Below are 115343 nucleotides of genomic sequence, written 5' to 3' on the forward strand. Positions count from 1 at the left end.
CGACACGGGTGCGATCCTGCTCGATATCAACCCCGACCAACGCATGACGGAGAACGTGCGCCACGCGATCGAAGACAACGGCGACAAGGTGCTCGACTTGCACGTGTGGCGCGTGGGGCCTGGTCATATGAGTGCGGTAATATCCGTCGCGACCCAGGAAACGCGCCATGACTCGCGTTTCTATCATGCGTTGCTGAAACGCTTTAACGGACTCTCGCACGTCACCGTCGAAGTCAACCCAACGGAACAGATCGCCTGAAGATGGCAATTCAATCACCCTGCATCGACATTTGCAAAATCGACGGAAAAACGGGCTTCTGCATCGGATGCCTGCGCACCCGTGACGAGATTCGCGAGTGGAAAAACATGACCGACTACCGGCGCCATCAGGTTATCAATGACGCTTTGCGCCGCAAGGCCAAGGTGAAACCGGCGGTGCCTGAGATACCTGAAACGCCGGAAACGCCGGAAACGCAAACGCCGTAAAGACGCCAGTCAGTTCGCTTGATCCGCGAACGCATAACTGTTCTTGCCATTGCGCTTGACCCGGTACATCGCCTCGTCGGCCGCGGCTACAAGGCGATGGTAATCGTCGACGGAATCCGGAAAACTGGCGATACCGATGCTGGCGCGAACCATCCCGACCCCCATCGCCAGGTCCGTCTGAACCACGCAGGCAATCAGCCGCCGGGCGATTTCGCCGAGCTCTGCATTCGTCGAAAATTCGCGAACCAGGACGGCGAATTCATCGCCGCCGATCCGGGCGACGACATCGACTTTACGCACCGACTCACGAAAGCGTTTCGAAACCGCGATCAGAAATTCATCGCCGACACGGTGACCGAGCGAGTCGTTGACCTGCTTGAATCCATCCAGATCGATATACAGCACGGCAATTTTGGAAGGCGCGGCGCGCGCGGACAATTTCGTCGCCGCCGCTTCGAGCGTGGCAAACAGCTTGCGCCGGTTCGGCAAGCCGGTCATCGCATCGTGCAGCGCCGCCCATTCAAATTCGTGCGACTGCCCTGCCAGCAAACGATTCCGTTTGGCGTACATCCCCAGCGCGGTGATCAGCATACAGAACAGCAATGCCGCCGACGCGATCAGCGTGCGCGCAACGTGGGCAATCCTCACGCGCACGTCGGCGCTATCGGCATCGCGCTGTGCCCGCCACCAGGCCGACACGGCACCGAGCACGGCGTCCGTGTCGCGCAGATCGGCATCTGCTGTGAGCGAAGCTGGCGGCAGACGCGGCGCCGCCGACGGACTCTCGTTTACCAGCGCCGCGAGCGACGCGAGACGATGGGCGAGTTCGGTTCGTGCCTGCCGATACCCGGCGGCCTTGGCTTCCGTGGCGTCGGGCAACTGTTGCCAGACGCCGACCAGATTCCGGGCGCCTTCCGCCCGATCGACCGCTTCGAGAACGAGCCCCGCATATTCCTGCTTCAACTGATCGGAAAAGATCGTCCGGATTTGCAGCGCCAGATACAGAAGGCCGATCAGCAGACAAACCAGCGCGGCGGCGGCGATCGCAGCCGGGCCCGGCCTGAAGCGGATCGCGAGCGCGCCTCTGCGAGCGGCGCGGGGGGGACGCGTCCGCTCAGGGATGGGAATAGATGTCTTGCCGGTTTCCGGTGTCATGCTGGCGGTAACTTACGCGACGAAAGAACGAACCCATCCGGGCAAAAAGACTGCCTTTGTGCCTGGCATTTGCCGCCGAAGTAGCGCGACGATCCTGCTGCGCGAGACGCGCATCCCTGCCGGGCCGGCCGGACGCCAACTGCTGAGGCGCAGGATTGGACGGCGCCGCAGCAGGGGCGGACGACGCGGTCGGGGCGGGTTTTACATCGGCCACGACGGTTTCGCTAACCGTCGGCGCCGGGAGTCGCGTGACTGGACCGGACCAGGAGGCCAGTTTTCCGCCCTCTTCGCCGTCCGACGCTGCCGTTGCTGCCTGCGTTTGTGCTGTTGCCGGCGGATCTACCGTTGCCTGCGTGCTCGTGGTCGCCGACGCAACTGCTGTTGCCCGCGTGCCCGTTGTCACCGGTTTAACTGCGGGCGCCGGCATACCACCCGCTGCCGATCGCGGCGCTGCCGCGAAAGTTGCCGGTCGTGGCGTCACAATCGATTTCACCAACGCTGGTGCTGCAGCCGCTGACGCAGCCGTGCCGAGCGCCTGCCGCGCGTGCGCCATCGCCTCGGCATACGCTTGTTGATCGTGGTTGAACCAGACACCGTAAGCGACCGTACCCACTACGCCCAAAGCCAGCGCGCTTGCCGTCGCAACACACAGCGCAAGACGTCCGAATCGCACAGGCGGCGCCGCGACTGGCGGCTCAGCGCCAGAATCGAAGCCGGCATCCGGACTCTCTACGGCAGATTTTGAAAATTCGGTATCGTTGAGCATCGCAATACTCTCCGGAATCCTCACATGTCTGACCCGTTGGCAGACATTGTTCATACGATTCGGCGGGGTCGATCTGGCGTTGTTGTTGGAAGAATTTTTCCCGCTCGCCGGGTAGCGACAACACAGCAATGCTGCGCTTTAAACGCGAGCTTTGCGAGTCCGCTTTGCGTCGATGAGACAGGTAAAAGATTCAACGCCACGCGTATCCACGGGCTGGGCCGCGAGCGCTTGCAGGCCGCCTCCGCGTGGGGACTGGAGGCAGCGATGGGGGCACGCACGGCAGTTCTGCGTCACGCAATAAACACGCCTATCTGGAACGTGCCAATCGGTAGCGACCGCTTAAAACGCCATGCATGCCCGGTGGAGCGCAGGACGCCCCACACCCGATCCGTCACCTATTGCACGGTGATCGTTTCTTTCATGTTCGGGTGAATGCCGCAAAACACCTTGTAGACGCCCGGCTTGTCGAACTTGAACTGGAACGTGTCGTTCTGATCGAGCGCGGCGGAACGGAACATGCCCGCGTCGTTCACGACCGTATGCGGCTCGCCGTCGAGATTTTTCCACGTCACCGTCGAGCCGGCTTTGACCGTGATTGCCATCGGCGAGAACATGAAATTCTTGATGACCACGGCGTTCGGCGTTTCTGCCCGCGCAACGGAAAGTCCGGCCGACGCGGCGATCAGCGTCGAACTCCCGAGCAACACGAAAAACGTGCGACAAATAGTTTTAGTTTGCATAACTGATCTCCTGCGAAAGAAAAAATTCTGAAATCAAACAAGTGTCGTATCGGCAAGCGTCGCCTTGAGCGGATGACGCACGATCTTGATGCTGGTCACGCCGAGCATCTTCGGGAGCTCATCGCTCGCTACTGTGAGCGGACCGGGGCCGGGACCGTTGCCGGCGGTCGGCTGCGGATAGGCTGTCGAGCGGGCCGTGTGGAAAGTGATATTGCCTTCCACCTTCGACACGATCTGGTGAATATGGCCGTTGAGCACGGTCACCGAGCCGAAGCGCTTCAGATAGCTCATGGCCTGACCGGCATCGCCTGTGCCCCAACCCCACGGTTCGTAGATCGTCCACATCGGCATGTGGGCAAAAACGACGATCGGCGTGCTGGACGAGCGGCCCTTCAGGTCGTTTTCGAGCCAGGCGAGTTGCTCGTCGCCGAGACCACCCAGGCCGTTAGGCTTGAAATGCATCACGTTGACGAGTGCCACGAAGTGCACGCCGTTGTGATCGAAGCTGTAATAGCCTTTGTTGTCCGAAGCCTTGCCGAAGCGGCTGAAGTATTCGGTTCCGGGGCCGTCCGTCACGTCATGCTCGCCGGGCACGGTGTGGAGTTCGGTGATATTCAGACCGGACATCAACTGCGCCGCGAGATCGAACTCAGCCGGCTTGGAAAGATGGGTGATGTCGCCCGTGTGGATGGTCAGCGCGGGCTTGACCGGCATGGCATTGACGTAGTCGATCGTCTGTTTGAGCGTGCCCGCGACGTCCGGGTTGGCTTCTTTATTGAAGCCGATATGCGAATCGCTGATCTGGAGGAAAAGCGGGACGCCCATGGACGTCGCGGACGATTTCGCGTCGGCCGCGAGAGCCAGCTCCACCGGCGTAAGAATGCCGCCGGCAAGAACGAACACTGTACCTACGCCGCCGAAAGCGAGACATTTCAGGGCGCCACGGCGTGAAGGGTTAAAGGCAGGATCGGATGAATGATGTGACGACATGTTGACCTCACGATAAGGACTCGCAGGCAAACCGCGGGATCATCCGGCGGGCCACACGACTCGGTTCATCTGGAAGACTGGCGTGCCGCCGGTTTTATTCCCGGGACAGAAAAAATAGTGCTGGACTGCCAATCCAACCGCGCAGGCTGATATGGCGCATGCCAGGGTAAGCGTGGGAATAGCCGCGCCGCGGCGGCGGTCATGCAGGTGAGAGAACCTGAAAGGAGTCGCTATCATGGACATCATCGACATGGCCCGTGCCTCGGGCATGGCAGTCACCCTCGAGGGCAGGATTGGCCGCGAGGAATACCAGAGCGTGTGCGGTTCGCTATCCGCATTGCAGCGATTTGCCGAAGCGGTGCGTCAGGGCGTTGTTCAACAGAGCGGACATCAGACACGCGCCGTCGCGCCTCACTCGCAGAGCGTGAGGAGCGTAAGGAGCTTGAGAAGGCCGGCTCGCCCGCATGCCCGACGCGATTCGAGTGCGGCCTCCCATGCCGCTTCCGAGCATACAAACTGAAAGGAGAATAATGTGCGACCGGAATTGTGGCCCGTTCTGCGCCGCCTGCAACTCGGATCGGGCGTGATGCTGCTCATTTATCTGTTTTTGCACCTGGTCAATCACGCGCTCGGAATCTGGTCGCTCGACCTTGCCGGGCGCGGACTGACGTTCGCCCTGTGGATCTGGCATAGCGTGCCCGGCACGATCCTGCTGTACGGCGCGGCTCTCGTCCATTTCGCGTTAGCCGTGCGCACGATTTACGGACGTCGTCACTGGGTGCTTCCACCCGCTGAATGGATCCGGTTGTGGGCAGGACTCAGCCTGCCATTGCTGCTCATCCGGCATGCCGTAGCAACGCGCCTCGCGACGTCGCTGTATGGCTTCGAGCCTAACTACGAGCGGATCGTGATATCGCTGATCACGAGCGGCACGCAGGGTCTGCAACTTGCGCTGCTCGCGCCAGGCTGGATCCATGGCTGCCTGGGCGTGTGGTTCCGATTGCGTCACTATCCGGCGATGCAACGCGCGAGGCCCGCCCTGCTGGCCCTGCTCGTTGGTTTGCCATTGCTATCCGCCGTCGGCTTTCTGCGGATGAAGCAAGCCGTCGTGGCAATGCATGTGGTTCTCCCCGCGCCTGATTCGAAACTGGTGATGCACCAGCTTGCACTCGATACGTGGCGCCACAGTCTCGTCTCGCTTTACCTCGCCGTGATCGTCAGCGCGCTTTTAGCGGGTCTGTTGCGGAATTGGCTGGAGCGCCGCCCGAGTTCGGCCTGAGCGACACCGGCATTCGCCCACTCATCTATGCGGATGCAGATGTCAGTGCATGGTTGAAAAGGCGGCGCTCGCCCGATGCTGCAGACGTGCCGAGGCCCGCATCGTGTGAGGATGCGGGCCTCGGCCCTGCCCTTTACTACGGCCCGTAAAGCTACGGGCTTTCCTTGCTTATTGCCCTTGCTGCGATTGCGGCTTCAGCTTGAACTTGCCTTGATAGCGGATCGTCGGACGCAGCGACTGGGTCGTCGGCGCGGTCATCAGCAACTGACGCGCAAGCGGCGTAGCCGTCGGGCTAAGCGAGCCGATACTGGTTGCCCGCGACGGATCCGCCAGACCGTTCTTCACCAGCAGCTTGGCTTCGAGTTGCAGGCTGGTCAGCAAAACCGGATCCTTCAGCGCGTTCCCCTGCGCCAGCAACTGACTCCACGCGTTGTTGCTGTAGTTCGTCACGTAGTAGTCGAGACCGCTCGGATCCGCGAGCACCGCGGAACAGCCGTTCAGGCGCACCTGCATTTGCGTGTCCTTCATCGCAACCGTCTTGCGCGATGTCAGTCCGTCACCGTAGGCGAGCGTCAACGGAATGGTCCATTGCGTGCCGGGATACTGATTCTGGTTCGGGAATGGCTGCTGCTTGAGCGTGACCACGGTCTGATTGGTCGTCAGATCGCACTGGGTGTCGAGCGACAGCAAAGGCACCCCGGTTTGCCGTACGAAACTGTCGCCGATCGCGACCATTGGCTCGCCGCTCGCCTTGGCCAGTTCGTCCCACAAGCGCTTCGGCGTGCCGTTGCCGAGCGCATAGTCGGCCAGATACGACTGCAGCCCTTTGCGCAACACGTCCTCGCCCAGATAATTCTCCAGCATCTTCAGCACATGGCCGCCCTTGTCGTACGTAAAGGCGCTTGCGCTCAGCACGAAGTCGTTCGAGGCCCAACCGTTGAAGTTCGGCTGCACCGGGAACGCAGTGGATTTCAGATCGGCGTTGATCACCGCATACTTGTTCTTCACGTCGTCGACCCAGCTGAAGCGGTCCGGGAAGAAACGCACCTTGGTCTTGTTCTCGAAGAACGTCGCGAACGATTCGTTCAGCCACACGTCGTCCCACCAGTCGAGCGTGACCAGATCGCCGAACCATTGGTGCGCGGCTTCGTGCGTCAAAACCGTTACCCCGTAATCGGACATCGTGGTGCCGGGCGCCGGCAGAATGTCGTCGGCGAATTCGAGAATCGCGCCCCAGTTCTCCATCCCGCCGAAGTTCAGATCCTTCTGCTCCTTGAACGCGTCGTTAGCGGCGATCGTGTCGAACTTGGTGAGCGGCAACGGAATGCCGGTGTAGCGATAGTAGTAATCGAGTGCCTGCTTGGTCTGCTGCATGGCCGGTTTCGCCCAATCGCGCATGCCGGGTGGCGTGAAGATGCGCAAATGCAGACCCTTGTGATCAGGCAGCGGGCTCGAGAAGTCGTCTTCGAGAATGTCGAACTGGCCGCCACCGAAGAAAAGCAGATACGAAGGCATCGGCGGCGTCTTTTCGAACGACACCAGCTTGTAGCCGCTGTCCACATTCACAGCCGGCTTTTCCGCCGCGTTCGAGACGACGTTCCAGTTCTGCGGGACTTCCGCACTCACCTCGTAGGTGGGCCGGAAAGCCGGTTCGTCCCAACCCGGGAACCATTGGCGCGCGAGGTTCGACTCGCCTTGCGTGAGAATCGCGCCGCTCGTCGTGCCATCGGTCGACTTCAGGTCGACGCGGAACACGCCCTCCGCCGCGGAGCAACCCGGATAGGGATCGTCGCCGCAACTGCCACCGGTCTTGGCGACCGGATCGTCGTAGGTCTTGAAGTTGATGATGCCGCTCCACTCCATGTGCAGCGAGTAGTTGCCGGCGGCAATCTGTCCGCTCACTGGCCGAAGCTGATAGAAATCGCCGTCATCCTGCGGCGTGGCGATCAGCTGGATGTTGCCTGGCTGCAGCGTGATGGTGCCGTTCGTGAACTTGACGCGGTGCCCGGCAATCGTGATCGCGTTGACGGCCTTCAGCACCTTGATCTGGACATCCGCGCGGCCGTCGAATGAAGAGAGCGCCGGGTTCGGCCGGAACCACAGCTTGTAGTTGATCGGGGTGACCGTATCGGGCAATTCGACCGGCGGTACGCTCTTGTTGATCGATGCGTCCGCAACGATCGGCGCAGTGGGCGGCGCAAGTGCCACCTCGGAGGCGGCGGCAGGCGTCTGGGCGGACTTGCTCGAGAGCGTCGACGAGCTGTCTGAACCGCCGCAGCCCGCCAGGACCATTATTCCGGCTAAGGCCAGGCACTGTATCTGCAATCGGAAATTTATACGCATAGTTAATCCTCGACTGACAAAATCGGCATAAAGAAAGTGCGATGAGTGCTTAAGCTGTGTTTCTCTGTTTTTTCAGCACAAAAGGTCTCCCGCACTAGCGCCGGATTGCTAGCGAGAATATATGGACGTGTTACTGCCTCAGCACTTGTGGCTGATTTTAGAATTACGCTTCCTGATTATTACAATGCTTTCAAAAAGACGACGTAAGCCGTCTTTCTGCAGTTTCATACGATCGCCTGACTGACGGACAAAGCGGCGGCTTACCTGCGTCTCCGAGCAGGTGGACAGGAACCGGGTCAGTTTTTAGCGACAGTGCGTAGCCTAGATTGGCAAACGTTCTCGTGTCAACTTCCTTTCACAATCTTTCCGAAATGAGTGCGCGGCGTATGCAGATCGAATGGATGTGGTAATCGGCAGAGTTAATCCTCTAAAGGCGGGATACGCGCACATTTCTACGAGAAACTTTATTTTATTGCAGTGCGGAGTGTGCTATTAGACGTGGCGACAGCCAATGTTTTTAAAATTAACTAGCTGTTGAGTTCACGAGAGAAAATAAACCATTAGCGAATGAAGTGACCGCAAATCGGCATCGCACTCAGGCGCGCATAGAACGACGACTGTCTGCCGCGGACATCGGCGAATTGATCGGCCGCCAACGCGGAGCCGGCGGCGGCGCCGACCGCAATCAACACGATCGCGATTCGGCGCAGACGGCCGGCACGACCGATCAACGTACCCGACACGCTACGCCAGCTGGCGAGCAAGGTCATGGCGAGTGCAACGATTGCGCAGCACATGGTCGTATCTTCAGTCCAGTTGAGCCACCAATGCGTCGAGCTTGTCCAGTGCGGGGCTCCAGCCGTTCTGATGAGCGTCGCGTTCGAACTCGTCGAAGAACTGCGCATGCGTGAGAGTGAGCTCGGTGCCGTCTTCAATGGGGCGCAGCCTGATGGTGACGAGCGATCGTTGCTCGGGCGCGGTGACCCACTCCCACGTGAAGACGAGCTTGCGATCCGTTTCGACTTCCAGGTATCCGCCGCGGCAGTCGTGCGTTTTGCCGTCCAGTGTCTGGAACACCACGCGAAAGTGGCCGCCCACGCGCGCATCGGCTTCGGCGCTGAGCACCGGCCCCGCGTCAGGTCCCCACCAGCGCGCCATCAGTTCGGGTCTCGTCCACGCTGCATAAACTCGGGCTGGCGGGGCTTTGATGCGCCGCACGATAGTCAGGCTCGGCTTTTCCTGGGTCATTCCTCGTGTCCCTCCACAAAATCGGCAAGCCGGTCGAGGCTCGCGGACCAGAAGCGCTCATAGCGCCTCAACCATGCCATCGCCTCCTCCATCGGGCCTGGAACCAGATCGACCGAAACGGTCCGCCCGTTCTTGCTACGCGCCACCAGACCCGCGTCGCTCAGCACGTCGAGGTGCTTCATGACCGCCGGAAGCTTGAGCGGCAGCGGCCGCGCGATCTCCGTAATCGACAGGCCGGGCTCCCGCTCGAGGCGAGCGAGGATGGCCCGGCGTGTGGGGTCCACAAGGGCGGAAAACGTACGATCGAGTTGACTGACTGGAGACTTTGCCATATGGTGAACTATAGGCAGTGAACGAACAGTGTCAAGATTTTTTGTGAGCGAGCCACGGCGCACGCACTCCCGTTTGCGGCCCATCACCAGTCCGTTCTAGACTGCGGGTCGGCCACATTCGAGGGGGCAAGCCGGTATGGACATTCTTCAAGGCATGGCAGTGTTCAAGCGCGTCGTCGATGCATCGAGCTTCTCGAAGGCGGCTGATTCGCTGGAGATGCCGCGCGCGTCGGTGTCGACCCTCGTGCAGAATCTGGAGAGCCATCTGGGGGTGCGCCTGCTGAATCGCACCACGCGCAGCGTGCAGGTTACGGAGGACGGCGCGCTCTACTACGAGTACTGCTCGCGCATTCTGGCCGAAGTCTCCGACGCGGAGTCCGCGTTATCGAACAAACGCCTCAGCCCACGCGGCACAATTCGCGTCGACACGTCGGCCACGTTCGCCGCCAACGTGCTGCTGCCTGTCATGCCTGATTTCAATGCGCGCTACCCCGACATCACCGTGAAGCTGGGGTTGGCCGATCGCAACGTCGACCTCATTCAGGAAGGTGTCGATTGCGTGATACGGATCGGTGTTCTCGACGACTCGAACCTCGTCGCGCGACCGATCGGCAGCGTCCGCACGACCATCTGCGCGGCGCCGGCGTATCTCGATCAAATGGGCGAACCCACCACCCCCGACGACCTCGACCGTCATCGTGCCGTTAATTATTTTTCCGCGCGCACCGGACGCATCTATCCATTCGAGTTTGAAGTGGATGGAACGCGAATCAGAAAAACGGTGAACGGCATCATCGCGGTCAACGAGGGGCTGGTGTATGTCATGTCCGCGACCGCAGGTTTGGGGGTCATTCAGGTTCCGCGTTTCATGGTCGCCAAGGCGATTGAAGCCGGCGCATTGCGCGAACTCTTTAGCGCCTACCAATGTCCGTCCTTGCCGCTTTCCTTGCTGTATCCGCACCGTCGGCTGAGCATGTGCGTGCGGGTATTCAGCGAGTGGATTCACGAACTCGCGCAGAATAATCCGGACCTCAACGGTTAGCCGCGCGCTTAATCGCGTATCTCGCATCGCGCCCGCGCCACGGTCACATCACGTTGGCTCGATCAATCCGCAACGCTCCAACTCCGCCGACAACGCTTCTGCACTGACAAACCGATATCCCTGCAGACCGGCGTGGCGTGCGCCGGCTACGTTGGCATCCGTATCGTCGATGAAGAGCGTTTCGGCCGCAGGAACACCCAGTTGCTCCACACAGCGAAGATAGGTTTGAGCGGCTGGCTTCGCTGCGCCGAACGCGGCGGACGCATACACGTGAACCCCGAACAGTTGCGCGACGGGTGGATTGAGAAAGCCGATGTGGTCGGTGAGCAGACGGCAGTTGTTGGTGAGCACGGCGATCCGGTGATATTCGGCGACGCGTTCGGCGAGCGCGAGCACTTCTTTATTCGGCGTGATCGATGCGTGGCGCGCGCTCAGCCAGTCTTCCCGGCTGACGGGATAGCTCAGCAGTTCGCCGAGCGCGGCCAGATAGTCGTCGTCGCTGATCTGCCCAGCGTCGGCACGAGCTTCGAGCCCGGATCCCCAGATCGCGTCCCGAACAGCCTCCGGCGTCTGCCCGGAAATTGCCGCGAGACGATCGACCCGCGCCGAACGATCGTAGTGGGACAGAACACCCTCCATATCGAACAGGACCAGCGTGATGGATGCAGTCATGCTGTCGGCCTCGCATCGAAAGCTTCTAGAAATGAACATGCCATCCGACTGTAGGCCATCGGACGACGATCTGTTTCTATTGTGCCTCGGCTGGCCGGAGACGCCATGCGCCGCATGAACGAAAAGAGATCAGGCATACAGACGCAATCCACCGCCAGGCGGAGACCTTGGGCAGCGCGCCGAGTTCACAGCAAAAATTTATCGGATTCGCAGTCAGAATTTTTACTCTGCCTCGACTAAAGCACGCGTAGACTTTTGCGGCGAGGGATTTAGCGTGAACGATATCAATTTCGAATGCACTGCGTGCGGCAAATGCTGTCACGATTTGCGCCTGGCGCTGACCATTGCCGAGGCTATCGCCTGGCTGGAGCGCGGCGGCCACATGGAACTCATCTGCGAGGCCATACCGTGGCCCGTCGAGCCCGAGCCGGGCAATGCACAAGCCGAGTACAAACGGGCGCGTTCTTCGCCTGCAATGAGCGGAAGCCTGCCGGTCCGAATCTCGATCGTTCTCGCCGCGGCGTTCGATGGAGCCTGTCCCAACCTGGGCGCCGACATGCGTTGCGGCATCTACGAAGAAAGACCGCTGGTATGCCGGATCTATCCCGCTGAAATCAATCCTTTCGTCGTGCTGACACCGGAAAACAAGGCGTGTCCTTCAGATGCGTGGCAGAAGACGCCGCTGCAAAGGCACGGAATCCTTGTCGATGCTGCGACCGTCGAACGGGTCGAGCAGTCGCGTCGTGCGAATCAGCTCGAGGCGCCGCTGCGCATGCAGGCATGCCTCGAATTGGGACTGAACCATGCCGCGCTCGCGAACGAAGGCTTTGTCATGATTTCGCCGGATAGCGAAGCGCTGTTGACTGCCCTGCGCCATGTTCGCGCGGCGCCGGAATCGCAAGACGCAGCCGCGCAATGGACGTTTGTGTCGAATCGGGCGGGAACCCTGGAAACGCTTCTGTCGGTGGGCGCCACCGGTCACCTCGCTGAGCCCACCGCTGCCGGCAATTCCCGGTATCACGGATTTTTCCCGCCCTCATAAACGCAGAATCATCCGCAACTTCCCGCGAAGAACTAGGCGCCGCTGCCGCCCACCGTCTTGATGCTCTTCCATTGTCCTTGTTGGACCTGAAACAGCGTGTACGGCGGCTTGATCAGATCGCCATAGGGGTCGAAGGTGATGTTGCCTGTCACACCGGTAACTTTCACTTTCGACAGGCTGTCGACGATCTTCGCGCGATCGAGCGAGTCGGCGCCGTGAATCGCCTTGATCACGGCGAGCGCGGCGTCGTAGGCAAACGGTGCGTACAGTTCGACATCCTGATTGAAGCGCGCCTTGTAGCGCTTGCCGAACTCCTGCGCGGCAGGCAGCTTGTCGAGCGCGGGACCAGGCTCGAGATCCTGCGTGCCGTCACCCGCCGTGCCGGCAATCTGCAGGAATGCATTGCTCTTCAGCGCGCCCGCGCCGAACAGTTGCGCCTGCATGCCGAGCGAACGCATCTGCTTGACCAGCATCGCGCCCTGTTCATCCAGGCCACCGAAGAAAATCAGATCGACGTTCTTGCTCTTGAGCGTCGTCAGAATGGCGCGAAAATCCACTGCCTTGTCATTCGTGAACTCACGATCGACGATATTGCCGTTCGCTTCCTTTGCACCTTTTTCGAACGCATCGGCGAGCCCTTGCCCGAATGCCGTACGGTCATCGATGATGCCGATACGCTTCGCCTTCATCTGCTCCACCACGAAATGCCCCGCCACGACACCGCCAATGCCGTCGTGCCCCATGGTGCGGAACACGTTCTTGTAGCCTTGCTTGGTGAGTTGCGGATTGGTCGAGCCCGGCGTGATCATCGCAACGTTCGCCTGGTGATAGACCGTCGAAGCCGGAATGCTGCACCCCGAGTTGTAGTGACCGATCACGCCGACCACGCCGTCGTCGACCAGTTTCTGCGCGACCTGAATCGCCACGCGCGGGTCCGCCTGATCGTCCTGCACGTCGAGCTCGAACTTGACCGGCTTTCCGCCAATCATTGGATGCTTAGCGTTCTCTTCATCGAGCGCGAGTTGCGCGCCGTACTGCAAGTCTTTACCGACTCGCGCGACCGGCCCGGTCAACGGTCCGACGAAACCGATCTTGACGACTTCAGGATCGGCCGCCCACGCAGACGGTAGATATGTGACGAGTGCGCAAACTGTGGCACTCAACAGCCAATTGCGGCGATTCATGATGCGCTCCTTGCGAGATGTAACGTCGCGCGATGTGTAGGTTGGCCGATCCGATGCGCGACGCGTCGAATCTGTCCTGCGGTGCTAGTCGTGAAACAAAAAAATCGGTGCGGTCAAAAACTCAATGAAAATCAGAAACGCGTTGCCGAGTAAGGCGCGAGATCGAGTGGCGGCGCACGCTGCGCAATCAGATCGGCGACGATGCGTCCGCTCACCCCGGCTAACGTCAGTCCGAGATGCTGGTGGCCGAATGCGTAGATCACCCGTTCGCTCGCGCGCGAGCGTCCAAGCACCGGCACGCCATCCGGCAACGTCGGACGGAACCCGAGCCAGCTGCTATCCGGTGTATCGAGCGCGGGTAACGCGCGCTTCGAAGAAAACGTGAGCAGATCGATCAGTGAGCGGTTGCGCGTGTCGCCAAAACCCGCCAGTTCGACCGTGCCGGCGACGCGCAGGCCGTCGCTCATCGGCGTCATGTAGAAGCCGCGCTCGGCCCAGCCGACTGGTCGCGAAACCAGTTGTTGCGCGCCTGGAAAGCGGACGTGATAGCCGCGCTCCGTGTCGAGCGGAACTGGGTCACCGCATTGTTTGGCGAATTGGGCGGAGCGCGCACCGGTGGCGATCACGACGTGACTGAAGCGGCGCGTGGCGCCTTCAATCGTCACACTCGCGCCGTCAGTTGCAGGCTGCACTGCGTCGACAGTCGAGCGCTGCAGTGTCAGGCCCTGGTCGGCAAGCTGTAGATAAAGCGTCTGCAGAAAGCCTTGCGGATTAGAGAAATGCCAACTGTTACTGAACAACACACCGCGCTCGAAGATCGGCGCAAGCGACGGTTCGAGCGCACGGATGTCGTTGCCGCCCAGCACGTCGAAGGCAACGCCTAACAGGCGGCGCAGATCGAGTGCAGGACGCGCGGCATCGAACGAAGCCGAATTCGAATACAGATAGAGGCATTCGCGGGGCCGGACGAAACGCGCCAGTTCCGCGTCTGCCAGCAGCGGCGCATAGCCGTCGTGCGCGCGATCGAGCAACGCCGCGAGTGCCGTGGCGCTCGCCTCATAACGCCGCGGCAGCGAGCTCATCATGAAACGCGCAAGCCACGGGGCGAGATGCGGCAGGTAGCCCCAACGCAGTCTGAACGGGCTCTCGTTCGATAGCAGAAAGCGCGGCAAATCGCGAAACACGGACGGGTTGTTGACCGGAATGCACGCATAGTGCGCGAAGGTTCCCGCGTTGCCGAAGGACGCGCCCTGCCCCACGCCGGCCGGATCGAACAGCGTGACTCGATGGCCGTCGCGCATCAGCGCCGCAGCGCTCGCGAGGCCGATGAATCCCGCTCCGATGATGGCAATCTCCGGCATCACTTGCGTCCTTGCATGTCGCAGCCGTCGCCGGAGAGCGCGTGCATCGTGGCATGCCGCTCGCCCGCCAGCGCGCCGGGTTTCGGCGCGCATGGGGCTTGAGGAGACTGCTGAAAACTCATTGGGAAACTCCTGGGGACAGAATCCGGACACTGTCCGGTGACACCTTGGCGCACTCGCCACCAGACAAACTCTGGCAATCAGAATCACACAATATTTTTTTGTGTGCAATTAAAACTCACATTGTGTGGCCCTGGCATTTTCCCTGGATGGTCTATGGCGCAGTCCTTGCAAACACGGGCGCACCGGACGCGAACCGTTCTGGAGCGCCGTTTTTAGGCGTTGCGGCGGCGCTTGTCTGGTATAGAATCGGCAAAATTCCGCACAATCGCGGACAAAGTCGATTTTGTATGGAGACACCAGTTCTTATGGCTTCTGGCAAAGACACAGCGCGTGGGACCAACGGCGCGCCGGCGCAGGCGAAGCGTTCCACGTATGTCGAGGTGTCCAGTTCGATCGAGAACGAGATTCGCAGCGGCGTCTATCCGCCGGGCAGCCGCCTGCCGCCGCAGCGGCAACTGGCCACCGAACTGGGCATCAATGTGTCGACGGTGTCCCGCGCGTACAAGGAATTGCAGTTACGCGGATTGGTGATCGGCAGCAAACGGCGCGGCTCGCTCGTGACCGGCGGCGCCATGCCGAGCGTCGAACCGGCCCAGCCGGCCAGCAACGCGGCGATCGACCTGACCGTCAACCGGCCGGCCACCGGCGAATTCCTGAACTGCCTCGCGCGCACGCTGGCGGAATTGCCGCGCGATCCGCGGTACCCGCAATTGCAGGAGTACCAGCCGCCGCAAGGCCCCGCCTGGGCGCGCGCCGCCGGCGCACGCTGGATGGCCGCGCCAGGCTTCACACCGGCGCCCGACCACGTGGTGGTCACGAGCGGTGCGCAGCACGGCTTGTATGCGGTGCTGAACAGCCTGATCGGCACCGATGGCGTAATCCTCGCCGACCAACTCACCTACTACGGGTTGAAAGCTCTGGCTCCCGTGTTTCAGTTCGAGATCGTCGGCATTCCGAGCGACCGCGACGGCTTGCTGACCGACGAGGTGGAGCGTGCCTGCCGCCGCATGCCGGTGAAGGCGATCTTCACCGTACCGAATCTGCAGAACCCGACCGTGACGACGATGAGCCTCGAACGCCGCATGGCACTCGTCGACATTGCACGGCGGCATGGCGTGGCAATCATCGAAGACGACGTTTATGGGCCGCTGGTTTCGCAGCGCCTGCCGACCATTGCGAGCCTGTGTCCGGAACTGACGTTCCACCTCGCGGCGACCTCGAAAATTCTCGCACCCGGTTTGCGGCTCGGCTACCTGCTGAGTCCGCCGGACAGTTCCGCGCTGTGTGCGGAGGCGGTGCGCACCACCGCGTGGATGCCCGCGCCGATGTCGATGCTGATTGCTTCGATCTGGATCGAGGACGGCACCGCGCGCCACATCATGGACGCGCAGCTCGCTGAAATTCGCGCGCGGCAGGATCTGGCGCGCGAGCTGTTGCCACAGGAATTACTGCAGACCGACCCGGCGTGCATGTTCGTGTGGCTCAAGCTGCCGCCGCCGTGGCGTGCTGACGACTTTGCGGCGAATGCGAAGGCGCGCGGCGTCGTGGTGATGCCGTCGTCTGCATTTGCGGTGGACAGGTCGGAGATCGAGCACGGCGTGCGGATCAATCTCGCTTGCGCGACGAGCCGCGATCAACTCGTGAGCGCGTTGCGGCTGTTGACGGGCACGCTGAAGGATCGCCCCCGGGCACTGTTCGGCACGATCTGATAAATCAAATCAAAATTGTTCAACCACCAAAGGAATAAACCCACCACCTGCCTCGTTCAATAACCGCAACGACCATCGGTCTTGAGAGAGGTGCGGTCATGAAGTCTGTGCTTACAGTGTTCAGCGCCGTGGTGAGCGCCGCGGCTTTGACGAGTCTTGTCGCGTGCGGCGGCAGTTCCGGATCTATCAATTCGCAGTCGTTTACCTCGTCAGTGCTGGTCTCCGACGGCGCGGTCTCCGCGCCGCACACCGACCCCAATCTGAAAAATGGATGGGGTGTCGCGTTCAATCCAAAGGGTTTCGTCTGGGTCGCGGACAACGGGACCTCAGTCGCCACACTCTACGACGGCAACGGCGTGCCGCAGTCCCTGGTCGTCAGCATTCCGAATGGAACCAGCGGCACGGCGAATCCAACCGGCATCGTATTCAACGGCACGACCGATTTTACGGTCACACAGGGCGGCAAGTCCGGCGTAGGCGCCTTTATCTTCTCCGGCGAAGGCGGCACGATCACCGCATGGGCGCCGGCGGTCGCGCCCACGAACGCGATCGTCATGTTCGATGGCGGCAGTGCCGGCGCGGTCTACAAGGGGCTCGCGCTCGCCAGCAATGGCACGGCGAACTTCCTCTATGCCACCGATTTCCACAACAACAGGATCGACGTATTCGACACGAACTTCGCGAAAGTCGCGATGCCAGGCAAGTTTCAGGACGCAACGCTGCCGGCAGGCTTTGCGCCGTTCGGCATTCAGGCGATCGGCTCAAAACTCTTCGTGACCTACGCCAAACAGGACGCAGCCGCACATGACAATGTCGACGGTTCCGGCCTGGGTTTCGTCGACGTATTCGATACGTCCGGCAACCTGTTGCAGCACTTTGCGTCAGCAGGTCCGCTCAACGCGCCGTGGGGCGTCGCACAGGCGCCTGGCAACTTCGGCCGCTTCAGTGGCGACATACTGGTCGGCAATTTCGGCGACGGCACGATCAACGCGTTCGATCCGGCAAGCGGGCAATCCCTCGGCACCATCAACCTGTCGAACGGAACTACATTCGTGCAGCCTGGGCTCTGGGGTATCGCGTTCGGTAACGGACTCGATAATCAGCCGACCAACACGCTGTTTTTTGCTGCGGGGCCTAACGACGAAGCCAATGGCGTTTATGGCCGCATCGACGTGAAGATGTGAGCGCCTAGCTCTTTACGCTGCGCAAGGCGTAAGCAGACAGCGTCGCGAGGCGTTCGACACTGAGCAACCGGGCGAGCCGTTTCAACGCGTGACGTACACGGCCGCGCAGATGCGCCATGCGCATCTGGCGCCAGAAACGGTCCGGTGCGAACTCAGAAAAACGCGCCTCGCGTTCCAGCAACGCCTTACCGCCTGGCAAGTGAACGAACGAACAGCAGCGAAACCACCGCAGATCGCGATAATTATTGCCGGGCCAATGACGGCCAACGGCCTGATAAGCACCCACCTCGATCAGGCCCTGCCCTTCGTCGACCAGTACGTTGAGTGCCGCGGAAATAAACGCTTCGTCGCCGTGATGTCTCACGCGACCGATTTCGGTGACGTAGCGAGCGTAACTGGCACGCGCGCACGGAACCAGCCGGCGTAATGCGGCGGGCGTCGCCAGAAGAAACTCGCCGCCGTACCAGCGCGGATTTCTGAGCCGCCTGTCCGCCACGATCTCGAGATCCGCAACAACACAGTCGCTGCCGTACGGCGGAAATACTTGATCCGAAATATCGAATGCGCCGAGTCCGGCTTCAGCGCAGCGCTCGATCAGATTACGTTCGAGCGCACGCAACGCGACCATGTCGGCGTCGAGCAGCAACAGCATCGTGTCGGCCGGCAGCGAATCGGCCATCTGATCCATCAGGTCCAGTTTGAAATGCGCGGCATAGAACGGCGTGTTCTTCGGCAACTCGATTGTCGCCTTCAACGTCATCAGTGCCGGCCGGTGCTCCTTTGCCATGCCTTCGAGCCGTTGCGAGACCACCGCCGGCGCGTTGGTCATGATGGTCAGCTTCGGCATGCCGGCTCGCCGCAAGCTGTTGTTCAGGCAGATCGCCTGACTCACATACGCCAGCGGATCGCGATTCGTCGAGTTGGGACCCGGACTCACGTCCACATCCACATAAACCAGCGTGCAAGGAAAAAGATTCACGTTGCTCCTCACCAGGCGTGAGAGACGGTTCGCTTTTTTCCAGCGTGGCCGCTATCGTTCGCGGATTGATCCGCCTCTCCTTTCATGGGCTAAGTCAGAAGTCTGCGCAAGGTGCACAGCCATGCGCAGCCATCGTGCCGCGGCTCGCGCCTTTATGGCGTCACGCTCGAGCCGGGTGATCTGATCTGCGGCGATGGAGTCGGATGAACCGGGGCGCAGGCATCAGGTATGAACTATCGTTTCACGTCCCTGCGTTGCCTTTCCGCCAAAAGTCAGCAAGAGTCAGCAAGACGCAACGCGGGTGCCGTCAATCGGCTTTCAGCCGGTCGAAAGTACGCCAAAATATCTGGCGCCTTAACATTCGAGTGAACAAGTTACCTGCCTGCCGTACGCAATCTTTGCGTCGGGTGTCACATTTCGGCGGCGCTGTCTCCCCCGTATCGCATGCCATGCGCGCCGAGCAAACGGTACAGCGTCGCGCGTGAAATGCTGAGCTCGCGCGCGGCGTCGCCGGGGCGTCCGCGGTGGCGCAGCAATGCGAGTTCGATGGCCTGCCGCTCCGCTGTCTCGCGTGCCTGTGCAAGCGTCAGGGGCGCGGTCGCGACGTAACTCGCCAGTTCGAGATCGTCAGCGGTAATCGTCCGCCCCTCCGACATCACAATGGCGCGACGAACCCGGTTGATCAGTTCCCGCACGTTGCCGGGCCAGTCGTATTGATGCATCGCCGTGATCGCGTCGGGAGAAAAACCGTATAGCCGACGGCTCGCATCTTTCCTGTAGCGATCCAGCGTGTACAGCGCGAGCAGTTCGATGTCCTTGCCGCGCGCGCGAAGCGGCGGCTCGTCGATTCTCAGTACGCACAAACGGTGATACAGGTCAGTACGGAAGCGCCCGTCTTCGATCGCGGCCTCCATATTGACGTGCGTGGCGGAGATGATGCGCACGTCGACATCGATCGAACCGTTACCGCCCAGGCGGTCGATGGTGCTTTCCTGCAGGAAGCGCAGCAGGCTCGCCTGACTCTCGAACGGCAGATCGCCGATCTCATCGAGAAACACGGTACCGCCGTGAGCGGCTTCGACGCGCCCTATTCTGCGCTGATTCGCCCCTGTGAAGGCGCCACGCTCGTAGCCGAACAACTCCGACTGCAGCAGGTGCGGTGGAATCGCGCCACAGTTGATGGCGACAAACGGCGCGTTGCGACGCGCCGAATGCGCGTGAATCGCCGCCGCCGTCAGCTCCTTGCCCGTACCCGATTCACCGGAGACAAAAACGGGTGCATCGTTTGCGGCCACTTTGCGGATCGAGCGGAACAACGCGAGCATGGCATCGCAAGTGCCAATCATCTCGTCTTCTGCCGTAGACGTATCCACAAACACCGGCTCGCCGAGCGAGATCATGCCGCAGGCATGGCCTACCGTATCGATCACCCTGGCGTCCGCGGTGGGCAGCGTCACGTAATCGAAGCAGTAGTCGCGCACCAGCCTGCGTATGGCGGCGTCATCGAGTTCCGGCGCCGCGGTCATCGCGACCCAGCCGATGTTCGGCATCGCGAGGCAAGCTTCCAGCGCGGCAATGTCACCGGGATCGAACACGCTCGACAGATCGGCCAGGCCAGCCGCCAGCGAGCCGTCACCCACGGCCTCGCGCACGCCACGAACCGAGCCGATGACGTCAACCTGCCAATCGCGCTCCTCGAAACTCGCCAATAGCGCCGGCGAAGGATCGCGCGTGAAGTAGATGACACGCCGCTTGATGGCCTTCATTTTCTGCATTGTTTTTTTGTTTTCTCGCCGGGCCTGCTCTGAAACCTGGTGTGGCCAGGCCCCTCGCACGACATTGCTCTTGTTGCTCCATGGCCGCGGATGCCTGTCCTCGTGAATCAGGCGCGTACCGGGAGCTGCCATTTCATGGTGCATCGGGTTTCGGCGAGCCGGCGGCGCTGCGAACGTCGGCTAACGAAAAACCGGATGCGACAACGACCGTCGATCATACGCGGCTGTGCGGTCGCCGTGGTGGGTCCTGACCTTATTTGAAGATTAAGTCCGCAAGCGCACCACGCCGTGCACCAGAGTTGCTATCGGACTAGCGCCTCAACTTCCTGAAAAACTTGCGAATCTCGGCAGCGAGCAGATCGGGCTTTTCCATCGCAGCGAAATGGCCACCGCTCGGCATGTCGGTCCATTGCACGACGTCGAAGGTCCGTTCGAGCCACGTGCGCGGCGGATGGTTGATCTCCTTCGGGAAACAGGCGAAGCCCACCGGCGGCACGACGCGTTGCCCCTCGGCGAAGCGCATCGGCTGCAGCCGGTTCTCCCAATACATCTGCATCGCCGTGCCAATACTCTGCGTGTACCAGTAGAGCGAAATGTTGGTGAGCAACTCGTCTTTCGAAAACACCCGCTCGATTTCACCGTCGCAATCGCTCCACGCGCGAAACTTCTCACCGATCCACGCCGCGAGGCCCACGGGCGAATCGTTCAGCGACGCCGCCACGGTTTGCGGTTTCGTGGCGTGCATATGAGCGTAGCCGCCTTTGAGCGCGACCCATTCGTTCTTCTCCCGCAGATAGGCTTCCTCCGCGGGCGTAAGCGGTGTTTGCGCGGCACCGCTCGCGGGCTCGTATGAACTCGGCAGGAAGTTGAGATGAATGCCGTCGACATGCTCATGATGCCGTGCCGCGAGCGCGATCGAGACGCCGGCGCCCAGATCGCCGCCCTGGGCCCCAAAGTGCTCATAACCGAGGCCACGCATCAGCGCGACCCACAAATCCGCCACCTGAAACGCGGAAGTACCGGGCCCCACCGGAGCCTGCGAGAAGCCAAAGCCGGGCAGCGATGGAACGACGACGTCGAACGCATCGGCGGGATCGCAGCCGAATGCGGTCGGGTCGCATAGCCGGTCGAGCAGCGCGTGAAACTCGAAAAACGATCCCGGCCAGCCATGCGTAATCACGAGCGGATAAGTCGTAGGGCCGACGCCACGTCGATGCACGAAGTGCACACGCTGACCGTCGACCTCGGCAAGAAATTGCGGCTGCAGATTCAACCTGCGCTCCGCCTCGCGCCAATCGAAACGCTCGGCCCAGTGCTGCGCGAGCTCGCGCAGCCAGGCGGAGTCGGCGCCCTGCTGCCAGGCGGGCGACGGCGTCGCCGGTGCCCAACGTGTCGCGTGAATCCGCCGGTGAAGATCGGCTATGTCGGCATCAGGCACGGCAATCTGAAACGGCTCTATCTGCATGTCAGTTCATCCGGCACAGGGTGTGGGAATAACAGGCGCTTCGGATTCGATAGCGCTGTTCACGGCAATCCAGCGGGGGCTAAGGCACGAAGCGAGCTTGAGGCGCACTGAGCGCACAGAGCAATCTGCATGGTACACAATGAACGCGATTCTCGTTTAGCGCGGCGGAGGCCTTCATGGTTGCAGCGCTTACGGCTCTATTGGAAACAAGAAAGCCCGCGAAATGCGGGCTTTTTTTACAGCTTACTGCCTACACCAGCCGCTTAGAAGCGATGACGGATACCCACCGTGCCAACCACCTGCGAATCGGTTGACGAACGGCTCACACCGACGATATCCGCCGTGACGCCCGAATCACCCACGCTGCCGACGTGCTGGTATGCCGCTTCAACATACACGTCGGTACGCTTGGACAAGGCGTAGTCGGTCTGCAACGTCAGTTGTTGATACTTCGGGCTCGCGCCGTTCAGACGTGCGTCGGTGAACGTGTACGCGCCCGACACCGTCCATGCCGGCGTGAATGCGTAACGTGCGTTCACTTCATAGTTCGTGAAGCGCGCGCTGCCGCCGGTCAGCGCGAATCCGCTCGTCGTGCCCGACGCCGACGATCCGATCGACGTTGCGTTGTGCAGTTGCGTCTGCGTGAACACGAGGCCGACGTTGGCCGCGCCGAACGCATAGTTCACACCGGCGCCATAGGTGCGCTGAAGGCCTGCGTTGAACGTGGAGTCGCCGCTTGCCACGGCACCGCTCGTGTTAGTCGTCGAGCCGGCGCCGTTCAGTTGCAGGTAGCCCGCAGCGAACTTCAGGCCGCCGAATGCATACGATGCGCCGACGCTGTAGGCGCGGCTGTCCGCGAAGCTGCCCGCTGCGTTCGAGAAACCGTACAACGCACCGAACTTGAAGCCGCCGTAGTTGACACTCTGGAACTTGACCGAGTTGTTGATACGCACCGAGTTGTTCAGGTTGTCGTTGTCGTACGGGTGTGCCGAGAGCGTGCCGCCGTATTGCGTGCCGTTCAGCGCGAGCGGAGCGAGATAATCGACCACGCTGTCGTACTGGCGACCCAGCGTGACCGAGCCGAACTGGTCGCTCGACAGACCGACGAAGGCCTGACGCCCGAACTCACGGCTGTTCTGCCCCAGCTTGCCGTTCGACAGATTGAAGCCGTTTTCCAGCACGAAGATCGCCTTCAGGCCGTTGCCCAGATCTTCCGAACCGCGCAGGCCCCAGCGGTTGCCGTTCAGCATGCCGCTGGCTTGCTGAAAGTTGCTGCTGCCGCCCGAATTGCTGGTGTAGGTCAGGCCCGTATCGATCAAACCGTACAGCGTGACCGAGCTTTGTGCGTGGGCGGCACCCGCGGCGCCGATGAGTGCGAGCGAGAGGCCCGACAATACGAATTTATTCATGGATTTCTCTCCTGATTCGGATAGCGGATGCTATCGAGCGGCCGAGAATATCCCACTAATCGAAATACTGTTTTTCAGTTAATTACGACGTTGTGTATATACGACGCCACTGATTTTTTAGATTGCCGATCATTTCACGTAACAGCCAGTCCGCTGCCGAAAATGAAATGGGGCGTACTCCTCTCGCGAGCACGCCCCAAGTGCCTGATTTGATGCTGCTCTCGGAGAATCAAGCCAACGCAGAATAGCATGGCAAATATCTGTCAACAACGAATTAAGGCCGATTTATAATTCCAATTAATTCCAATGGAAATTAATTGGAATATCTTGGCAGATAAATAAACAAATTCAATCCATTATTGCTGAAATTGAAAATAGTTATTGTTAGTTTTAAAGGCCGCGCAGAAATCACATTGCACGGAGAAACCCAGTTCTGCACGGATCGCTGCGTCGCTGCACTAACTGCGGACTGAGCAGCTTCACGGACGCGGCGCCCCCGTCATGCTCGGTGCGCCGCCGGGGCCCGCGGGGTCCGGATTGCCGAACGTGGGCAGGCTGCCGTCGGCGCGGGCGCGGGCGATCTCCGCGCGTACCTGTGCGCGGGTTTTTGGCCCGCTCCCGGATTTCAACAACGCGCTGGCGGCGGGCGCGAGTTGAGGTGTCGATGGCGCCGGTATGGCTTGCGGGCTTAGCTGGGCTTGCGAGCCTGGCGGCGCTGATATCGGTTCTGTTGGCTCTGTTGGCTGTATCAGTCGTATCGGCGTTGACACGGCAGGCGCGCTGGTTACGCCGGAGAGTGCCTTCGCCTCGGCCGGAACAGAGGATGACGAACTCGCACCAGCAGGTGTGCCAACGCCACTCGCTCTCCCGTTCGAGAGGCTACCCGCACTAACATCGGCTACCGCGGTTTCGAGAGCATGCCGGGTCTTCGAGTAACTGGAGGACGCACGGTTCGAGCGTTCGCGCGTCGCTACGTAGCTTTCGTGCGTGCGGCCTGTTTTCCCGGAAGACGTCGCCGAAGATCGCGCCGATTTCGCCCCTCGCTGCGTCGGCTTGTCCCCATGCACAACGGCCAGCGCGTGCTGCGTCTGCTTCGCACGCGCCTCGACTTCTCTTTGCAACGCAAGAACCTGATCGTCGTTCCGATGTGCTGAACGCACCGCGTCCAGTTGCGCCTGCGCGGAAACAAGATCGTTGCGCTGCAGACTGTTGCGCGCCGCCTGCAAATCCCCGGCAATAGCCGCCGCTGAATCACTGCGTGCAACGACCGGCCCGGAACTCACTGAGCCCGTTATCGTATCGCCACGTGTGGCGTGAGATCCATTGTCGCGCTCCAGGCCGAGTTCGTCCGTCGGCAGCCAGCCTTTGTCCGACTGCGAAATATAAGCCGCGATCGCAAGCGCGCCGACAAAGAGGCTCGTGAGAACTATCTTCCTGGGTTCGACAACCATGACGTCTCCCTCTCAAATCGTGGACATGCGCGTTTGCCGTATCGCAAACGGGCCCGAATTCATCAGAGGGTTCGCAGCGAATCAATCGATGCCGCCGCAACGACCGCGAATTCGGGCCGGCGCAGTCACGTACGAATAAGAGTGCAAACTGGATGCGTGCTATTCACCATTTATAGTCGCCAAACGTCGATTCGTCCGCGCACGCAGGGTGTGTTGTCCGAAAAAGCCAGCTTACTGACCACGCTTTCCTAGGACGATTGTTTGAACTGCGAAGCAATGAAGGCGGATTTTAATCCGTCGTTTGAATTCGATGAAGGCAGCACAGACCTACACGAGCGGACCTTCAGTCTGCTTGCCGCGCACGGCGACCGCAATCGAGCTGCCGACAATCAACGCAATGCCGAACAACGACATGCTGCCGATCGTCTCGCCCCATACGATGTAGCCAAACAGCGCAGCCCACACGATGCTCGTGTAGTTATACGGCGCGAGCGCGCCGGCATCGGCCCGTCGAAATGCCATCGTCATCAGCAACTGCCCTGCCGTGGCAAACCCACCGAGCAGGGCCATCACCGCGAGCGCTTCGATCGACGGTGTGCGCCACGCGAAATATAGCGATGCCCCGGTGACGATCGTGCCGATCATCGTGAAGTACAGCACCGTGGTGCCCGAATCGTCGGTGGCGCGAATCCGCTTGATCTGAATGATCGACAAAGCACCGAAAAACGCGCTCGAAATCAGCAGGACCGGACCGAGCCAATTCGAATGCGAACCGTCCGGACGCACCACGAACAGCACGCCGATAAAACCGACCGCGGCGGCAAGCGCATCGCGCGGCTTGAGCGTTTCCTTCAGAAGCAGCGGTGCAAGCACGATCACCAGCAAGGTCTCCGAGTAGACGATCGCCACCGCTTCGCTGAGCGGCACATAGGGCAGCCCGGCAAAGAACAGCCCCGACGCACCGAGCAACGTCAGCGCGCGCAAGGTCTGTCCACGCACATCCATCTGCCTGAAACGCTCGATGAGCGGCTTGCCGCGCAGGCAAACCGCCACCGCAGGCAGCAAGCCGAACAGCATCCGGAAGAACGTCACTTCATTGGCCGGATACGCGAGCGCGACGGATTTCGCCAAAGCGTCGACCACGGCGAAGCAGAACATCGAAACGAGAATCAGCGCGACGCTACGCAGCGGCACGCCTGCACTCCGGACGGCGGTGATGGGCGGCATGAGTTTTCCTGGGAACGCGCGAAGCTGCGCGTCGCTTAGGTTTCGCCTCCAGTGAAAGGAAGGCGTAATCGGAAAACGGATTATGCCTGCGGCGCCGCGCGCGATCGACTGGAAAAACTGCCCTCACCCATTCCGCATCCGCGCCACCAGACAAGCCCGCGTGCCCCCACCTGACAAGCTGCCTCTTGTTTGCACCATTCCGGGTAAGTACCGATACAGCTCTCGCTAACTAATAATATTATTCATAGCAATTTCCGCATCCATGGGGATTGGACACACTGTCTATGGCCCCATGCAAATTTAATAATAATTATGACCATCAATTAAGCGGGGACATCAGGAGATACAGGTGCGCAATTACTTTGTGCTGGCGGCGCTCGCCATGTTGGGCGCTTGCGGCGGCAATGACGGTTCACCGGGCGGGACTGCGTCAGCGAACAGGCAGATCGCGGCAGTCGATTCCGCAGCGGCATCGGCAGCGTCGGCGGCCTCTGCGGCGGCTCTCGCGGACACCGCCAACGTCGAAGCCGAATTCAGGGCCGCGAAGACCATTCCATTGGGGATGAAAACGACGACACCCCCGCTTGTGATCACTGACCCCACCCTCAACCTTCCGCCGTACACCCCGCCACCGCCGCCCACTCCGGTTTCCACCACGACCCTCAACTTCGGCGACTTCACGAGCTACCTCGCGCCCGGATCGACACAAGGCTGGCAACCCGGCACGAGCAGTTCGACCATCACGATTGCCCCACCGGCCACCAACGGCACAGGCGCCGGCGACAAAACCGTTGCGCTCGCAAGCACCTATGCCACGGCGTCCTACGAAGCGGATGTGACGGTGAGCGCGCCCGTGGGTAACGGCGCCGCTAACGCCGGCTTTATCGTGCGCACGACCAACCCCACCGCCGGCGGCCCCGATAGCCTGACCGGCTACTACATCGGCCTCGATACCGGTTCGCACGTGTTGCAGGTCGGCCGCGAAAACAACAACTGGACGAACTTCATCGCGTATCCGATGAGCTCGATCGTGGGCGGCAGCACGCATCACCTGAAGGTCACGACGAGCGGCACGGCCATCACCGTCGATTTCGACCAGCAGCGCGTGATCAGCGTCAACGACGCCACCAACGCCCTCCCCGCGGCCTTCCAGTCGGGCAGCTTCGGGCTGCGGCGCTTCGGCGTCGGCGCGACCTTCAGCAACATCACAATCCACACGTATTCGACCGTTACGTCACCCAGCTTCGATTTCTCCAAGGTTGTCGGTGCGGTCTACACGCCGTCCAACGCGGTGAATGCGATCGACTTCTGGGAGAACTACGACCCCGAGATCGTCAACCGCGAGCTGACGTACGCGCAAACGTACGGTATGAACACGATTGCCGTGTATCTGCACTACCTCGTGTGGGCGAACGATCGCGTCGCATTCCTGAGCAAGTTCGAGAACCTGCTGAAGATCGCCGCGCGGCATGGCATCAAGGTCTCGCCGATCTTCTACGACGACTGCTGGAACCCGACGCCCGCATATGGTCCGCAGCCCGCGCCGGTCTGGGGCGTGCATAACAGCCAGTGGGTCCAGTCGCCCGGCACACCGGTCGAGCAGGCGTATTTCCAGCCGACAGCGGCCAATGCCAGCATCACGTACAAGGCGAGTCTCGCGAGCTACATCACCGACTTCGTCGCGCCGCACCGCAACGACCCCCGCATCATTTTCTGGGAGCCGATGAACGAACCGGGTTGCAGCGGCAACGGCTCGTTGCAGCAAACGCGCGCCGTGATGATGAACGATGCGCGCATCGCGATCCTGAATGCGGGTGCGACGCAGCCGATCAATTCGCCGCAGGTGCAGGAGGACGAAGGCTCGTATTTCTCGGACTTCTATGCGTTCCATCCGTACAACAACCCGTACACGGGTCCAGTGAACGGCAGCAATGTCAGCGCGCTGAATTCCGAAACGCTGCAGCGTGGCTTCCCTGGCACGACGGGTCAGACGATGCCGGGCATTGTGTCGAACTACGGCGGCACGACGGGCTTCATCGTGTGGGAACTGATGATCGGCCGCACCAATACGCGCTTCCACTGGGGCCAGGTGCCAAGCGCGCCTGCCACCGTCGAACCTGCCACGCCGTTCCAGGGAACGATCTATCCGGACGGTCATCCGTGGCAGACGTCGGAGACTCAGGCCTTGACGGGTGGGTTCGATGTGAAGCTGCCGGTGCTGCAGGTGGGCTACTACAACGATCCGACCTTCAGCAGCGCGCCGGTCAAGACATCGATTGCGCCGTTGATCGACTTCGACCTGAACACCGAGCGCGGCACCGATTCGCCGGATGCCTCAGCGGGCGTCAACGCGACGGGTTATGGCCTGCGGTGGACCGGTGCGATAGAGGCCGCCAGAACCGGGCTCTACACGTTCTCGATCAATAGCGACAACGTGGCTCGTCTGTGGATCAACGGGGTGCGGGTCATCAACAAGAAGACCTCGACGCCAGGCACCGTGAGCGGTACGACCTGGCTGAACGCGAAGCAGCGCGCGTCGATCAAGGTGGAGTATGTGCACGGTACGGGCCCGGCCAGCATGCACCTGTCATGGTCGAGCCCGGCGGCGCAGGGTCCAGGGGCACTGAGGATCGTGCCGTCGGATTCGCTCGTGACATCGAACTGAAGGAAGGCTTAATTAACAGCCCGGCAGCGCGCAAGCTGCCGGGCTGTTGGTAGCCGCCGTTAGCCATCGGCTTGCTCAGCGCACCTCGGCGCATTCCTTCCGCATAGTTTGAATCACCCTCCGTTTTGTGCGATGCTAGCCGCGCCCCAGCAATCATGAGAAGAACACGGGCGCGAGGCAGACCAATCCTGTTGTCCATTCCTCAGGAGGAGACATGATTGTGTCATCGCAATTGCGCCGCATCGGCGTCGCCCCTCGTCTGTCATTCGCCCCGCCGCTGGGCGCTGCCAGTTTAAGAAAAGCAAGCGCCGTTTCCAGCTTCGTTTTTCTCACCAGTCTCAGCGGCGTGTGTTACGCCGACACCCAGGTCGGCGGCACGCTCCCTCCCGCTCCTGACAAGCTATACGGCGATCTTTTCGTGGCCGTGCAAACCGCGCAGATCTATCCGGATCAGAAGACTTTCGTCGACGCAACGCCGAACGCCGATCCTGCCGCGATCGTGCAACTGTACGAACAGCAGAAGAACAATCCCGGCTTTTCGCTGGCGAACTTCGTCAACCAGTACTTCACGCCGCCGAGTGAACCCGTCATCACGCCGCCCGCGAATCAGACGCTGCGTGAGCACATCAACTGGCTATGGCCTGCCCTCACCCGCACCACCACGAGCGCGCCGGCAAACAGTTCGCTGATCCCGTTGCCGAAGCCGTACGTGGTGCCAGGCGGCCGCTTCCGCGAGGGCTACTACTGGGACACGTACTTCACGATGCTAGGCTTGCAGGAGTCGGGGCATGAAGATCTCGTCGACAACATGCTCGACAACTTCGCCTATGAGATCGATACGTTCGGCCACATCCCGAACGGCAATCGCACCTACTACCTCGACCGGTCCCAGCCGCCGTTCTTCTCGTACATGGTCGCACTGGCGGAGAAGGTCGAAGGCCGCGGCGTCTATCAGAAGTATTTGCCTGCCCTGCGCAAGGAGTACGCCTACTGGATGCAGGGAGAAAGCTCGACGCAGCCGGGCCAGGCCACCCGCAACGTGGTCGTGATGCCGGATCGCACGGTGCTCAACCGTTACTGGGATGAACTCGACACGCCGCGTGACGAGTCTTATCTGGAGGACATTCAGACCGCCCAGCAGGCAACGGGCCGCAATCCGAACGACGTCTACCGCGAGTTGCGGGCGACTGCCGAGAGCGGCTGGGATTTCAGTTCCCGCTGGTTCGGCGACAACATGACACTCGCGACGGTGCGCACCACGTCGATCATCCCGGTCGATTTGAACAGCCTCATGTTCCACCTTGAAATCACCATCGCGAAAGGCTGCGGCGAGACGCGCGATTTCCGTTGTGTCGGCGAGTTCGCCGAGCGCGCCGCCAAACGGGCGCTCGGGATCAACCGGTACTTGTGGAACGCCAAGGGCTATTACGGCGATTACGACTGGACGCTTGCGAAGCCGCGCGACAACAAGACTGCGGCAATGGTGTTTCCGTTGTGGGTCGGTGCAGCGTGGCCGGACCGTGCGCAGAAGACGGCTCAGCAGGTGCAATCCGTCCTGCTGCAACCGGGCGGCCTTGCGACCACCACCTACAACACCACGCAGCAATGGGATGCACCGAACGGCTGGGCGCCCTTGCACTGGGTCGCGATTGAAGGCTTGAAGCGCTATGGCCAGGATGCGCTTGCGCAGCAGATCGGCACGCGCTTTCTGACTGACGTGAAAGGGGTTTACGCGTCAGAGAACAAGCTGGTTGAAAAGTACGTGGTGGAAGGCGCGGGCACCGGAGGTGGCGGCGGTGGCGAATATCCGCTGCAGGACGGCTTTGGATGGACCAACGGGGTGACGCTCAAGCTACTCGATCTGTATAGCCCGGGCGACTGATCTGCACGGTGTAGCAATGCAAGGAGGCGCACACGTCGCCCATAGCGGCGTGTGCGCGGAAGCGTAGGTCCACTCAGCGCTTCGCGTCCTCGTCCAGCGTCGGGTAATCGGTGTAGCCTTCCGCACCGCCGCCATACATCGTGCTCTGATCCGGCTCGTTCAGCGCTGCGCCAACCCGAAGCCGCTCGACCAGATCCGGGTTCGAAATAAAAGGTCGGCCAAACGCAATCAGGTCTGCCCGTTTTGCCTTGAGCGTCTTCTGCGCGAGCTCCCGGTCATAGCCATTGTTCGCCATGAACAATCCATCGAATGCCTGGCGCAACACCTGCAGATCGAAACCGCCCTCGACGTCGCGCGTGCCGCCCGTGTCGCCTTCGATGACGTGCAGGTACACGAGCTTGCGGGCATTGAGTTGCTTTACCACATAGGTGAACAGCGGTTCGGGATCGCTGTCGGCGATATCGCCGAAGCTGCTGAGCGGAGAAATACGCACGCCGACGTGCTCACCACCCCAGACCTCCGTCACGGCATCGGCCACTTCCAGCAACAGGCGCGCGCGATTTTCAATCGAGCCGCCATATTGATCGGTTCGTTGATTGGTCCTGTCGCGCAGAAACTGATCGAGCAGATAACCGTTTGCCGCGTGGATTTCCACGCCATCGAACCCAGCGGCCTTCGCGTTTTGCGCGGCCAGACGATATTGCTCGACGATGCCCGGCATTTCCGAGGTTTCAAGTGCACGCGGCGTGACGAGCGGCACGAAGCCCTCGTCGGTATAGGCCTGGCCTTCGGGTTTGATCGCCGAAGGCGCTACGGGCAACGCATTACCCGGCTGCAGCGACGGATGAGAAATACGGCCCACGTGCCACAACTGCAGGTACATATGGCCGCCCTTCGCATGCACGGCATCGGTAATATGTTTCCACGCCTGTACCTGGGCGTCGTCATAAATACCAGGCGTGAACACATAGCCCTTGCCTTGCTGCGAAATCTGCGTCGCCTCGGCGATGATGAGACCGGCCGTTGCACGTTGTGCGTAATACTCGATGGCCAGTTCGCTCGGCACGTCGGCCTCCTTCGCGCGACTGCGCGTCAGCGGCGCCATCACGATGCGATTGGGCAACTGCAGCGGCCCGAGCGCGACCGGTTCGAACAGGTAGCTATCGACGTGCGCGGATTCGGTAGACATGGCGGCTCCTTGAAAAAGATCCAATGCATCGAAAGGCGGCTAGCTGCCTGGCTCGTGGCGCTCCATCGAGCGGCGTCATCGGCGCGTGTTGCAACAAGCGCTGGAGCGATGCCGCCTGCTTCAGGCGCTCTGGCAGTATAGGTTGCTATCCGGAACGCCGAAGAGGTTTTCCGGTTTTACCGCATGTGCTTTTCGTGGGGCTGCGGTCCGAAGCTAGACTGCATAAATTTCAGGGTTGTCCACCAACGGCAAAAACTCTCCTGTGCGCCCATCGAGTGCGAGCATGGCGCCGCTTTCGATATTGAAGATCCAGCCGTGCAGTCGCAACGATTTGTTCGTGAGGCCCACGGCCACTGACGGATGCGTACGAATGTTCGCGAGTTGCGCCATCACGTTGTCTTTGACGAGAGCGTCGAGACGCTCGGCATCTGACGCATAAGTTCGCGATGCGTTAATCGCTTTCGCCGCATCGGCGTGACGGAGCCAACCCGCCACGGCCGGCAGATGGTCGAGGTTCGTGCACGTGCAGATCGCCGTCATCGCCCCGCAATTGGAGTGGCCGCAAATCACGATATCCCGCACGCCCAATACTGCCACCGCGTATTCGACAGTGGCCGATACGCCGCCCGGTTCCGGGCCGTAAGACGGTACGATGTTGCCCGCGTTGCGGATCACGAACAGCGCGCCGGGCTCCACCTGGGTCAATAGCTCAGGAACGACACGGCTGTCCGAGCAGGTCACGAACAGTGTGCGTGGATTTTGCGCAATCGATAAGCGCTTGAACAATGCGCTTTGCTGCGGGAAGACTTCGCGTTGAAAGCGGATGAATCCTTCTATGATTTCCTGCACGACGTTCTCCGGATAGTCAATGCCTCGGCCTGCCAGGCACGCGGCAAAGGTCCAAGGCGTATCTGCGATCGGTTGGCGCGACTATACCGCAGCACATAAAAAAGCCGAAGCTCACGTTCACGTACTTGACGGCGTTGCAATTGATCGTGTCGGGACTCGATGGCATCGCTCATGCGCACCGGGCAGTTCAGATTATCCCTGTGATTACAGGCGAAGCGCGCTATTTGATTCGTTGCCACACGACTTTCGACGATCCATAGCCGAAGGCGCCGGGCGTGATGTACGTCAGCCGGTCGCCGTCGAGCGTAAATGGGCGGCGCTGAACATCCGCGTCCCAATTCGGAAACGAACTCTTTTGAATGTGAAAGACGATAATCCGCGCCGCGGGGTCCACGGTATACGTGCCGAAATGCGCGACACTGCCGCGAGCGATCTTCGCGTTTTCTTCCGCCGTGCCTTGCTGCCTTTCCCCAGAAGTGAACTTCGGCAGATCGGAACTCAGCACGAGCAGCACGTAGCGCCCGTCATTGCCGAAGATGAGTTGCCCCTGCGGATGCGGACCGAGCAATTCCACTTCGTTACCGCTCTTCGCCACCGTCAGCGAAACGAGCGACCACGACCCCACGAGGCTGTCCGCGGTTTGAGCAAAAACGCTTCGCATGGGCGCGCACAATACCGCGAACGCGACCACGATGGCGGCGAAGACCTTTGGCATTGGTTTCATGACGCTCTCCACGCGCGCGAGGACGTGAGACGTGAGGTCAGACGAATCCATCGCGCTTCGCTAGTGCGGATTGGGCTCGAGGGCTCGAGTGCTCGAGTGCTCGAGTGCTCGAGTGCTCGAGTGCTTTGAAGGGTAGGTGGTTTGCGAGTGAAAAGCTATCGGAGCAGGCCCGGCGAATAGATACCGGACCGCCCTCCCAGGTCAAGGCCCGGAACGTTGAGACCTCAGTTGAAATCCCCGGTTTCGAGCTCCACGGATCGTCCCCCGTTTTTCTCGAGGACTCGCCGCGTAGCATTTTCAATCCGCGCGCGATTGGCCTCGAAGGTACCGACCAGATTGTGGGCCGACGGACCCTCGTTGCCGAAATGGTCGTTCAGCGCATCCAGCGACACGCTGCACCAGACGTCAGCCCCATCGACATTAGCTTCGAAGGCTACGCGCGCCGCTGCCACCACTTCACGGCGTCCGGTGAATTCGATCCTCATAATGACCCTCCATTTAGCGAAAGTAGCGATGAGCGCGCAAAGGCTGTGCCAGGCTGATGCCTTGAAGCCGAATCAAAGCCGCTTGAGCCTGGCCATTGCTGGGCGCTCAGCACACATTCTCCGCAAGGTGCATACTCGACATCGGCCGCCTTCGTGCGGCCGCGCTTTTGCGTCGCGGCGTGCGTGCTACCTTTCAAGCCGTCAGACGCTTCCAACATCCTAATACTACCCGCCCCATGTCCCGCAGCCCGCAATCGTCGCGTCCCTTAGTCATTGCCGCAGTCATGGCATCAATGGCGATGGTCGCCATCGAAGCCACCATCGTTTCCACCGCCATGCCGCAGATCGTCGCCCAACTCGGCGATCTGCATCTGTATAGCTGGGTCTTTTCGTCGTTCCTGCTGACGCAAACGGCGATGACCGTGGTGTTCGGCAAGCTTGCCGATCTCTATGGGCGCAAGCCGGTCATACTCGCCGGCATCGCCATCTTTCTGCTTGGCTCGGTACTGGCCGGCTTCGCCTGGTCTATGCCCGCCATGATCGTGTTCCGCCTGATTCAGGGTGTCGGCGCGGGCGCGATCCAGCCGGTCACGCTGACCGTCGTCGCCGATCTCTATCCGGCGCGCGAACGCGGCAAGGTGCAAGGCTATCTCGCCAGCGTGTGGGCCATTTCAGCAGTGGTCGGCCCGATGGTGGGCGGCTTCATCATTCACAACATGTCGTGGGCGTGGATCTTCTGGATGAACGTGCCGATCGGACTTGCCTCAGCGGCGGGCTTCATCGCGTTCCTGCGCGAATCGGAACGGCATGCGCGCCCGTCGATCGACTTCGCGGGCGCGGCGCTATTCATGGCGGCGATCGCGGCGCTGATGATGGCGCTGACCTACGCGGGTGACGACGACATCGCCAAGGCATCGCTCGCGGGTGGCGCGTTCATGCTGTGCCTGCTGTTCTTCGTGTTTCAGGAACGCCGCGCGACTGAGCCGATGATCTCGTTCGCGCTCTGGAGCCGTCGGCCGATTGCCGCGTGCAATGCGGCAACCGTGCTGTCCGGCATGATCCTGATGGGCTCCACCACCTTCCTGCCGATGTATGTTCAGGGCGTGCTGCACCGCTCGCCGGTGGTTGCCGGTCTTGCGCTCACGATGATGATGGTGGGCTGGCCCGCGGGCGCGACACTCGCGGCGAAGACGTTTCACCGTATCGGCTTGCGGCGCATTCTGATCGGCGGCAGCGCGTTCATCCCGATTGGCGCGGTGCTGTTGCTGTTCCTGCAGCCTGGCGGCTCGCCGCTTATCGCGGCGTTCGGTTCGCTCATCATGGGCTTCGGCATGGGCACGTCGAGCGTCAGTTCGCTGGTGCTGATCCAGGAGATCGTCAAGATGGACGAGCGCGGCAGCGCCACCGCATCGAATCTCTTTTCGCGCAATCTCGGCAGCACGCTCGGCGCGACGCTGTTCGGCGCGGTGCTCAACTTCGGACTCAGTCACTCGAAGGACGTCGCCGTGGTGACGTCCGATCAGTTGAAGGCGCTGCTGCAGAATCAGGTGGCGAGTCTTGCCGATAGCGACATGATCCGCATGGTGTTGCATCAGTCGCTGCACCTGACCTTCATCTCGATCTTCGCGATTGCGATTTTTGTGGTCGTGCTGTTGGGCTTCGTGCCGGCGATCAACATCGGGCCGGCGAAGCAGGTGCCGCTTGAAGCGCTCTCGCCACTCGAGGACTGAGCTTTGCTACTCGCCGCCCGCAGGCAACGTGGCGGCGAAAAAATCGATCGCCCGTAGCGACACGGGAACGCTGACGTCCGCGAATGAGGTGCTGTCGAACTGGTGCAGAGCTTGCGAAATTTTCAAGGCGCAGCACGCATGGGCTGCACCTCAACCGCCGTCCCGGCAGAGCCTCACCATCCACGCATAAACCGCATCCACCGCAGCGGAACGCGCCGGTTGGGCGGAGCGCATCAACCAGAGCGGCGCGAGTGGGAAACCCGGGACCTGCGGCAAGACCTCGACGCGCCCGTTCGTCAACGCATCCCCGGCGGTAAGCCGGGACACCATCGCGATGCCCGCTTCCTGCTCGGCTGCCGCCACGAGGATGCGGGGGTCGTCGACCGTCATCGCACGCCGCGTGCGCAAACCACCGCGCCTCAACTCTGGCAACCACGGGGCCCACTCCGGACGCTGCTCGAGCACCAGCAAAGGCGCCTGCGTCAACACCTCGGGAAAGGACGTCGAACGCAGACGGCGCGCGGTCACAGGTCCGCAGATAGCGACCGCCTGCTCGTCGAGCAACGGCTCGCAGATCACTTCGGGCGTGCGGATCTCCTTCGCGGAAACGATCAGGTCGACATCGACACGATCGATCTCGTTGACTTCGTCCCCGGTAACGAGCCATATCTCGATGTTCGGCATGGCCGCCGTAAATGCCGGCATGCGCGGCATGATCCAGCCCGTCGCGAACTGCGGCGCGCAATAGATGATCACGGAATCGGGATTGCCATACGGCTCGATGCGATCGCGCCCATCCGCTAGGGTCGTCATGGCCGACGTCACGGTCTGCGCAAATAGCAGACCGGCCGCCGTCGGCGCGACGCCGCGTCCAATCCGCCGGAACAGCGGCACCCCGGCCCACTCCTCGAGTTGCTGTATCTGATGGCTGATCGCCGACTGGGTCAGCGCGAGTTCTTGCGCCGCGCGCGTGAAGCTGCCGAGGCGCGCGGCGGCGTCGAAAGCGAGCAAGGCCTGCAGAGGGGGAAGTCTACGCATCGGATCGCCACGGTCAGGGAAGATATTAGAAATATCGATACTTCCAGCAAGATTCTTCGCTTTTCGCCGGAATATTGCCTCGCAATCATAGCGCCAGTTGCTCTTCACACGCCTCGTGCCGTTTTTCAGACATGAGAAATATTTGTGTGACGGCGCTCATTGAAACTGACCGGATCGACGTGTATGACCCTGAACCTGAACGCTTTGCTCCCCGCCTCGACCGCTCCTGCCGCAGGCACTGACGCGGCCGGCCAACCTCATCCGCCCACCTACGCGGGCGTGCTGTCCTTCATGCGGCGGCCCTACACACGCGATCTCACCGGCGTCGACGTCGCCGTATCGGGCATTCCGCTCGATCTCGCGACCACCTTCCGTCCCGGCACGCGTTTTGGCCCGGCGGGCATTCGCGCCGCCTCCGTGCAACTGGCCGAACTGGGCGCGTTTCCGTGGGGCATCGACCCGTTCGATCATCTAAACGTGGTCGACTACGGCGACTGCTGGTTCGACGCCCACAACCCGCTCGGCATTCGCGACGCGATCATCGCCCACGCCCGCGAGATCCTCGCCACGGGCACCCGCATGCTGACGCTCGGCGGCGACCACTACATCACTTACCCGCTGCTGATCGCTCACGCTGAAAAGTACGGCAAGCCGTTGAGCCTGATCCACTTCGACGCGCATTGCGACACGTGGCCGGACGACAACCCCGATTCCCTCAATCACGGCACGATGTTCTACAAGGCAATCCGCGAAGGGTTGATCGATCCGGTGCGCTCAGTGCAGATCGGCATTCGCACCTGGAACGAGGACTTCATGGGCGTGCGCATTCTCGACGCGCCGTGGGTCCATCGCAACGGCACACAGGCGACCATCGACGAAGTGTTGTCGATTGTCGGCGATGCGCCCACGTACCTCACTTTCGACATCGACTGTCTCGATCCTGCCTTCGCGCCCGGTACGGGCACGCCGGTGGCAGGTGGCCTGAGCTCGGCACAGGCGCTGGAAATCGTTCGCGCGCTGGGCGCCGTGAATCTGGTCGGCGCGGACGTGGTGGAAGTGTCACCGCCCTACGACCACAGCGACGTCACCGCGCTCGCCGCGGCCCACCTTGCCGCCGACATGGTGTGCCTGATGCGCAATCAGAAACTGCAACGCCATCAGCGTATGTAAATCCATGACTGCTCTGCTGAACCCTCTCTGGACGACAACCATGCCCCACACCTTCATGAAGTCGAGGTCGAGCGCATCGCTGCTGGCAGCGCTGTTGTTCTGCTCGTTCGGCACCGCCGCGCACGCCGACGAAAAGCAGCTCAATCTGTACAACTGGGCCGACTACATCGCGAAAGACACCGTGCCAAACTTCGAGAAAGAGTCCGGCATTCATGTGCAATACGATGTCTACGACGGCGACGAAACCTTGCAGGCGAAACTGCTGACGGGTTCTACGGGGTACGACGTCGTGGTGCCGACCTCGAACTTTCTCGCCAAGCAGATCGAAGCCGGCATCTACCAGAAACTCGACAAATCGAAGCTGCCGAACCTGGTGAACCTCGACCACAATCTGCTCAAGCTGGTCGCCGATGCGGACCCCGGCAATCAGTACGCGGTGCCGTGGGCATGGGGCACCACGGGGCTCGGCTATAACGTTACACGGGTCAAGAAAATTCTCGGCAACGATGCGCCGCTCGATAGCTGGGACATCCTCTTCAAGCCCGAGTATCTGAGCAAGCTGAAGACTTGCGGCGTGTCCATACTCGACGCGCCGAGTGATGTTTTCGCGGTGACGTTGCACTATCTCGGGCGCGATCCGAGCAGCGTGAATCCGGCCGACTATCAGGCTGCGTATGACGCATTGAAGAAAATCCGTCCGTACGTCACGCAGTTCAACGCGACGAGCTATATCAACGATCTTGCGGGCGACGACATCTGTTTTGCTTTGAGCTGGTCGGGTGACGTGTCGATGGCGAGCCATCGCGCGCGCGAAGCCGGCAAGAGTTACGAGGTCAAATACTTCATTCCTCAAGGCGGTGCGCCGATCTGGTTCGACATGATGGCGATCCCCAAAGATGCGCCGCATCCGGAAGCGGCGCTCAACTGGATCAACTACATCGAGCGCCCGGAGGTTCATGCCGGGATCACCAACGAGGTGTTCTATCCGAATGCGGACGCCGCCGCGCGCAAATTCGTGCGGCCGGAAATTCTCAACGATCCGACCGTGTACCCGCCTGAATCCGTGCTGAAAACGCTGTTTCTGCTCAAGCCCCTGCCCGCCCAGATCAAACGTCTGGAAAGCAGGCTCTGGGCACAGTTGAAGTCAGGGGGATAAGGAATCGGCTGAATCGACGGTGGACGGGTCAGCCGCCTTTCGCGTACAACGTCGACTCCGCGAATCCTTCGGCCGCCAGCACCTGTCCCACCAGGATCAGTGCAGTCCGCTCAATGTTGGTGGACTGCACTTTGCCGACTATGTCGTCTAGCGTGCCGGTGATTTTTTCTTCATCCGGCCAGCTGGCGCGATAGATCACTGCGATCGGGCACGCGCCGCCGTAGTGCGGCCGTAGTTCATCGACGATGCGCGCGAGATGGCGCACGCCGAGGTGAATCGCCATCGTCGCGCGATGTCTCGCGAGGTCGCCGAGTTGTTCGCCTTCCGGCATCGTCGTTTTGCTTGCAAAGCGCGTGAGGATCAGCGTTTGCGAAATATTGGGCAAGGTGAGTTCGCAGCCGAGTGTCGCCGCGCATGCCGCGGTTGCCGTCACGCCGGGCACGATTTCATAGGGAATATCGAGTTCGCGAAGTCTGCGGATCTGCTCGCCGATCGCGCCGTACAAGGACGGGTCGCCGGAATGCACGCGTGCCACGTCCTGGCCTTTGTCGTGTGCGGCCTTGAGCAACGCGATGATCTGATCGAGGTCGAGTTCGGCGGTGTTCACGACCTGCTCCGCGCTATGCTCCTCGAGTACAGCGGCCGGCACCAGCGAGCCGGCATACAGGATCACCGGGCAGGTGCGCACAAGGCGTTGCCCTTTCACCGTGATCAGTTCCGGGTCGCCGGGACCCGCGCCGATAAAAAACACCGTCATTCACTACTCCATGATTCGTTTGGCCGGCATGTCATGCATGACATGCGCCACTTAACCTGAGACTTGCAATGCTTCCAGCAAGTCGGCCACGTTTGCAAACTCGCGATCGACTGCAGGCAATGCAGGACGCCGCAGCATGACCACCGGCAGGCTACGTTCGCGCGCGACTTCGAGTTTCGCTTCGGTGGCGCTGCCGCCGCTGTTTTTGCTGACGACGACATCGAATGCTTCGGCGTCGAACAACGCTCGCTCGCCTTCGAGCGTAAACGGGCCGCGTGTCGCCAGAATTCGCGCACGTGGATTGGTTTCGTGTGCTTCGAGGCAGCGTACGGTCCAGAATTGCTGCGGCCGGATTTCGTCGAGATGCGCGAGCGGTTCGCGGCCAAGTGTGAACAGCGGGCGATTGAATGAGGCTAGCGCGGCCGTGAGTTCTGGCCAATCGCCGACCACGCGCCAGTCGTCGCCGGCTTGCGGCTGCCAGCCCGCGCGACGCAGCGCCCAGCACGGTACGCGCGCCGCACTGCTCGCTTTCGCGGCATTGGCGCTGATCTGCGCGGCGTAGGGATGTGTCGCGTCGATTACGAGGCTAATGCGTTTGTCCTCGATATAACGCGCCATGCCTTCGCTGCCACCGAAGCCGCCTACGCGCACCTCGCATGTCAAATCGTCCGGCACCTTTCCGAGGCCCGCGAGACTGTACACGTGCTCAGGGCCGAGTTGCCTCGCGATTCGCAAGGCGTCGCCGGTTCCGCCGAGCAGCAGAATGCTTGTCATTGCGCGACCCCGATCAGATTGCCCTGGCGGTCAATCGCGAACATTTCGACCGCGACCTGCGGCGGCACGATATCGCGCGCTACAGCCAGCGCATGCTGGCAGACAATGTTGCCGAGCGGCACGTGTTGCGCATGCGCCAACGCGACCGCCTGCTGGCTCGTATTGGCGGCGAGGATCGCCGCTTGTAACGCGTCGTCGGCGCCATATTCGGCGGCCCATGTTGCAAGCCGTTCCAGATCGATGCTCGAATTGCGGCTATGCAGATCGAGGTGCCCGGCTGCCAATTTGCTGAGTTTGCCGAAGCCGCCGCACACGCTCAAGCGCTCGACCGGCGCGCGCTTCATATGTTTGAGCACCGCGCCGACGAAGTCGCCCATTTCGATCAGTGCGATGTCCGGCAGACCGTAATGCGCGCGCATCGCGTCTTCACTTGCGTTGCCGGTGCAGGCCGCGAGATGCAGGTAACCGTTCGCACGCGCGACGTCGATGCCCTGATGAATCGAGGCGATATAGGCCGAGCACGAGAACGGCCGCACGATGCCGGTGGTGCCGAGAATCGACAAACCGCCGAGAATGCCGAGGCGCGGGTTCATCGTTTTCAGTGCGAGTGCTTCGCCGCCTTCGACGCCAATCGTTACTTCGAAGCCGCCTGCGTATCCATGTTCCGCGGCGAGTTCGGTCAGATGTTCGGTCATCATCTTGCGAGGGACGGGATTGATCGCTGGTTCGCCGACTGGCAGCGTGAGGCCGGCGCGTGTCACCGTGCCAACGCCTGGCCCCGCGCGGAATATCACACCCGGTTCGGCAAGCAAACGCACGCGGGCGAATACGATCGCGCCGTGCGTCACGTCGGGATCGTCGCCTGCGTCTTTTACTGTGCCGGCTTCCGCGCCATCGGCGGTCAGGCGGCAGAACACCAGTGGCATCGGCACGAGCCGGCCCTTCGGCAACACGATCTCCGCGACCTCGCTGACGATACCCGCGAGCAACAGACGCGCGGCCGCGAGCGACGTCGCGGTGGCGCAACTGCCGGTCGTGTAGCCGCTACGCAGCGGCGCGGGTTGTTCGGGCGTTTCTTCGCGCATTACGGATGGAATGGTGAGTCGGCTGAACTGGTGGACGTGCTGGATGCGGCGCTCGTGCTTGAGGTGCCGTCCGCGCTGCTGGCCAGCTTCGTAACCTCCAGCAGCGTAATCGGCAACGCCTGGCGCCACGTATCGAAGCCGCCGAGCGGCTGCGCGTCAGCCAGCGCGATGCGAGTCAACGTGCCGCCGTGTTGCTCACGCCACGCCGCCAGCGCTGCCTCGCCTTGCAAGGTCACGGCATTGGCCACCAGACGTCCGCCGTCGCGCAGACGCGCCCAGCAGGCGTCAAGCACACCCGGCACCGTCACGCCACCGCCGATGAACACGGCATCCGGCACAGCCAAACCTTCCAACGCATCAGGCGCGCGGCCGGCCACCAGTTGCAAACCCGGCACGCCCAACGCATCGCGATTGTGTTCGATGAAGCGCTGCCGCTCCGCGTGCCCTTCGATCGCGATCGCGCGGCAGGTCGGGTGTGCGCGCATCCATTCGATGCCAATCGAGCCGCTGCCCGCGCCCACATCCCATAGCAATTCGCCGGGCGTCGGCGCGAGGCGCGCCAGCGTAATCGCGCGGACGTCGCGCTTGGTCAACTGACCGTCGTGGCGAAAGGCGTCGTCAGGCAAGCCGACGGTCAGCGGCAAACGCGGCGCGCCTTCCGTTGCGCGGCATTCAAGCGCGATCAGGTTCAGCGCCGCCACTTCCCCTGCGGGCCACTGGTGCGCGCGGCCATCTATGCACCGCTCCAGATCACCGCCCAGATGTTCCAGCACGGTCATCCGCGTCGCGCCGAAACCGCGTGCATTCAACAGTTCGGCCAGCGCGGCAGGCGTACGCCCGTCGGCACTCAGCACGAAGACGCGCGCGCCGTCGTGCAAATGAGCATTCAGCGTCGGCAACGGCCTTCCCACCAGCGAAACCGTGGCGACATCCTGCAACGGCCAGCCAAGCCGCGCGGCCGCCAGCGACAACGACGAGGGCGCGGGCAGCACCCGCAACTCCCCTGCCGGCAAGTGCCGCGCGAGCGTTGCGCCGACGCCGAACAGCATCGGGTCGCCACTCGCCAGCACACACACGGGCCCTGTCCGCTCCGCCAGCAAAGGCGCGAGATCGAACGGCTTCGGCCATGCCGCACGGCGCGCGGCGAGGCGCGCGGGCAGCATCGCCAGATGACGTTCACCGCCATAAACCACCGACGCTTCCAGCAAAGCGCGCCGCGCGGGCCTCCCCAAGCCGGCGAAGCCGTCATCGCCTATGCCCACCACGGTCAGCCACGCCGGCATGCATCCATCCTCTTTCTGTATCTTCAAATAATCCGCTGTGCCACGCCGATCAAAGCGTCCAGCCTCGTTGTACTGTTCGAAAAAAGGCATAATACAGCCGCCGGTGCCCTTCGGGGCCGAAGAGGGAACACAGTGTCGCTGTGGCTGCCCCCGCAACTGTATGCAGCGAGTCCGCCTGCGCTCCGCGCCACTGGTTCGACCGGGAAGGCCGCGGCGGACCATGACCTGCCAGCCAGGAGACCTGCCGGCCAGACTGTTCGTGCCAGCCTACATCGGGCGGGGTGTACCGATGCCGTAGCAAGGGCCGCTTTGCGGCTTGCTCGGGCCGTCGCGCGACGCTCAACCCGGTGTCCGTCTTGAATCAAGCTTCGCCCTCCACTGCTTTGCCCGACGCGGCTCTCGTGCTGCGGCCCTCGGCGTGTCCGGGGCTGCTGCGCATCGTCGCGGCGCGTGATGGGGGGATTTGCCGGATTAAATTGCCCGGAGGCGAGTTGAGCGCGGCGCAGGCGGCGGTGATTGCTGATGTCAGTGAGCGGCATGCGGCGGGTGTGGTCGAGCTGACCAATCGCGCGAATCTGCAGGTGCGTGGTGTGCGAAGCGGGCATGAGGCGGCGTTGATCGCGGCGCTGGTCGATGCGGGGCTTGGGCCGATTCCGACGGGCGGTGCGGTGGATGCTTCCGGCGTGCTGGTAGCGACCTCGGCGGACGATGTGCGCAATCTGATGGTGAGCCCGACTGCCGGACGCGATCCGTTTGCGCTGTTCGATACAAGGCCGCTTTGCGTCGAACTGCTCACCTTGCTGCAATCCGAACCGCGTTTCGCGGCGCTATCGCCGAAATTCGCGCTACTGCTCGATGGTGGTGAGCGCCTTGCCAGGTTGGATCATCCGCACGATGTCTGGCTAGCAGCCATGCAGGCCGAAGACGGTGTGCGATTTGTGTTCGGATTGGCGGGTTGCCCGTCAGCTGCGGCGAACTCCGATGCCTTCCAACACATCGCGCATAGCGCCGTTGACCATTCTCGTCCGAACTACGCCGGCGCTCTCGCCGCCGTGCTGCCTTCGCAAGTCACAGACCTCGTCTGCGCGCTGCTGCACACGTTCCTCGATCTGGCCGCTCCAGATGACACGCGCATGCGTCACCTGCTCGCCGCGCATTCCATCGACGCCGTATTGCAGCACGCTCAAACGTACGTCGATTTCCCGCTGTCACGCGACACATCGCTTGCAAACTGGCAACGCCCCACACCTGCCGATGCCACTTTGCGACTCGGCGCGCACGCACAGCGAGTTGTGGGAATGCTGCACGTAGGCGGCCAACCGCCGCTCGGACGCCTCGACGCCACGACCTTGCGCGGCCTCGCCACGCTCTCGCAACAGCAAGGCAACGGCACGCTGCGCATGACGCCCTGGCAAAGCGTATTACTGCCCGATATCGCTGCCGATGCCGCGCCCGCCGTGCTCGCTGAAATGAATGCGCTGGGGCTCGCCTGCGATCCCGCACAACCCATTACGCACTTAATCGCCTGCGCCGGTTCCACAGGCTGCGCGAAAAGCCTCGCTAACACCAAAGCCGACGCGTTACTTCTAGCGGATCGCCTGCCCGACGGCGTCGACGTCCATCTGAGCGGCTGTCCGCGCTCATGCGCCGCCGCACATTGCGCGCCGTACACGCTGCTGGCCGCGGCGCCCGGCACCTACGACCTTTATCGCCGCGACGGCCAGCCGGGTTTCGGCTCGTGCGTCGCGCACCAACTCACGATCGAACAGGCCGCCGATATGCTCGACCCATTGGCACACCCGGCCCGGAGCCCCTCAGATGCTTGATTACATTCGCGACGGTCAGGAGATCTATCGCCAATCCTTCGCGACGATACGTGCGGAGGCCGACTTATCGCGTATCCCTGCCGACCTCGAGAAACTCGCGGTGCGCGTGATCCACGCCTGCGGCATGATCGACGTCGTTGAAGATCTTCAGTTTTCCGAAGGCGCAGGCGCCGCGGGCCGTACGGCGCTCGCGCAAGGCGCGCCGATTCTGTGCGACGCCGGCATGGTGGCGCAAGGCATCACGCGCGCTCGACTGCCCGCGAACAACAACGTGATCTGCACGCTCACGCATCAGGACGTGCCTGCGCTCGCGCGCGAACTCGGCAATACGCGCTCGGCCGCCGCGCTCGAATTGTGGCGGCCGCAGCTGGCCGGCAGCGTCGTCGTGATCGGCAATGCGCCGACCGCCCTCTTTCATCTGCTCGATATGCTCGATGCCGGTGCGCCAAAGCCCGCGCTGATCCTCGGCTTTCCGGTCGGTTTCGTCGGCGCGGCCGAATCGAAAGCGATGCTGGCCGAAGACAGCCGCGGCGTGCCCTTCGTCGTGGTTCACGGACGACGCGGCGGCAGCGCGATGGCGGCCGCTGCTGTGAACGCGCTCGCGACGGAGGTCGAGTAAATGACCGTGCAAGGACGTTTATTCGGACTCGGCGTCGGCCCCGGCGACCCGGAACTCATCACGCTGAAAGCGCTGCGTTTGCTGAAAGCGGCACCCGTGGTCGCGTATTTCGTCGCGAAGGGTAAGAAGGGCAACGCCTTCAGCATCATCGAGGCGCATTTGCATGACGCTCAACAGCATCTGCCGCTCGTCTATCCCGTCACGACCGAAGCGCTCGAGCCGCCGCTGTCGTATGAAGCGATCATCGCCGACTTCTACGATACCGCTGCGGAGGTCGTCGCCGGCCATCTCGACGCGGGCCGCGACGTCGCGGTGATTTGCGAAGGCGATCCGTTTTTCTACGGCTCGTACATGTATTTGCACGACCGCCTCGCAGCCCGGTTCGAGGCTGAAGTCGTGCCCGGTGTGTGCTCGATGCTCGGCGGCGCAGCGGTACTTGGCTCGCCGCTGGTGTATCGCAATCAGAGTCTGTCGGTGCTCTCCGGCGTGTTGCCCGAAGACGAACTACGCCGACGTCTCGCCGATGCGGATGCTGCGGTCATCATGAAGCTCGGCCGCAATTTCGATAAGGTGCGGCGCGTGCTCGGCGAACTGGGGCTCGCGCATCGTGCGCTTTACGTCGAACGCGCGACCATGGGCAATCAGCGCATCGTGCCGCTCGACGAAGTCGATCCGATGGCCTCGCCGTATTTTTCGCTGCTCGTGGTGCCGGGGGAAAAATGGCAAGGTTGACGCCACCCGCGATCGTGATTCTCGGTGCGGGCGCGTTGGAGACCGCACGGCGTATCCAGATGCTGTATGCCGGATGCCAGGTTCATGCCTTGCAGGGCCGAGTCGAGGCTGACGTCTCGTACACGGAGCTCCGCGCGCACCTGGGTGATCTGTATGCGCGCGGCACGCCGATCATCGCGTTGTGCGCCGCCGGGATCGTGATCCGTTGCGTGGCGCCCTTGCTGTCGAATAAGGGCGTCGAGCCGCCGGTGCTGGCCGTTGCAGAAGATGGCAGTGCGGTCGTGCCCTTGCTCGGCGGCCTTGCAGGCGTCAACGTGATGGCTCGCGAGATTGCGGCTGCGTTGAACGTGTCGCCAGCGATTACGACGAGTGGCGAATTGCGCTTCGGAACATGTGTGCTCAATCCGCCTGAGGGCTATGCGCTTGCCGATATAGCGCAAGGTAAGCGCTTCGTGTCGGATCTTCTGGCTGGTGAAAGCACGCGCATTGAGGGTGAAGCGCCGTGGCTCGAAGACGCGCAATTGCCGCGCTCGGAATCGGCACGCCTCGCGATCCGCGTAACGCCGCGTGCGTGGGATGGGCGCGATGATGAGTTAGTGATTCATCCGCGGAGTGTGGTGGCGGCGGTGGCCGTTCCGGGTCCGGGTGCGTCTTCCAGCACCGATACAGACCTTGCTGCCAATTCTGATCCTGATACGCAGACGACTTCCGGCGAGCGAATCGCCGCGCTCGTACACGAGGCGTTGAACGCGCACGGTCTTGCACCGCTTTCGCTCGCGGCATTGCTGGTTCCTTCCGAACACATGGCGAACCCGGCGCTCGCCGATGCCGCGGCGAGCCTGAACGTGCCGCTGCGTTTTGCCCATGCGGGCCCGGAGGACGGCGAGCCGCCGAGCAATTTGCTGCACGCCGCGCTGCGCGTCCCTTATCAAACCTTGCATGACGACGCGGAAGCAGGAGTCGCGCTCGCGCTAGCAGCATTGGCAATCGACCCAGACACGATTGGCCGTACACGCGGCCGCTTGACCGTGATCGGCCTCGGCCCCGGCAGCGCGGACCTGATGGTGCCCGCCGCCCGAACGGCGCTGAATGAAGCCACCGATATTCTCGGCTACGAAACCTACGTGAAAATGGCCGGCCCCTTGCGGGCCGACCAACGCGTACACGGCACGGACAATCGCGAAGAGATGCAGCGGGCACGCCATGCGTTCGAACTTGCGAGCACTGGACGGTCAGTGGTAATGGTGTCCTCGGGCGACCCGGGCGTGTTTGCGATGGCGGCCGCGGTGCTCGAGGCGCTCGAAGAAGGCGCTTCGACGAACGCTGACTGGCGCGCAGTCCAACTTGCCATCGTGCCGGGAGTGTCCGCTGCGATGGCAACCGCGGCGCAAGCTGGCGCGCCGTTGGGCCATGACTTCTGCATGCTGTCGCTATCCGACAATCTGAAGCCGTGGAGCATCATCGAAAAACGCCTTCGGCATACGGCCGAAGCAGATCTGGTGATGGCGTTCTATAACCCGATCTCTCGCGCACGCCCGTGGCAGTTGGATAAAGCGCTGGATATCGTGCGGGAATATCGCACTGCCGCGACGAAAGTCGTGCTCGGCCGCGATATCGGCAGACCGGGTAGCACAATGCGCACGATCACGCTCGGTGAACTGCGTTCCTCCGATGTGGACATGCGCACGATGGTGATCGTCGGGTCGTCGACGACACGCGCGTTTGCTAACGGTATCGATGGCGGTGAATGGGTTTACACACCGCGGTGGTATGAGTGAGCACAGTGGGTCACCTTCGCCCCATTCCCTTCACCAACGCCTCCATTTGCACCCCATCGGCCCGCGCAAGGTCCTCAAGAATCGTAAAGTGATTACACCCGGCGAGCGGCACGAACTCCACCTGCTCACCCGCTTGCCGGCACGCCGCCACGTATTCCTCTGAATGCCGAACCAGCTCCGGCAACTCGGCCGTGCCGACGCTAACAGTCATCGGCACACCTTTGCCGATGTGCCGCATCGGGCTATACGCATCGATCTCCGCCGGCGTTAGCTGCAGCTTCTCGTTGAGCCATGACATCGCAATCGGTTCCAGGTCCACCAGTGCGCTGATCGGCATGGCGTGCACGACAGACTCATGCGTGCGATAAAGCGCACTCAATTGCCCGCCCGCAGAATGCCCCGCAAGGCAAACGGGACCACGCGTGCCGAGCCCATCACGATCAGCCGCCAGCGCCGCCAGCAGCGCATCGACTTCACCGACAATCTGCGTCATCGACGCGTCCGGCGCCAACGTATATTCCGCGAGCACAACATTGAAGCCGCACCCAAGCGGCCCACTGGCGACGAACGCAAAATCTTCCTTGCTGCGCGCCTGCCAGTAGCCGCCGTGTATGAACACGAAAATCGGCGCGTCAGGCTTCCCGCACGGAAACCAGTCGAAACGTTGCCGGGGCCGCGGGCCGTACGCCACATCACGCCGACACTGCGAAGCGGCATACAACGCCGCGCTGCGCTCCTGAAAGCCGAGCATGCGCTCAGCGACGTCGGCCACTGCCGCCACGTTGTCGTAGGCCGCACGCAGTGCCGCCTGATCCATGCCGCGATAAAGTTGAGTCATGACGTTCCCGGGTCATTCAACGAAACATTCAACGAAACCAAGGCGTCCCAAGACGCCCTATGCCGCCACTTTCAAATCCTCAATCGCCCGCTGCCTGACGCCCAGATCGTCCCAAAGCTCCGGATGGCACGTGAACACCAGAATCTGATGCCGCGTAGCCGCATCGATCAGCGCGCGCTTGATCGCATCGCGCCGCGTCGCGTCGGTATGCACGGCTGCGTCGTCGAGCATGAGCAAGGTGGGCCTACCCGACGCCTTCAATAGATCCGCATACGCGAGCCGCGTCAGAATGCCGAGTTGCTCCCGCGTTCCGAAGCTCAACGCATCCAGCGTATCCGCGCGGCCATAACGATCTAGTGTTGCCGGACTCAGATCGTCGCCGAGCGCAATCGTCGACTGTGGGAAAATCCGCTTCAGATAGTGCCCGAGACGCTCGGTCAACGGCGCACGCAGCTGCGCCACCGCCGCATCGCGTTCGTCGACAAGCACTTCGTCGAGCAGACTCAAAGCGCTTGCTCGCAAGCTGAGTTCTTCTTTACGCCGCGTGGCCTGTTCGACCGAAGCGTTCACTGTCGCGAGACGCTCCCCGAGCCCAGACGCGCCAACCGTCTCAAGCTGACTGCGCAACTGCGCGATCCGCAGTTGCCGTTCGTGCTGCTCGTTGCGCGCAAGTTCCGCAGACGCCCGATAGCGTTTCGCCTCAGCCGCCGGATCGTCGAGACGCGCCGCTTCCAACTCGCGTTCGCGACCTTCAAGCTGTTTCTTCAACGCCTCGACCTGCACGCGCTGCTCGACGATTTTCGTCTGCCACTGCGCGCGGTTGCGGCAGAACGCTTCGTCGGCCAGTTGCGCTTCCTTGCGCTGGAGTTGCGCGGCGAGCGATTCCGTCGTGGCCGTAGCCGTCGAGCGCTTTTCCGCCGCTTGCGCCAATACTTTTCTGGCGGCATCCAGCGCATCGCGTGCGATGTCGGCGTTGCGGCGAGCCTCATCGAGCGGTGGCGCGGCGGAGACATCGGGCAACGCCGCAAGCCGTCCGTTAGCCGTTTGCAATCGCGCATCCGCCGAAGCCAACGCTGCCCGCAGTGCGTCGATACCCTGCGGCGCATGCACCTCAAGAATCTTCGCCTGGCTTTTCTGCTGCGCGACCAGCGTCTTCCACTGCTCGAGCCTGGCCTCGGCCTCACCCAACGACGCCACGCCCAGCACCTGCAACAACTGCGCATGCTGGGCTTCGAGCGACGCCAACTCGGACAAGCGCGCCGACAGATCGGAAACGCCCGGAATCACCCGCAATTCGCCGAGTTCGCCAAGACCGATCAGTTTCTCCTCGTCGATCCGCAGCACGCCCTCGCCGCTTACTTTCGCATCACCGACTGTGATCGTGCCATTCAACCGGTATTCGATCCGCGTCATCGCCGCTTCGGTCCGCGCACGCAGCACTGTCAATTCCGCATCGAGCGATTGGAGCCGCTTCAATTGTGCTCCGTCGATTTCGAGCGCGGCCGCTGCGCGCGTCGCCTCCAGCACGGCCTCGTTCGCCTCGCCGGCAGCCGCGATCGATGCTTCGAGCCGTTCGCTTTCTGTGCGGTGCAACGCAATCTGACTGCGCAAATCGCCCGCGGTCACCGCGGCGTTCGCCAGTTCGTACGCACGGTTGGCATCGGCAGACGCCTGCTCAAATTTCGCCACGCTCGCCTGAGCCTGCGCATGCTCGTTCTGAACCGTCGAGACATTGGCTCGTGCGGCGTCGAGTTGCTGCCGCTCGCGTGCAACGGCGGTTTCGAGTTCAGTCGCCGCCTGTTCCTGTTGCAACGAAAGCGCTAACTCCGCGTCCTTCAATTGCAGCGATTGCGCCAAGCCCTGAAGACTCCGTTCGAGTTCGGCCGCGGCATCAGCGCGCTGTTGCGCCTGCACGGCCTTCTGCTCATGAAGCTCCCATGGGCGCTTGCGTTGCGCGTCGTCGAAGGCTTCCTGCTGCGTGGCAAGCCGCACGATGTTCTCGTCGAACTGCTGACGCTGCTGCTCCAGCTCGTCGCGCTCTTCGATCAGCGCTGCCAACGCCTGTTCGGCCTCAGCCAATGGCCCGGTGGACTTCTGCGTACGCGCCGTGAGCAGATGCCGGAGCTCGCGCTGCACCGCCGCGATCAGCGCATCCTCACCCGCCGATTCATGGCCGCCCGAGAGTTGCGACAACGCATCGCGCAGATACTGCGCAGCATGTCCCGTGGAATCGCGAACCTCCTGCGTGCCGCCTTGTTGCACCCACAACAATCCGGGAACGCCGGCGTTCTCCGCCTTTAGCGGCCCACGCGCTGCACGCGAAAAACCGAGGAGCACGGCGAGCTTGTCTTCCGCTTCGTCCTCGCCGAACACCGTCTGACCGATCTTCAATTCGCAGCGCTGCCGGGTGACGAACTGCTTCGACAACCTGCACGCCGTGCCGTCCATATCGAACGTCACTTCAACCGACGGCTGCCCGCTCGCCTTGCCCCACGGCAGGAGGTCTTTCAGATGCGAAGCCTTATAGCGTTCGAGGAACACGGCCCGCACGGCTTCGGCGATCGTGCTCTTGCCGGCCTCGTTCGGGCCGGTGAACAGATTGAGTCCGGGCTGCAGATCGTCGATAACGAGCCGTCCGGTGAACTGCTTGAACTCCTGAATCGCGATGCTTTCCAGCTTCATGCGGACCTCGCTTCGCGCGGCAGTTCACGTTGAAAACGCGCCAGAAGCAATAACGCCTCGGCCGCGCGTTTGACCTGTTGCGGGTCGGACTGCGGGTCTTCCTGCAAGCCTCGCAGACGCGCCACCACCTTCGCGAGGTAGCCGCTCTGCGCGCCGAGTTCGGCGAGGTCGTCGGCGGTGGGCAGCACCTGCAGACCACTCAGATCGACACGTAGCGCACGCACGCGCGCACGGGTTTCTTCCATCGCGACGTGAATCGCTTCGGCTTCGGCCAGTGCGGTCGAGCCGCTTACGGTCACGCGCAGCACGTCGTGACTGCCTAACGCGCTGAGGCGCAGCTTGAGCGAATCGACGTCGGTCGGCACGGAGATCGTCTCTTCCCAACGATGCCATTGATATTTTCCGACTCGCACCGCTTCAACGGACGGCACGGCGCCTGGCTCGGTCAGCGTGACGTCGAGCATGAAGCCCGGATCGTTGGCGCGGAAACGGTCCTGCTCGTGCGTGCCGGCATACCAGGTGCGTTCGTCGACGCGCAAATGACCGTGCCAGTCGCCGAGCGCGAGATAGTCCAGACGCGCGCTCGCGGCACGCGTCGGCGCGATCGGGTTCGATGAATCGATGCCCTCCTGCAGAATCCCGCTGACGCTGCCATGCGCGAGTCCGATGCGGTGATAGCCGGGCGGCGTCTCCGTCGTGTCGAAGAAGCCCGTCGTGTCGTCGTAAGTGATGCGTTGCGTGAGCGGCGAGCAGAGCAACGCGCACTGGCAGGCATCGAGCGTCACCACGCCGGGTTCGAGCACGAGCTGTACGTTCGGCGCCACGCAGTTCAGGCGTTGCGCACGGGTCCAGACGCTCTCGACCAGCGCCGCATCGTGATTGCCCGGCAACATGATCCACGGCCCCGAGAACGCCTGCAGCGCGCCGAACAAGCGGCGGATCACCGTGTCCGAGACGGTCTGCAGGTCGAATACGTCGCCGGCGACCAGCACGGCGTCGACCTTGCGCGCAGCCGCTTCCTCAGCGATCCGGCGCACGGTCTCGAAGCGCGCTTCCGCGAGATGCGCGGCTTCGTCCGGCTCGAACTGACCGAATTGCGTGCCTATCTGCCAGTCCGCGGTGTGCAGAAACCTGATCACTGTGCCTCCATTCCGTTCAATTGCGTCGTCGCTCGATGTTCATTCGGCGCTCATGTTACCGCGCCTGCGGTCAAAAACTGTCCCAAGCCGGCCCCACACGGCCGGAACAGCGGCGCTACACTCCCGTTTCTGGACCAGCGTCCCGATCGCACCGCACCATTCCAATCGAATAAAACCTCGCTGCTCTGCTGCCGATGAACAAAGAAACCGAATTGAAGAAGGCCAAGCGCACCCCGCTACTGCTGCTGGCGGCCGCCGCCTGCGTTTTCCTTGTGACCGCCTTCATGCCGCGCGGCCTCTGGGTGGACGGCATCAAGGCGATAGCCGAGGCCGCCATGGTCGGCGCGCTAGCCGACTGGTTCGCCGTGGTCGCGCTGTTTCGCCGCGTGCCGATCCCGATCGTCTCCGCCCACACCGCGATCATTCCGAAGAACAAGCACAAGATCGCCGACAACCTCGCGGTGTTCGTGCAGGACAAATTTCTGGACGTGCCGTCGCTGGTCGGACTGATCCAGAAACACGACCCGGCGCAAAGCATCACCGGCTGGCTGACGAAACCGGCCAATACCGCGCGGCTGGGCGACTACGTGGTCAAACTGACCGGCGGCATTCTCGAACTGACTGACGACGTGCGTATCCAGGTCTTTATCAAGGACGCCTTGCGCGACGTGCTGGCCAAAGTCGATCTGTCGCAATCCATGGGCTCGATTCTCGACACGCTCACCAAGGACGGCCGTCATCAGGAACTGCTCGACGCCGGTATCGAACAGGTCGTGGCGCTGCTGCGCGAACCGCAGGCGCGCGAGTTTATCGCTGAGCGGATCGTCGAATGGGTGAAGGGCGAATATCCGAAGATGGAAATGATCCTACCGTCGGCGTGGCTTGGGGAAAAAGGCGCCGAGGCGATCGCCAATGCGGTGAACCGGATGCTCGAGCAGATCAGTGAGAACCCTGCTCATCAGTTGCGCCAGAAATTCGACGACGCCGCCCAGAAACTGATCGTCAAACTTAAAACCGATCCGGCATTCCTGCAGAAAGGCGAGGAATTGAAGCGTTATCTGGTGGAAGGCGAAGCGCTCAGCACGTATGTGAAGGACATGTGGGGCGAATTGCGCGCATGGCTCAAACGCGATCTGCAAAGCAGCGATTCGGCCCTGCACGCCCGGGTGATGGCGATGGGCCAGTGGGTAGGCCGCGAACTGGCGCATGACCCCGCGCTGCGCCAGTCGCTGAACGACCATCTGGAAGAAGCGGCGCGCGCCATGGCGCCGGATTTTGCCCAGTTCCTCACGCGCCACATCAGCGATACAGTGAAAAACTGGGACGCACGCGACATGTCACGGCAAATCGAGTTGAACATCGGTAAGGATTTGCAGTACATCCGCATCAACGGGACGATTGTGGGCGGCTTTATCGGCTTGCTACTGTATGCAAGCTCACAGCTGTTCGAGCTGTTGCGTTTGCACATGGGCTAGGGATACGGCCGCCGCACTACAAAGCGCCTACAATCCGGGCATATGAATTGCTCGGGCGCTTTAACCGATCGCCGCCGTTCCAGCCGCGCGAACCCTCAGTAAAAACGTCAGCGCCACAACATCGAGAAGTGTGTCCATGAAAATATCGTTACCGCCAACCGGGCGGCCGAACCGCGTATACCCACCGGGCACGCCCAGTCTGCATGGGTTGGCCTCGGTCATCACCGGCGTCGTGGTGGTCTGCGCGCTGTACTTCGCCCGCGAGGTGCTGATCCCGATCACGCTCTCCGTGCTGCTCAGCTTTCTGCTCGCACCGCTGGTGCAGGCGCTGCGGCGCTTGCACATGGGCCAGTTGCCGTCGATCTTTATCGCGGTGCTGTTCGCCCTCGCCACCCTGCTGGCAGTCGGCGGGCTGATCGGAGCACAACTGGTGCAACTGGCGGGCGATCTGCCGCAGTATCAGGCGGCGATCGAGCAAAAGATCGAGACGGTGCAGGAGAAAACCGTCGGCCGGGCCGATTCGCTGATGAGCCGCGCCGCCGCCACACTGCAACGCGTCGCGCCGACCAAGCCGAGCCCGCCGCGCCTTACCGGACGTGCAGCGCGCAACGCACCCGCTGTGCCGACGCCCGTCGAAGTGCACGAGCCGTCGCCCACGCCGATGCAACTCGCTCAACGCGCGCTGTCACCGGCCATTGCGCCGATCGAGACCACCTTTATCGTGCTGGTCGTCACGATCTTCATCCTGCTGCAGCGCGAAGACCTGCGCGACCGTTTGATCAGTCTTTTCGGTTCGCGCGATCTGCACCGCACCACCACCGCGATCAACGACGCCGCCGGGAGGTTGAGCCGCTATTTTGTCGCGCAACTGGGCGTGAATCTCAGCGCGGGCGGGATCATTGCCATCGGGCTCGCGATCATCGGCGTGCCGGGTGCGCTGCTGTTCGGCGTGATTGCCGCGTTGCTGCGCTTCGTGCCGTATATCGGCATCTGGATCGCCGCAATTCTTGCTGTGTTTCTCGCGGCCGCTATCCAGCCGCAATGGACCATGGCGGTCTATACGCTGATCCTGTTTATCGTCGTCGATGTGGTAGCCGGGCAGATCGCCGAGCCGCTGCTGTACGGTCATCGCTCGGGGCTGTCGCCACTGGCGGTGGTCGTGGCGGCGATTTTCTGGAGCTGGTTGTGGGGGCCGATCGGCCTCGTGCTGTCCACGCCGCTCACGCTGTGCGTCGTCACGCTGGGACGCTACGCGGATCGTCTGAACTTTCTCACGGTGCTGCTGGGCGACCAGCCTGCTCTCACGCCTGCGCAGAACTTCTATCAGCGGCTTCTGGCGGACGATCCGCATGAAGCCATCGTGCAGGCCGAGCGCCTGCTGCGCGAGATGTCGCTGATCGATTACTACGACAATGTCGCGCTGGAAGGCCTCAAGCTCGCGCGCAACGATGCGATGCGCGGGGTGTTGATGCCTGAGCAACTGGCGCGAATCAACGACGCACTGGTCGATATCGTCGAAAACCTGGAAATTTCCGACGGCCTGCCGGATCGCCTGTCGCGCACGGAACCGGCTGACTCCGCTGGGGCAATCTCGGCATCGGCGACGGCCGACCTTTCGGATCGGCACGACAGCCACATTTCGGCCCATCCGGCGATGCGCCATGAAACCGACAGGACCTCGGTGCTGTGCGTACCGGGACGCGGCGCATTCGATGAGGTCACCGCCGCGATCGCCGTGCAATTGCTCGGCCGGCAGGGTCTCGCGCCGATGATGGCCACGCACTCGGGCTATCGCAGCGCGCATGCCGACGAACCGAGCTTCAAGGACGCGCCGATCATCTGCATCATCTCGCTCGACGCGCCGGAATCGCCGCCGTATTTGCGCAACATGCTGCGGCGCACGCGGGAATGGCGGCCAAGGGCGACCCTGGTTGTAGGCGTGGGCGGCGCGCCGGAAAGCGGGCCGGAGACTGGGGCGACCGGCGCTTCGCACGCGGCGCCGACGTTCCGCGCGATGATCGAGGAATGCACGGTGGGAGCGAGCGTCCAGCACTCGCGCCAGGCTTCGCATCTGGCCGGGGCCGATTAGGCAATTCCGCGCGGTCTGCATTGCATTGCAAGAATCAGAAGGGCCGCAGGGGGCGTGAGCGCCCTGCGGCCTTTTCTATCGCCGGAACGCCCAGTCCTTGTACCCAAAATGAGGACAGCCACGCGCTACCCCTCCTTCATACTTCACCAATCGATTCGCACCGCCTCCAGAGAGCACTCAAGCCGCGGCGGGCAATCCATCGGCAACGAAGATCCAGGAGACACGCATGAGCCGCAGTTTCAAACCCTATCCGTTCACGCCGCGTCACTATGCGGGCGAGGTGCCGCCGCTGGTCGACGGGTGCGACCCTCAGCGGCGCGCCGTAGCGATTGTCGGGGGCGGTCCGGTCGGCATGACGCTGGCGCTTGCGCTGGCTCGCCAGGGCGTACGCTCGGTGCTGATCGAAGCCGATGACGGTGTCTGCACCGGCAGCCGCGCGATCTGCATTTCACGCCGCAGCCTGGAGATTTTCAAACGCCTCGGCGCCGTGCACGGTTTCCTGAAAAAAGGCTTGCCGTGGACGGGCGGCCGCAGCTTCTACCGCGATGCCGAAGTGTTCCGCTTCGCCATGCATCAGGACGACGAGCAATCGCTGCCGCCGATGATCAACATCGCGCAATACCAGATCGAACAGTTGCTGCTCGACGAAGTGGAACAGCATGCCGATCTGATCGACATCCGCTGGCAAACCCGCGTGACCGGTATTGAACAACATACCGGCAACGGCGCCACTGGTGCAACGCTCGACCTCAGCACCGGCGATACCGCCTGGACAATGCACGCGGATTGGGTCGTCGCATGCGACGGCGGCCGCAGCACAATTCGCGAGGCGCTCGGCCTCAAGCTCACCGGCACCACGTACGAGGGGCGCTACGTGATTGTCGATATCGAACTGGAAAGCGAGCGCGCCACCGAACGTCTCGCCTATTTCGATCCGCCCTCCAATCCCGGCTCCACCGTGCTGGTGCACAAGCAGCCCGACAACGTCTGGCGCATCGACTACCAGCTTCGCGACGATGAAGATCCCGAGGCCGCAATCAAGCCTGAGAACGTGATGCCGCGCGTGCAGAGCGTGCTGGACTCGATGGGCGAAACGGGCGAATGGTCACCGATCTGGATTACGGTCTACAGGGCCAACGCATTGACGCTCGAACGCTACCGCCACGGCTCGGTGCTGTTCGCGGGCGATGCCGCGCATCTCGTGCCGATTTTCGGCGTGCGCGGCGCGAATTCCGGCATCGACGACGCCGACAATCTCGGCTGGAAACTCGGTTGCGTCGTCAACGGCATTGCGTCGGACCGCCTGCTCGACAGCTACAGCGACGAGCGCGTGTTTGCGGCGCGTGAGAATCTGAGCTACGGCATGAAGAGCACCGAATTCATGGCGCCGCCCTCGTTCGCGTTCGACCTGATGCGCCAGGCAGTTCTCGGACTTGCCGTTCATCATCCGGCCGTGCGGCCACTGATCAATCCGCGGCAAACGCATGCGATTGCATATGCTCAATCGCCGCTCAATTGGGTCGCAGCGGCTGCATCCGGCGCGTTCGCCAAGGGTCCGGCGCCAGGCACGGTACTACCGGAGTGCCGACTTCAACGCACGCGCGACGGCGTACCCGTCGATATCCATCTCACCGATCTGCTTGGGCCATGCTTCACCGTACTTCGCTTCGGCGCGGACACGGCGCAAGACGAGGCGTGGCAGCAATTGCACCATGCGCTCGCCGAACACGGCATCCCGTTCAAGGCGATCACGCTGGTCACAGGCGATGCACCGCGCGCGACCGTCCCGCACGTAGTCGATCCGGCGGGACGCTTGCATGAGATGCTCGATGCCACGCCGGGCACCGTCTATCTGATCAGGCCAGACGGTCATGTGCTCGCCCGCTGGCGCAACGGCAACGCGACGGACGTGCAAAGCGCCGTGACGGCCAGTCTGACGAATTGACGCAAGAGGAACCCACACCATGACCGATAGCGAACTCGACCTCGTCTACACGACGCTCTGCAAGACACTGACCGCTGAAGGCGAAGCGCAAGCGTCCTTATATCTGGCCCGTCTTGCGCTACTGTGCATGACGGAACTCGGCGATACGCAGCGAGCGCTGTCGTTGATCGAAGCGGCGAAGCTGCCGGCCTCTTCCGCCGTGACTGCTTGATGCGGCAAGCCCTTTAAATAACGCGCGAAACATAAGACGAAAAAAACCGCCCCGTTGATCACATGGGGCGGCTTCTTTTCGGAGGTCGTCGCAACCTTCACTGCCGCGGATACAACCCCAACGTACTCGCGTGCAAGCGCGCGAGCCCGAGCAATGCATCCGTGTAGGGAGTCGGCACGTCGGTGAGCTGCCCCAATTCACGCACCGCAGCCACCAGCGCGTCGAGTTCGACCGCCTTGGCGGCTTGTACATCCTGCAGCATCGAGGTTTTCATCGCGCCCAGTTTGAGCGTGACCTCGTGACGATCCGCCGGCGCCTGTTCGATAGGAATACCGAAGCGCGCGCCGATCTCCTTCGCTTCCAGCATGATGCTCGTGACAAAATTGCGCACCAGTTCGTCGCTGAGAATCCGGTCGGTGGTCGCACCGGTGATGGCGCTGATCGGATTCATCGTCATGTTGCCCCACAGCTTGTACCAGACGTCGCGCTGAATCTGCTCCGACATCGACGCGTTGAAGCCCGCTGCGGCCAGCGCGGCGGTGAGCGTTTTGACGCGCTCACTCGCTTGCCCCGACGCTTCGCCGACGATCAGCCCATTGCCCTGGTGATGCCTGATGACGCCCGGCGCCTCGATCAGACAACTGGCATGGACCACGCAGCCCACGGTCTGCGCGGTCGGAATCGCGGCGGCGATCGCACCGTCAGGATCGATCGACTTCAGCCGCTTGCCGGCAAAATCACGGCCGAGCCCGTCGCAGAACCACCATGGCACGCCGTTCATGGCTGTCAGCACAATCGTCTGCGGGCCGAGCAGCGGCGCAATATGCGCGGCCACCGACGCCATCGCGGGACCCTTGACCGCCACCACGACGAGGTCCTGCACGCCGAGATCCAGCGGCTGTTCACTTGCCGTCACCTTCACCGCATGGGTCACGCCGCCTTCGATCAGACGCAAGCCGTGCTGCTGCAACGCGCCGAGTGTCGCGCCGCGCGCCACCACGCTCACGTCGTGGCCGGCCTGCGCGAACTTCACCCCCATCCAGCCGCCGATCGCGCCGGCACCGTAAATACCTACTTTCATTGCTTCAATCCTTGCGTTAATCCCTGGGTCAATCTTTCGGCTCAATGTCCGCATTAATCCTTGTAGCTCGTGTCGATGCGATCCACGCGCCGCACCAGCGCATCGAATAGATCCTGCCCCGCACCGTGACGCGGATCGAATTGCAAGGAGTCGCGCGAGCAACGGATCGCCACGTCCTCCGGCACCGGCCGCGCGCGGCCCATCGAAAACGTGGCCATCTGGATTTCGCACGCGCGGTTGAGCGTCCACAGAATAGCGAAAGTCTGCGGCAAGGTGTGGCCCCATGCCAGCAGGCCATGATTGCGCAGGATCACCGCTTGCCTGTTGCCGATATGTTCGAGCAGACGCGGCCCTTCCTCCGCATGCACCGTGATGCCCTCGAAGTCGTGATACGCAATGCGGTCATGCAACTGCGCGCTATAGAAGTTGGTTTGCTCCAGGCCGTTTTCGAGGCAGGCTACCGCGACGCCGGCCGTGGTGTGCGTGTGCATCACGCAGTGCGCATCAGCCAGGCCTTCGTGAATCGCCGCATGGACGACGAAACCTGCAGGGTTCACCGGATACGGCGAGTTGTCGAGCACGCGGCCTTGCGCGTCGATCTTCACGAGATTGCTCGCCGTCACTTCGCTGTAGTGCAGGCCGAACGGATTGATCAGGAAGTGGCGCTCGCCGCTGCTCACGCTCGACGGCACACGCAGCGTGATGTGGTTGTAGATCATCTCGGTCCAGCCGAGCATGTCGAAGATGCGATAGCACGCGGCCAGTTGCACGCGCGCCTGCCATTCGTCGGGGTGCATCGCGGCGGCCTTCGCTGGGCTCGCCGCTTGCATTTCAAGAGTCGTCATCAGGGTCTCCGTATTTATCGTTCGTTATCGTCAAGCCGTTGCGAATGGCAGCCGTTATGCGCCCGCCACTACCGACGCGATTGACGACGCCACATAGTCGGCGTTGCGCGCATTCAATCCGGCGACGCACATGCGTCCCGAACGCAGCACATACACAGCGTGTTCGCTGCGCAAACGCTCGACCTGGGCTTCGCTCAAACCCGTGTACGTGAACATGCCGCGCTGCGCAACGTAACGTGCGCGCATCACTTCATCGACACGGCCTGCGAGGCCTTCGTGAATCGTGCCGCGCATGGCGAGAATCCGTTCGCGCATGGTGGCGAGTTCCGCTTCCCACGAGGCACGCAAGGATGCGTCGGACAGCACGTTGGCGACGAGGCGCGCGCCATGCGTCGGCGGATTGCTGTAGTTGGCGCGCACCGTCGACATCAATTGACCGAGCACGCGAGCTGCTTCCTCCTTGCTCTTGCACACCACGCTCAACGCACCGCAGCGCTCGCCATACAGCGAGAAGTTCTTCGAAAACGAATTCGCGGCGATCAAGGGCACGCCCGCATCGGCGAGCAGGCGCACGCAGGCGGCGTCCTCTTCAAGACCTGCGCCGAAACCCTGATACGCCATGTCGACAAACGCAATCAGTTTGCGGCGCTGCAATACCGGCACCAATTCTGCCCATTGCGCCGGACTCAGATCGACGCCGGTCGGGTTGTGGCAGCACGCGTGCAGCAGCACGACGCTCTGTTCCGGCAAGCGGCTGATCGTGTCGAGCATGTCAGCGAAACGCAAGCCGCCGGTGTGTTCGTCGTAATACGGATACGTGTTGACCGTGAGGCCCGCGCCTTCGAATACCACACGATGGTTTTCCCAACTCGGATCGCTAATCCAGATCTGCGAGGCCGGGAAATAACGTTTCAGAAAATCCGCGCCGACTTTCAGCGCACCCGAACCACCGATGGTCTGCAAGGTCGCGATCCGACCCGCCGCACGCGCTTCGTTGTCCGCGCCGAACACCAGCGCCTGTGCTGCGTCGCGGTAAAGCGGCAGGCCCGCCATCGGTAGGTAGGAGCGCGGGCCGATCGAATCGAGCAGCGCGGTTTCGGCGCGCCGCACGGCGTCCATCACCGGCAGCTTGCCGGCGTCGTCGAAATAGATGCCGATGCTCAGGTTGACCTTGTTGGGTCGCGGATCGAGTTGAAAATCCTCGTTCAGGCTCAGGATCGGGTCGCCCGGATAGGCGGGAATGTGGTCGAACATGGCAATTCCTTGAGTGGAGCCCTGCATACGGCTTGATTGCGGCCTGCGTATACCCTGAGTGTGGACTGTTGCAGGCTGGTCGTAGCAGCTTGGGCGAGTCGGAAGTCTAAGCGGGTTTCCAGCTTCGCGTCGATCGGGACAAGTGTCGATCAATGGCACGCTATCTACAATCAATCGATTTTTCACCATTCGTAAGTTTTTCTTTAGAATCGCCTGATGCCACTCACACGCGTCACCATCCGTCAGTTCGAAGCGTTTCTCGCCATCGTCGATTTGCACAGCATCGGCGCGGCGGCGGAACGACTCGGGCTGACCTCGTCAGCGGTCAGCCAGTTACTGGCCGAACTGGAAACGGAACTGGGCTTTCGCCTCTTCGACCGTACGACTCGGCGCGTCAATCTGTCGAGCGCGGGGCAGGATTTCCTGTCGTCGGCCGAATCGGTGTTGCGCTATGTGCGCGCCGCCGCCCAGTCCGCCGACGACATCCGCAATCGCGCGGCCGGGATCGTGCGAGTCGGCGCGCCGCTGGTGCTCGCGGCGACCGCGCTGCCGGTAGCCATCGCCGAATATGCGCGCGACAAACCGAAGGTGGTTGTGCGCATTTGCGACACCGTGGTCGAACAGTTGGTGGAGCGAGTGGAAAGCGGCGACGTGGATCTCGCGATCGGCCCGGATCGTCAGAGCGGCACGCGGGTGCGTTGCGATCCGGCCTTCGCGAGCCCATGGGTGATGTGGTGCGCGCCGACGCATCCGTTGAGCACGCGGCGCCGGGTGCAGTGGCAGCACCTGCGCGGCGTGCCCATTGTTGCCACCGGCCGCGACCACGAGCGTGCGGTCGAACAGATGCTGGCTAATCTGCCGGCGGAGGCGCGCATCATTCCGGTGGATGTGGTGGACAACGTTACGACAGCGTTCGGGCTGGCGTCACAGGGGCTTGCCGTGACACTCGCGCCCGCCTATGTCGCGCCGCTTGCGCGAACCTTTGGCCTCGTGATGAAGCGGATCGTGGATCCTGAAACGATCCGTGAAGTGTGTGTGTATCGTTCGACCGAACGTGCACTGTCACCGCCCGCAGATGGTTTCGCGGAATTCATCATGCCTTGGTTGAAGCGCTGGGATCGCGAGACGCAGGTGGATGCGCGGGCAAAGCGCGGATGATCTTTGGTGCGAGTTCCACGGCACCTCGGCAGTTCTTCTTCGGCCGTCTCGCGATTAATCTACGGCTGCAATTTAAGCGCGCCGGCTCAAGACCGCTCAGGCTGCAAACATAGCGCGAACAACTGGCGCTGGCTGGAAATCCCCAACCGCGCGTAAGCACGCTTCTGATACGTAATCACGCTGGTAGCCTTGACGCCCATTTGCTCGGCGATCTCGGCCGCGCTTGCGCCTTCGAGCGTGCCGCGCAGCACGTCGATCTCGCGCGGTGTCAGCGCCGGGCAGGCACGTCTGACCCGTGCCAGCATCGCGGCTGCCGCGCCTTGCTGATGCTGCCCATTGAGCGCGTAATGGGTTTTTGCAGCGTGCGCAAACAGATGCGCCATGCTTTCCACATGCTCCAGTTCGCCTGGCTGAAACATGCCGTATGCGCTGTCACGATACAGATTGATCGACAGCCAGACGCTTTCCATGGGTTGCAAAAGCAACGACAAGCGGTCGGACACGTTGGGCTGCGCGTAGCAGGCCGCGCGGTAGGCTTCGTTTTCGATTTCTTCGCTTTGCTGCTGATGCAGCACTAACGCCTCGCGCGCCTGCTTCGCTTGCGAGTCGCCGACGATGGCGCGGTTTCCGTCGAGCGCATAGAAGTGCGTGGCGTAGCGATCGGCGACATCGCGCAGGAACCGGCCGCCGCGATGGTCGGCGGCGGAGACGGTGCGCGGTCTCGCGTCGAATTCGTACGCGAAAATCGTGCACTGCGACACGGGAAGCGTGTCGCCAACCGTCTTCAGAATGCTTGCAGCAAGCGCGTCCGGATCGTCATGTGAGATCGACATGACGAGGTCGGTCACACGCGAGGTGTTGATGTGCCCGCTACGGGCCGATGTGGATATGCGCCAGGAACGCATGATGATGGCAAGGTCACGCTACGTGGAGTTTGGTCTGGCAAGCGTAGCACAATGAAGCATCGCACTTGATGCTGCGTTGCCTTCACGGCGAAATCCGCTCACGCCGCCGAGTCCTCCCAAACCCTTCGGCCGGCGATAAAACTACAACGCTCCCAACTTGACAGCAAGGAAATCGACCTTGCCTGCCTCGACCCATTCCCGAATCTGCCAGAGGGCCACGATCCTGCGTGCGGCAGTTCGCGCGGGTCAGGAAGTCTCGGGAGCGAGTCCGGTTATTCAGCACGCAAAAAAACTGGCCGGTTCGCCCCGGCCAGTTCTGCTTGATCAATCCGATTGCTTGACCCTTGCCCCTTGCTGCGGCTACGCCGGCACCGTCTCCGCCTGGGCGGCACGCGACCACACGCGATGCTGTTCGGCCACCTTGATGAAGGTCTTCAGCACCTCGGCAGCCTGCTTGTCGTCGCCGGTTGCCACACCATCGGCATTGGCTGGCAAGTGAGCTGCAGTCAACACGTCACGCCCCGCACCGATGGCCGCAATCGCCTTCAGGTGCTTGAACGCTTCGAGCACGAAATGCCGTGCGTCGCCCGATTGCGCCAGCTTCTTCGCGCCCGCCTCACCACCCACCACGATCACCGCATCGAACATGATCGACGGCAAGCCGGCAATCGTTGCGTCCGGCGCCATACCGTCGATGGCAGCAAGGTTCGGTGCGATCAACATCGGCGCTGCACCCTCGGCCTGCAGCACCTGTTGCAGCTTTTTGATCGCGGCACCATCGGAACCCGGCGCAGCCAGCAAAGCAATCTTGCAGGTCTTGATGCCGGGCTTCACGCGATTGAGCAGACTGAGTGCAGCCGACGCTTTGGTCCCCTTGAGCTTCGCCGTGCCTTTCTTCGGCGCGGGCAAGCCGAGACCATCGGCCACCTTCGCGGCAAGCCCCGCATCGAAATTGGCCAGAATCTCGTTGACCACACGCGCGCGAATCTCCGGCTTGGTGACCTTGCCGAGTTCGAACTGGTAAGCCGCGGCGATATGGTCTTTCTCTGGCTCCGACATGCTGTTGTAGAACATTGCGGCCTGCGAGAAATGATCGGCGAACGACTCGCTACGCACGCGAATCTTGTTGCCTTCCACACGCTCCGGATAGCTTTCGAAGCCACCATCCGCCGGCGCCGGATCGGTTTCCTTCGGCCAACCGCCACTCACCGAATTCGGCTCGTACGAGGCCTGCCCGACGTTGATCGTCTGGCGGTGCATCGCATCGCGCTGATTATTATGGAACGGACATACCGGCCGGTTAATCGGAATCTCGTGGAAATTCGGCCCGCCGAGGCGGCTGATCTGCGTGTCGGTGTACGAGAACAAACGACCTTGCAACAGCGGATCGTTCGAGAAGTCGAGACCCGGCACGATGTGGCCCGGATGAAACGCAACCTGCTCGGTTTCGGCGAAGAAATTGTCCGGATTGCGATTGAGCGTCATCTTGCCGATGATCTTCACCGGCACCAGTTCTTCCGGAATCAGCTTGGTCGGATCGAGCAGGTCAAAGTCGAACTTGTGCTCATCTTTTTCCTCGACGATCTGCACGCCGAGCTCGAACTCGGGGAAGTCGCCTCGTTCAATCGATTCCCACAAGTCGCGCCTGTGGAAATCCGGATCCTTGCCGGCGAGCTTCTGCGCTTCGTCCCACAGCAGCGAATACGAGCCCAGCACCGGGCGCCAGTGGAATTTGACGAAACGCCCCTTGCCTTGCGCATTCACGAAGCGGAACGTGTGAATGCCAAAGCCTTCCATGGTGCGAAGGCTGCGCGGAATCGCGCGGTCCGACATGGTCCACAGGACCATATGCGCGGACTCCGGCACGAGCGACACGAAGTCCCAGAAGGTATCGTGCGCGGAGCCGCCGGTCGGCATTTCATTCGGCGCTTCTGGTTTTACCGCATGCACGAAGTCCGGAAACTTGATGGCGTCCTGAATGAAGAAGACCGGCATGTTGTTGCCGACCAGATCGTAATTGCCTTCCTGTGTGTAGAACTTCACCGCGAAGCCGCGCACGTCGCGCACGGTATCGGCCGAACCGCGCGGGCCCTGCACCGTCGAGAAACGGACATAGACCGGCGTCTGCTCGTTCGGGTTCTGCAGGAATGCAGCTTTGGTGTACTCGCTCATCGACTCGTACACCTGGAACACACCATGGGCTGCCGAGCCTCGCGCATGAACGATGCGCTCGGGGATACGTTCGTGGTCGAAGTGCGTGATCTTCTCACGCATGATGAAATCTTCAAGCAGCGAGGGGCCGCGCGGACCGGCGCGCAAGGTGTTCTGATTATCGGCGATCTTCACGCCCTGATTGGTTCGCAGCGCCTCACCTTCGGGACTGACTCGAAACTGTTCGAGATCCTTCGACTTCGGATCGTTGGCGTGTCCGGGTTTCACTGCGGGCTTCCGTGTATTCGTTTTTCCTGCCATGAGATCTGCTCCTTGCGTTCGGGCGCGCCGGGGAATGTCCGGTTTAACGCACCCGAAGAAGGCAGCAAGCGATGTACCCGCGAACATTCAATCGCGGTTTGGATTTGCTGCTGGATCAGACTGATGACTGATGGACTAAAGAAGCGGCGCGCCTGAATCACGCGCCTGCGTCCATGCGGTCAATGTCGTCAAATAGAGAACCGCTGCGTCAGAAGCGATAGTTGATAGAGATGTCGGCCACGCCGGTGGCCCTGGTGTGTGTAATCGGACTATTGCCCGCACTGCCGACCAGTTGTTCGAATGCGCCGTCGGCAGTGGCGAACCAGTGCTTGTCGAACAGCCACACCGCGCTAATGCCGAAACCCACCGACTTGAAACCGGCACTCGCGTGATACTGCGAATATTGCGAGTGCGCCGCCTGGTTCTGATTCACACCGTACCAACTGTTCATGTAAGTGGAGTCCGCGAGCGTCACGTTCGGCCCGGCGAACCAGAAGAATTTTTTGGTGCTGCCCGGCATCGGCATATAGGCGCCCAGATCGCCGATCCAGCCGTTCGAGCCGCCGAAATAGCGTCGCACGTCGGCGCGTAGCACGAGCGGGAAATCTTTCGACACGACGTATTCGCCGGAGAGTTTGACGCCCGGCGCCGGGTTGATGTTGCCGAGGCCGTTCAACTCCTGCGGATCGTCGTGCGCACGACGTCCGAGATCGTAGACGGCCGCGAGACTCGCGCGCCAGTTTTGCCCCTGCGCGAAGTTAACCCCGAGGCCTTCACCGCTCGAAAAGAAGAACAGATCCTTGTAGCGCACGTCGATGCTCGGACCGGCCATCACGTGATACCGGTCGGAGCCCTCGTAACGCGGCTGGAACGATGTCGCCGCGCCGACGCGCAGCTGCCAGTCCGGAATGTCGGGCTGCCACATCTTCTGCAGCGGAATGCCCACGGAGTACTGCCATTCGCCCAATGGCGAGGGGGTTTGGGCGAAGGCCGAACCCGGCAGAATGCCAATACCGCCGAGGGTCACGGCGACCAGCGATGTTGCCGCGATGCTTGTTTGTTTGTTGCGGATCTTGCCGATCCGCTTTCTACGGCTGATCAACACCAGAAGCCTCCGTTTCTCGCGTATCGCGAAGAGGTTTATGTTCTCGCCCGAAGTCCACAACGGATTGGACACCATTCGGGCAACCGCCGCATTGCTACGCACGGCATGTAATTTTTTCAGCAAACGACACACCTTGCCCAGCAAAACGCACCATTCGGTCCTGATGCCGCCCCGTCAATGGGGCAATTGTATGAACAGATGCGTGCGAAAGATTTGCCGACGCACGCTGCTGTGCAAAATGCGGGCCTGGTCGCTGGGGAGCCAACTCTGATCGGAGAAACGGAAGGACAGACCGACGGACGCTGGCAAGCATGCCGTGGCGATGATGACAGGCAGAATACAACCACAAAAAAAGAGTGGCCGGCGCCGCGCGATGCGGCGCCGGCAAGTTCAGCGAGGGAAGATAGCCGCCGGCGTGGCGCTCGCCCTGTTACTGCGCCGCTTCGACCAGCACCGCCTTGTCGCGATAGAGATTCGGAAACAGACGCTTCAGGTTGGCGACCTTCGGCATGTCGTTGATAGTGATATACGCCGAGTTTGGATGCAAGGTCAGGTAGTTCTGATGGTAGGACTCAGCCGGATAGAAGCCTTTGAACGGTTCCGTTTTCGTGACGATCGGCGCCGGAAAGGCATGCGCCTTCTCGAGTTGCGCGATATAGCTTTGCGCGACGTGCCGCTGCGTGTCATTCAATGGGAACACGGCCGAGCGGTATTGCGTGCCGCTGTCCGGCCCCTGGCGATTCAACTCGGTCGGGTCCTGAATCACCGAGAAGTAGACCTGCAGTAACTGCCCGTAGGTGACCTTGGTGGGGTCGAACGTGACCTGCACGGATTCCGCGTGGCCGGTTTCGCCGCCACTGACGGTCTCGTACTGTGCGGTATCGCGCTGACCGCCCGAATAGCCCGATACCGCCTTTGTGACGCCTCGCACGTGCTGGAACACGCCCTGCACGCCCCAGAAACAGCCGCCCGCGAACACGGCGGTCTCTTCGTGTGCGGTCGTGGCGGAGATTGGTTCGTCGACCGCGGGCGGCGCAATGACAACCCCGGCTTCCGACGAGAATGCCATGCGCTGCGCCAGCAGCAGCGCAAGCGCGCCAAGTCCGACCGAAAGCGCTATAGCCGCCCCGCGCGAGCGGGCCGGTTTGCCGGTGATGCGTTTTTCGATGTTCATGATGTCCGTCCTGATTCGATCAACTCGTGCCGTGCGCGGCAGGCGTAAAAGTCAACGCGAGGCCGTTCATGCAATAGCGCAGGCCGGTTGGTTTGGGGCCGTCGTCGAATACGTGACCCAGATGACCGCCGCAGCGCCGACACAGTACTTCGTCGCGCGTCATGCCGAACGATTTGTCGGTATGCGTGATGACCGCGTGATCCATCGGCTGCCAGAAACTCGGCCAGCCGGTGCCGCTATCGAACTTTGTTTTCGACGAAAATAGCGGCAGCGCGCAACCGGCGCACGCGAATGTGCCGACGCGGTGCTCGTCGTTCAGCGGGCTGCTGAATGGGCGCTCCGTGCCCGCTTCGCGCAACACGCGGAATTGCGCGTCCGTGAGCAGCTTGTGCCATTCGGCGTCGCTGTGCGCAACCTCGTAGGCCGCCGCTGTGCCCAACTCTGCCGCGCCTCCCGTACGCCATGCCGCGGTGCCGCCGGCGAGCGACGCCGCGCCGATTAACCTGAAGAATGTCCGTCTGTTGCAAGCCATGATGATCGCCCCGGAAAGTCCGTACCGCCCACCCGCTCAGGCACTAAGCGCGTCGCCCGCGAGTGGTCCCGACACTTAGTCGTCCGGCAAGGGGATTTATGACAGCATGCGCGTCTTTTAACTTGGCGGCAGCGACTACAGCGGAAATTTGGTGGTCGACAGGATTTCCTTGAGTACCATAAACGAGCGGATTTGCCGGACGCCCGGCAAATAGAGCAACTGTTCCGCATGCAGACGATTGAAGCTGTCGCTATCGCGCGTGCGGATCGTCATGAAATAGTCGAACTCGCCGGTCACGACGTGGCATTCCATGCATCCCGCCACCTTCTGCGCCGCTTTTTCGAACTCGGCAAACGACTCCGGCGTGGAGCGATCCAGCACCACGCCGATGATGACCAGCATGCCCGCCCCGGCCGCCTTCGGGTCGATTAACGCGACGACGCCGCGAATCAGCCCCGATTCCTTCAGCCGCTCGACGCGCCGCAGACATGCCGGCGCACTCAGTTTGACTTTGGCGGCGAGCGCGACGTTCGAGATCGACGCGTCGGTTTGCAGTTGACGCAGGATCGCCCGGTCGATGCGATCGAGCGCGTGAAGCGGATCGGCTTCCGCGGATGAAGCGGCGGCAACTGCGGCGGCAGTCATCGGTGCCTTACGAACTTTTGTTGCGTTCATTGATTCCTGCCTGGCTGTTTATTAAGTCATTTTTGAGTGCGTCGCTCTAAAAGTAGGCGGAACAGAATTTATTTGCAAGCTCATTTCTAGCGCTTTTCCCTACCATTTGTTGTAACGCGACTGCTTGTTGCTCGCGTCAAACCTACAAATTCGGAGCTGCCATGAACCTGCAACGTTTCCCTCGCTACCCGCTGACTTTCGGGCCCACGCCGATCCAACCGCTGAAGCGTTTGAGCGACCACCTGGGCGGCAAGGTGCACCTATATGCGAAGCGCGAGGACTGCAACAGCGGCTTTGCCTTCGGCGGCAACAAGACACGCAAGCTGGAGTATCTGATTCCCGAGGCGTTGGCGCAGGGTTGCGACACGCTGGTGTCGATTGGCGGCATCCAGTCGAACCAAACCCGCCAGGTGGCGGCCGTTGCGGCGCATCTGGGGATGAAGTGCGTGCTGGTGCAGGAGAACTGGGTCAACTATTCGGACGCCGTATACGACCGGGTCGGCAACATCCAGATGTCGCGCATTCTGGGCGCGGACGTCCGCCTGGTTGCAGACGGCTTCGACATTGGCTTTCGCAAGAGCTGGGAAGATGCACTGGAGAGCGTGCGCGCCGCCGGCGGCAAGCCCTACCCGATCCCGGCCGGTTGTTCCGACCATCCGCTGGGCGGCCTCGGCTTCGTCGGCTTTGCCGAAGAAGTCCGTCAACAGGAAGCCGAACTGGGCTTCAAATTCGACTACATCGTGGTGTGCTCCGTGACCGGCAGCACCCAGGCCGGCATGGTAGTGGGCTTCGCCGCCGACGGCCGCGCGGACCGAGTGATCGGCATCGACGCATCCGCAAAACCGGCGCAAACGCGTGAGCAGATCACCCGAATCGCCAGGCAGACCGCCGAAAAAGTCGGCCTGGAGCGCGACATCACGAGCAAGGACGTGGTCCTGGACGAACGCTACGCCGGCCCCGAATACGGCCTGCCGAACGAAGGGACCCTGGAAGCGATCCGCCTATGTGCGCGCCTCGAAGGCGTGCTGACCGACCCCGTGTACGAGGGCAAATCGATGCACGGCATGATCGACATGGTCCGAAACGGCGAATTCCCGGAAGGCTCACGAGTGCTGTACGCGCACTTGGGCGGCGTGCCGGCGTTGAACGGTTACAGCTTCATTTTCCGGAACGGCTAAGCGGCGGTAGGCTTGGGAGTGGCGGACGGCGGCGGCGGCAGCGGGCGGCAGCGGGCGGTGATTAGTCTGCCGTGACAAGGTCCGCCGCTGCTCCGCGAAGTGTCGCTGATCAGTGGCGAAGCCGGGGACTGAAACGCAGCGATCGGTTTTATGAATTACTCTTCGGCGCGCGCAGCGCCGCCGGAAGTATGACGCCCTTGTCACAAGCTTATGCAGGGGCACGAACACAGATTCCAGATGCACCACTACCCCTAGCAGACCACGGTGCCCACTTAGCAGGGGCTTCTAGCCGCTTTCTTTGCTTATCTTTCTTTGCGGCGGCAAAGAAAGTAAGTGCCGCCCCGCACAGGGGCAACGCTAATAGACCACTAACAAAACAAGGAAAGGCACGAAAGCCAGAACAAGGAAAGGCCAAAGCCCCAGGCACACAGACAAACAAGCGCCGCGCCGGCAAAAAACATCAACCCATCAACCTCTTCCTCAAACTCTCCCGCAAAAACTCAACAAAAACCCGAATACTGACAGAGCTCTGCCGATGCTGCGGATAGACAGCATAAACAGTAGTCGCCGAAGGCAAGAACTCCTCGAGAACAGTCACAAGCAACCCACTCCCCACCGCCTCAGCAACAATAAAATCAGGAAGCCGAACAATCCCCAACCCAGCCACAGCCGCATCGCGAACCAACTCCCCATTATTAGCCCGAAGCGGCCCACTAACCTCGACTCCCTTAGAAACCCCATCAACAACAAAATCCCAACTCACAACCCCACCATGCCCATACAACAGACATGAGTGCCGCGCAAGATCAGCAGGCACAACCGGCGCCCCCCGCCTCCGCACATACCCAGGACTACAACACACCACCATCCTGACATCCACAAGCTTCTGCGCAATCAAAGTGGAATCCGGCAACGCGCCAATCCGAATCGCCATATCGAACCCCTCGCCGACCACATCGACAGTACGATCGCTCAACTCCATATCGAAGCGCACATCTGCATGCTCGCGCAGAAAGCTCGCCACCAATGGCGACAGATGCATCATCCCAAACGACATCGGCGCACTAACCCGCAAGAGCCCGCGCGGCCCGGCGCGCCGCAACGACATCGCCTGCTCGGCGTCTTCCACCTCACCCAGAATGCGCCGCGCACGCTCATAAAACTCTTGCCCGAGTTCGGTCACAGCCAACTTGCGCGTATTGCGGATCAGCAGTTGCACGCCGAGCGCCTCTTCCAGCGCCATAACGCGCCGGCTGACGAACTGCTTCGACAGCGCCAGCCGTTTTGCTGCGGCGGTGAAGTTATGGGCGTCGACCGTGGCGACAAAGATCCGCATATCATCGAGTTGCATCGTATTGTCCACCTTACGGAGACAGTGTTTCCTATATACATCCGATTATAACCATCCTGATTGACCTACACTGTCATTCATGGATCGCGGCCAAACATCCGGCCGGATCGCACAACCGGAAACAAGGAGAAATACGATGCTCGAAATCAGACACGCCAATCAACGCGGCCGCGCGGAGCACGGCTGGCTTAGCTCGCGTCATACGTTTTCCTTCGCGAACTATCACGATCCGAAGCAGAACGGCTTTTCCGACCTGCTCGTGATCAACGACGACCGTGTCGCACCAGCGCAAGGATTCGGCAAGCATCCGCACCGCGACATGGAAATTTTTTCGTACGTGCTGGAAGGCGCGCTGGAACATAAGGACACGATGGGCACCGGCTCGGTGATCGTGCCTGGCGACATCCAGTTGATGAGCGCGGGAACCGGCGTCGCGCATAGCGAATACAACCATTCGAAGACCGACCCGGTGCACTTCATGCAGATCTGGATTGCGCCGGCGCAGAAAGGCACCACGCCGCGCTATCAGCAACGGCGCTTTGGCGCGGACGAGAAGCGTGGAGTGCTGCGCCTCGTGATGTCACCGGACGGTGCGAACGACTCGCTGGTGCTGCAACAGGACGCGCGGGTCTATGCCGGTCTTTTCGACGGTGACGAAACTGCGCGCCTCGAACTGGCCAGTAATCGCTATGCTTATATTCACGTGGCGCGCGGCAGTGTCACGGTAAACGGCGTCGAGCTTGGCGAAGGCGACGGCGCGCGGGTCCGCGGCGAAGAAGCCCTGACCTTCACGCAAGGTCACGACGCGGAGGTGTTGGTGTTCGATCTGCGTAATATTGAAGTATCGGAGTTGTGGGCTTAAGCGGCTCAATCCTGTCGTTAGATCTGGCCGGCTCAAGCGTGGCTCGCCGCGAAGTTTGCGGCGAACCGCACCGTCCCTTACCTACAGAGAAAAATCATGCGCTATACGCTATTTGAAAACCAGAAAGACACGGTCCTTCTCATCGCCCGCATCCTGTTGATGGTGCTGTTCGTGATGTTCGGCTGGTCGAAGCTGACCGGTTTTTCCGGCACCGTCGCTTATATGACGTCTACCGGCGCGCCTGCGCCTGAGTTGTCGGCGGCCATCGCCGTCGTGATGGAACTAGTGGTGGGCATCGCGCTGCTGGTGGGCTTCTATACGCGGCCACTTGCGTTGCTGCTGGCGCTCTATACGCTCGGCACCGCGATCATCGGCCACCACTACTGGAACATGACGGGCGCGGTGCAATACGACAACATGATCCACTTCTACAAGAACATCAGCATCATGGGTGGACTGCTGTTGTTGTGTGTGACCGGCGCCGGCAAGTACTCGATCGACCGGCGTTAAAGCCACGCTGCCGCAGTTCGATAAACTCGATAAAAAAAGCCGCCCGACACTGCCCGGGCGGCTTTTTCTTTGCAAGAAGCAATCCACGTTAGCCGGCAAACTGCGCCAGCACGCGCTCACGAATGGCCGGCCGGATATTCGACTGCGCCATGTTGCCTTGATAATGCGCGACCACACGCGGGTTCATCACGCGGAACCACAGTGGCGGCACGTACGCGAGCATGATCATCGTCGCGTAACCGGAAGGCAATTGCGGTGCGCCATCGAAATGACGCAGCGCCTGGTACGAGCGCGTCGGATTCGCATGATGATCGGCATGACGCTGCAGCTGATAGAGAAACAGATTCGTCACGATGCGATTACTGTTCCATGAGTGCTGCGGCTGGCAGCGCTCGTAACGGCCGCTCGCGAGTTGCTTGCGGCCGAGCCCGTAGTGCTCCAGATAGTTGACCACTTCCAGCAACGAAGCCCCGTACGCTGCCTGAATCAGCAGAAACGGAATCACCGCTTTGCCGAACAGCGCGATCATCGCACCCCATAGCACTACCGTCATGGCCCACGAGTGCAGGACTTCATTGCGCCATGTCCAGGGCGATTTGCCGAGGCGTTCGAGCCGATGCTTCTCGAGACGCCACGCCGACGCGATGCTGCCGAATACCGTGCGCGGCAGAAACCGCCAGAATGATTCGCCATAGCGCGCGCTCGCCGGATCGGGCGGCGTAGCGACGCGCACGTGGTGTCCACGATTATGTTCAACGAAGAAATGGCCGTAGGCGACCGGCGCCAGCGTGATCTTGGCGAGCCATCGTTCGAAGCCATCCGTCTTGTGACCGAGCTCGTGCGCGGTATTGATCGATACGCCAGTCGCCGCGCCCAGTGAGAGCGCAAAGCCCAGATAGTCGTACCACGTCAAGGCGTGCGTGCCGACGATCCACAGCGCGCCGAAGAACGACACGTATTCGATGAAGGTAGCCAGATAGACCACGCGACGGTAATAGCGCTCCCGTTCGAGCGTGGCGACGACTTCCTCGGGTGGATTGCTCGGATCGTCACCGATCAGATAGTCGAGCACCGGGATAATGCCGAACACGAAGATCGGCCCGAACCACCAGAAAATATGCCAGCCAGTCTGCAACGCCAGATTGGCCGCATGCAGCGGCAAGGTGATGGTCAGTGCGCCCAGCAGCCACAGATAGCGCTTGCTGTCGACCCACCGAGCGGGGGCCGCCTGCGATGTTGCCATTGTCTCCCTCCTTGTTTTATGTCGCCTGGCATCGGCAAGCTGCGCGCTTGCGAGCCAGTACGCATGTCGGCGGGACCGTGCCCGACTCCCAGATTTATATGGCCTGACGGGTGGGATAGCCAAGGAATTAGCCCAGGTGGGAGGCTCCAAACGAAGGGGCTGTTGATGGGGCGTTCGGGGTGGGCGTTGAGCGGGTGAATGAAACGGGTGTTTGGGTGCGGCAAACGCTGCCTGCGAGTTGCAGCCCAGCGTGGGCCTCCACCTGCTGCAGTGCGTCGCGCCCTCGGCCGCTTGACCGCGGCTGGTCAAATTCATATAATCAGACCTCAAAACTACGTACGAGCGGGTGTGAAAAACGTAGCGCCGCCCGGGTCACCGGGTTCCACCTGGAGTGGAAATTTCACCGCAAGGTGAATAGAGAGTCCCGCATGCGACGGCTGCCGAAAGGCAGCCGTTGGTTTTTGTGGCTTGCCATCGCGGCTAGGGGCGTATCTTGCGCCCCTCATACGTTGCCCGCAGCAGGGTTCTGAACGCAACCTTTTTCGCTTGCCGCTGACGCTTCGTCAGTTCTTTCTCAAGAAGATAGGCAGACTGAACTCGTAGAATCAGACGCTGCTTTCTTGCCCTATCCTTCTCCACTTCAAAGAACACGGCGTATAGCGACGATGTGCCATCGGCATTCGTTTGCTGCAGCGTCATGAAGTTCGGCTGCTTTTCGTCGGCGACGACAATTGGGCGCTCACCCATCGTCACAACCAAATCCCGCAGCAGGTTCTTCGACAACTCATAGCGGACCGGATCAAGAACTCGCTGCTCACGACCGTCGTTATAGATCTCGACGCTCGGAATTTCAGCGCGCACTCGTCCATCCCGAGCAAAGCTGCGGGAAAAGCAATGACACGAGAACATCACGAGCACGGTTATCGCGCAACCCCGACCAAGGTCGCATTTAAAGGCAAAAGAATCGAGGTGACTCAGGTCCCACGTCGTCCCAAGGTGAACAACGGGTTGAAAGCAGTGAGTGGCATATTCGGGCGATTCAAACACTTGTACTTCAAACTTCGGCATAGATAATCGACGGCTTTGGATCGGTCAATATTCTACGTCTGTCGAAGTCGTTCGTTTTCCGAAATAACACTGTCAAATGGCATAGGAATCTGAGCTTTTTTCAAAGCACACTCAAGACCTCCGAGAAAAGCGATTCCTCAGCAGGGCGGCGGTCAGATTGTCCTGACAGACTGCCGTCCCATCCTTCGCTCAGCCAAAAACAAATCCCGCTCAAAAGCGGTCCTGATCTCACCGCAAACAAAAACGGCGGCCCTCAGGCCGCCGTCCATTACGCACACAACACCATCAAGCTGTCGCTTCAGTTTCCACTTCGCTCACCACTTCGTCCACGTCGCTGCTACGGATCAAATGATCGAACGCGGAGAGCGATGCCTTCGCACCCTCGCCCACAGCAATCACGATCTGCTTGAACGGAACGGTGGTTACGTCGCCGGCGGCGAACACGCCCGGCACCGAAGTCGCGCCACGTGCATCGACGATGATCTCGCCGTGCTTCGACAATTCGACCGTGCCCTTCAGCCATTCGGTATTCGGCACGAGACCGATCTGCACGAAGACGCCTTCGAGTTCGATGCTCTTCGTTTCGCCCGAACGCAGGTCCTTGTAGACCAGACCGTTGACCTTCTTGCCGTCGCCGGTGATTTCCGTGGTCTGTGCCTGCGTGACGATCGTCACGTTGGCAAGGCTGCGCAGCTTACGTTGCAGCACTTCGTCGGCACGCAATTGCGCGCCGAATTCGAACAACGTTACTTCGCGGACGATACCCGCGAGATCGATCGCCGCTTCGACGCCCGAATTACCACCGCCGATCACCGCAACGCGCTTGCCCTTGAACAGCGGACCATCGCAGTGCGGGCAGTAAGCCACGCCATGGTTACGGTACTCGCGCTCGCCTGGCACGTTGATTTCGCGCCAACGGGCACCTGTTGCCAGAATGATCGTCTTCGCCTTCAACACCGCGCCGTTCGCCAGACGCACCTCGTTGATGCGGCCCGGGATCAGCGCTTCAGCGCGCTGCACGTCCATGATGTCGACTTCGTAGCTCTTCACGTGCTGTTCGAGCGCCGTAGCGAACTTCGGTCCTTCGGTTTCCGTTACGGAGACGAAGTTCTCGATCGCCAGCGTATCGAGCACCTGACCGCCGAAGCGTTCCGCCACGACACCCGTCGCAATACCCTTGCGCGCCGAGTAAATCGCCGCAGCCGCACCCGCCGGGCCACCGCCGACGATCAGCGTATCGAACACCGGCTTCTTTTCCAGTTCCTTCGCCGCACGCGCACCGGCATTGGTGTCGAGCTTCGCGAGGATTTCCTTCACACCGCTGCGGCCCTGGCCGAACACTTCGCCGTTCATGAACATGGTCGGTACCGCCATGATCTGGCGCGCTTCGACTTCGTTCTGGAACAATGCGCCGTCGATCGCCACGTGGCGGATGCGCGGGTTGATCAGCGCCATCACGTTCAGTGCCTGGACGACTTCCGGGCAGTTCTGGCATGACAGCGAAAAATACGTTTCGAATTGATAGTCGCCGTCGAGACTGCGGATCTGTTCGATCACCGCGTCTTCGAGTTTGACCGGATGGCCACCGACCTGCAAAAGCGCGAGGACGAGCGACGTGAATTCGTGCCCCATCGGAATGCCTGCGAAACGGATACCGGTTTCCTTGCCCGGCTCGCCGATCGAAAACGACGGCTTGCGTTCGCTGTCGCCGCGACGTTCGACCACGGTGACGCGCTCCGACAACGTCGCGATATCGCTCAGCAATGCCAGCAGCTCTTGCGATTTCGCGCTGTCGTCGAGCGAGGCGACGATCTCGATAGGCCTGCTAACCTTTTCGAGGTAGGATTTCAACTGAGTCTTGAGATTGGCGTCCAGCATGGCTATTCGATTCCGTGACGAGGGGTGTTGGATCCCGGGCGCCGCACGCATCCGGGTAGGAGGCGTGCAGTCCGGGGACGTGCGGACCGCTGTATCAAGCGGTCCGCACGGCGATGCGCCGTGAAGCGCGTACTGCGAAAGGCTTTTAAACCTTAGATCTTGCCGATCAGGTCGAGCGACGGCGTCAGCGTTTCTGCGCCCGGCGTCCACTTGGCGGGGCAAACTTCACCCGGGTGAGCCGCGATGTATTGCGCAGCTTGCACCTTGCGCAGCAGTTCGCCAGCGTCACGGCCAATGCCGTTGTCGTGAATTTCGGCCAGCTTGATTTCGCCTTCCGGGTTGATCACGAACGTGCCACGCAGTGCCAGACCTTCTTCTTCGATCAGCACGTCGAAGTTGCGCGAGATTGCCAGGGTCGGGTCAGCGATCATCGGGTACTTGATCTTCTGGATCGTGTCCGACGTGTCGTGCCATGCCTTGTGCGTGAAGTGCGTATCGGTCGAAACGCTGTAGATTTCGACGCCGAGCTTTTGGAATTCGGCGTAACGATCTGCCAGGTCGCCCAGTTCGGTCGGGCAAACAAACGTGAAGTCAGCCGGGTAGAAAACGAAAACCGACCACTTGCCCTTCAGGCTCTCTTCAGTGACGGTCTGGAAGTCGCCATTGTGATAAGCCTGTGCCTTGAACGGTTTGACTTGACTGTTGATGATCGGCATTTACTGAGTCCTCTTTCGGAGTGGTTGGAAAGTGGAGTCAGTATGTCAGACGTCGCTTAATAGGTAAAGCGGTGTGTTTAAATTATTTCAATAGTTTATTGCTATTTGACTGGCTACCGGTGACTATTGCGTTGCACAAATCCTGGGATCAGTCTCTCATGAGCCGCCAGAGGGTCGTGCGGCCGATTCCCAGCGCCCGGCTTGCTGCAGCGCGATTGCCGCCAGCCTGTTCGAGGGCCCGAACGACATCCTCGCGGGTGGGTGAGCGACGGGCCGAGAGGTCGCCGGCGGCGTGGGCAGGAGCCACGGCTCCAAGCACGTCCGCGGCTGTCTGCCGCATGCGCCCAAATTCCGGAAACACGGCCTGCAGATCCTGCCACTCCTCGCTGGCCGAATCGCTCAGATAAATCGCGGCGCGCGCCAGCAGATTTTCCAGTTCCCGTACATTGCCGGGCCACGCATAGTGTTCGAACAAGGGTGTGAGGAACGCCAGCACCCGTTCGAACGCTGCGCCCGACAGCCCATACTGGAGCGCGCTGCGGTTCAACAAATGCCGCGCCAGTTGCGCGACATCGCCGCGTCTTGCGCGCAGCGGCGGCAATTCTATCTGAAGCAGATTCAGCCGGAAATACAGGTCCGCGCGAAACGCACCCTGCTCGACCAGCGCGTGCAGATCGCGATGGGTGGCGGCAATCACCCGCACGTCGACGGGGGTCGCGCGCCCGGAACCGAGCTTCATGACTTCGCGCTCCTGCAACACCCGCAGCAGCCGGCTTTGCAGCGCCGCCGGCATCTCGCCGATTTCGTCGAGGAAGATCGTCCCGGTGTGGGCGATTTCGAATAAGCCCGGCTTGCCGCCCCGGCGCGCGCCGGTGAACGCACCTTCCTCGTGACCGAACAGTTCGCTCTCGATCAGCCCTTCAGGAAGCGCCGCGCAATTGAAGGCGACAAACGGATTGCCGCGCCGCCGGCTGGCATTGTGGATACCCTGCGCGACCAGCTCCTTGCCGGTGCCGCTTTCGCCGCTCAGCAGCACGGTGGCGTCGTGAGCCGCGCCTGCGCGGGCCAACCGCCGCGCCCGCTCCAGAGCCACCGAACTGCCGATCAGATCGTCCAGATGGTGCCGCGCGACCAGATGCTTCGGCCGCTGGCTGGTACGCAGCGAGCGGTCGATTCGTTGCGCGACCAGCGCGTCCTGCACCGTGACCACCGAGCCCGAACGCACGCCTTGCTCGAGGATCGGCACACAGTTGACGATCAGCGCGCGGCCGCCGATCTGCTCGATACGCTCCTCGACCGGCAGGTCATGCTCAAGCGTCTCGCGCAGTAACGGGCCGACAGAGCGCGTCAATTGCGCCGGAACGTCCTGTTCGCGGTCGAGGCCGAGCAGGTCGAGCATGGCCGGATTGACGGCTTCGAGCTGGCCGGCGTCGTCGAAGGCGGCCACGCCATCGCGCAGATGGGCGACGATCGTGTTCAGGCGCACCCGCTTCGATTCCTTCTGGCGGCTCACACGCGCCAGCTCGACCGAGCGCTCGAACGCTTCTTCGACCGCGCCGAGCGAATACAGGAAGACGCCCTCAAGACCGGCTTGCTGGGCAAAATCGCAGGCCATGCCGGGGCCGATGATGACGCTGCAGCCCTCTGCGGCGAGGCCCGCAACCGCGAGCCGCACTTCATCGATCGAACGGTAGGCGCGCTGTTTCAGGCCGACATTCAGCCATGCGCTCAGGTCCGCAAGTTCGTGCGAGATGGTTTCGTGCAGGACAAGGCCGATCTTTGCGCCGGGCCAGGTGGTCGTGGCGCGGGTGATTGCGCTCAGTACGTCGAAGCCGTTCACCTTGACCATCACCACCGGCACGCTCAGGTTGTCGCGCAGGTAGGCGCCGTTCGATCCGGCTGCCAGCACGACATCGACCGAACCCGCGTCCACATAGGCTTGCAGGGCCGTGACGGCGGCGCCATAACCTTCCCGGACCGAAAAAAATCTGGCCCGCCCGGTATAGCGCGGCGCGACCGTCTCGCAAAGCGATTGCAACCGGCTGATACTGACTAGGGCGACGCCTGGTCGGCCGGAATTGGAACTGGCAAGGGACGACGTGAACGTGGACACTGCGACACTCCGCTCGTAGCTGAAACGTTCCATGAAACGTTTCGTGGAACATATTGGCTATTCTGCCACGAACAGCGGCACGGCCCCTTTCCGCCTAAGCTTTTGATTGTCCGGCACAAATCGTGAAACGCGGCAAATGGCATGCTTCCTGCAAATTGAGCTCAGCGTTCTATCACCCACTTCCCATCTGGAGAGACACCGTCATGAGCACTTCCGCTAATCGCCGCGCCGCGTTCCGCGCCAAAGTCAATCAACGCCAAGGCCTGCTCGTGCCGGGCGCCTTCAATGCGATGAGTGCGCGCGTGATTGAAGACGCCGGCTTTGAGGCGATCTACATCACGGGCGCGGGCGTCACGAATATGTCGCTCGGGCTGCCCGATCTTGGCTTCATCGGTCTCGCTGAAGTCGCCGAGCATTGCGCGCGGATTCGCGACGCGGTCGCGCTGCCGCTGATCGTCGACGCCGACACCGGCTTCGGCAACGCGCTGAACGTGCGCCAGACCGTACGCGTGCTCGAGCGCAGCGGCGCCGACGTGATCCAGTTCGAAGACCAGATCATGCCGAAGAAATGCGGTCACTTCTCCGGCAAGGAAGTCGTCAGCACGAGCGAGATGGTCGGCAAGATTCGCGCCGCCGTCGACGCCCGCGAAGACGGCAATCTGCAGATCATGGCGCGTACCGATGCGGCTGCCGTCCACGGCATCGAAGACGCGATCGAGCGCGGCCATCGTTTCATCGAGGCCGGCGCGGACATTCTGTTTGTCGAAGCGACTGAATCGCTCGCCGACATCGAGCGCCTGCCGGGCCTGTTCGACAAGCCGCAACTGATCAACCTCGTGATCGGCGGCAAAACGCCGGTGCAATCGCGTGAAGCGCTCGCCAAGCTCGGCTACGGCATCGTGCTGTACGCGAACGCGGCGCTGCAAGGCGCGGTGCTCGGTATGCAGCGCGCACTCGGCACGTTGAAAAGCAATGGCCGCCTCGATGAAGACGCGACGCTGGTCGCGCCGTTCAGCGAACGCCAGCGCCTTGTCAACAAGCCGCTGTACGACAAGCTCGATCGCGAATACGCAGCGAAGGACTGAGCGGCAAGAAAGCCGTGTTTCCGGCGCGGCCCCGCCACGCTGGCGCCGCGCACCGCTGTCTGCAGCGGCTTGTTGCGTTACGATGCAGAGCTGGCTGACGCCAGACAGGCCGCGACCTCGTTGCCCGTCCATCGAGGAATGCCGGAAACACGTTTTCAAAAGGTTGTCGCAAGAACATGAAGTCATCACAATCGCGCGGGACACGCCGGCACGCTAAGGACGCCAAACGCGTCATCGAATCCACCCGCAGCAGCTACGTGTCGAGGACGGCGCCATGACCGGCGACACACGTAATTCACATGTCGGCTGGCTGCCGTACATCGTCGCGGCCACCTTCTTTATGGAGTATCTCGACACCACGGTGATCGCCACTGCTTTGCCGCAGATGGCGCACTCGTTCGGCGTCGGGCCGAACAGCCTGAGTCTCGGCATGACGGCCTACATGCTGGCGCTGGCGATTTTCATCCCGGTGAGCGGTTGGGTTGCCGACCGCTGCGGTTCGCGCACGGTGTTCTTCAGCGCGATCGGCGTATTCACGGTGGCTTCGGTGTTGTGCGGCTTGTCGCAGAACGTGACCGAATTTACCGCCGCGCGGCTGCTGCAAGGCATGGGTGGCGCGATGATGGTGCCGGTGGGCCGTTTGATCGTGGTCCGCAGCACGGAAAAGAGCCGGATGATGCAGGCGATCTCGACCATCACCTGGCCGGCCATTGCCGCGCCGGTGGTTGGGCCGCCGGTCGGCGGCTTCATCACCACCTATGCGTCATGGCGCTGGATCTTCCTGCTGAACGTGCCGTTCGGTCTGGCAGCGATGGCCGTTGCACTCGCGCTGGTGCCGAACCTGCGCGGCACCGAACGCAAGCCGCTCGACGTCGTCGGCCTCCTGCTGAGCGCCACAACGCTCACGGCGATTCTGTACGGCGCTGAACTGGCGAGCCAGCCCGGCGAAAATCCCTGGGTGGCGGGCGCGTTTATCCTGGGCGGATTGCTGATGGGCGTGGTGGCGTTCCAGCATGCGAAGCGGCACCCGCATCCGCTGATCGACGTCTCCACGCTGAAAATCCCGACCTTCTCCGTGACTGTGGTAACCGGCTCGTTCACCCGGATCGGCATTGGCGCGGTGCCGTATCTGATGCCGCTGCTGTTCCAGATTGGTTTCGGGTTGTCGGCGTTCAAGTCGGGCCTGTTGCTGCTCGCGAGCGCGCTCGGCAATCTCGGCATGAAGGCGCTGACCACGCGCATCCTGCAACGCTACGGTTTCCGCATGGTGTCGATTATCGATGTGGCCGTGGCCGGTGTTTTCATCATTGCCTGCGGGCTGTTGACGCCGAACGTGCCGCTCGCGCTGGTGCTGTTCGTCGTGTTCATCTACGGCGTAGCGCGCTCGATGCAATTCTCGACGCTTGCCACCCTCGCCTACGCTGATGTCGCACAACCGCAGATGAGCGCCGCCAGCACGCTGTGGAGCGCCGCCGCGCAGATGACGATCGGTCTGGGCATCGCCTTCGGCGCCGTCTCGCTGCGCGCGGCGGCGTTCTTCAACGGCGAGACGACCGGCCGCGTATTCACCCTGGACGATTTCCGCCTCGCGTTCCTGTTTGCCGGCGTGCTGACGCTGGTGTCCGTGACCGGCTACCTGGGCCTCGCGCGCGACGCCGGACAGAGTATTGGCGGCGGTTCGCGCGGCACCGAAGATCCGGCGAAGGGCTGAGCTCGCAGCGGGCCGGAAGGATGAAAAGGTTTGAAGCGGAGTTGAAGCAGCGGCGCAGTGCCCAACCGGCACCGCATCCTTTGATTGCTTGATCAGAACCAGCGGGGACGCGCAGTGCAAGCGAACGATTTGACGATTTCGAGCAGCAAGGCCGACCTCGACATAGAGATGGTCTACGCGTTTCTGTCGCAGGAAACGGCGTGGGCGAAGGGCATGCCGCGTGAGACGTTCGACCGGGCGATAGCGGGGTCGCTATGTTTCGGCGCGTATATCGAAGGCAGGCAGATCGCGTTTGCCCGCCTGATCACGGACCAGGCAACATTCGCCTACCTGTGCGATGTATTCGTGCTGCCGGCGTACCGTGGCAAGGGATACGCGTCGGCGTTGATGAAGCATGTATTCGGCAGCCCGTCGCTGACCGGTTTGCGCAGAATTGTGCTGGTGACGACAGACGCTCACCACGTCTACGAACCGCACGGCTTTAAGGGATTGGCAACGCCGGAGCGTTATATGGAAGTGCACAACCCGGACGTTTACAAGACGGCTTAAGCGGAGCGCGGGCGGCTGCTGACGGGACCGCCTATTGACATAGCACGCGCGCAGGCCGGGCGCCCTGTTCGCCTACGTCCGGGCGGACGAACTGCTCCTGATCGCCGGCAGCCGTTGCAACACTGTCATCTGCGCGCCACGTTCGACGGGTACTTTTCGGCGACAACATAACCCGTCCCGACCCGATGCCACAGCCTACCGTGCGCGACAGCCACAGCCGCACCACACAAGGCGGCCGCCTTGCTTAAAGCCGCCTCCACCAGTGCGCTGCTCAACGCCTTTCTCATGGCGCTGCAGATTGCCATCGGCCTGACTGCGCATTCGGACGGGCTGGTCGCGGACGGTGTCCACACCTTGAGCGACCTGGCCGCAGACGGCGTCGTGCTGATCGTGCTGTACCTCAGTTCGAAACACCTGAACGCAACGCCGCGTGAAGGGGACGGCAGCACCACTCAAGCCTTGGCATCCCTCTTCATCGCCGTCCTGCTGATTGTTACGGCAGCCCAAATGCTCTGGCACAGCATCGGCCAAACCGCCACGTTGAGCGGCAACACGACCATGCAAGTCGGCGCGCTCGCCGTCAGCGGCTTCGTCACGATCGCCAAGGAAATGCTGTTCCGCTACCTGCGTGCCGAAGGCCAGCGCACCGGCTCGGCGATTCTGCTGGCAAGTGCATGGCACGCGCGAATGGATGCGGTGTCGGCGCTGGTCGCGACATTGGGAGTGGCCGGCAGCATCGCGGGCATGCCGATGCTCGACCACGTGGCCGGCGCGGCGATCGGCCTGATGATTATGCGCATGGGCTGCGTCGGCGCGCGCAGCGCATTGAAGCAACTGTTAGCAGCCGGTGATCCGGGAAAAGCAGCCGCACCGCACGCAGCCGAATAGCGCGTCTCAGCCGTACGCGCGCTCGCGCATCCACTTCGTCATGATCCATTTGTCGCCGCCGAGCACCGGCGCGCCGCCGTGCAAGGTCAGAGGATCGAGTTGACGCTGGCCGTTCATATAGCGGAAATACACCGCCCCACCCTTGACCGCCGCGACTGACATGCCCGCTTCCGGGAAGATCGTTTCGCCACCATCGGGCACGTCGTTCAGATAGATCACCAGAGTCGACACGCGCTGGCCGCCCTGGGCGGTGTGCACCGCGCTGCCGGGCTGATCGGGCGGGAAATAATCGAAGTGCGGGCGATATTCGCCGGTGGTGCCGTAATGCAGAATCTGCAGCCCCTCGCCGTTTTCAACCGGCCAGTTCATCAGGCTCGAGATGCGGCGGTCCATCTTTTCGATGAACGCGTCTTCCCCGCGCTGGTACCAGATGCCTTCGCTGGTGCGGTTGCGGATCACGTCTTCCTTGCCGGTGGCGGGATTGACCGTGGTTGAGCGTTTCAATCGATGACGCGAACGCTCGATCATCTCGTCGCATTCGTCGGGCGAAAGCACATCCCCGAACACGATCACCTGGGGCCGCTCGCAGCGCATCAACACGCGGACGTCGCGATCGTGCGCACGGATCACATTGCCGCGTGCAACGGGCGACTCGTCGTATTGGTAGGTTTGTGGCGAGGTTTTGACGAGAGCAGCCTCGGTCGCTACGGCCTCCGACGCCGCTCCTGCGTCGGCCGGGCTCATGCCGAACGCTTTGCGCACTTCCGCGCGCGCGGCTTCCGTGGCGAAGCCGGCTTGCACCATCGCGTCGATCATCGAGTCGATGCTGCAACCGCGCGCTACGTTGCTGCTCAGCCACGCTTCCCATGACGCATCCACTACCGGCATAGAACTCCCCGCTTGTCGATATCACGAAATACTGCATCAACTGGCCGGTTCATAGCAAGACTGGGGTATGCGCCGGGATGCCCCCTGGTCGGCCCCGGGGCTCACCCGTTAAGCGCTGCGCTGCCGGCGTCGATAGAGGTCGAGGCCTTTTCTCGCCTGCGCCCTGATCGCGCCCTGTACGAACGGTGTCCAGCCGAGCAGCAGGCCCTTGAATCCTAAAGCCTGACGGGCCCAACGCCAAAGGTCGAAGGTATCGCGATGTTCGACGATGCGGCCGTCGCGGAACACGAAGCGGGCGTCGATGCTGTTCACCACCGTGCGGCCCGTCTGACTGAACGTGTAACGAGCCACCCAGTGGGCGCGGCCGTTGAGCGCGTCCGCTTCGACGCCGTCGAACGTCAGCGAGAAGTCCTGCGCGCGCGACACCAGCATGCGCCACATGTCGCGGGCCTCTTCGCCACGCAGCTCGCCAAAGGCCGGATCGCTGAAGACCACATCGTCGGCATAGCAGCCAGCCATCGTTTCCGCGTCGCGTTGCTGGAACGCGGTGTAAAACCGCTCGATCAGTTCGGTGTTGGGATGGCTCATTTTCTTGTGTTTATGCGTTACCCGGGCAGCCGGTCGTGGAAACGGCCCGGAAAGGAGCGCGCGCCTGAGCGCGCACGCTGCACACGATATCGGAAAATGGGGCCGCCGGGTCGGCGACGCCCACCCGGTAAAACCGCCGCGGCTACCCTCACGCCGCCTTTCGTTATATCCTGTCGAATATCACGGTATGCTTTTGTGCAGCGCAGCGACCCGCCCGCCAATCGCGTACGACCAAGCGAAACAAGCAAGCAGGAGCCAGCAGCAGTGCCTAGTCGATCCACATCGCGACCCACATTGCGATTCCCGTCGTCCGACCCGGCGGGACGTCGCCCGAAAGGACTTCCGTCGACCATCGTCGCGGTGAAATCGGCGTCCGAACGTGGCCGCGCCGAACTGATTCGGGATGTCGTCGATGCTTACCGGCGCCTTTACGGCAGCGTGCAGCGCTTCGTGCTGATGCTGACGGGCGACCAGTTGAACTTCGCGTCGGTGGGCACGTCGGGTTCGCACTCACTGAACCAGTTGCTGTCGATCCTGGCCGAACAGGCCAAGGCGACGGCCTTTGCCCGTCTGCGCGATCTCAAAGCGTCAATCGAAGAGGCGCGCTCAGCCGAGCAACTTCGCGACGCGATCTTCTCGGATGCGTTCAGCAACGACCTGGCCGCATTACGCAAGGTGGTGGCGGAACTCGAACGGCTCGATACCGCGTTTATCGGTCTGTGCGTCGGGCATGTTCTGGATCAGCATGCACGGGCAGCCGGCGGCGCAGCGCCGGCCGTCACCCGTCGCGCCGCCGGCCGCACCACCGCGGCAGTTCCCGCCGCCGGTGCCACCACTGCTTCTGTCACCGCTTCAGCCACGATCACGCAGCGCAAATCACGCGCAGAGCGGACGCTCGTCCACCCGAACGACTAATTCGTCATTGCCGCATATGAACGTTTTCTTTCGCCGATCGCTATATCTTTTCGAATATATCGCCGATATCAGCAGCAGCGCCTGCATGGCGCGGATGTCCAGCACGCACGTTCAGTCAGCCTGACGCCAGATCCGGATTCGAGGTCCTCATGCACACGCCGCCGTTTCGTCTCGCCCAGCCTTCGCGTCTCAAACTGTCCGGCGACGAGCTTGCCGGCGCCGGCTTGCGCGTAGCCGATCCGTGCTGCACGCCCGCCAAGGAGTCGTTTTCGAACACCAAACGGCGCGCGCGCCTCGCCGAGCTCGATGGCCAGCTGCATTGCTCGATCATCGGCACCTGTCTCAGCACGCATGAGCTGCGCAAGCTGGTGCCTAAATTTACCGGCCTCGATCGCCGGGACGCGAGCGATCTGGAGATTCATCACTCGGCAGTCGAACTCGCGATCGATGGCGGCGCGGGCGCCAAAGCCCTGCACAAGTTGCTCGACGAGCACTATGCGGTGGCGATCCGCCGTTTCGACAAAGCCGCCGACGATGTCGAGTTGCTGAAGCTCTGGGACGAAGCGCTGAAAAGCGGTGAGATCCCGCCGGCTTACTGGGCCCTGATGACGCATCCGTGCGCGACTCTGCATGTGCGCCAGAAAGCGTTCGGTGAATTGCACATGCTGTCGCATCTGGTCGGTGCGGCGAATCGCGCGGACATCCGCAGGCTGGTTGCGCTCGAAGCGGAAAACGCCGAGTTGAAAGAGAAAGTCGAGCGGCAACAAAGCCGCTTGCAGGAACTCAGCACGCAGCGCGACGCAGCGATCGCCGCGCTCAACGAGCAGATCGCGCAACTCACCGCCCTCGCCACACGCCAGACGCCGACGGATCCTTCCGATCTCGAAGTGGAGATATCAAGGCTGCGCGACAAGCTCGCCGACAGCGACCAGCGGGTGGCGTTGCATACGAGCCGCCGTGAGGCCGCTGAACAGCGCGTGCTGCAAGAACAAGGCGCGGCACTCGCGTTACGCAAGAGCCGTGATGAAGCGTTGGCGCAGCTCCTGTTGGTGCAGAACGAATGCGACGCGCTGGAACGCGCGACGATGAATTCAACGGACGGCAACCATGGCGCGCAGATGCGGCAAGCCAGCCTCGACAGCGTGCGCGGCAAACGGATTGTCTACGTGGGCGGCCGCCCAAGTTCGAATGCCGCGCTCAAGCGGCTGGTGGAGGCCGCCGGCGGCGATTTCGTGGTGCACGACGGCGGCGTGGAAGATCGCAAAGGTCTGCTTGCCGCCGCGCTGCCGGGCGCGGATATCGTCGTGTTTCCGGTCGACTGCGTCGATCATGATTCGATGAATACGCTCAAACGGGTGTGCGAGCGCCATCAGATCGACTATCACCCGTTGCGTACGGCAAGCGTGGCCAGCTTTGTGGAATTGGTGGACCGGCTGCGCCCCGAGCATCTTGCCCAGTTGGGCAATCCGTCGCCCTCGGCGTTTTGCCTCCGCCACGGCTGAGCGGCGAGTACGAGGGGCCGTTCTCAGGAACGAATCAGCCGGGTCAACTCGGCGATCTGTTTCGCGCAGCTTCGCTGGGCCTCGTCTTCGACATCGCGGTACAGATGAATGATGCGTTCGCCGACCGGCGTTAGCGTACAACCGCCGCCGCTTTGACCGCCCTGCTCCGAGTGCGTGGCAGGCGTTTTGAGCGAGCGGTTCAACTCGTCGATCAGCAGCCAGGCGCGCCGGTACGACATGCCGAGGCTGCGCGCCGCAGCCGAGATCGAGCCGTACTCGCGCACGGCTTCCAGCAGTTCGACTTTGCCCGGTCCGAGCGCGACAGCGTCGCCGCTGCGGATGCGCATTCTGAAGCGCACTTCGGGGCGTGGTTTCGCGGATTTTGTCGCGGGGCTTGGTTTGGTTTTCGCGGTATCAGCCATGCGCGAAAGCATACACGAACCGTCTCGCGCTGCCATCCTGGCTGAATGGCCTTCATCGGCGGTCGGGAAAGCAATGCCCATAGTCTTCGCAGCCCGGACAACCGGGTGCCGGGCCGGGCTGAAGCCCTAAGGAAAACGCGCGTTGCTGAGCGAGGAATTTCTTCCAGCGCAGATTCTCGACATTCAGCAACACGAGCGTGGGGAAATAGCGCGTCAGCATCCATGTGACTTCTTCCCGGCCCGCAAGACCGAGGTCACGCCATAGGTGATCCGGCCGCAAGCATGCGTGAGCGATGATTGAGGCGAGGCAGCGAGCGTCGTTCGTGTCGACGGCGGTACTGGCGTACGTGAGCAGGAGTGCGTGCAGCGTGGAGACGAATGCCGCGTGTTCGCTGGTGTCGACAGGTGGCAATGCGGGCAAGGAGGCAAACACGGGCGCAGAGGCACGCACAAAGTGCCGCTCCAGCAGCGCGCGCCACGCTGGCTGCGACAACCCAAGCAACACAAGTTCGTCGCGCACGTCGCGCGCGGCAATCAGCTTGGCGAACAATCGCGTATCGGGTGACGCGGGGTCCGTGGCTGCAACCAGCCACTTCGCCGTGCGCTCGGCAATCCGCGCATCGAGCGACGCGAACAGCGGTTCGGGGCTGGGCGCGGCAGGTTCCGCAACAGGCGAAAGCGGTTCGTCAGACATGGCGGCAGCACGATGAAGAACATCGAACCATATTACGCTCGTCATTCGAATCGCCTACGCCAAAGGCTTCAAAACATGCGCTTCGATACGCGCGAGCCGTTTGACGTGGCGTGGCGCGGGCAGAATATCCGAGCCGGAAAACAGAATCGGCACACCGTCTTCAGCGTCGAGAGCGCGGCCGTCGCATTCATACGCAACGAGCACGTTCTCGCCGATCGGCGTGTTGAACAGTTCGTGCCATGAGAATGTCACAACGTAGCCATCGTGTCCCACCGCCACGAACACCGTCCGCTTGAACTCGCCCGGCACCTCGTTCGGCAAACCTGCTTCCGAGATCAAGGTCGTCAGACGCACACCGCGATAAGGCTCAACGCTACGAATGAAACGATTCGTCGTGTAACAACGCAAATCGAATGGCCTGGCTAGCACGCTTTCGTAACGCTTGAGCCGCTCGAGGTCGAAAGACAGCGTCCGCTGGAACCGTCCACTCAAGACGAGCGCGCTTTCAACGGCAGGCGCGGCAATCACATTCACACTATCCATACGCGGTTATCTCCAGCATTGAAGCCTGACCAGGTTGTCCACCCGTTATTTCCGTGTGTATATTACGCTGCGATGGCCGCCTCGGTGCAAAAGCGCATCGATACGCAATATATCGCCAGGCATATCGGCCACTCCGCCGGCGGTGTCCACATCCATAGACCACACAGAGCGCGCAGCATCCCACAACGCAACGCGATGGCGTCGTAATATAGCGCTCTTAATAACGCATCGGGGTTAATCGCATGATTCGCAAGCTGCTTGCATCTTTCGTGGTCGTCGCCGGCGTGGTGACGGCCGTGCCCGCCTTCGCGCAGGACGACACGGTCAACGTGCTGTACGCCGGTTCGCTCGTCAACCTGATGGAGCGCAGCGTCGGGCCCGCCTTCGAAAAGGCCACCGGCCAGCACTTCCGCGGCTACGCGGCGGGATCGAACAAGATCGCCAACGAGATCAAGGGCAAGCTGCGCCGCGGCGACGTGTTCATCAGCGCGAGCCCGAAGGTGAACACCGGCCTCATGGGTCAGGCGAACGGCGATCACGTCACGTGGTACGTGAACTTCGCCGAATCGCCGTTGATGATCGGCTATAACCCGCAAAGCAAATTCGCAGCGGACTTCAAGAGCAAGCGCTGGGACCAGGTGTTGCAGGAGCCGGGCATCCGCATCGGCCGCACCGATCCGAAGCTCGATCCGAAGGGCGCATTCACCGTCGAGATGATGACGAAGGCCGCGGAGCTCTACCATCAGCCGGACCTCGTCGAGAAGACGCTGGGCGACGCGGAAAATCCCGCGCAGGTTTTGCCTGAAGAAACGCTGGTGGGCCGTTTGCAATCTGGCCAGCTCGATGCCGGCTTCTTCTATTCGACCGAAACGTCCGACCTGAAAATTCCGGCGCTCCGTCCGGCGCCCGAATTGCAGGCCAAAGCGAGCTACACGCTGACGATTCTCAGCGACGCACCGAACCATGCGGGTGCCAGCAGCTTCGTCGACTTCCTGCTGAGCGCGCAAGGCCGCGCGTTGCTCAAGCAACACGGCGTGGACGTGATCAAACCGACCATTTCCGGCAATGTGCAAGCCATGCCGCCTTCGGTGCAAGCCGTGATCGACGCCGCCGCGCAATAAGGCGGTGGAACAAGCAGTGGAACAGGCGGTGAAGCGGTCCGCCGCGCGGCCGTTGCTATGGCTGGCCGCGCTGCTTGCCGTCTATTTGTGCGCGCCGTTTATCGCGAGCGTGCCGCAACTCGGCGCGGCCGATTGGCCGAATGTCGATTGGCGCGCGGTGTGGTCGGCGGTCGGCATCTCGGCGGCGAGCGCCAGCGTGGCCTCGTTCGTGATTCTGCTCGGCGGCGTGCCGCTCGGCTATCTGCTGGCGCGCTCGAACTCGCGCAAGATGGCGCTGCTCGGCTTCGTCGTTCAGTTACCACTTGCGTTGCCGCCGCTCACGAGCGGCGTGCTGCTGCTGTTTCTGCTTGGGCCCTATAGCTGGGTCGGCCGCTTCACCAACGGAGCGCTGACGGATTCGTTTGCCGGCATCGTGCTCGCGGAAATCTTCGTGGCCGCGCCCTTCCTGATCATCGCCGCGAAATCCGCGTTCGCCGCCGTGGACCCCGTGCTCGACGACGTGGCCGCGACGCTCGGCCATCATGCAGGCAGCCGATTCTTCCGCGTGATGTTGCCGGTTGCGTGGCCGGCGATTCGCGCGGGACTTGCGCTGGCCTGGTTGCGTGCGTTCGGCGAATTCGGCGCGACGGTGATGGTGGCCTATCACCCGTATTCGCTGCCGGTGTACACGTACGTCGTATTCGGTGGCCAGGGCCTGCCGGCGATGATGCCGTTATTGCTGCCGACGCTCGCGATTGCGATTGTCTGCGCGGCATTGTCGATATATAGCCTTCGGCAGAAAGCCTCGCTCGAACAAACCGAAAACGGCGACGACGCGCTGGAACCCGGCACGGATCTGACGACGAGCCGGGGCGAAACTTCCGACCTTCGCCTCGCCTTTCATTTGCAGCGCCGATTAGGCGCGTTCGAACTCGACATCGCATGGGCGCCTGCCACGCGGCGGCTTGCGATCATCGGCCCTTCGGGATCCGGCAAATCCCTCGCATTGCGTCTGATTGCAGGGCTCGAATCCAACGCAGCCTGTTCCGTCCGGCTCGGCACAACCGACTTGAGCACACTGCCGCCCGAGCGCCGCCAGATCGGCTACATGCCACAAGACTACGGCCTGTTCCCGCACATGACGGTGGCGCAGCAACTCGCGTTTCCCGTCGACGCCGACGCAGCCAGCGCGCGTTACTGGCTCGATCATCTCGGCCTCGCGCAACTGGTTGCGCGCTTGCCGCATCAATTGTCGTTCGGTCAGCGGCAACGCGTGGCGCTGGCACGAGCACTCACGCGTCACAGCGAATTGCTGCTGTTCGATGAGCCGTTCGCGGCGCTCGATACGCCCCGGCGGCGTCGTTTGCAGCAGTCCCTGCGCGCGTTGCAGCGCGAGATCGCGGCGGTGACGATCATCGTCACACACGATCCCGACGAAGCGGCTCTGCTTGCCGACGAAGTGCTGGTTGTCGAACAGGGCCGCGTGCTGCAGGCGGGTTCCATCGATGAGGTGTTCGAACGGCCGGCATCGATGCGCGTCGCCGAACTGCTCGGCTTGCACAACGTCGGCGAAGGTTTGATGACTGCGCCCGGGCGAGTCGAGATTGGCAATGGGTTGACGATCGCGACCGGCGATAGCGGTTTTGCGATTCCCGCCGGGCAACGGGTGATGTGGCGCATCTCGTCCCACGCCGTGCTTATTTCACCCGGCGGCGCCTATTCCGGCAAGGTGGACGCAGTCGAATTACGGCGCGGCGAGCGGTATGTCCGTCTGAATATCGCGGGGGTGCGCTTCGACATCGCGAACGAAGATGCCCGCTTGCGGGAAGGCAGCCCTTGTCGGATTGACGTTGATGCCAGAGGCTTATCGGTCTGGTATGTGAGCTGACATGTTGGGCCAAACAGCCGGCTAACCTTCAGCCGCGTGAGCCCTCTTCCTGATTTCAGAAAACGCCGCGTCGACGAGCAATTTTCCAGAATCGAAAACCGTGACGAGCGCCTCGTCCCAATCCCCTTCAACGGTACGGTCATCCCACGCCACCGGTAGCGTCACTGTCCGATACTCGCTTGTGTGACGATTCACCAGCAACGTAAGCCGCCCTTTCATCGACCGCTTGCCGGCATCTGTGACCGGGTCCTTGCGTACGTCATGCCATTCATCGCCGAGCCGGATGGCCGAACACTTCATGGCGAAGCGCTGTGTATCGCGGTTGATCTGCTGCAACAACGCGCCGCCCATGCCGAAGACGATGTTGTCTGCCGCAAAGCCGGCCTCATCCATGGCCGCAAGGATGGCCCCGATCGAATCCGGATTCACGCCGTCGCCCTGAATCACGCGCACGTTGTTGAGCACGCGCCGCCCCTTGCCGTTCACCGTCGAACCGAACGACGCCTCGAGCGCCCGCATGGTCTGCAGGACAATCGTCAGCGGATCGCCGGAATCAGGCCGGATCACCAGCGTGCCGCCGGAGTCGAGCACGACCTGCTTCAGCGTCGTGCCCCAAACCTCGAGCGCGGCGAACAGGTCGTAGGAATCGGACACCACCGAAACGATCGCGCCAGGCTTGCCGAACTTCGCGATCATGTTGCGGAATGCGTCGGTCTCACGCTCGCGCCCCCATGAGGTGATCGTGCTGTGCTCCGCGGCCGGCACGGAAAACGCCGCCATCGGTTCGTTGTAGTAGTGGTTTGCCGCAACCACACCGAGCACCGTATCCGAGCCCATGAAACTGACCAGATGCGCCGAGCCGCCAATCGCCGCCGACTCCGCACTCGACACGCCGCGCGCGCCGAAATCGTGCAGCTTGAACGGCAATTGCGTGAGGTCGTCGCTGCTCTTCTCCAGATACGCGCGGATCGTGTTGCGCAGATGCCAGCTTTGCGTCGCGACCGTAATCGGATACCACACGCGCAGCAACATCGTTTCCAGATACGAGGCCAGCCAGAATACCTCGGGATCGTCGCATTCGACCGTGACCAGAACGTTGTGCGTGGGCACGACCGAGCCTTCCGGCACCGCGCGAATCCGCACGGGCAGATAGCCCTCATGCTGCTGGACGATGTAGCGCCAGCCGGCTTCGTTGAACGGTTCGCCATGCGCCGTGAAGAACGCCTTCGCCTGGTCGATCATGGCCGGCGTGATGGGCCGGCACAGATACTCCTTGATCAGCATCTGCAGGCCGAAGAACAACGTGCGGTCGTAGCGCCCGCCGCGCGACTCGATGTATGAAAACATCGCCGACGCTTCCGGCGGATACTGCAGGTAGTGCGACGCCTTGTACGAATCCGTGTTGAGGATCGGATTGGACAGAATCGACGCCATGTCGTGGAACGGGTTTGGATCGCTTTGCATGGATGATGTGGCGCTCGTGCGGATCGATCAGAGGTAGTCAGGCGGATTGGGGGTTTGCCGTTTAGCGCCGCTCATTGCGGCTCATTGCGGCTTGCACCGCGAGAAAAACTACACGATACACCGTCAAAACACGCCCGGAATCACCCGGAACCGCACCTTACCCCTGTACGTCCGATACCGCTCGTCGTCGGACAGGAGCCGCTCCTCCCGCACAATGCGTCCAACCTGCAGCGCAAACTGGCATCCGTAGACAATCACGTTCTGAATCCCGAAGTTCGCCAGCAAGAACCCCACGTCCGTCACGAAATACCCCAGATACATGGGATGACGCACGAACCGGTAAGCCCCGCGGGAAACGACTCCGCGATTGGCGGGCAAAATGCCGAACGACCTGCGCAGCGACACCTTCGCGAACAGTTGCCACAAAATCCCCAGCAGCTGCAGCGAAGCGCCGGCCGCCTCCGGAATAAGTTGGGTGCCGGGCGAAAGCCGCACCGCAAGAAAATAGAACGTGCCGCCCACCGAGCAGATGAAAGCGAAAGGCGTCCAGTCACGGTGCATGGGTACCCGCGCAAACAGCGACAACCCCAGGGTCATGAACGCACTGACCACCAGCAGCAGCAAGGTGATCCGTGTGGGCGCCGCGAGCCATTGCTTGACCGCGGCGTAAGTGAAGAGACTCAACATGAGCGCCGCGGCGACGCGCGCGAGGATTTCGACCAACGCCTCACGCATGCCGCCAGCCGGCGCCACGCCCTCTCCACCGTCGGCGCCGGGCGCCGCGCCCGCCGGACCCACGATCGTGGCATCCTGGAGACGGCCCTCACCATCGAATTCCCGCGAAGGTGTGGTCTTTGTCATTGCACACTCGTTTCGATATGCGAATTATTATTCAAGCCTGCTTCATGAAGGCTTCCGGTCCGTCAGTGTCGCAGCGTAGCAGTCACACCGGACGAATGTCCATATCATGCCACGCCCGCCTGAATTCGATTCTGGCGGGCGAGTTTCGGTGATCGGGTGGGTTCCGCGGCGGAATTGAGTTGCGAAGGCGGCGACGACCGGCGGCCTGAAGCCATCCGGCCGACAAGGCCGCGCCGATAACAGTCGAGATTCAGATGTAATCGTCGGGTCCGGCTGGGTCGACGTCCGCACCGCGCTCGCAGCCTCGTTCGGGCGACGGCGGCATCTCATGGATCGCGTCGCGCAGCGCATCGCGCTGAATCTCGGGTTGAGCCTTGCGTTTCATCGCCTCGGCGATCACCAGCGTGAACAGATCGGCCGGCGGTGCGGCGAACAAGCTACGCGGCCGTGCGACAAGACGCTGATAGGAGAGAACGGCGCCGTGCGCCATGGTGTGATGGTCCAGCCGCGGTGCGGCCAACTTGCTGATCGTTTTCATGACAACCCCCGAATGGTGAGCCATTTCAAGCCTGCGTCCAGGTAGGCCGTGCCCGCGCAATCGCGCCGGCACGGCGCCCAGTCCACCTCGTGAAGCGCGCCCCTCTATGGAGACTAAGACCATCCTCCCCGCATCGTCGCGCCGGCTGGTCCTGACCGTGCGCTGCCCCGCCCCTGCTCTGTGCTGTACGTCGCGTGCCCGCAATGTGCTCGAGCACGGTACCTGTCGCTATTGCGATCAATTTAATTTCGGCCATCAACGCCAGGTCCGTCCAGTCTGACGGAAAAATGGCGAGGTCAGCGTTTTACGTCGTCCGGTGAAGAATGACCGATGCTCCGCATCGACCATTCAGCCCACTTTTTTGACGTCCGTTTTTCAGTGGCCCCGCCACACCCTCGTAAGACACATTGGCTTCCCCGGCCGCGCTTACGAAGACGATGTTCACCGCCGGGCTCCGGCTGCTTTCCCCGAGCTACCGGAGCGGGCGGCAATGCATTCGCTTGTAAAGCTCCTATTGCAATGGCTGTGCCATGCGCTCTCAACCCCTTGATGCACGGTGAATTTCGCTGCCGCGCACCCCGCTGGACCCTGCCTCACGGCACACGTTGATTCGGATTTGACACGCGCGGCGTTCATCCTCCAACGCGCTGCAGAAGGATCTACCTGTCGGCGGGCCTGGACGCGCGCCTGGCCGCCCCCTGTCCGGCCACGCTTTGCGACGTAGCCCGGTCAAATATGCCGATGCTTCGGGCCACGAAACAGCTCTCGCAGCCCTTGCCCAAAATGTCGCAAGCTTGAGACACGGTGATTCGACGGTGCGGCATCCGTTGCACGACGACCACCCTGCGATTTGCAACGCTATGTGGGATTTCGCACATAACCGAGGTTGACCAACCATTTTTGAACCGCAAAAAGGCGCGTTAAAGCGGGAAAAACGTTTCTGAATCCAGATTTGTTTGTATGGCGCTCGAAAGCACTTTCGCTTATCGTTAAGCAATGCGCCACGTAGAGCGCGTCTGCCAGACCATGGAGGTAGAAAACGGCTTTTGTGATTCGGGGATGAAATAGTCAGGCGGCCTCACCGTTAAATGCTGTCCTGCTATCTGTCCGACGCGTAGCACCTCGCGGTTTATGCCGCCGCTCTGCGTCCCCGCCATTGCCGCTACCGTGAATTCGTCATTGCCGGTCTGTCCAGTTCGTCGAAGAGCAGTTCTGAGAGCAGCAACAATCCGGGGGTCACATGAACACGACTTGCACGCCTGTCGACACCGAACGCACCGTTCTATACGTGTCGAACTCGCCCGATCGGGATCTGGCCAGCTTCCTGGCCGCATCCGGCTGGCAAGCTGTGCACGCCAAAAGCACGGCAATCGCCGAACGCATGATCGAGCGCGACAATATCAAGGTCGGCCTCGTCGAATTGCCGGGTGACTGCACGTCCCAGCATTTGTCCGCTCTCGCCTCCTGCATGCGTCGCGTCGAAACCAATTGGGTCGCGCAGATCGCGCCGGGCCAGTCGGACGACGAACTGGTCAGCCGCTTCATCCTCGATTATTGCTTCGATTTCGTCACCCGGCCCTGGCTGAACGAGCGGCTGGTCTTCGCGCTCGGCCACGCGCACGGGCTGTCGAGCCTGCGGCACGCGCCGGCCGCCCCCGAGCCTTCGCTCGGCCGGCACGGCATGGTTGGGCAATGCGAGGCGATGCAGCAGTTATACCGGCGCATCGACAAATGCGGCGTGACCGATGCACCGGTGTTCGTCGCCGGCGAATCCGGCACTGGCAAGGAACTGACCGCCCGTGCGATTCATGAGCGCTCGCCGCGTGCCGGCCGCGCCTTCGTCGCGATCAATTGCGCGGCCATTCCGCCGAGCCTGCTGCAGGCCGAATTGTTCGGCCACGAGCGCGGCGCCTTTACCGGCGCGTTGCAGCGCAAGATCGGCCGGATCGAAAGCGCTAACGAAGGCACCCTGTTTCTGGATGAAATCGGCGATATGCCGCACGAATGCCAGGCGGTGCTGCTGCGCTTCCTGCAGGAAGGCACCATCGAGCGGCTGGGCGGCAATGGGCCGATCAACGTCGACGTACGGGTGATTTCGGCGACCCACGTCGATCTGGACAAAGCTGTCGAAGACGGCCGCTTCCGCTCCGACCTGTATCACCGCCTGTGCGTGCTGCGGCTCGTCGAGCCGCCCTTGCGCGAGCGCGGCGGTGACATCAAGCTGCTCGCCAACTATGCGCTCAGCATGTACCGGCAGGACGGCGCGCGTAAATTGCGCGGGCTGTCGAGCGACGCGATCGTCGCCATGTCGAACTATCCGTGGCCGGGCAATGTGCGCGAGCTGATCAACTGCGTGCGCCGGGCCGTGGTGATGAGCGAGGGCCGCTTTATCACGGCAAGCGACCTCGGCCTGCCGGAAACCGACAACGGGCCGGCCGTGACGCTGGCGGAGATCCGCAGCAAGGCCGAAAAGGACGCCATCGAGCATGCTTTGCAGCGGCACGGCTACAAATTGTCCGAAGCCGCGGCCGAGCTCGGCATTTCGCGGGCCACACTGTATCGCCTGATGCACGCAAGCCGGCTGCATCAGGACCCGGCGGCCGGACGCGCGTCGAACGTCGACGGCGGCGGTGCGGATGCCGATGACGAGGCAGAGCGGCAGGCGCCTTCGCTGGTTTGACCTCGCAGGTTTGACCTAAGGTCGCCTGAACGGGCAAATCTCCGCAAATAGCGCCGCGACCGCGCCGCCTCACGCGGCTCGGCCGGCCTGGCGCCGTAACCGCCTATCGGTTCTCCCTTGGCGTTGGTATGCTGAAAGCCGTTCATCCACCCTGGAGTGGACGTGGCCGATCAGCACGCCCCGGCGCTCGTGCGCCGCCCTTCCTCCGCGCTCCCCGCCCAGGCGAGCCCGTGCGACGCGTTGGCCATCCACGCTCAGCCCCTCAGCTTCGATCATCCGTGCCGGCGCAAAAAGCTCGCGCTCGCCGCGACCATCCTCGGTTCGAGCATGGCGTTCATCGACGGCTCCGTGGTCAACGTCGCGCTGCCGTCGATCCAGACCGAACTGGGCGCGAGCGTCGCGGCGATCCAGTGGGTCGTCAACGCATATCTGCTGTTTCTCGGCGCGCTAGTGCTGGTGGGCGGTTCGCTCGGCGACAAGCTCGGCAGGCGCACCGTGTTCATCGCGGGAATCGGCTTGTTCACGCTGGCCTCGATCGGCTGCGGCCTGGCGCCTGGCGTCGGCGCCCTGATCGCAGCGCGCGCCGTGCAAGGCATCGGCGCTGCAATGCTGGTGCCGAGCAGTCTCTCCATCATCGGCTCGGTATTCGATGACAAGGAGCGCGGCAAGGCGATCGGCACCTGGGCCGGCGTCGGCGCGATCACGTCGGCGGTCGGGCCGGTGGCGGGCGGCTGGCTCGTCGATGCGTTTTCGTGGCGGGCGATTTTCTTTCTGAACGTACCGATTGCGTGCGCAACCATCGCGCTGGCGATCGTCGCCGTGCCGGACAGCCGGCAGGAGAACGATCCATCGGACCCGGATCCCGCGCACAAAGGGCAAGCGCTGCCGAGGCTCGACTTGCCGGGCGCGATCACGGCAGCCGCAGGGCTCGCCGCGCTGACCTACGGCCTGACCATCGCCTCGGCGCGCGGCTTCGGCGACCGCTGGGTGCTGGCGTTGATCCTCGGCGGCCTCGTCGTGCTGTCCGGCTTCGTGATGCTCGAAGCGAAGGCCCGCAATCCGATGATGCCGCTCGACGTGTTTCGTTCGCGCGACTTCGTCGGCGCGAATCTCGTCACGCTGCTGCTCTATTTCGGGCTGGGCGGTGCGCTGTTCTTCCTGCCGTTCACGCTGATCCGCGCGTATGGCTATAGCGCGACCGAGGCGGGGGCCGCTCTGCTGCCGGTGCCGGTCACGATCGGCCTGCTGTCGCGTTTCACCGGTGGTCTGACGAGCCGTTACGGCGCACGGGACTTGCTGGGCGTCGGGCCGGTGATCGCGGCGATCGGCTTTGCGATGCTCGCGCTGCCGTGGGTCCGCGGCGACTATTGGCGCGGCTTCTTTCCGGCGCTGGTCGTGCTCGGGCTCGGCATGACGATTACCGTCGCACCGTTGACGACGACGGTGATGACATCTGTATCCGCCGCCCGCACTGGCGTCGCCTCGGGCATCAATAACGCCGTCGCCCGGGTGGCGAGTCTGCTGGCGATCGCGGTGCTCGGGATCGTGTTCGTGTGGTCGCACGACGCGGCGCTCGACGCGCGGTTCGCTGCGTCGAACGTGCCGCAAGCGGCGCGTGAGTCGGCACGGTTGACGCAGGACACGATGAATGCGAGCTCGGCGGCGCTAGGCGCAACGGACGCCGCCACACGAGCCGAAGTGGCGCGCGCGCAAGCCGAAGCGCTCGGGGCGGCCCTGCGGGCGGTGGCGCTGGTATCGGCGATGTGCGCGCTGGCCGGCGCGGCGCTCGCGGTGTTGACGATCCGCAAGGCTAGTGGAAAAACGACGGCACCAAGTTAAGAGGTAGGCCCCGAGGCACCGCGCCGCTTGCGATCCGAGCGGGCCTTCATACCGCCATTGAGCACGGCCATTAAATGCCGCCCCCCGCTCAACGACCGTTCAGAACGCAGTGAAACGTCGCAGTCGAGCAGTCTTCATACTGCTACTCACCTGCTTCAAACCACCCCCACCCGATCGGGAGCCTGCACATGACGATTACCTGCTTCATCCGCTATCAGATCGACCCGTTCCAACGCGAAGCCTTCAACGACTACGCTCGCAACTGGGGCCGCATTATTCCGCGCTGCGGCGGCCATCTGATCGGCTACTTTCTGCCGTACGAAGGGACCAACGACGTCGCCTGGGGATTGATCGCGTTCGACAGCCTCGCCGCGTACGAAACGTATCGGGCGCGGCTGCGCTCCGACGCCGAAGCCCGGGAAAATTTCCTGTTTGCGCAGACGAAGCGTTTCATTCTGCGCGAGGAGCGCACCTTCACCGAGGTGGTCGAAGGCACGCTCGGCGTGGCCGCGACGGATTCGGTGGAAGCAACGGAATAGGCATTGCCGGGCCTGAGCACCCTGTAGTGCGGAGCCCGTGTGCTTTCGCGCCAACCCTTTTGACGACGCAGCCCCGCGCGGGGCTGCGTCCGCGCATGGCCGCTTGTCCCACGGCGCCTGCCGCCTCAGTAGGTTTCAAGCCGCGCGACCTTGCGCGCTACGCCGCGGACTGCGCCTCGGTCGGGCAAGCTTTCTGCTGCCTGACGTTACAATTCGGACCAACTGGCCGAACCTCCGTGTGAACACCAATACCCGCCGCGGATGGAACTTGTACGACTAAACGCGTGTCGGTCCAAGGTCACCCCGCCGAATCGACCTGCGCGTCCCGGCACCGCCGTCCGCACCTGGTACCCCGCCTTACACCCTATGCGCAAAAAACTCCAAGCCTGGCTTGTCATTTTTCTCCTTCTGAGCGCCTCGCCGGTCTTTGCTGCCGCGGCGCAACCCGCCGCCTCAGCCGCATCCGGCGTCGCGCCTACCCTGACGCCCGAACAGGCCCGCCAGGCCCTCAGCGTCCTCAATGACCCCACACGCCGCGCGCAAGTCAGCGACACGCTACAGGCAATCGCCGCAGCGGGCGCACTCAGCGCTCCACCGGCCTCGACGGCCGCGGCTGCGTCGGCACCCGCCGCGGCCAGCAGCGCCAGCGCGCTCGTCCCAGCCGCCTTCAAGTCCAATGGCCTCGCCTCGCAACTGGCGCGTCAGGGCGCGCATTGGGCTGTACACCTCGGCAAGTCATTGCGCAGTTCGGTCGCCGCGCTGCTTGACCTCGCTTCGGTGCGTGCCTGGTGGCATTGGCAATCGACCAGCCCGCAAGCGCGCGGCGTGCTCGGCCAGGTCGCATGGTCGCTGCTGGCGGCACTGCTGCCCGCGCTCGCGCTCGAATGGCTCGCGCGCCGCCTGTTGCGCCGTGCGTACATGGCCCTTGCCGCGCGCCGCGAACGTGGCGATGAAGACGGGGCATTGCAAGCCGACCTGCCCGTCGACGTCCAGCCGCAACCGGCCGATGCGCCGAATGCCGCGCCGCCGCTGCCCGTTTCACCGGCTTCGCCCGATGCAACGGCACAGGCGGCGAAGCCCGGCGCGGCCATAGCAACGCCTACGCCCACCACCGGCAAAGCCACCGACGCCAAAGGCGAGCAGAAGGCCGTGCATCACCTGACGCTGCTGCAGCGCCTGCCGCGCGCGCTCCTGACGATGGTGCTGCGCCTGTTGCCGCTGGCGGTGTTCGTCGGCGCGGCGAGCGCACTGATGTCGATCGTCACCGAGGACGGCACGCCGCAAGATCGCGCGCTCGATTCGCTGATCGACATCTACGTGCTGTGCCGCCTGATTGTGATCGTCAGCGGCTTCTTCCTGCAGCCGAGCGCACCCCGCCTGCGCCTGTTGCGCATGAGCGATGCGTGGGCTGCTTTCGTGCAGCGCTGGATCGTGCGGATCGTCGCCGTGGTCGGCGCCGGTTCGGCGATCGCGGAGATCGCGCAGTCGCTCGGCTTGAACGACGCGGCGCATCTCGCGCTGATGAAAGTGGTCGCGCTCGCCGGCCACATCATGATCTCGATTCTGATTCTGAAATGCAGGAAGCCGGTCGGCGAATTGATCCGCAGGCGCTTTGCCGCGAGCGAATCGCTGGAAATGTTCGGCAACGCGCTCGCCGATGCGTGGGCCGGATTCGCGGCGTTCGTGGTGATGGCGCTGTGGTCCATCTGGGCGCTCGACGTGCAGAACGGCTATCGCACCCTGCTGCATCTCGGCGGTATTACGCTGGCGATTCTGGTGGGCGCGCGAGTCGTCGCGATCGTAATTTTCGGCGCCATGGCGCGGCTCTTCAACGTACAGGGCGACGCGGAGAAGTCGCTCGTGCAACAGCATGCCTACCGCTATTACCCGCTGCTGCGGCGGGTCGTCGCGTGGCTCATCGGCATTGTCACCGCGCTCGCGCTGCTGCAGGTTTGGGGCGTCGACGTGGGCGAACTGTTCCGGGCCGGGTCGATCGGCCATCGGCTGGCTTCGGCGCTGGTCACGATCGGGGTCGCCGCGGTGATCGCGCTGGTGGTGTGGGAAGGCGCCAACGTGTCGATCGAACGGCGGCTGGACCGTTGGACCACCAGCGGCGACCTCGTGCGCGCCGCACGTCTGCGTACCCTGCTGCCGATGCTGCGCAGCGCGCTCTTTTGCGTGATCGCGCTGGTCGTGGTGCTCACCGGCCTGAGCGAACTCGGTGTGAACATCGGGCCGCTGCTGGCGGGCGCGAGTATTTTCGGCGTGGCGCTCGGCTTCGGCTCGCAAAAGCTGGTGCAGGATTTCATCACCGGCATGTTCCTGTTGATGGAAAACGCCATGCAGGTCGGCGACTGGGTCACGCTCGCGGGCGTATCGGGTACGGTTGAATATCTGTCGATCCGCACCGTTCGCTTGCGCGGCAGCGACGGTTCGCTCTTCACCGTGCCATTCAGTTCGGTCACGACAGTGAACAACACCAATCGCGGACTCGGCAATGCCGCGGTGAAAGTGAATATCGTGTTCGGCGAGGACGTCGATCTGGCAATCGCCACGCTGAAGGAAATCGGCGCCGCGCTGCGCGAAGACGAGAAGTTCAAGGACGGCATTCTGTCCGACTTCAGCTTCTGGGGCGTGGACGGCGTGGACGGTTCGGCGGTCACGCTGGCCGGGCAGATCCAATGCCGCGACACTGCGCGCTGGGGCGTGCAGCGTGAATTCAACCGGCGCATTCTCGACCAGTTCAGCGCGCGCGGCATCGAAATCGCGAACCCGCAGCGGCATTTGCTGACGTGGGACCCTGAGAGCGTACCGGCCAAAGTCGAATCGAACGGCGCGCCGGACGTAGGCCCCAACGCTGCTGCGAAGAGCGAACCGCCTTCAACGGCGCCTGCCGACGCCTCGCTGAAAGCGGCGGCCGGCAAGGCCGACGCACCGGTTGAAGATCAAGTGCCGGTCGACCCTAAACCGGCCGGTGGCCCAGGAACGCCAGCAAATCCTGGTTCAGCTTCTCCGCATGAGTGAAGTACAGGCCGTGGCCGGCGCCTTCGTAGACGTTCAATGAAGCGCCTTCGATCAGCGCCGCGGTCGGCCGTCCGGTCAGCTCGAGCGGCGCAGAGGCGTCCCGATCACCGTGCACGACGAGCGACGGCACCCGGACGCGGGCCAGCTCCGCGCGGAAATCGGTGATGGTCTGAACGCGGGCGAGTTCGAGCATGGCCTGATGCGAGGTTTGCAGCATCATGCGGATCGTCCAGTCGAGCGGCGCGCGCGACACACCCGGGCCGAAGTACGGCGCGGCATTCGCCTCGATCCAGTCGGGGAAGGAACGGCTCAGCGCGAGGCGGCCTTGCTCGAATAGTACGGCGTCGATCCCGTTCGGGTTGTCTTCGGTTTTCAGCAGATACGGCGTGGCTGCCGGCGCGATGAATGCAATCCGGGCCACGCGTTCCGAACCGTGCCGCGTCAGGTAACGCACCGCTTCGCCGCTCGCGATCGAATGCGCGACCAGTGTCACATTGTTCAGATCGAGTGTGCTGAGCACGCTGTCGAGATCGTCGGCGAGCGTGTCGAAGTCGTAGCCACGCCCGGGATCGCTCGAACGGCCGTGGCCGCGGCGGTCATAAGCGATGCAGCGGCAGCCGAGGCGCGATAGCGGCTCCATCTGATACGACCACATGTCGGAATTCAGCGTCCAGCCGGACAGGAACACGAGCGGCGCGCCTTGCCCCCAATCGCGGTAGAAAAGGCGCGTGTGATCGGCGGTGCGGATCGTGTTGGGCTCGTCGGTGAGATACGGTGCGGTCGCGTTCATGGAAGTCTCCTTACCTTGGGTCGGAATCGTTGTGCCGTGCCGCCACTTTGCCTGGCGGGTGTAGGCAGGTCGATTACCTGGGAGGTAAAGAGATGGGCTTGCGAGCCAGAGATGAGCGGCTCATTGCGCTTGCTTATTGCACCTGCCACCAGCGCGGCAACAGCCGCCGCACTTCCGGCCGCCGATACCGGTCGTCGATCAGATGCACCACCCCTTGATCCTGCTCCGTGCGAATCACGCGGCCGGCGGCCTGCACGACCTTCTGCAAGCCCGGATACAGATACATGTAGTCGTAGCCGTTGCCGAACTTCGCGTCCATCGTGCGGCGCATCTGCTCGTTCACGTCGTTCATCTGCGGCAAGCCGAGCGTCGCGATGAAGGCGCCAATCAGCTGCTGCCCAACCAGATCGATACCCTCGGAGAACGCGCCCCCTAGCACCGCGAAGCCGACGCCCTGGTTCATGGTGCGAAAGCGCGCTAGGAACGCGTCGCGCGCGGCCTCGTCCATGCCCTGTTCCTGTGCCCATACCGGCAGTTCCGGATGACGCGAGCGCATCAAGCTCATCACCTGTTGCAGATACTCGAAGCTGCTCAGGAAGCCGAGATAATTGCCCGGCTGCGCGGCGTACTGCTTGGCGATCAGATCGACGATGGGCAGGAGCGAGCGTTCGCGATCACGCCAGCGCGTGGATACGTTGCCGGCCACACGCACCTGCAACTGTTCGGCGCGAAACGGCCCTTCGACCTCGAGCCAGTTCGTCCGCTCCGGCAAACCCAGCGTGTCGCGATAGAAATGATGCGGGTTGAGCGTGCCCGAAAACATCACCGTGGTCCGCGCGGCAGCATAACGCCCTGCGAGGAACGGCGCCGGGATCACGTTGCGCACGCACAGCATGCTGCTGCTTTTGTCGCGCGGCGCGTAGCGATCCGTGGTGAGCGTGATGTCGAAAATCGAATGCTCGCCGAATTGCTCCGCCAGCGCGACGAAATGCATGGCGTCGAAGAAAAATCGCAGCGAGGCTTCGTCGATGGAAAGCGGCGCTTCGGCGAGTTGATCCGTCACCGCGCCGATCAGATTCTGTGCAGCCGAAAGCAGTTTGCCTGGCACATCAGCGTAGACCTGATACGTGTCGGTCTGGGCCCGCTTCACAGCATTCCACTCGCGCTGAAGCCGATCAAGCGGCTTCTTCAACGTCGCAGGCGCGGTTTTACGGGCGAGCCGGAACGCCGCCTGGTCGAGCGACGCGCTGTACATGCGCCGTGCCCGCTCGAGCAGGTTGTGCGCCTCGTCGACCAGCACGCCGACGCGCCACTGATTGATCTGCGTGAGCGCGTACAGCATCGCGCTGCTGTCGTAGTAGTAGTTGTAATCGCCGACCACCACGTCGGACCAGCGCGCCAGTTCCTGCGCGAGATAGTACGGGCAGACGTCGTGCCCGAGCGCCGCTTCGCGCACCGACGCCCGGTCGAGCCGCGGTCCGGCCAACGCCGCGCTGCGGGCCGCGTCGAGCCGGTCGTAGAAACCGCGGGCGAGCGGACAGGACTCGCCATTGCAGGCCTTGTCGGGATGCTCGCAGGCCTTGTCGCGCGCGACCAGTTCCAGGGTTCTCAGCGGCAAGCGCGCGGAAGTCGGCTCGGCGCTTCGATGGAGCGTTTCGATCGCATCGAGGGCAAGCGCGCGGCCCGGCGTCTTCGCGGTCAGGAAGAACACGCGGTCGATCTGATCCGACGCACACGCCTTGAGCAGCGGAAAAATCGTCGCCAGCGTCTTGCCGATGCCGGTCGGCGCCTGCGCCATCAAGGGCGTGCCGTCACGCGCAGCGCGATACACCGACACCGCCAGTTCGCGCTGACCACTTCGGAACTGGCCATGCGGAAACTGCAGCGCACTGAGCGCGGCATTGCGCGCGGCGCGGTGCGCCTCTTCCTGCACGGCCCAATCGAGAAAGCGCTCGCACTGCTCGACGAAGAAAATCTCCAGCTCACGCGCGGTGTGCGTTTCGGTCAGCAAGGTTTCCTTCTGACTGCCAACATCGAAATACACCAGTGCGACCGTCAATTCAGCGAGCGAACGGGTCTGGCACAACAGGTGCCCGTACACCAGCGCCTGCGCCCAATGCAGCGTGCGGTGATTGGCGGGCATCCGTTCGAGCGCGCCACGATGGGTCTTGATCTCTTCCAGCCGGTTCGACACCGGGTCGTAACCGTCGGCGCGGCCACGCACGGTCAAACCGCGATGCGTGCCGGTCAGCGTAATTTCGGCTTCGTAGCCGCTCGCGCGCCGCCCGGCGACCGTCACATGGCCGGCCATGCCCTCCAGCGAGGTGGGCGCGGGCGTGAAGCGCAGATCCAGATCGCCTCGCCGCGCAGTGAATTCGCACATCGCCCGGACGGCGACCACGTAGGTCACGGCGTGATCTCCGTCACGACTTCCGACGCGACGATCTCTTCATCGGCCCATCGCACGTCGAGCACGCGCACCGGCATGCCGTGCTGCGCGCAGTACGCGAGCCAGCGGATCTGGTTGTCCTGCAAGCGGTCGCCGGGGCCTTTCACTTCGATCAACTCGTAACGGCGCTCGGCCGGCCAGAACCGGATCAGGTCCGGCAGGCCCGAACGGTTGCCGCGGATGTCACGCAGCAAGCGCTCGAACCATAGTTTCAGATGCGCGGCAGGCAGGCAGTCGAGCGCCAACTCGACCAGTTCCTGCGTCAGCAAGCCCCAGAATACAAACGGCGATTGCAATCCCGCCTTGCTTTGCAGATGCCGCAGAATCGTCTCGCGATAGGCGCTGCTGTCGAGTTGCGCGAGACACGCGGCGAATTGCGCGGCGCGGCGCGCATGAAAATCCGGCGCATGCAGATCGGCCGGTCTGCGCTGGAACGGGTGAAAAAACGCGCCGGGCAGCGCCGCGAACACCGGCTCCCAGCACAGCAAGCCGAACAGCGAGTTGATCAGCGCGTTTTCGACGTAATGAACCGGCGCCGCGTCGCAAGTCAAATGATCGCGGGCGACGTATTCGACCGGTTGTGGCGCGTCTGGCCTCGGCAGAACCAGTGTGCTGCGCTCAACCGGGCGAGCTGCAGCCACACGCGCCACACGCTCGCCGCGCTTGCGCTGCAAACGCAGCAACATGCGCTCGATGCGCTGCGCTTCCTCTTCGCTTTCAGGTTTCGCAGCGGCTTGCAAAGCGAGGGCGAAGGCTTCGTCAAATCGCTCACTGCGTTCCAGCACTCGCAAGCGCCGATGGCGCGCGCCAGGCCACGCGCAGCGCTCATAGACAGCGAGCGCTGCGCGCCAGTTCTGTTGACGCTCACAATGCTGGCCGATACGAAACAGCAGTTTCGCGCGACGCGTTTCGAGCCACGGGTTTGAGGTTTCGATCGCAGCAATCGCGACGACGAGCTCGTCGATCGCCTCTGACTCCGCGTCACCCGCGGGGAGCCATTCGAGCGCTTCGCGGCATGCATGCAACGCAAGATAAACGTCGACGTCCTCGCGTTGCTGGAATGCGCGCGACGACGGCGCGAACGCAACCTTCTCGTACTGGAACACGCCGAGATCGGCAAGCACGAACTCCGACCAGTCCTGCTGCAGATTGCCGAAGAACATGAGGCGCAGACGCTCGCAAAGGGGCGCGATGGCGACGTGGAAGACGCGGTCGGTGGTCTGGGCGTGCCACGCGGACAACGGCTGCGCGGTGGCGCCTCGTTCGTCGCATTCGCCCTCACCCGCTCCTTCGCTTTCGTAAAACGGCCGCAGCGTTTCCAGCAGATCGGGTTTGCGCAAGCCTTTCGCGCCGGGAATCAACGCGATGGCGTCCGCCAAGATCAGCAGCAACTCGGGGCGCGTGGTGAGCGCGAACAGATCGTCGAGCGTCAGAACGGGTTCCGTGTCGACCCAACCGAGCATTGCCAAGGGTGCAACTGCCTGCAAAGGACAACCGATCTCGTCATAAGACAGGCGGCTGGCGCGGAACAGCGTGCCCTTGCGCATCAGCATGCGAACCAGCAACGCGCGCGAGGGCTGCGGCAAAGCGGCGAAATCGCGCAGGAAACCGTGTTCGTGCGCGTCCAGCAGATCGTCGTAACGCTCGGCGAGCCACGCCAGCGCACGCTCGAAGTTCAGCAGGTAATAAGGGACACCAGAACGGGGGTCCGACGGAGCATCTATCGCCACGGAGCGTTTACGAAACCTGTATGTTTATACAGTGATGATATCAAAATATAAGTACGCGTCGATACCCGCTCCGTATGCGCATGGAGAATCCGCTCACTGGTCCTCGTCGCCCGAAATCGCCTGGGCCGGCCCCGGCCAATCCAGAAAGCGCGTTTTCCTATATGTGGGCAGAATGTCACGCATATGATATAGATCGTTCTACAAAGACGGCAACGAAGCTGAGTTACGTCTGGTGTTAAGATTTTTTGAAACAAGCCCTAGTGAGAGCGTGATCTGCATGCGTGCAAGCAAACGACAACTTGTCGTCGATAAAGCCACCCAACTGTTTTCGATGCACGGTTTCCAGGCCGTCGGCGTGGACTGGATCATCGACGACTCCGGCGTTGCGCGAATGACGCTATACCGCCACTTTTCAGGCAAGGACGAATTGATCCGGGAGGTGCTGCTGCAACGCTATGCGCTGATCGTCGGCAGTATCGAAGCCCGTCTGCAGACGCTTGAGATTCCGGAGGAACGGGTCAAGGCAATTTTCGACTGGTATGGCGATTGGTTCGCGACGCCAGAATTCGCGGGTTGCCTGTTTGAACGCGCACTGGCGGAGTTTGGCACCGAGTACCCCAAGATCTCGGGCGTAGCCATCCAATATCGGACAAAGATGACCACCTGGATAGCGGAACTGCTGCAGGGTCTCATGCCGGCGTCTGAGGCAAAACGCCTTGGGGATGTCTTCATGATGTTGCTCGATGGGGCAACCGTCAACGCACGCGCGGCGAATGATCCCGGGCCGGCTTCGCAGGCTTGGGCTGCCGCCGAAGTTCTGCTGCGATCGGCCAAAGCCAAAGCGGCGTGAGCGGGAGCCCGCTCACGCGCTAGATTCCTCGCTGTGCCTGCGGGGCCTCCACCCACACCACTGTCAACGATCGCACCCCCTGCGCACCACGAATCAGCACGCCTTCGATATCCGCGGTGGCCGAAGGGCCGGTAACCAGCGCCGCATAGCGCGCATCGCGGAAGTCGTCGCGACGGTACACGTCCTGCAAGCCGTCGAGCAACTGCGCCGGATCGAGCAGCACCACCAGATGCTGCACGATGTACCCCAGCGAGTTGACCACATACTCGCGCTCGCTGAACCACACCGAGCCGGTTTCAGCCACGCCGAAGCGCCCCCGCACCACGCCCACCTCGATATCCTGCAACGACGCCGGTTCGGTTTCGGCCGTGATCGCGCGCGTGCCGGGCACTTCGGGCGTCGCCGACGCCACCGACGCCGCATCGCCGAACCGCTCACGGATCAGCGCAAGCACGTCACCCGCAGCCCGCGCTTCGACGCACGTGCCGCCCATCGCCTGCAATGCTGCCGTGAAGCGCGCCCGCAAGTCCCCGCCCGCCGAAGCGAACAGCGGCGCATCGGGCCGTGGACGCGCCGGCGGCTGCGCCTCACGCACCTTTGCCAGAAAAGCCTCACGCGTTGCCATCGCCACCTCCACGATTCTTCTTGTACCAGGCGTGGAAGGTCAGCTTCGGCGCCTCCGGCAACTCACGCTGCCGGCCCCAGATGTTGAGCGGGTTATACAGCACGAAATTCGGCAAACGCCGCAGCGCGCCGCCCATCGACGACACTGTCGCCCGATACAGCGTCGGACTCGCAAGCAGGCGCCCCGCCATCTTCAGCACTTCCTGCTTCACGAATGGCACCTCATGACGTTCTGCGATCACCGTTCGCCATTTGTAGATCTGCTCGTGAATATTGATCTTCACCGGACACACATTCGTGCAACTGCCGTTTAGCGTCGACGCGAACGGCAACGCGCTATAACGCTTCAGGTCGAAGGTCGGGTTGATGATTGCGCCGATCGGCCCCGAATACGTGCCGCCATACGACAAGCCGCCACTGCGCCGATACACCGGGCACGTGTTCATACACGCGCCGCAGCGAATGCATTTGAGCGAATACCAGAAATCCTCCATCGCCAGCCGCTCCGAGCGGCCATGATCGACGAGGATGAAGTGCATCTCGGCGCCCGGACGCGGCGCACGGAAATGCGAGGTGTACTGGGTAATCGGCGAACCGAGCGCGCTGCGCGACAGCATGCGGATAAATACGCCGAGGTCCGACACCTTTGGAATCAGCTTCTCGATACCGATCGACGCGATATGCAACGGCGGCACATTCGCCGACAGGTCGGCATTGCCCTCGTTCGTACACACGACCACCGTGCCCGTCTCCGCCACCGCGAAATTGCAGCCCGTCATGCCCGCCGTTTTCTCGCGCACGAAATACGGCCGCGTATTCATCCGCTGGCTTTCAGCGAGGTAGTGAATATCGCTGTTTTGCGGATCGGTGCCGATGGTTCGACCGAACAGTTCAGCCACATCGGCGCGTAGTTTATGGACCGCGGGCACCACCATATGGCTCGGGTCCTGATGATCGAGCTGCTGGATGCGCTCGCCGAGATCGGTCTCCATCACCGTGATGCCGCGCGGTTCGAGATACTCGCGCATCTTGCATTCGTCGGTGAGCATCGACTTGCTTTTGACGAGCGTGGTCATGCCGCGCTCGGACATGATCTGGTGGACCAGCGCATTGTGCTCTTCGGCGGTCGCGGCCCAATGCACCACGACGCCATTTGCTTCGGCCGCAGCGGCGAACTGTTCGAGATAGTCGGACAGATGCGACAGCGTGTGTTCCTTGATGCCCGATGCCAGTTCGCGCAGCGTCTGCCACTCCGGGATGCCGTGCGCCTGCGCATCGCGCTTCTCACGCAAATCCCATAGACGTTTGTCGTGAAACGCGACGTGCTCCGTCTTCCTGATGAAAGCGCCCGCGGCTTTCGCGTGATCGATGCGGCTCATGCGCGTGCTCCGTTGAGAACCTGCGCGATATGGATGAAGCGTGCGTCGGCTTTCATGCGTTCCGCGCAACCTTGCTGGTGCATCAGGCACGACATGTCGCCCGACACGATGTACTCCGCGCCCGCGTTGAGATGATCGCGAACCTTGTCCTGCCCCATGCGCACCGACACCGGCTCTTCGGTCACCGAGAACGTGCCGCCGAAACCGCAGCATTCGTCGGGCCGCGACGGTTTGACGAATTCGATGCCTTTCACACCTTCAAGCAAGGTGCGCGGTTTCGAAAACGGCAGCGCGGAGATCTCCGAGACCGACGCTTCCTTCAGATGCCGTAGCGCGCTGCAACTGTTATGCAGGCCGACGCGATGCGGAAACTCCGCCCACGGAAACTCACGCGCGCCGAGCACGTCATGCAGAAACTCGACGAGTTCGTAGGCGTTGGCGCGAACCTTTCTGACTTCATCAGTCTGCTCGAGCGCGGTCAGATGCTCGCGTACGTGATGAATGCAACTCGCCGACGGTCCGACGATGTAGTCGTAGCCGGCGAAGTTGCGCGCAAACACGCGCTCGGCGCCGGCTGCCTCGGTGTGCGCGCCGCTGTTGGCCATCGGCTGGCCGCAGCAGGTTTGCTCCTGCGGATAGTCGACCTCGATGCCGAAGCGTTCAAGCAATTCGAGCGTGGCGATCCCTACTTCGGGATAGAACGCGTCGATGAAGCACGGGATAAACAGGGCGACTTTCATAGGCTCATTTGAATGAAATGCGGCGGCCGCTGATTCACTTACTTTAGTGCGGAATCATGGCGGCGCAGGCATTTCCTGCCGGCAGCGTGTTCGCGGCCGGTCAGTAAGACTGGTATTGTTGGTCTGACCAAGAAATATAAGGAAGTCGCCGGGCGGTGTCAACCGCGAGAACGTTGATGAAGCAGACTGGACAGGCCTCAGCGCGGTTATGGGCGCACGCAACCCGCTGCCCGCGCGTGGGCAAAAGCGGTGGTCAGGAGGTCGGCAAATCAGGAAATGAGGCGTCGGCCAGAGGCCGGCAACTCAGGAAATCACGCTCGGCGACGGTCTCGCCGCGTCGTCCTTGTACATCTCGCGCACATAGGTCAGATGACGCTCGGCGGCCTTGCGCGCCTTTTGTGCGTCGCGGGCGATGACTGCGTCGTAGATGGCCTGATGCTGGCTCATCAACTGCTTTTCCATCGCGTCGTCGTAGTCGATCAGACGATGGTACTGGCGCATGCCTTCGCGAATCAGCGTATGGATGCCGTGCATCACATGCGCGAGCGCGATGTTATGTGTGGAGTCCGCGATGGCGAGATGAAACGCGGCATCCAGTTCCGCGAGATTCACACGGTCTTGCGACTGCGAACCGGCCTTCAATGCTTCGAACGCCTCGGTGATCTTCTGCAGATCGGCTGGCGTGGCGCGCTCGGCGGCATACACCGTCGAAATCGATTCGAGACCCTGGCGCAGTTCGAGAATATCGGCACTGGTGCGCGGATTTTGCAGTAGCAGTTCCGCGAGCGGCTTGGAGATGATCGGCGCGGTGACGTCGACGACCGTGAAGCCGCCCCGCCCCGACGTTTCAATATACCCGTCCGCTTCCAGCCTGATCAACGCTTCCCGCAACGACGGCCGCGACACCCCGAGCTGCGTGGCCAGATCGCGTTCGGCCGGCAAGCGGTCACCGGGCATTAGCGCGCCGTCCGAGATCAGTTGCTTGATCTGGTCGGACACCACGTCGGAAAGTCGTTTGCGCGTGAACGACTGGATCGGGAGAAATGGCATGGGCGGCGCGGGGCGAATCCTGGTTGATCAAGTCTGGTTGGCGAAGCCGTGGACAACGGCATGGACGCGCCTTCGAACGGGGCGCCAAAGTGCAGGAATTATACCGTTCAACGACTTTCCGCTGCCCGCCAGGCTAGCTCGTGTCCGCTGCGTACGGCAGCGGCTTTCCTGTTCACAGCCTACACGTTCGTACGCACCGGCAATCCACCGACGAACGCAGCAATCCGTTCGCAAGCATCGATCAGGCTTGCCTCGTCGACCACAAAACCCAACCGCACAAAACCATTCGCGGTCTCGCCGAAGGCGCTAGCGTCGAGCAACGACACACCTTGCGCGCGAAACAGTTGCCAGGTGAAATCGACTGTATCGAGGCCCGTGCCGCTGACGTCGACCATCATGAACATGCCGGCTTCCGGCAACAGGCAACGCAAGCCCGGCACGCGGTGCAGGCGCTCGAACACGACATCGCGGCGGCGCCGGTAAATCTCGCGCATCTCGGCGACGATCGGCGCCTTGTTCTGCAGCGCGGTCAATGCAGCCTGCTGGATGAAACCTGGCAAGCCATACAGCATTGCCAAGGCGAGCCGCCCCATATGCTCGATCAGCGTGGCGGGCCCGATCGCCCAACCCACGCGCCAGCCCGCCATGGCATGCGATTTCGACAGACTGCCGAGCGTCACCGTGCGCTCCGCCATACCTGGCAACGCGGCGATGCTCACGTGCTCACGCTCGAACGTGAGATCGGCATAGACCTCGTCGGAGAGCACCCACAGATCGTGCTCGCACGCGATCCGCGCGATGCGCTCCAGATCGGCGCGTGGCATCACCACGCCGGTCGGATTACACGGTGTCGCGAAGAAAATGGCTTGGGTGCGCGGTGTGATGGCCGCTTCGAGCGCGTCGCAGTCGAGGTGAAACGCCCGCGCCGGATCGACCGGCACCGGCACAAGCGTGGCGCCCGCGGCGCGCACGCAGGCTTCGTATGTGAGGTACATCGGCTCGGGGACGATCACTTCGTCGCCCGCTTCCAGCAGGCACAACGAGGTGGCGAACACGCCGTTCTGCGCCCCCGCAGTCAGGATCACGTTGGCCGCGCTTACGGCGCAACCCGTGGTGCGCGCATGGTCTTCGGCAATCGCCGCGCGCACCGGCTCACGCCCGGACACCGCGCTGTAATGCGTATCGCCGCTACGCAACGCCTCGATGGCGCGCTCGACGATCGGCGCGGGCGTCGCGAAATCGGGGTCGCCGACGCTCAGCACGATCACATCTTCGCCATTGGCGAGCGCCTGCTGAGCGACGCGATGGATTTCCCACGCCGAGGTACGCCTGCCCTGCAAACGCTCAACCAGATTCGAATACTTCATGGAACTCACCCCGTTTCGACTTGAGCCGCCAATGTAATGGGGCGCGTGCGAAACGTCCAGATACGAAAAAGCGCCACGCGAGCACTGAGACTCGCGTGGCGCTTCGCTGAAGCCCTGGCCCCGAAGGGCAACGCGTTTAAACCTGGCGACGCAATTCCGCCGGCGGCACTTTCATCAAGTGACGATATTTCGCCACGGTACGCCGTGCCACCAGTACACCCTGATCCGCGAGCATCTTCGCAAGCGTCACGTCCGACAGCGGATCGTGCGTGTTCTCCGCGGCGATCATTTCCTTGAGCAGCGCGCGCACGGCCGCGGCCGAACAGGTACCGCCGCTTTCTGTGCCGAGTTCGCGCGGGAAGAAGTGCTTGAACTCGAAAATACCGCGCGGCGTGGCCATATATTTGTTGCCGGTCGCACGCGAGATGGTGGATTCGTGCAAA

The 115343-nt window shown here is 62.3% G+C and carries 100 protein-coding genes and 1 riboswitch (2 of these 101 cut by a window edge); of the genes, 38 read left to right on the forward strand and 62 right to left on the reverse strand.

Annotation, left to right across the window (positions count from 1 at the left end):
- Together dmeF and M0D66_RS11375 are read left to right on the forward strand one after the other, a co-directional pair.
- Nucleotides 1-259, forward strand: partial view of a CDF family Co(II)/Ni(II) efflux transporter DmeF gene (gene dmeF, locus M0D66_RS11370; RefSeq protein WP_211707127.1) — the 3' portion only. The gene continues 776 nt to the left of window position 1, outside the view; only the last 259 of its 1035 coding nucleotides appear in the window; the start codon falls outside the window, past its left edge; its stop codon occupies nucleotides 257-259.
- Nucleotides 260-261: 2 nt separating this feature from the next.
- Nucleotides 262-486: a DUF1289 domain-containing protein gene (locus tag M0D66_RS11375; protein WP_200618861.1), complete on the forward strand. Its 225-nt coding sequence runs from the start codon at nucleotides 262-264 to the stop codon at nucleotides 484-486.
- Nucleotides 487-495: 9 nt separating this feature from the next.
- Here M0D66_RS11375 and M0D66_RS11380 read toward each other — a convergent pair whose 3' ends face one another.
- The 4 genes from M0D66_RS11380 to M0D66_RS11395 form a co-directional block, all read right to left on the reverse strand.
- Nucleotides 496-1641, reverse strand: a complete 1146-nt coding sequence (locus M0D66_RS11380) for a GGDEF domain-containing protein (RefSeq protein WP_211700880.1) — start codon at nucleotides 1639-1641, stop codon at nucleotides 496-498.
- Nucleotides 1601-2407 (reverse strand): hypothetical protein, encoded by an 807-nt coding sequence (locus M0D66_RS11385; RefSeq protein WP_211707128.1) that lies wholly within the window; start codon nucleotides 2405-2407, stop codon nucleotides 1601-1603. The genes M0D66_RS11380 and M0D66_RS11385 overlap by 41 nt, the downstream gene beginning before the upstream one ends.
- Nucleotides 2408-2802: 395 nt before the next feature.
- Nucleotides 2803-3147, reverse strand: a complete 345-nt coding sequence (locus M0D66_RS11390) for a cupredoxin domain-containing protein (protein WP_093644279.1) — start codon at nucleotides 3145-3147, stop codon at nucleotides 2803-2805.
- A gap of 33 nt (nucleotides 3148-3180) precedes the next feature.
- Nucleotides 3181-4137, reverse strand: coding sequence for a metallophosphoesterase (locus tag M0D66_RS11395; protein ID WP_093644281.1), 957 nt, complete (start codon nucleotides 4135-4137; stop codon nucleotides 3181-3183).
- Nucleotides 4138-4372: 235 nt separating this feature from the next.
- Here M0D66_RS11395 and M0D66_RS11400 point away from each other — a divergent pair, with 235 nt between their 5' ends.
- Complete coding sequence (locus M0D66_RS11400; protein WP_211707144.1) at nucleotides 4373-4657, forward strand: hypothetical protein; 285 nt, start codon at nucleotides 4373-4375, stop codon at nucleotides 4655-4657.
- A gap of 66 nt (nucleotides 4658-4723) precedes the next feature.
- A complete protein-coding gene (locus tag M0D66_RS11405; protein WP_054035479.1) occupies nucleotides 4724-5416 on the forward strand; it encodes a hypothetical protein in 693 nt (230 codons plus the stop codon).
- A gap of 168 nt (nucleotides 5417-5584) precedes the next feature.
- Here the strand turns inward: M0D66_RS11405 and M0D66_RS11410 are convergent, their stop codons facing one another.
- From M0D66_RS11410 to M0D66_RS11425, 4 genes are all read right to left on the reverse strand, one after another.
- The gene (locus tag M0D66_RS11410; RefSeq protein ID WP_266210776.1) at nucleotides 5585-7759 is read right to left on the reverse strand and encodes a M1 family metallopeptidase; all 2175 of its coding nucleotides are present in this window, start codon (nucleotides 7757-7759) and stop codon (nucleotides 5585-5587) included.
- Nucleotides 7760-8319: 560 nt separating this feature from the next.
- Entirely contained in the window at nucleotides 8320-8556 is a 237-nt protein-coding gene (locus M0D66_RS11415; RefSeq protein WP_211707130.1) for a hypothetical protein, read from the reverse strand.
- A 10-nt stretch (nucleotides 8557-8566) separates the two neighbouring features.
- Complete coding sequence (locus tag M0D66_RS11420) at nucleotides 8567-9007, reverse strand: SRPBCC domain-containing protein (protein ID WP_211707131.1); 441 nt, start codon at nucleotides 9005-9007, stop codon at nucleotides 8567-8569.
- A complete protein-coding gene (locus M0D66_RS11425) occupies nucleotides 9004-9339 on the reverse strand; it encodes a helix-turn-helix transcriptional regulator (protein WP_093644291.1) in 336 nt (111 codons plus the stop codon). Before M0D66_RS11425 ends, M0D66_RS11420 begins: the two co-directional genes overlap by 4 nt.
- Nucleotides 9340-9475: 136 nt before the next feature.
- On the opposite strand from M0D66_RS11425, the gene M0D66_RS11430 reads away from it, so the two are divergent.
- Nucleotides 9476-10381 carry a LysR family transcriptional regulator gene (locus tag M0D66_RS11430; protein ID WP_211707132.1) on the forward strand — a complete coding sequence of 302 codons (906 nt, stop codon included), beginning with the start codon at nucleotides 9476-9478 and terminating at the stop codon, nucleotides 10379-10381.
- Between the two features lie 48 nt (nucleotides 10382-10429).
- On the opposite strand, the gene M0D66_RS11435 is transcribed toward M0D66_RS11430, so the two are convergent.
- Nucleotides 10430-11053 carry an HAD family phosphatase gene (locus M0D66_RS11435; RefSeq protein ID WP_200651832.1) on the reverse strand — a complete coding sequence of 208 codons (624 nt, stop codon included), beginning with the start codon at nucleotides 11051-11053 and terminating at the stop codon, nucleotides 10430-10432.
- 274 nt (nucleotides 11054-11327) lie between these two features.
- Between M0D66_RS11435 and M0D66_RS11440 the strand changes: the two genes are divergently transcribed.
- A complete protein-coding gene (locus tag M0D66_RS11440; RefSeq protein ID WP_211707133.1) occupies nucleotides 11328-12095 on the forward strand; it encodes a YkgJ family cysteine cluster protein in 768 nt (255 codons plus the stop codon).
- A gap of 32 nt (nucleotides 12096-12127) precedes the next feature.
- Here the strand turns inward: M0D66_RS11440 and M0D66_RS11445 are convergent, their stop codons facing one another.
- The 3 genes from M0D66_RS11445 to M0D66_RS11455 all read right to left on the reverse strand — a co-directional run bounded on the left by M0D66_RS11445 (nucleotide 12128) and on the right by M0D66_RS11455 (nucleotide 14762).
- Entirely contained in the window at nucleotides 12128-13279 is a 1152-nt protein-coding gene (locus M0D66_RS11445; protein ID WP_211707134.1) for a branched-chain amino acid ABC transporter substrate-binding protein, read from the reverse strand.
- 131 nt (nucleotides 13280-13410) lie between these two features.
- On the reverse strand, nucleotides 13411-14640 hold the full coding sequence (locus tag M0D66_RS11450; protein WP_211707135.1) for an FAD-binding oxidoreductase: 1230 nt from the start codon (nucleotides 14638-14640) through the stop codon (nucleotides 13411-13413).
- Nucleotides 14640-14762 carry a hypothetical protein gene (locus M0D66_RS11455; protein WP_266210777.1) on the reverse strand — a complete coding sequence of 41 codons (123 nt, stop codon included), beginning with the start codon at nucleotides 14760-14762 and terminating at the stop codon, nucleotides 14640-14642. The genes M0D66_RS11450 and M0D66_RS11455 overlap by 1 nt, the downstream gene beginning before the upstream one ends.
- Nucleotides 14763-15068: 306 nt before the next feature.
- On the opposite strand from M0D66_RS11455, the gene M0D66_RS11460 reads away from it, so the two are divergent.
- Entirely contained in the window at nucleotides 15069-16472 is a 1404-nt protein-coding gene (locus M0D66_RS11460; RefSeq protein ID WP_200618852.1) for a PLP-dependent aminotransferase family protein, read from the forward strand.
- Nucleotides 16473-16570: 98 nt separating this feature from the next.
- Nucleotides 16571-17656, forward strand: coding sequence for a TIGR03118 family protein (locus M0D66_RS11465; protein ID WP_200651836.1), 1086 nt, complete (start codon nucleotides 16571-16573; stop codon nucleotides 17654-17656).
- Nucleotides 17657-17660: 4 nt separating this feature from the next.
- Here the strand turns inward: M0D66_RS11465 and M0D66_RS11470 are convergent, their stop codons facing one another.
- From M0D66_RS11470 to M0D66_RS11495, 6 genes are all read right to left on the reverse strand, one after another.
- Nucleotides 17661-18635, reverse strand: a complete 975-nt coding sequence (locus tag M0D66_RS11470; protein ID WP_200618850.1) for a hypothetical protein — start codon at nucleotides 18633-18635, stop codon at nucleotides 17661-17663.
- 410 nt (nucleotides 18636-19045) lie between these two features.
- Nucleotides 19046-20401 carry a sigma-54 dependent transcriptional regulator gene (locus M0D66_RS11475; RefSeq protein WP_211701021.1) on the reverse strand — a complete coding sequence of 452 codons (1356 nt, stop codon included), beginning with the start codon at nucleotides 20399-20401 and terminating at the stop codon, nucleotides 19046-19048.
- Nucleotides 20402-20720: 319 nt separating this feature from the next.
- The gene (locus M0D66_RS11480; protein ID WP_211707137.1) at nucleotides 20721-21875 is read right to left on the reverse strand and encodes an epoxide hydrolase family protein; all 1155 of its coding nucleotides are present in this window, start codon (nucleotides 21873-21875) and stop codon (nucleotides 20721-20723) included.
- Between the two features lie 263 nt (nucleotides 21876-22138).
- Nucleotides 22139-23284, reverse strand: coding sequence for a porin (locus M0D66_RS11485; RefSeq protein ID WP_200618848.1), 1146 nt, complete (start codon nucleotides 23282-23284; stop codon nucleotides 22139-22141).
- Between the two features lie 479 nt (nucleotides 23285-23763).
- A complete protein-coding gene (locus M0D66_RS11490; RefSeq protein WP_200618847.1) occupies nucleotides 23764-24735 on the reverse strand; it encodes a DUF4148 domain-containing protein in 972 nt (323 codons plus the stop codon).
- A gap of 327 nt (nucleotides 24736-25062) precedes the next feature.
- Nucleotides 25063-25962, reverse strand: a complete 900-nt coding sequence (locus M0D66_RS11495) for a DMT family transporter (protein ID WP_211707138.1) — start codon at nucleotides 25960-25962, stop codon at nucleotides 25063-25065.
- A gap of 349 nt (nucleotides 25963-26311) precedes the next feature.
- Between M0D66_RS11495 and M0D66_RS11500 the strand changes: the two genes are divergently transcribed.
- Both M0D66_RS11500 and treA read left to right on the forward strand, forming a co-directional pair.
- Nucleotides 26312-28627, forward strand: coding sequence for a PA14 domain-containing protein (locus M0D66_RS11500; protein WP_244869798.1), 2316 nt, complete (start codon nucleotides 26312-26314; stop codon nucleotides 28625-28627).
- Nucleotides 28628-28841: 214 nt separating this feature from the next.
- Nucleotides 28842-30509: an alpha,alpha-trehalase TreA gene (gene treA, locus M0D66_RS11505; protein WP_211707139.1), complete on the forward strand. Its 1668-nt coding sequence runs from the start codon at nucleotides 28842-28844 to the stop codon at nucleotides 30507-30509.
- Nucleotides 30510-30582: 73 nt separating this feature from the next.
- Here treA and M0D66_RS11510 read toward each other — a convergent pair whose 3' ends face one another.
- The 4 genes from M0D66_RS11510 to M0D66_RS11525 form a co-directional block, all read right to left on the reverse strand.
- Nucleotides 30583-31698, reverse strand: coding sequence for an alkene reductase (locus M0D66_RS11510; protein WP_211707140.1), 1116 nt, complete (start codon nucleotides 31696-31698; stop codon nucleotides 30583-30585).
- Nucleotides 31699-31911: 213 nt separating this feature from the next.
- Nucleotides 31912-32547, reverse strand: coding sequence for a carbonic anhydrase (locus tag M0D66_RS11515; RefSeq protein WP_093644324.1), 636 nt, complete (start codon nucleotides 32545-32547; stop codon nucleotides 31912-31914).
- 220 nt (nucleotides 32548-32767) lie between these two features.
- Nucleotides 32768-33271 carry a lipocalin-like domain-containing protein gene (locus M0D66_RS11520; protein WP_211707141.1) on the reverse strand — a complete coding sequence of 168 codons (504 nt, stop codon included), beginning with the start codon at nucleotides 33269-33271 and terminating at the stop codon, nucleotides 32768-32770.
- Between the two features lie 224 nt (nucleotides 33272-33495).
- The gene (locus M0D66_RS11525; RefSeq protein WP_054035399.1) at nucleotides 33496-33756 is read right to left on the reverse strand and encodes a DUF1488 domain-containing protein; all 261 of its coding nucleotides are present in this window, start codon (nucleotides 33754-33756) and stop codon (nucleotides 33496-33498) included.
- A 236-nt stretch (nucleotides 33757-33992) separates the two neighbouring features.
- Here M0D66_RS11525 and M0D66_RS11530 point away from each other — a divergent pair, with 236 nt between their 5' ends.
- On the forward strand, nucleotides 33993-35486 hold the full coding sequence (locus M0D66_RS11530) for an MDR family MFS transporter (RefSeq protein ID WP_200618844.1): 1494 nt from the start codon (nucleotides 33993-33995) through the stop codon (nucleotides 35484-35486).
- A gap of 150 nt (nucleotides 35487-35636) precedes the next feature.
- Here M0D66_RS11530 and M0D66_RS11535 read toward each other — a convergent pair whose 3' ends face one another.
- Complete coding sequence (locus M0D66_RS11535) at nucleotides 35637-36524, reverse strand: LysR substrate-binding domain-containing protein (RefSeq protein WP_211707142.1); 888 nt, start codon at nucleotides 36522-36524, stop codon at nucleotides 35637-35639.
- Between the two features lie 183 nt (nucleotides 36525-36707).
- Here M0D66_RS11535 and speB point away from each other — a divergent pair, with 183 nt between their 5' ends.
- Together speB and M0D66_RS11545 are read left to right on the forward strand one after the other, a co-directional pair.
- A complete protein-coding gene (gene speB, locus M0D66_RS11540; protein WP_244869799.1) occupies nucleotides 36708-37694 on the forward strand; it encodes an agmatinase in 987 nt (328 codons plus the stop codon).
- 55 nt (nucleotides 37695-37749) lie between these two features.
- A complete protein-coding gene (locus M0D66_RS11545) occupies nucleotides 37750-38850 on the forward strand; it encodes a polyamine ABC transporter substrate-binding protein (RefSeq protein ID WP_266210789.1) in 1101 nt (366 codons plus the stop codon).
- A gap of 28 nt (nucleotides 38851-38878) precedes the next feature.
- Here M0D66_RS11545 and cobM read toward each other — a convergent pair whose 3' ends face one another.
- From cobM to cbiE, 4 genes are read right to left on the reverse strand one after another with little or no spacing between them, the layout of a single operon-like run.
- The gene (cobM, locus tag M0D66_RS11550) at nucleotides 38879-39607 is read right to left on the reverse strand and encodes a precorrin-4 C(11)-methyltransferase (RefSeq protein WP_200618842.1); all 729 of its coding nucleotides are present in this window, start codon (nucleotides 39605-39607) and stop codon (nucleotides 38879-38881) included.
- Nucleotides 39608-39658: 51 nt separating this feature from the next.
- Nucleotides 39659-40381 carry a cobalt-precorrin-6A reductase gene (locus tag M0D66_RS11555; RefSeq protein WP_211706668.1) on the reverse strand — a complete coding sequence of 241 codons (723 nt, stop codon included), beginning with the start codon at nucleotides 40379-40381 and terminating at the stop codon, nucleotides 39659-39661.
- Nucleotides 40378-41466, reverse strand: a complete 1089-nt coding sequence (locus M0D66_RS11560; RefSeq protein ID WP_211706669.1) for a cobalt-precorrin-5B (C(1))-methyltransferase — start codon at nucleotides 41464-41466, stop codon at nucleotides 40378-40380. The genes M0D66_RS11555 and M0D66_RS11560 overlap by 4 nt, the downstream gene beginning before the upstream one ends.
- Nucleotides 41466-42749: a precorrin-6y C5,15-methyltransferase (decarboxylating) subunit CbiE gene (gene cbiE / locus M0D66_RS11565; protein ID WP_211706670.1), complete on the reverse strand. Its 1284-nt coding sequence runs from the start codon at nucleotides 42747-42749 to the stop codon at nucleotides 41466-41468. Before cbiE ends, M0D66_RS11560 begins: the two co-directional genes overlap by 1 nt.
- Nucleotides 42750-42833: 84 nt before the next feature.
- Nucleotides 42834-43013: riboswitch (cobalamin riboswitch) on the forward strand.
- 92 nt (nucleotides 43014-43105) lie between these two features.
- Between cbiE and cobG the strand changes: the two genes are divergently transcribed.
- The 4 genes from cobG to cobJ are packed head-to-tail and all read left to right on the forward strand — an operon-like array spanning nucleotide 43106 to nucleotide 47704.
- Complete coding sequence (gene cobG, locus M0D66_RS11570) at nucleotides 43106-44575, forward strand: precorrin-3B synthase (protein ID WP_244869768.1); 1470 nt, start codon at nucleotides 43106-43108, stop codon at nucleotides 44573-44575.
- Nucleotides 44568-45194, forward strand: a complete 627-nt coding sequence (locus M0D66_RS11575) for a precorrin-8X methylmutase (RefSeq protein WP_211706672.1) — start codon at nucleotides 44568-44570, stop codon at nucleotides 45192-45194. Before cobG ends, M0D66_RS11575 begins: the two co-directional genes overlap by 8 nt.
- Entirely contained in the window at nucleotides 45195-45926 is a 732-nt protein-coding gene (locus M0D66_RS11580) for a precorrin-2 C(20)-methyltransferase (protein WP_093644341.1), read from the forward strand. It abuts the gene before it with no gap.
- On the forward strand, nucleotides 45914-47704 hold the full coding sequence (cobJ, locus tag M0D66_RS11585; RefSeq protein ID WP_211706673.1) for a precorrin-3B C(17)-methyltransferase: 1791 nt from the start codon (nucleotides 45914-45916) through the stop codon (nucleotides 47702-47704). Before M0D66_RS11580 ends, cobJ begins: the two co-directional genes overlap by 13 nt.
- Nucleotides 47705-47714: 10 nt before the next feature.
- On the opposite strand, the gene M0D66_RS11590 is transcribed toward cobJ, so the two are convergent.
- The 3 genes from M0D66_RS11590 to M0D66_RS11600 are packed head-to-tail and all read right to left on the reverse strand — an operon-like array spanning nucleotide 47715 to nucleotide 52363.
- Nucleotides 47715-48542, reverse strand: a complete 828-nt coding sequence (locus tag M0D66_RS11590; protein ID WP_211706674.1) for an alpha/beta hydrolase — start codon at nucleotides 48540-48542, stop codon at nucleotides 47715-47717.
- Between the two features lie 57 nt (nucleotides 48543-48599).
- Complete coding sequence (locus tag M0D66_RS11595) at nucleotides 48600-51224, reverse strand: AAA family ATPase (RefSeq protein ID WP_211706675.1); 2625 nt, start codon at nucleotides 51222-51224, stop codon at nucleotides 48600-48602.
- Nucleotides 51221-52363 carry a DNA repair exonuclease gene (locus M0D66_RS11600; RefSeq protein WP_211706676.1) on the reverse strand — a complete coding sequence of 381 codons (1143 nt, stop codon included), beginning with the start codon at nucleotides 52361-52363 and terminating at the stop codon, nucleotides 51221-51223. The genes M0D66_RS11595 and M0D66_RS11600 overlap by 4 nt, the downstream gene beginning before the upstream one ends.
- 194 nt (nucleotides 52364-52557) lie before the next feature.
- On the opposite strand from M0D66_RS11600, the gene M0D66_RS11605 reads away from it, so the two are divergent.
- The 4 genes from M0D66_RS11605 (at nucleotide 52558) to M0D66_RS11620 (ending at nucleotide 58083) form a co-directional block, all read left to right on the forward strand.
- Entirely contained in the window at nucleotides 52558-53838 is a 1281-nt protein-coding gene (locus M0D66_RS11605; RefSeq protein ID WP_200618833.1) for a DUF445 domain-containing protein, read from the forward strand.
- A gap of 136 nt (nucleotides 53839-53974) precedes the next feature.
- Nucleotides 53975-55927: an AI-2E family transporter gene (locus M0D66_RS11610; protein ID WP_200618832.1), complete on the forward strand. Its 1953-nt coding sequence runs from the start codon at nucleotides 53975-53977 to the stop codon at nucleotides 55925-55927.
- A 226-nt stretch (nucleotides 55928-56153) separates the two neighbouring features.
- Nucleotides 56154-57872: an FAD-dependent oxidoreductase gene (locus M0D66_RS11615; RefSeq protein WP_211706677.1), complete on the forward strand. Its 1719-nt coding sequence runs from the start codon at nucleotides 56154-56156 to the stop codon at nucleotides 57870-57872.
- Nucleotides 57873-57891: 19 nt separating this feature from the next.
- Nucleotides 57892-58083, forward strand: a complete 192-nt coding sequence (locus M0D66_RS11620; RefSeq protein ID WP_054035384.1) for a hypothetical protein — start codon at nucleotides 57892-57894, stop codon at nucleotides 58081-58083.
- A 97-nt stretch (nucleotides 58084-58180) separates the two neighbouring features.
- Here M0D66_RS11620 and M0D66_RS11625 read toward each other — a convergent pair whose 3' ends face one another.
- Genes M0D66_RS11625 through M0D66_RS11635 form a run of 3 tightly spaced genes read right to left on the reverse strand, consistent with a single transcriptional unit; the run spans nucleotide 58181 to nucleotide 61263 of the window.
- Nucleotides 58181-59164 carry a 2-dehydropantoate 2-reductase gene (locus M0D66_RS11625; RefSeq protein WP_211706678.1) on the reverse strand — a complete coding sequence of 328 codons (984 nt, stop codon included), beginning with the start codon at nucleotides 59162-59164 and terminating at the stop codon, nucleotides 58181-58183.
- Nucleotides 59165-59217: 53 nt separating this feature from the next.
- Nucleotides 59218-60009 (reverse strand): class II aldolase/adducin family protein, encoded by a 792-nt coding sequence (locus M0D66_RS11630; RefSeq protein ID WP_211706679.1) that lies wholly within the window; start codon nucleotides 60007-60009, stop codon nucleotides 59218-59220.
- A gap of 54 nt (nucleotides 60010-60063) precedes the next feature.
- Nucleotides 60064-61263 (reverse strand): amino acid aminotransferase, encoded by a 1200-nt coding sequence (locus tag M0D66_RS11635; protein ID WP_211700816.1) that lies wholly within the window; start codon nucleotides 61261-61263, stop codon nucleotides 60064-60066.
- A gap of 216 nt (nucleotides 61264-61479) precedes the next feature.
- Here M0D66_RS11635 and M0D66_RS11640 point away from each other — a divergent pair, with 216 nt between their 5' ends.
- Nucleotides 61480-62421 (forward strand): LysR family transcriptional regulator, encoded by a 942-nt coding sequence (locus tag M0D66_RS11640; protein ID WP_200618827.1) that lies wholly within the window; start codon nucleotides 61480-61482, stop codon nucleotides 62419-62421.
- Between the two features lie 86 nt (nucleotides 62422-62507).
- On the opposite strand, the gene M0D66_RS11645 is transcribed toward M0D66_RS11640, so the two are convergent.
- The 6 genes from M0D66_RS11645 to M0D66_RS11670 all read right to left on the reverse strand — a co-directional run bounded on the left by M0D66_RS11645 (nucleotide 62508) and on the right by M0D66_RS11670 (nucleotide 69284).
- Nucleotides 62508-63326, reverse strand: coding sequence for a helix-turn-helix transcriptional regulator (locus M0D66_RS11645; RefSeq protein ID WP_211706680.1), 819 nt, complete (start codon nucleotides 63324-63326; stop codon nucleotides 62508-62510).
- 360 nt (nucleotides 63327-63686) lie between these two features.
- Nucleotides 63687-65798, reverse strand: coding sequence for a catalase HPII (katE, locus tag M0D66_RS11650; protein WP_211706681.1), 2112 nt, complete (start codon nucleotides 65796-65798; stop codon nucleotides 63687-63689).
- A gap of 208 nt (nucleotides 65799-66006) precedes the next feature.
- Complete coding sequence (locus tag M0D66_RS11655) at nucleotides 66007-66903, reverse strand: MipA/OmpV family protein (protein ID WP_200618824.1); 897 nt, start codon at nucleotides 66901-66903, stop codon at nucleotides 66007-66009.
- 430 nt (nucleotides 66904-67333) lie between these two features.
- Nucleotides 67334-68077, reverse strand: a complete 744-nt coding sequence (msrA, locus tag M0D66_RS11660) for a peptide-methionine (S)-S-oxide reductase MsrA (RefSeq protein WP_211706683.1) — start codon at nucleotides 68075-68077, stop codon at nucleotides 67334-67336.
- Between the two features lie 19 nt (nucleotides 68078-68096).
- Nucleotides 68097-68609: a peptide-methionine (R)-S-oxide reductase MsrB gene (msrB, locus tag M0D66_RS11665; protein ID WP_211706684.1), complete on the reverse strand. Its 513-nt coding sequence runs from the start codon at nucleotides 68607-68609 to the stop codon at nucleotides 68097-68099.
- A 135-nt stretch (nucleotides 68610-68744) separates the two neighbouring features.
- The gene (locus M0D66_RS11670) at nucleotides 68745-69284 is read right to left on the reverse strand and encodes an Lrp/AsnC family transcriptional regulator (protein ID WP_200618821.1); all 540 of its coding nucleotides are present in this window, start codon (nucleotides 69282-69284) and stop codon (nucleotides 68745-68747) included.
- A gap of 161 nt (nucleotides 69285-69445) precedes the next feature.
- On the opposite strand from M0D66_RS11670, the gene M0D66_RS11675 reads away from it, so the two are divergent.
- Nucleotides 69446-70462 carry a 1-aminocyclopropane-1-carboxylate deaminase gene (locus M0D66_RS11675; RefSeq protein WP_200618820.1) on the forward strand — a complete coding sequence of 339 codons (1017 nt, stop codon included), beginning with the start codon at nucleotides 69446-69448 and terminating at the stop codon, nucleotides 70460-70462.
- A 460-nt stretch (nucleotides 70463-70922) separates the two neighbouring features.
- Here the strand turns inward: M0D66_RS11675 and M0D66_RS11680 are convergent, their stop codons facing one another.
- Nucleotides 70923-71813: a LysR family transcriptional regulator gene (locus M0D66_RS11680; protein ID WP_093635776.1), complete on the reverse strand. Its 891-nt coding sequence runs from the start codon at nucleotides 71811-71813 to the stop codon at nucleotides 70923-70925.
- A 136-nt stretch (nucleotides 71814-71949) separates the two neighbouring features.
- On the opposite strand from M0D66_RS11680, the gene M0D66_RS11685 reads away from it, so the two are divergent.
- Together M0D66_RS11685 and M0D66_RS11690 are read left to right on the forward strand one after the other, a co-directional pair.
- Nucleotides 71950-72675: a pirin family protein gene (locus M0D66_RS11685; protein WP_093635779.1), complete on the forward strand. Its 726-nt coding sequence runs from the start codon at nucleotides 71950-71952 to the stop codon at nucleotides 72673-72675.
- 96 nt (nucleotides 72676-72771) lie between these two features.
- Nucleotides 72772-73185, forward strand: a complete 414-nt coding sequence (locus M0D66_RS11690) for a DoxX family protein (protein ID WP_054035376.1) — start codon at nucleotides 72772-72774, stop codon at nucleotides 73183-73185.
- 88 nt (nucleotides 73186-73273) lie between these two features.
- On the opposite strand, the gene M0D66_RS11695 is transcribed toward M0D66_RS11690, so the two are convergent.
- The 5 genes from M0D66_RS11695 to prpR form a co-directional block, all read right to left on the reverse strand.
- On the reverse strand, nucleotides 73274-74428 hold the full coding sequence (locus M0D66_RS11695; protein WP_093635781.1) for an alkane 1-monooxygenase: 1155 nt from the start codon (nucleotides 74426-74428) through the stop codon (nucleotides 73274-73276).
- Between the two features lie 480 nt (nucleotides 74429-74908).
- On the reverse strand, nucleotides 74909-75496 hold the full coding sequence (locus M0D66_RS11700; RefSeq protein WP_211706685.1) for a hypothetical protein: 588 nt from the start codon (nucleotides 75494-75496) through the stop codon (nucleotides 74909-74911).
- 285 nt (nucleotides 75497-75781) lie between these two features.
- On the reverse strand, nucleotides 75782-77374 hold the full coding sequence (ahpF, locus tag M0D66_RS11705) for an alkyl hydroperoxide reductase subunit F (protein WP_093635785.1): 1593 nt from the start codon (nucleotides 77372-77374) through the stop codon (nucleotides 75782-75784).
- 152 nt (nucleotides 77375-77526) lie between these two features.
- A complete protein-coding gene (gene ahpC / locus M0D66_RS11710; RefSeq protein WP_093635787.1) occupies nucleotides 77527-78090 on the reverse strand; it encodes an alkyl hydroperoxide reductase subunit C in 564 nt (187 codons plus the stop codon).
- A 148-nt stretch (nucleotides 78091-78238) separates the two neighbouring features.
- On the reverse strand, nucleotides 78239-80236 hold the full coding sequence (gene prpR, locus M0D66_RS11715; RefSeq protein ID WP_211706686.1) for a propionate catabolism operon regulatory protein PrpR: 1998 nt from the start codon (nucleotides 80234-80236) through the stop codon (nucleotides 78239-78241).
- A 170-nt stretch (nucleotides 80237-80406) separates the two neighbouring features.
- On the opposite strand from prpR, the gene M0D66_RS11720 reads away from it, so the two are divergent.
- The 4 genes from M0D66_RS11720 (at nucleotide 80407) to M0D66_RS11735 (ending at nucleotide 84436) form a co-directional block, all read left to right on the forward strand.
- Nucleotides 80407-81288 carry an oxaloacetate decarboxylase gene (locus M0D66_RS11720; protein WP_211706687.1) on the forward strand — a complete coding sequence of 294 codons (882 nt, stop codon included), beginning with the start codon at nucleotides 80407-80409 and terminating at the stop codon, nucleotides 81286-81288.
- Between the two features lie 274 nt (nucleotides 81289-81562).
- On the forward strand, nucleotides 81563-82999 hold the full coding sequence (locus M0D66_RS11725) for an MFS transporter (protein ID WP_211706688.1): 1437 nt from the start codon (nucleotides 81563-81565) through the stop codon (nucleotides 82997-82999).
- 114 nt (nucleotides 83000-83113) lie between these two features.
- Nucleotides 83114-83548 (forward strand): GNAT family N-acetyltransferase, encoded by a 435-nt coding sequence (locus M0D66_RS11730; protein ID WP_211706689.1) that lies wholly within the window; start codon nucleotides 83114-83116, stop codon nucleotides 83546-83548.
- A gap of 240 nt (nucleotides 83549-83788) precedes the next feature.
- Nucleotides 83789-84436 carry a cation diffusion facilitator family transporter gene (locus M0D66_RS11735; protein ID WP_093635796.1) on the forward strand — a complete coding sequence of 216 codons (648 nt, stop codon included), beginning with the start codon at nucleotides 83789-83791 and terminating at the stop codon, nucleotides 84434-84436.
- Between the two features lie 6 nt (nucleotides 84437-84442).
- Here M0D66_RS11735 and M0D66_RS11740 read toward each other — a convergent pair whose 3' ends face one another.
- The gene (locus tag M0D66_RS11740; RefSeq protein WP_200651876.1) at nucleotides 84443-85324 is read right to left on the reverse strand and encodes a 2OG-Fe(II) oxygenase; all 882 of its coding nucleotides are present in this window, start codon (nucleotides 85322-85324) and stop codon (nucleotides 84443-84445) included.
- A 108-nt stretch (nucleotides 85325-85432) separates the two neighbouring features.
- The gene (locus M0D66_RS11745; protein WP_211706690.1) at nucleotides 85433-85912 is read right to left on the reverse strand and encodes a nuclear transport factor 2 family protein; all 480 of its coding nucleotides are present in this window, start codon (nucleotides 85910-85912) and stop codon (nucleotides 85433-85435) included.
- 264 nt (nucleotides 85913-86176) lie between these two features.
- On the opposite strand from M0D66_RS11745, the gene M0D66_RS11750 reads away from it, so the two are divergent.
- Both M0D66_RS11750 and M0D66_RS11755 read left to right on the forward strand, forming a co-directional pair.
- A complete protein-coding gene (locus M0D66_RS11750; protein ID WP_244869769.1) occupies nucleotides 86177-86827 on the forward strand; it encodes a hypothetical protein in 651 nt (216 codons plus the stop codon).
- A gap of 149 nt (nucleotides 86828-86976) precedes the next feature.
- On the forward strand, nucleotides 86977-88329 hold the full coding sequence (locus tag M0D66_RS11755; RefSeq protein ID WP_266210779.1) for a DUF2325 domain-containing protein: 1353 nt from the start codon (nucleotides 86977-86979) through the stop codon (nucleotides 88327-88329).
- 23 nt (nucleotides 88330-88352) lie between these two features.
- On the opposite strand, the gene M0D66_RS11760 is transcribed toward M0D66_RS11755, so the two are convergent.
- The 3 genes from M0D66_RS11760 to M0D66_RS11770 form a co-directional block, all read right to left on the reverse strand.
- Entirely contained in the window at nucleotides 88353-88676 is a 324-nt protein-coding gene (locus tag M0D66_RS11760; RefSeq protein WP_093636141.1) for a winged helix-turn-helix domain-containing protein, read from the reverse strand.
- Between the two features lie 127 nt (nucleotides 88677-88803).
- Nucleotides 88804-89388: a nitrogen fixation protein NifQ gene (locus tag M0D66_RS11765; RefSeq protein WP_244869771.1), complete on the reverse strand. Its 585-nt coding sequence runs from the start codon at nucleotides 89386-89388 to the stop codon at nucleotides 88804-88806.
- A gap of 111 nt (nucleotides 89389-89499) precedes the next feature.
- A complete protein-coding gene (locus M0D66_RS11770; RefSeq protein WP_093635806.1) occupies nucleotides 89500-89988 on the reverse strand; it encodes a molybdopterin-dependent oxidoreductase in 489 nt (162 codons plus the stop codon).
- Between the two features lie 242 nt (nucleotides 89989-90230).
- On the opposite strand from M0D66_RS11770, the gene M0D66_RS11775 reads away from it, so the two are divergent.
- Together M0D66_RS11775 and M0D66_RS11780 are read left to right on the forward strand one after the other, a co-directional pair.
- Nucleotides 90231-91109, forward strand: a complete 879-nt coding sequence (locus M0D66_RS11775) for an extracellular solute-binding protein (protein ID WP_211706691.1) — start codon at nucleotides 90231-90233, stop codon at nucleotides 91107-91109.
- Between the two features lie 28 nt (nucleotides 91110-91137).
- The gene (locus M0D66_RS11780; protein ID WP_211706692.1) at nucleotides 91138-92976 is read left to right on the forward strand and encodes an ATP-binding cassette domain-containing protein; all 1839 of its coding nucleotides are present in this window, start codon (nucleotides 91138-91140) and stop codon (nucleotides 92974-92976) included.
- 21 nt (nucleotides 92977-92997) lie between these two features.
- Here the strand turns inward: M0D66_RS11780 and M0D66_RS11785 are convergent, their stop codons facing one another.
- The 3 genes from M0D66_RS11785 to M0D66_RS11795 all read right to left on the reverse strand — a co-directional run bounded on the left by M0D66_RS11785 (nucleotide 92998) and on the right by M0D66_RS11795 (nucleotide 95791).
- Nucleotides 92998-94440, reverse strand: coding sequence for a nicotinate phosphoribosyltransferase (locus M0D66_RS11785; RefSeq protein WP_211706693.1), 1443 nt, complete (start codon nucleotides 94438-94440; stop codon nucleotides 92998-93000).
- 123 nt (nucleotides 94441-94563) lie between these two features.
- Nucleotides 94564-95175: an isoprenylcysteine carboxylmethyltransferase family protein gene (locus M0D66_RS11790; protein WP_200651893.1), complete on the reverse strand. Its 612-nt coding sequence runs from the start codon at nucleotides 95173-95175 to the stop codon at nucleotides 94564-94566.
- A gap of 376 nt (nucleotides 95176-95551) precedes the next feature.
- Nucleotides 95552-95791: a hypothetical protein gene (locus tag M0D66_RS11795; protein WP_211706719.1), complete on the reverse strand. Its 240-nt coding sequence runs from the start codon at nucleotides 95789-95791 to the stop codon at nucleotides 95552-95554.
- A gap of 1288 nt (nucleotides 95792-97079) precedes the next feature.
- On the opposite strand from M0D66_RS11795, the gene M0D66_RS11800 reads away from it, so the two are divergent.
- The 4 genes from M0D66_RS11800 (at nucleotide 97080) to M0D66_RS11815 (ending at nucleotide 103921) form a co-directional block, all read left to right on the forward strand.
- The gene (locus M0D66_RS11800; RefSeq protein ID WP_093635814.1) at nucleotides 97080-98519 is read left to right on the forward strand and encodes a sigma-54 dependent transcriptional regulator; all 1440 of its coding nucleotides are present in this window, start codon (nucleotides 97080-97082) and stop codon (nucleotides 98517-98519) included.
- Nucleotides 98520-98681: 162 nt separating this feature from the next.
- Nucleotides 98682-100358 carry an MFS transporter gene (locus tag M0D66_RS11805; RefSeq protein WP_211706694.1) on the forward strand — a complete coding sequence of 559 codons (1677 nt, stop codon included), beginning with the start codon at nucleotides 98682-98684 and terminating at the stop codon, nucleotides 100356-100358.
- A 188-nt stretch (nucleotides 100359-100546) separates the two neighbouring features.
- Nucleotides 100547-100897, forward strand: coding sequence for an NIPSNAP family protein (locus M0D66_RS11810; RefSeq protein WP_093635818.1), 351 nt, complete (start codon nucleotides 100547-100549; stop codon nucleotides 100895-100897).
- A gap of 366 nt (nucleotides 100898-101263) precedes the next feature.
- Nucleotides 101264-103921 carry a mechanosensitive ion channel family protein gene (locus M0D66_RS11815; RefSeq protein WP_266210780.1) on the forward strand — a complete coding sequence of 886 codons (2658 nt, stop codon included), beginning with the start codon at nucleotides 101264-101266 and terminating at the stop codon, nucleotides 103919-103921.
- On the opposite strand, the gene M0D66_RS11820 is transcribed toward M0D66_RS11815, so the two are convergent.
- The 3 genes from M0D66_RS11820 to M0D66_RS11830 all read right to left on the reverse strand — a co-directional run bounded on the left by M0D66_RS11820 (nucleotide 103860) and on the right by M0D66_RS11830 (nucleotide 108890).
- Complete coding sequence (locus tag M0D66_RS11820; RefSeq protein WP_211706696.1) at nucleotides 103860-104711, reverse strand: alpha/beta fold hydrolase; 852 nt, start codon at nucleotides 104709-104711, stop codon at nucleotides 103860-103862. The two genes, M0D66_RS11815 and M0D66_RS11820, sit on opposite strands and share 62 nt — an antisense overlap.
- Nucleotides 104712-104844: 133 nt before the next feature.
- On the reverse strand, nucleotides 104845-107121 hold the full coding sequence (locus M0D66_RS11825; RefSeq protein WP_211706697.1) for an ATP-dependent DNA helicase: 2277 nt from the start codon (nucleotides 107119-107121) through the stop codon (nucleotides 104845-104847).
- Entirely contained in the window at nucleotides 107118-108890 is a 1773-nt protein-coding gene (locus M0D66_RS11830; RefSeq protein ID WP_211706698.1) for a VRR-NUC domain-containing protein, read from the reverse strand. Before M0D66_RS11830 ends, M0D66_RS11825 begins: the two co-directional genes overlap by 4 nt.
- 277 nt (nucleotides 108891-109167) lie before the next feature.
- Here M0D66_RS11830 and M0D66_RS11835 point away from each other — a divergent pair, with 277 nt between their 5' ends.
- Nucleotides 109168-109740 (forward strand): TetR/AcrR family transcriptional regulator, encoded by a 573-nt coding sequence (locus tag M0D66_RS11835; RefSeq protein WP_200620546.1) that lies wholly within the window; start codon nucleotides 109168-109170, stop codon nucleotides 109738-109740.
- A gap of 19 nt (nucleotides 109741-109759) precedes the next feature.
- Here the strand turns inward: M0D66_RS11835 and M0D66_RS11840 are convergent, their stop codons facing one another.
- The 6 genes from M0D66_RS11840 to M0D66_RS11865 all read right to left on the reverse strand — a co-directional run.
- Nucleotides 109760-110365, reverse strand: coding sequence for an LUD domain-containing protein (locus M0D66_RS11840; protein ID WP_211706699.1), 606 nt, complete (start codon nucleotides 110363-110365; stop codon nucleotides 109760-109762).
- Complete coding sequence (locus M0D66_RS11845) at nucleotides 110352-111743, reverse strand: lactate utilization protein B (RefSeq protein ID WP_211706700.1); 1392 nt, start codon at nucleotides 111741-111743, stop codon at nucleotides 110352-110354. The genes M0D66_RS11840 and M0D66_RS11845 overlap by 14 nt, the downstream gene beginning before the upstream one ends.
- Entirely contained in the window at nucleotides 111740-112483 is a 744-nt protein-coding gene (locus tag M0D66_RS11850; RefSeq protein ID WP_211706701.1) for a (Fe-S)-binding protein, read from the reverse strand. The genes M0D66_RS11845 and M0D66_RS11850 overlap by 4 nt, the downstream gene beginning before the upstream one ends.
- A 303-nt stretch (nucleotides 112484-112786) precedes the next feature.
- Entirely contained in the window at nucleotides 112787-113533 is a 747-nt protein-coding gene (locus M0D66_RS11855; protein ID WP_093635837.1) for a FadR/GntR family transcriptional regulator, read from the reverse strand.
- Between the two features lie 179 nt (nucleotides 113534-113712).
- On the reverse strand, nucleotides 113713-114900 hold the full coding sequence (locus M0D66_RS11860; RefSeq protein WP_211706702.1) for a pyridoxal phosphate-dependent aminotransferase: 1188 nt from the start codon (nucleotides 114898-114900) through the stop codon (nucleotides 113713-113715).
- A gap of 136 nt (nucleotides 114901-115036) precedes the next feature.
- A protein-coding gene (locus M0D66_RS11865; protein WP_200653021.1) for an RNA polymerase factor sigma-54 crosses the window boundary here: on the reverse strand, nucleotides 115037-115343 show its 3' end. The gene runs 1175 nt beyond the window's last position; 307 of the gene's 1482 nt are visible here — the last part of the coding sequence; its start codon lies beyond the right edge, outside the window; the stop codon is at nucleotides 115037-115039.

Source organism: Paraburkholderia sp. SECH2, from assembly GCF_030464795.1.
In the GTDB taxonomy this organism is placed as follows: Bacteria; Pseudomonadota; Gammaproteobacteria; order Burkholderiales; family Burkholderiaceae; genus Paraburkholderia; species Paraburkholderia aspalathi.

Coding starts and splice junctions, on each gene's coding strand:
- M0D66_RS11375 (WP_200618861.1), top strand. CDS start 262: ATGGCAATTCAATCACCCTGCATCGACATTTGCAAAATCGACGGAAAA.
- M0D66_RS11380 (WP_211700880.1), bottom strand. CDS start 1,641: ATGACACCGGAAACCGGCAAGACATCTATTCCCATCCCTGAGCGGACG.
- M0D66_RS11385 (WP_211707128.1), bottom strand. CDS start 2,407: ATGCTCAACGATACCGAATTTTCAAAATCTGCCGTAGAGAGTCCGGAT.
- M0D66_RS11390 (WP_093644279.1), bottom strand. CDS start 3,147: ATGCAAACTAAAACTATTTGTCGCACGTTTTTCGTGTTGCTCGGGAGT.
- M0D66_RS11395 (WP_093644281.1), bottom strand. CDS start 4,137: ATGTCGTCACATCATTCATCCGATCCTGCCTTTAACCCTTCACGCCGT.
- M0D66_RS11400 (WP_211707144.1), top strand. CDS start 4,373: ATGGACATCATCGACATGGCCCGTGCCTCGGGCATGGCAGTCACCCTC.
- M0D66_RS11405 (WP_054035479.1), top strand. CDS start 4,724: ATGCTGCTCATTTATCTGTTTTTGCACCTGGTCAATCACGCGCTCGGA.
- M0D66_RS11410 (WP_266210776.1), bottom strand. CDS start 7,759: ATGCGTATAAATTTCCGATTGCAGATACAGTGCCTGGCCTTAGCCGGA.
- M0D66_RS11415 (WP_211707130.1), bottom strand. CDS start 8,556: ATGTGCTGCGCAATCGTTGCACTCGCCATGACCTTGCTCGCCAGCTGG.
- M0D66_RS11420 (WP_211707131.1), bottom strand. CDS start 9,007: ATGACCCAGGAAAAGCCGAGCCTGACTATCGTGCGGCGCATCAAAGCC.
- M0D66_RS11425 (WP_093644291.1), bottom strand. CDS start 9,339: ATGGCAAAGTCTCCAGTCAGTCAACTCGATCGTACGTTTTCCGCCCTT.
- M0D66_RS11430 (WP_211707132.1), top strand. CDS start 9,476: ATGGACATTCTTCAAGGCATGGCAGTGTTCAAGCGCGTCGTCGATGCA.
- M0D66_RS11435 (WP_200651832.1), bottom strand. CDS start 11,053: ATGACTGCATCCATCACGCTGGTCCTGTTCGATATGGAGGGTGTTCTG.
- M0D66_RS11445 (WP_211707134.1), bottom strand. CDS start 13,279: ATGAATCGCCGCAATTGGCTGTTGAGTGCCACAGTTTGCGCACTCGTC.
- M0D66_RS11450 (WP_211707135.1), bottom strand. CDS start 14,640: ATGCCGGAGATTGCCATCATCGGAGCGGGATTCATCGGCCTCGCGAGC.
- M0D66_RS11455 (WP_266210777.1), bottom strand. CDS start 14,762: ATGAGTTTTCAGCAGTCTCCTCAAGCCCCATGCGCGCCGAAACCCGGC.
- M0D66_RS11460 (WP_200618852.1), top strand. CDS start 15,069: ATGGCTTCTGGCAAAGACACAGCGCGTGGGACCAACGGCGCGCCGGCG.
- M0D66_RS11465 (WP_200651836.1), top strand. CDS start 16,571: ATGAAGTCTGTGCTTACAGTGTTCAGCGCCGTGGTGAGCGCCGCGGCT.
- M0D66_RS11475 (WP_211701021.1), bottom strand. CDS start 20,401: ATGAAGGCCATCAAGCGGCGTGTCATCTACTTCACGCGCGATCCTTCG.
- M0D66_RS11480 (WP_211707137.1), bottom strand. CDS start 21,875: ATGCAGATAGAGCCGTTTCAGATTGCCGTGCCTGATGCCGACATAGCC.
- M0D66_RS11485 (WP_200618848.1), bottom strand. CDS start 23,284: ATGAATAAATTCGTATTGTCGGGCCTCTCGCTCGCACTCATCGGCGCC.
- M0D66_RS11490 (WP_200618847.1), bottom strand. CDS start 24,735: ATGGTTGTCGAACCCAGGAAGATAGTTCTCACGAGCCTCTTTGTCGGC.
- M0D66_RS11495 (WP_211707138.1), bottom strand. CDS start 25,962: ATGCCGCCCATCACCGCCGTCCGGAGTGCAGGCGTGCCGCTGCGTAGC.
- treA (WP_211707139.1), top strand. CDS start 28,842: ATGATTGTGTCATCGCAATTGCGCCGCATCGGCGTCGCCCCTCGTCTG.
- M0D66_RS11510 (WP_211707140.1), bottom strand. CDS start 31,698: ATGTCTACCGAATCCGCGCACGTCGATAGCTACCTGTTCGAACCGGTC.
- M0D66_RS11520 (WP_211707141.1), bottom strand. CDS start 33,271: ATGAAACCAATGCCAAAGGTCTTCGCCGCCATCGTGGTCGCGTTCGCG.
- M0D66_RS11525 (WP_054035399.1), bottom strand. CDS start 33,756: ATGAGGATCGAATTCACCGGACGCCGTGAAGTGGTGGCAGCGGCGCGC.
- M0D66_RS11530 (WP_200618844.1), top strand. CDS start 33,993: ATGTCCCGCAGCCCGCAATCGTCGCGTCCCTTAGTCATTGCCGCAGTC.
- M0D66_RS11535 (WP_211707142.1), bottom strand. CDS start 36,524: ATGCGTAGACTTCCCCCTCTGCAGGCCTTGCTCGCTTTCGACGCCGCC.
- speB (WP_244869799.1), top strand. CDS start 36,708: ATGACCCTGAACCTGAACGCTTTGCTCCCCGCCTCGACCGCTCCTGCC.
- M0D66_RS11545 (WP_266210789.1), top strand. CDS start 37,750: ATGAAGTCGAGGTCGAGCGCATCGCTGCTGGCAGCGCTGTTGTTCTGC.
- cobM (WP_200618842.1), bottom strand. CDS start 39,607: ATGACGGTGTTTTTTATCGGCGCGGGTCCCGGCGACCCGGAACTGATC.
- M0D66_RS11555 (WP_211706668.1), bottom strand. CDS start 40,381: ATGACAAGCATTCTGCTGCTCGGCGGAACCGGCGACGCCTTGCGAATC.
- M0D66_RS11560 (WP_211706669.1), bottom strand. CDS start 41,466: ATGCGCGAAGAAACGCCCGAACAACCCGCGCCGCTGCGTAGCGGCTAC.
- cbiE (WP_211706670.1), bottom strand. CDS start 42,749: ATGCCGGCGTGGCTGACCGTGGTGGGCATAGGCGATGACGGCTTCGCC.
- M0D66_RS11575 (WP_211706672.1), top strand. CDS start 44,568: ATGCTTGATTACATTCGCGACGGTCAGGAGATCTATCGCCAATCCTTC.
- M0D66_RS11580 (WP_093644341.1), top strand. CDS start 45,195: ATGACCGTGCAAGGACGTTTATTCGGACTCGGCGTCGGCCCCGGCGAC.
- cobJ (WP_211706673.1), top strand. CDS start 45,914: ATGGCAAGGTTGACGCCACCCGCGATCGTGATTCTCGGTGCGGGCGCG.
- M0D66_RS11590 (WP_211706674.1), bottom strand. CDS start 48,542: ATGACTCAACTTTATCGCGGCATGGATCAGGCGGCACTGCGTGCGGCC.
- M0D66_RS11595 (WP_211706675.1), bottom strand. CDS start 51,224: ATGAAGCTGGAAAGCATCGCGATTCAGGAGTTCAAGCAGTTCACCGGA.
- M0D66_RS11605 (WP_200618833.1), top strand. CDS start 52,558: ATGAACAAAGAAACCGAATTGAAGAAGGCCAAGCGCACCCCGCTACTG.
- M0D66_RS11610 (WP_200618832.1), top strand. CDS start 53,975: ATGAAAATATCGTTACCGCCAACCGGGCGGCCGAACCGCGTATACCCA.
- M0D66_RS11615 (WP_211706677.1), top strand. CDS start 56,154: ATGAGCCGCAGTTTCAAACCCTATCCGTTCACGCCGCGTCACTATGCG.
- M0D66_RS11620 (WP_054035384.1), top strand. CDS start 57,892: ATGACCGATAGCGAACTCGACCTCGTCTACACGACGCTCTGCAAGACA.
- M0D66_RS11625 (WP_211706678.1), bottom strand. CDS start 59,164: ATGAAAGTAGGTATTTACGGTGCCGGCGCGATCGGCGGCTGGATGGGG.
- M0D66_RS11630 (WP_211706679.1), bottom strand. CDS start 60,009: ATGACGACTCTTGAAATGCAAGCGGCGAGCCCAGCGAAGGCCGCCGCG.
- M0D66_RS11635 (WP_211700816.1), bottom strand. CDS start 61,263: ATGTTCGACCACATTCCCGCCTATCCGGGCGACCCGATCCTGAGCCTG.
- M0D66_RS11640 (WP_200618827.1), top strand. CDS start 61,480: ATGCCACTCACACGCGTCACCATCCGTCAGTTCGAAGCGTTTCTCGCC.
- M0D66_RS11645 (WP_211706680.1), bottom strand. CDS start 63,326: ATGCGTTCCTGGCGCATATCCACATCGGCCCGTAGCGGGCACATCAAC.
- katE (WP_211706681.1), bottom strand. CDS start 65,798: ATGGCAGGAAAAACGAATACACGGAAGCCCGCAGTGAAACCCGGACAC.
- msrA (WP_211706683.1), bottom strand. CDS start 68,077: ATGAACATCGAAAAACGCATCACCGGCAAACCGGCCCGCTCGCGCGGG.
- msrB (WP_211706684.1), bottom strand. CDS start 68,609: ATGGCTTGCAACAGACGGACATTCTTCAGGTTAATCGGCGCGGCGTCG.
- M0D66_RS11670 (WP_200618821.1), bottom strand. CDS start 69,284: ATGAACGCAACAAAAGTTCGTAAGGCACCGATGACTGCCGCCGCAGTT.
- M0D66_RS11675 (WP_200618820.1), top strand. CDS start 69,446: ATGAACCTGCAACGTTTCCCTCGCTACCCGCTGACTTTCGGGCCCACG.
- M0D66_RS11680 (WP_093635776.1), bottom strand. CDS start 71,813: ATGCAACTCGATGATATGCGGATCTTTGTCGCCACGGTCGACGCCCAT.
- M0D66_RS11685 (WP_093635779.1), top strand. CDS start 71,950: ATGCTCGAAATCAGACACGCCAATCAACGCGGCCGCGCGGAGCACGGC.
- M0D66_RS11690 (WP_054035376.1), top strand. CDS start 72,772: ATGCGCTATACGCTATTTGAAAACCAGAAAGACACGGTCCTTCTCATC.
- M0D66_RS11695 (WP_093635781.1), bottom strand. CDS start 74,428: ATGGCAACATCGCAGGCGGCCCCCGCTCGGTGGGTCGACAGCAAGCGC.
- M0D66_RS11700 (WP_211706685.1), bottom strand. CDS start 75,496: ATGCCGAAGTTTGAAGTACAAGTGTTTGAATCGCCCGAATATGCCACT.
- ahpF (WP_093635785.1), bottom strand. CDS start 77,374: ATGCTGGACGCCAATCTCAAGACTCAGTTGAAATCCTACCTCGAAAAG.
- ahpC (WP_093635787.1), bottom strand. CDS start 78,090: ATGCCGATCATCAACAGTCAAGTCAAACCGTTCAAGGCACAGGCTTAT.
- prpR (WP_211706686.1), bottom strand. CDS start 80,236: ATGGAACGTTTCAGCTACGAGCGGAGTGTCGCAGTGTCCACGTTCACG.
- M0D66_RS11720 (WP_211706687.1), top strand. CDS start 80,407: ATGAGCACTTCCGCTAATCGCCGCGCCGCGTTCCGCGCCAAAGTCAAT.
- M0D66_RS11725 (WP_211706688.1), top strand. CDS start 81,563: ATGACCGGCGACACACGTAATTCACATGTCGGCTGGCTGCCGTACATC.
- M0D66_RS11740 (WP_200651876.1), bottom strand. CDS start 85,324: ATGCCGGTAGTGGATGCGTCATGGGAAGCGTGGCTGAGCAGCAACGTA.
- M0D66_RS11745 (WP_211706690.1), bottom strand. CDS start 85,912: ATGAGCCATCCCAACACCGAACTGATCGAGCGGTTTTACACCGCGTTC.
- M0D66_RS11755 (WP_266210779.1), top strand. CDS start 86,977: ATGCACACGCCGCCGTTTCGTCTCGCCCAGCCTTCGCGTCTCAAACTG.
- M0D66_RS11760 (WP_093636141.1), bottom strand. CDS start 88,676: ATGCGCATCCGCAGCGGCGACGCTGTCGCGCTCGGACCGGGCAAAGTC.
- M0D66_RS11770 (WP_093635806.1), bottom strand. CDS start 89,988: ATGGATAGTGTGAATGTGATTGCCGCGCCTGCCGTTGAAAGCGCGCTC.
- M0D66_RS11775 (WP_211706691.1), top strand. CDS start 90,231: ATGATTCGCAAGCTGCTTGCATCTTTCGTGGTCGTCGCCGGCGTGGTG.
- M0D66_RS11785 (WP_211706693.1), bottom strand. CDS start 94,440: ATGCAAAGCGATCCAAACCCGTTCCACGACATGGCGTCGATTCTGTCC.
- M0D66_RS11790 (WP_200651893.1), bottom strand. CDS start 95,175: ATGCGTGAGGCGTTGGTCGAAATCCTCGCGCGCGTCGCCGCGGCGCTC.
- M0D66_RS11795 (WP_211706719.1), bottom strand. CDS start 95,791: ATGGCGCACGGCGCCGTTCTCTCCTATCAGCGTCTTGTCGCACGGCCG.
- M0D66_RS11800 (WP_093635814.1), top strand. CDS start 97,080: ATGAACACGACTTGCACGCCTGTCGACACCGAACGCACCGTTCTATAC.
- M0D66_RS11810 (WP_093635818.1), top strand. CDS start 100,547: ATGACGATTACCTGCTTCATCCGCTATCAGATCGACCCGTTCCAACGC.
- M0D66_RS11815 (WP_266210780.1), top strand. CDS start 101,264: ATGCGCAAAAAACTCCAAGCCTGGCTTGTCATTTTTCTCCTTCTGAGC.
- M0D66_RS11820 (WP_211706696.1), bottom strand. CDS start 104,711: ATGAACGCGACCGCACCGTATCTCACCGACGAGCCCAACACGATCCGC.
- M0D66_RS11835 (WP_200620546.1), top strand. CDS start 109,168: ATGCGTGCAAGCAAACGACAACTTGTCGTCGATAAAGCCACCCAACTG.
- M0D66_RS11840 (WP_211706699.1), bottom strand. CDS start 110,365: ATGGCAACGCGTGAGGCTTTTCTGGCAAAGGTGCGTGAGGCGCAGCCG.
- M0D66_RS11845 (WP_211706700.1), bottom strand. CDS start 111,743: ATGAGCCGCATCGATCACGCGAAAGCCGCGGGCGCTTTCATCAGGAAG.
- M0D66_RS11850 (WP_211706701.1), bottom strand. CDS start 112,483: ATGAAAGTCGCCCTGTTTATCCCGTGCTTCATCGACGCGTTCTATCCC.
- M0D66_RS11855 (WP_093635837.1), bottom strand. CDS start 113,533: ATGCCATTTCTCCCGATCCAGTCGTTCACGCGCAAACGACTTTCCGAC.
- M0D66_RS11860 (WP_211706702.1), bottom strand. CDS start 114,900: ATGAAGTATTCGAATCTGGTTGAGCGTTTGCAGGGCAGGCGTACCTCG.